The organism is Micromonospora sp. NPDC093244 (assembly GCF_040683695.1).
Lineage (GTDB): Bacteria > Actinomycetota > Actinomycetes > Mycobacteriales > Micromonosporaceae > Micromonospora.
Map to the genome: position 1 here is coordinate 57,672 of NZ_JBFBEO010000008.1, position 113,526 is coordinate 171,197.

Genomic DNA, 113,526 nt, shown 5'->3' on the forward strand with positions numbered 1-113,526 from the left:
CCACCCGCACCGGCCGCCCCGGGGACCTGACCTGCTGGACCGAACAACGCAACCGGATCTACAACCAGGTCATGGAGCGCGGGTACGACAGGGGCCGCGGCACCTTCGTGCAGGCGTACGACGAGGCGGTGCTGGACGCGGCGTTGCTCGCCATGCCGGCGTTCGGTTTCGTCACGCCGAGCGACCCCCTGTGGCAGTCCACCCTCACGGCGATCGAACGCGAACTGGTCTCCGACAGCCTGGTCCACAGGTACGACCCGGTCCACTCCCCCGACGGCCTGCCCGGCCACGAGGGCACCTTCAACATGTGCACGTTCTGGTACGTCGAGGCGTTGGCCCGGGCCGGCCGGCTCGACGACGCCCGACTCACGTTCGAGAAGATGTTCACCTTCAGCAACCACCTCGGCCTGTACGCCGAGGAGATCGCCGCGACCGGGGAGCAGATCGGCAACTACCCCCAGGCGTTCAGCCACCTGTCGTTGATCAATTCGGCGCTGACGCTCAACGACCTGCTCGACGCCGAGGCCGACTCCCACCGCCGCCGTTAGCGCAGGCGGTGGCCCTCGCCGTCGGGCCGGCGTTGGGAAGTCCTTGACGCGCCCACATCCATCACGCATCGTCGATCTGCATCGACAGTCTCGAATGTGTTGACACGGGGAGGACGCATGAAGGCCCTCGTCACCGCCGCCTCGGTCGCGGCCCTGCTGCTCGTGAGCACCGGCGGCGCGTCGTACGGCCGGCCCGCGGCCGACGCGCCCTGCGCCGGGCAGATCCACCCCAACCCCGGGTTCGAGCGCGGCACCACCGGCTGGACCGCCGGCCCCCGCATCGTCGTGTTGGGCGACGCGACCCGGCCCGCGCACACCGGCCGCGCGTACGCCAGCTTCGCGGGCCTGGACGTGACCCACAGCGACCTGCTGCGCACCACCGTCACGGTGCCTGCCGACTGCGACCTGACGGTCCGTTTCTGGGTCCGGACCATCACCACGGAGACCAGCCGCAGCGACTACCTGAACGTCGGCCTGGCGGTCACCGGGATACCCCCGAAGACCAGGTTCTCGCTGGCCTTCGACGGCGGGGCGCAGTGGCGGCAGTACAGCATGTCGACGGGGACGGCGACGACCGAACGCACCGCGACGGCCAGCTTCTTCGCCAGCGAGACGGCCGGCAACGGCGCCACCGCCTTCGACGTCGACGATGTGACCTTCACACTGAGCTGACCGGCACACCGCTGGACCACCCCACCGCGGCGCGACCTCGGCCGTCCCGGTGGTCTCCCCAGGTTGCTCCACCCCGCTCGACGCAGTGGAGCATCCGGTCATCCTGCTGCACGATACGGCTGTGGCATCGATTTACCGGACTCCTGCCGGCAGGGACAGCGTTCGCCAGTGGTGCGTGGATCAGCTGGATTCCTGGCCGGTTCAGCACAGTCGCCGTGTGATCCGTGCGCAGGATGAGGACACACATGTCGTCACCGCAGGCGCGAGCCCAGCCACAGTCGTCCTCGTCGCTGGTGACCGCTTCAGCACAGCCGCCTACCTGCCACTGCTCACGGCCCTGGCTCGGCGTTACCTGGTGGTCGGCGCCGACGTCCCCGGCCAACCCGGGCTCAGCGCCGGTGCGGCGGGTACGGCAGGTGGCCGGCTCGGCTGGTACGGCTCGTGGCTGGACGAGGTCGTCGAGGAGGCCACCGCCGGGCCGGTGGTCGTCTTCGGGCATTCGTTCGGCGGGGCTGTCGCGCTCACCGCGGATCATCCCCGGATCCGGGGCAGGGTAGCCGTGGCCCCGGGAGGACTCTGCCGGCTCAGGATCACCCCCCGTGTCCTGCTCGCATTCCTGGGCTGGTTGGCGCGGCCCGGAACCGCCTCGAGTCTCCGGTTGCTGCGCCTCCTGTCCGCCTCCGGCCGAATGCCCCGCGCCGACCTGGTGGAGTGGATGACCCTTGTCGCCCGGCACACCCGTCCGGTGAGTTCGGACGATCTCGTACCGGAGTCGCGTCGCACGGTGCCCACCGTGATCGCGGGCGGAGACCAGGACGTGTTCCTGCCGCCGGCCCGGCTGCGCTCGGGGGCACGACAGCGGATCCACGTCGACGCTGACATCGTTCACGCTGCCGGCCACCTCCTCACCGACGAACACCCCGATCGTCTCGCCGCGCTGGTCGGTCGGCTCGTCACCTGACCCGCGCTGGTCGCCCGGCAGGGCAGCGGATTGCCGGCATCGGCTCACCGCGACAGCGGCCGGAGTACCGGGTCGAAAGTCCCTCGGTGGACGGCTTCCGGACCTTGGCCGGCGTCTTCGGCTGGACCTAACGTGACCGTGACAAGCCGAGATCTGTGAAAGGAGCCACCGTGACCGCGGTCGTATCCGAACCCCGCATGCTCGCCGAGCTCGACGACACCGACATCGCCGGTCTGGACGCGTGGTGGCGGGCGAACAACTACCTGACCATCGGACAGATCTACCTACAGGGCAATCCGCTTCTCCGCGAACCCCTGTCGGCCGAGCACATCAAGCCGCGCCTGCTCGGTCACTGGGGAACCAGCCCCGGCCTGTCGCTGATCTACGCGCACGCCTCCCGGCTGATCCGGCACACCGGTCAGCAGGCGATCTACCTGGCCGGCCCCGGCCACGGCGGCCCGGCACTGGTGGCCGCCGGCTACCTGGAGGGCACCTACAGCGAGATCTACCCGCAGGTCAGCCAGGACGAGGCCGGGATGCTGCGGCTGTTCCGGCAGTTCTCCAGCCCGGGCGGCATCCCGTCGCACGTGTCGGTGACCACCCCCGGCTCCATCCACGAGGGCGGCGAGCTGGGCTACGTCCTGGTCCACGCGTTCGGCGCGGTCATGGACAACCCGGACCTGCTGGCCATCGCGGTGGTGGGCGACGGTGAGGCCGAGACCGGGCCCCTGGAGGGCTCCTGGAAGGGCGTGTCCTTCCTCAACCCCGAGCGCGACGGCGCGGTCCTGCCGATCCTGCACCTCAACGACGCCAAGATCTCCGGTCCCACCGTGCTGGGGCGCAAGGATCCCGAGGAGGTACGCAACCTGCTGCGTGGCCACGGCTACGACGTCATCGAGGTCGAGGGCTCCGACCTGCCCGGCATGCACCACCGCTTCGCCGCCGCCCTCGCCACCGCCTGGACGAGGATCCGCGACATCCAGACCGCCGCCCGCGACGGTTCCTGGGACGGCACCCGCCCGACCTGGCCGCTGATCGTCCTGCGGTCACCGAAAGGCTGGACCGGGCCGGACTCCGTCGACGGGATCACCGTCACCGGAACCTGGCGGTCACACCAGGTCCCGCTGTCCGGCGTCAAGGACAACCCGGAGCATCTCGCGCTTCTGGAGAGCTGGCTCAGGTCGTACCGTCCGGAGGAGCTGTTCGATTCCAGCGGCGCGCCCGTGGCGCTGGTCCGGGACCAGGCCCCCGACGGTGACCTGCGGATGAGCGCCAGCCCGCACGCCAACGGCGGGAGACTGACCCGGGATCTGGACCTGCCGGACTTCCGTGCCTACGCGGTCGACGTGCCCCGGCCCGCGCAGCGGCGGGCCGAGTCGACGCGCAAGCTTGGCGAGATGGTGCGGGACATCTACACCCGCAACCCCGACCGGTTCCGATTGTTCTGTCCCGACGAGACGAACAGCAACCGGCTCGGTTCCGTCTTCGAGGTCTCTGACCGTGCCTTCATGGAACGGGTGACGCCGGAGGACGTGGCGATCAGCCGCGCCGGCCGGGTCATGGAGGTGCTCAGCGAGCACAACTGCCACGGATGGCTGGAGGGCTACAACCTGACCGGCCGGCACGGCATGTTCGCCACGTACGAGGCGTTCGCCATGGTCAGCGCCTCGCAGACCGTGCAGCACGGCAAGTGGTTGCAGGAGGCCAAGCACCTGCCCTGGCGCGAGAAGGTGCCGAGCCTCAACGTGCTGCTCACCTCGACGGCGTGGCGCAACGACCACAACGGCTTCTCCCACCAGGGGCCGGGCCTGATCCAGGTGGTGCTCACCCAGCGCGGCGACGTCGCCCGGGTCTACCTGCCGCCGGACGCCAACACCCTGCTGTCGGTGGCCGACCACTGCTTCCGGTCGCGGTCGTACATCAACCTGATCGTCATCGACAAGCAGCCGCAGCTGCAGTACCTCTCGATGGACGAGGCGGTCGAGCACTGCGCCCGCGGCGCGGGTGTCTGGGACTGGGCGGGCACCGACGACGGCACCAGCGACCCCGACATCGTCCTCGCCTGCGCCGGCGACGTCGTCACCATGGAGACTCTCGCGGCGGCGCAGATCCTGCGCGACCGACTGCCCGGCTTCAAGGTCCGCGTGGTCAACGTGGTCGACCTGATGACGCTGGTCCGGCCCAAGGACCACCCGCACGGCATGAGCGAGACCCTGTTCACCGAGCTGTTCACCGACACCGTCGACGTGGTGTTCTCCTTCCACGGCTACCCCGGCGCGATCCACCAACTCGTGCACGGCCGCCCGGACGCGGACCGGTTCCGTGTCCGCGGCTTCATCGAACAGGGCACGACTACCACCCCGTTCGACATGACGGTGCGCAACAGGGCGTCGCGGTACCACCTCGTGATGGACGCCATCAACAACGCCAAGCGCCTCCCGCGCGGAGCGGCGGACCTGAAGGCATGGTGCCAGAGTCAGCTCGACCGCCACGAGACGTACGTGGTGGAGCACCTGGAGGACATGCCCGAGGTCCGCGACTGGGCACTCGGCGACTGGGCCGAACGCGGCTGAGACCGAGCTGGACCTGGCACGCGCACCTGGCTCGCCCAGCAGAAGATCGCACACGCACCCGCAGGTCCCGGACGGTCCCGACCCGTCCGGGACCTCTGGCCCTGAACCGCGAGTGCTCGCTCGGCAAGGCTGGGAGGAGACGAAGGAGGGGCAATGGTCACCACATCCCACGAAGCCTGGCGCGGGTTCCGCGGCACCGGCTGGCGCGAGACGGTCGACGTCGGCGGGTTCATCCACGACAACGTCGAGCCGTACACCGGTGGGCCGGAGTTCCTGACCGGGCCGACGCCCCGTACCGAGCGGATCTGGGGCCAGCTTCAGCACTTGTTCGTCGAGGAGAGCCGTCGCGGGGTCCACGACGTGGACGTCCACACCCCGTCCACGATCACCTCGCACGAGCCGGGCTACCTCGACCAGGACCATGAGCTGATCGTGGGCCTGCAGACCAGCGCACCGCTGCGCCGCGCGATCATGCCGAACGGTGGGCTGCGGATGGTGGAGGCCGGGCTCAAGGCGTACGGCTTCACCCTCGACCCGGCCGTGCGAACGATCTTCAGCCGGTACCGCAAGACGCACAACGACGGTGTCTTCGACGCCTACCCGGCCGACGTGAAGGCCGCCCGCCGTTCGCACATCATCACCGGCCTGCCGGACGCGTACGGTCGTGGCCGGATCATCGGCGACTACCGGCGCGTCGCGCTGTACGGCGTGGACCGCCTGATCGCCGAGCGACAGGCGCTCAAGGCGTCGCTCGACGCCCACCTGTCGTCGGAGTACGTGATCCGCGACCGTGAGGAGTTGGCCGAGCAGATCCGGGCGCTGGCGGAGCTGCGACTGATGGCCAGCGGGTACGGCTGCGACATCTCCGGCCCGGCGGGCACCGGCCGCGAGGCGATCCAGTGGTTGTACTTCGCCTACCTGGCGGCCACCAAGGAGCAGAACGGCGCGGCGATGTCGCTGGGCCGGACCGCCACGTTCGTCGACGTCTACCTTCAGCGCGACATCGCCGAGGGCCTGCTCACCGAGCGGGAGGCGCAGGAGCTGGTCGACGACTTCGTCATCAAGCTGCGGATCATCCGGTTCCTGCGGACGCCCGAGTACGACCAGTTGTTCTCCGGCGACCCGACCTGGGTGACCGAGGCGCTCGGGGGGATCGGCTGCGACAGCCGCCCGCTTGTCACCCGCACGAGCTTCCGCTACCTGCAGACCCTGTACAACCTGGGTCCGGCCCCGGAGCCGAACCTGACCGTGTTGTGGTCGCCCGCGCTGCCCGAGGGGTTCAAGCTGTTCTGCGCCCAGGTCTCGATCGACACGAGCGCCATCCAGTACGAGAACGACGACCTGATCAGGCAGGCCTACAGTGACGACACCGCCATCGCCTGCTGCGTGTCGGCGATGCGGGTGGGCAAGGACATGCAGTTCTTCGGCGCCCGCGCCAACCTCGCCAAGGCCCTGTTGTACGCGATCAACGGCGGCCGCGACGAGATGACCGGCGAGCAGGTATTCGTCGCCGAGCCGATCACCGCCGACGTGCTCGACTACGACGAGGTCCTGGCCGCGTACGACCGGACGCTGGACTGGCTGGCGGAGACCTACGTCGACGCCCTCAACGTCATCCACTACATGCACGACAGGTACGCCTACGAACGCCTCGAGATGGCCCTGCACGACTACCCCGTGCACCGCTTCCTCGCCACCGGCATCGCCGGCCTGTCGGTCACGGTGGACAGCCTGAGCGCCATCAGGCACGCCCACGTCAAGGTGCTGCGCGACGAGAACGGTCTGGCCGTCGACTACGCCGTGGACGGCGACTTCCCCGCCTTCGGCAACAACGACGACCGCGCCGACGCGATCGCCGTCGACCTGGTCGAACGGTTCATGGCCAAGATCCGGCGGCAGCCCACCTACCGGGGCGCCGAGCCTTCGCTCTCGGTTCTCACGATCACCTCGAACGTGGTCTACGGCAAGCACACGGGCAACACACCCGACGGGCGGCGCACCGGCGAGCCGTTCGCGCCCGGCGCGAACCCGATGAACGGCCGCGACAAGCACGGCATGGTCGCCGCCGCGCTGTCGGTCGCCAAGCTGCCGTACCGCAGCGCGCGTGACGGGATCTCGCTGACCATCACCGTCACCCCGGACGGCCTCGGCCACGCCCGCGACGAGCGGATCACCAACCTCGCCGGAGTGCTCGACGGCTACACCGACGGCGGCGGTTTCCACATGAACGTCAACGTGCTGAACCGGGCGACGCTCGAGGACGCCATGGCCCACCCGGAGCGGTACCCGCAGCTGACCGTGCGGGTCTCCGGGTACGCGGTGAACTTCGTCAAGCTCACCCCCGAGCAGCAGCGCGACGTCATCTCCCGGACCTTCCACGGGTCGCTGTGATGACCGTCGTCACGGCGCCGGTGACCGGCTCGCTCCACTCCTTCGACATCTCCACCGGAGTGGACGGGCCGGGCACCCGGTTCGTCGCGTTCCTGGCCGGCTGCCCGCTGCGCTGCCTCTACTGCCACAGCCCCGACACCCAGTACCGCCGTTACGGCAGGCCCACCTCGGTCGACGACCTGCTCACCGAGATCCGGCGCTACGAACGCTTCCTGAAGATCGCCCACGGCGGCGTCACAGTCAGCGGCGGCGAACCGCTGCAACAGCCCGAATTCACCCGTGAGGTGCTGCGCCGCTGCAAGGACCTGCGGCTGCACACCGCCCTGGACACCAGCGGCCTGCTCGGCGAGCGCGCCGACGACGCCCTGCTGGACGCCACCGACCTGGTTCTGCTCGACATCAAATCCGGCGACCCGGGCACCTACCGGACCGTGACCCGCACCGGGCGGCTGGCTCCGACCGTGCGGTTCGCGCACCGCCTGGCCGACCGGGGCACGCCGATCTGGGTCCGTTTTGTCCTCGTGCCCGGCCTCACCGACGACCCGTTGAACGTCGACGCCGTCGCGTCCATCGCGGCAGGCGTGCCCACCGTCGAACGCGTCGAGGTACTGCCCTTCCACCGGCTCGGTGCCCAGAAGTACGCCGCCCTCGGCCTGCCGTTCCCGCTGGCGGAGACGCCGCCGCCGGATGAGGCGCTGCTGCGTCGGGTCCGTGGCCAGTTCCGCGATCACGGGTTGACCGTCTACTGACCGCCCACCGGCGCGTCGAACGAGACGGCCCACAGCCGCTGCTGGACGGCCACCTCGTACGACTCGGGGCGGCCAGACCGGAACGACAGACGGCGGCCGAACCCGAATCCACGCTGATGGTCATCGATGTTGCCAGAGCGGGTCCAACCGTGTTGGAATGGCTCACATCGCCGCGGCGCGGGGGCAACCGCGCTGGGAACGGCAAGCACGGGAGCATCACAGCGCCGGCAGCGTGCCGCTTTTGACGGGCACCCGCACGCCGCATCGCCGGGCCACCTCCGTGACGACGGGCAGGCGTCCTCGCCCGCGTCCGCATCCCCGGTACGCGCCCTCGACGGCCGACGCGCTCGACGTCCGACCTCACCCGGGCGCCCGATCCGGCCTGCCAGCGCACCAGAACCGGCGACGAGGTGAGAAGCAGCAATGATTTCCCGAGAGAGTCTCGCGGGTTGGTATCGGAATCGCTTTGTGTGGGTGGCGGTGATCCTGCTGGCGGTGTCGGCCGGCACTGTCGTGCTCCTCAACCGGGCCGAGTCGAAGACGGAGCCGGCGGATCTGCAGGGGCAGATCGTGAGCCGGATGCGCACCACACTCGAACAGGCGGACCCGGGGCAGCACAACCACGCAGGGCACGGCGCCCAGCAGGTGGCCACCGAGGAGAAGAAGCCGCCGGTGATCTGCGGGGTCCGCGTCTACGGCTACGAGCCGGCCGAGGCCACCGCGCTCGCCGAGGTACGGACGGTCTACGGATTCCACCTCTGCGGGATCGCCGAGCCGAAACGCCCCTGGGACGTGGCGGTCAAGCTGGCCGGCCCCGTGATCATGGACATGACCACCGAGCCGCCGGGCATCCAGGTGGTCGAGGCGACCGCCGACGTCAGGTTCGTCGACCGGCTGCGGGAGATGTTCCCGGACAGGTACGAGGAGGTGGCGCTCAAGGAGGCGCTGACCCCGTCGGAGATGGCCGACCAGCGCCGCAGGTACGACGCCGCAGCAGGGCTGTGACCATGCCGGTCGGCCGGGTCTACCCGACGGTAATAACGGTCAACCCGATCCACATCCGACTTTAGGTAGATCAACGTTGATATTTACTGTCATGGATGCAACAGTTGCTTGGGAGCGTTCCCAATCTGATCTCCAGTCCCGAAGAACGGAGGATGAACAGTGCGTCCACACACGTCCGATCTATCCGGCGGGCGATCCCGGTCAACCGTCCGCCAGTCCCTCCGAGTGCTCGTCCTGCTGTTCGCCATGGTGGTCGGGACGCTGCCGTGGACCAGCGCGGCCCAGGCCCACGGCACCGTCATCAACCCGGCGAGTCGCGCGTACCAGTGCTGGAAGACGTGGGGCAACCAACACACGAACCCGGCCATGCAGCAGCAGGACCCGATGTGCTGGCAGGCGTTCCAGGCCAACCCCGACACCATGTGGAACTGGATGAGCCAGCTGCGGGACGGCCTCGCCGGCCAGTTCCAGGCCCGCACCCCTGACGGACAACTGTGCAGCAACGCCCTCTCCCGCAACGACGCGGTGAACCAGCCCGGAGCCTGGAAGGCGACCACCGTCGGCCGCAACTTCACGGTCCAGATGTACGACCAGGCCAGCCACGGCGCTGACTACTTCCGGGTCTACGTCACCAAGCAGGGGTTCAACCCGGCCACCCAGCGGCTCGGGTGGGGCAACCTCGACCTGATCACGACGACCGGGCGGTACGCGCCGGCGCAGAACATCTCGTTCAACGTCTCGGTCTCCGGCCGCTCCGGAAGCCACGTCCTGTTCGTGATCTGGAAGGCGTCGCACATGGACCAGACCTACATGTGGTGCAGCGACATCACCATCACCTGATCGGCAGGACCGACAGCCGCGACACCAGTCCGGCCCGGGGTGGTGCGCCCCGGGTCGGACTGCTCTCCCGGTTGCCGCCCGGCCGGTCACCCCGGCAGCGGCGCGCCGAGTCCCTCGTCGCGGGCCAGGGCGATCGCCTCGGCCCGCGTGCCCACGCGCAGCTTCACCAGCAGGGTCGAGACGTTGTTGCGTACCGTCTTGGGGCTCACCCCCAGGCGTTGGGCGATGCCGTCGTTGGGCAGCCCCCGGGCCAACAGGTCGAGCACCTCGCGTTCCCGTTCGGTGAGCTGGGGAAAGGGCGCCGGGCCGGCCGACCCGGCGCGGAAGAGCAGATTGGCCCGGCCGGCGACCGCCGCGCCCAGCACCAGGTCGCCGCTGGCCACGCCGCGGATGCTGCGTTCCACGTCGGCGGCGGTCGCCCCCTTGAGCAGGTATCCCCGCGCGCCGGCACGCATCGCCGCGACAAGCGACGCGTCGTCGTTGAGCATTGTCACCACCAGCACCCCCACCTGCGGGTGATCGCTGGTGAGGGTCCGGGTCGCCGCGATACCCGAGTCCTGCCCGAAGTGCAGGTCCATCAGCACCACAGTCGGACGTACGCGGGCCACGAGGGTCAACGCGTCGGCCACGGTGGCGGCCTCCCCCACGCACTCGATCCCGTCGAGGGTGGACAGCAGGGCGATCATGCCCAACCGGAAGACGGGATGGTCGTCCACCACGACGACCCGGATCGGTGCGGTCACAACGGCTCCAACGGAATTCTCAGACACACGGTGGTGCCCCGGGGCAGCGCCGGGGCGACGTTCAGAGTCCCGCCGACACCGTCGGCGCGTTCCCGCATGGCGTGCATACCCACCCCCGGGCCCATCGCGTCGGCGGCCAGGCCCCGACCGTTGTCGGTGACGGTGACCCGCAACCTGTCCATGCCACGATCCAGGGTCACCACGCACCGCTGCACCCCGGCGTGCCGCTGGACGTTGCGGAGCGCCTCGGCGGTCACGCCGTACGCCGCGGTGGCGACGGCGTCGGAGAGAGGTTCGAGCGGCACCGGAACGCGAACGACAACTGTCAGGCCGGCCAGCGCGTAGCGCTCGCGCAGCAACTCCACCGCCGGGCCGAGCCCGCCGTCGGCGAGCACAGGTGGCAGCAGCCCGTGCGCCAGGTTCCGGACGTCCTCGGCCCGGCTGGTCAGCTCGACGATGAGTCGCTCCAGCAACTCGTCCGCGCGGTGCGGGTCACGGGTGAGCAGGTTGCGGCTGGCCGACAGTCCGAGCGCGATGCCGCTCAACGCCGGCCCGAGCCCGTCGTGCAGATCCCGCCGCAGCGCTCGCCGCTCCTCGTCGCGTACCTCTGCCAACCGCCGCTGGGAGCGGCTCAGGTCGCGGTTCGTCCGGGCCAGATCCACGACGGCTGCCACCACCGGGGCCAGTCCGGTGAGCGCCTCGGTCACCCGGGCGCCGAGCAGCTCACCGGGACGTGGCCAGGCGTGCAGGTGCCCGACCAGGCGTTCGCCGCTGACCAGCGGTACGGTCACCGGCGGTCCGCCGTCGTACGCCGGCGGCTCCGGGCCGTCCGTGCTGACCCGGACCTCGGCCAACCGCAGCGCGGCGGCGACGGCCGTACCGACGTCGCTCGGATTGCCGAGGCTGTGCGCGACCCGGTGCAGCAACGGTTCCGGGCCCTCGCCGTGCACGAGCCGGTCCACCCGGCGCTGCACCGCCTCCCGCACCGGCTGGAACGCCGCCGCGATGACTCCGGTGACGAGGAGCTGCGGCACCGGCGAGGTGATCGGCAACAGCCGGTCGAGCACGGTCACAAAGACGCTGTACGCGCCTACCACTCCCCCGGTCATCAGGTACCAGACCAGGGTCCGGCGCACCGCCAGCCGGAGGCCCCACAGTTGCTGGCGCAGCACCACCACGGCGACGGCGGCGGGAAAGAACGCCTGGGAGGCGAGAATCAGCAGCGCCGGCACGGTCGCCGGCACCACCGGGGGCAGCACGGTGACCAGGAAGGCGACGGTCAGCAACACGCTTCCGGTGGTCACCCAGCCCATGCCGTGGCGCTGGTCGGCCGGGCCCCGTCGCCACCGCCACGCCGCCCCTGCCGCGGCGAGCAGGCCGAGCGCCACCAGCACGTACGGCAACACCGGCGCCAGCGGGCGGGCAAGCGTGTCCCGCACGTCGCGTACGCCGGACGGCAGCGGGAACAGCCCGGCGGGCGGTGGCCCCGTGGCCAGGAGCACCACCAGAAGCGCCAGGTAGCCGAGGCCCACCCCGACGGCGGCCCGGTCGACAGATGTCCAGCGCCGGTCCGGCAGGAGCCACGGCATCACCACGACCAGGGCGTACAGGCCCGGCACCCACGCCCAGTGGTGAGCCGAGAGCAGCCAGGCCGGTCCCGGGTGCAGCAGTGTCCACTGGGCGGCGAACGCGGACAGCGAGCCGCCGAGCGCGACGCTGGCGACGATCCAGCCAGCCATCGTGCTGCCGGTCCGCTGCCGGGTCAGCACGAGCCAGGCCACACCGCCGTAGACGACACCGTCCATCAGGTCGACGAGCGAATACAGCTGCGTGGCGGTGAACGCCGGCAACGCGACACACCAGGCGACAACAGCACCGACGGTGAGCGCCGCGGTGGCCGTGAGGACGGCCCAGGCGGCGACCCGGTGTGACCTGGGAACGTTCGACATGTCCAGTCCACTGTGCCGGTCCGGCCGGGCGGGTGAGATCCCCCGCCCGGCCGGAGCTGGCGGGAAGCCGGTCCGAACCGGCCCCCGCCACTGTCAACTCTGAGCGACTGCGGTGCCGGTGACCCGGATCTGGTCGAGCACCGAGGTCACCTGGGGCAGCCGTTCGACGTACACGTTCGCGGCGAGCCGCTGCGAGTACGTCTCGTACAGGTCGGCGAGGTGCCCGGCCCGCTCGATGGCCACCGCGTGGATGCAGTTGCCGAGATACTCGTTCGGCGAGCCGGGGCTGTCCGCGCCCGAGCAGGTCGGCGAGTAGATGGGTTTCTGCCCCACCCGGGGGTCGATCTCGGTCGTCGCGTCCGGGCAGGGATCGCCGGCGGCGGCCTGGGTGCACGGGGCGTAGTTGGCCTCGGCTGTCCCGTACGCCTGGATGATGTTGGTCTGCGGTGTCTCCCGGCCGACCGGTGCGCCCGGGTGCCGGTAGTCGCTGGGCAGCAGCAGATCACCGAAGAGATGCCCGTCGAGCGATCCGTCCGCCTCCAGCGCCACCGGGAAACCCAGTTTGGTGTACGCCTGGAGCAGCCGCAGCGCCTCGGTGATCTTCTTGTTCCGGGCCCGCAGCGGTGACGTCGGGTCGGCGAACGCGTCGTTGACCACCTGGTAGTACTGCTTCTGCTTGCCCCAGAGCATGCGGTCGGCCTTGGTCCGGGCGATGGTCAGCCGTTCCGGATTGTCGGCGAACCCGGCCCCCGCCTCGAACGCCGCACGGTGCCCGCCGTCCTCGTACCGCATCACGTACGCCTCGTCGTGGCAGTAGCCGTCGGGCAGATCACCCCGCACGCTCCACGAGCAGATGATGCCCGCCGGGCTGGTGTTGCGCCAGGTGCGCACGTCCATCCAGAAGCCGCCCTGGTCCAGGCTCATCTGCGCGTGCACGGTGAGCTGGAGATCGGCCTTGGTGATCTCCAAGCGAGGTCCGGTGGTGGTGACGTGGTTGACGAACTCGGCGTCGTAGCAGAGCCGGAAGTGCGGCTCGAACCGCTCCTTCGTGCCGTGCGCGAGCAGCTGGAACGCGTTGGGCAGGTCGGACAGCCGCACGTTTGCGGGCATGAGCACCCTGGGCAGGGGGCTGTACGGGGCGCAGCCCGACATCTTGCTGTCCGCGTTGTAGCTCTTGACCTGTCGGCCCTGCTGGTCCAGGGTCGGTGACCAATATTCCCGCGTGTTCGACAGCCGTACCGGAGGTGCCTGGTCCGGGCCGTACCAGGGGTTGTATCCGCCGCCGGTGACCGTGTCGCGCAGTCGACGCATCTCCGCCGACTGGGCGTTGACCGCGCCCCGGTAGTTGTCCACCAGGCCGGTGAAGAGCGCGTTGCGGTGCCCGTCGGAGGTGGGCTGGCTGAACCGGCTGCCGGCGTCCACGATGCCCTGACCGGCGCGGCGGATCCGGCCGGCGAACGAGTCGTCCCCGGCCATGTCCCCGGCCAGGCTCGGGTTCTCCAGGGCCAGCGCGTTGAACGCACGCGCCGACATGGTCCACACTCCGGCGTGCGGCACCTTGCTGGTGGCCGGGTAGTTCGGGTCCCAGGTGCGCGCCAGGTAGGACAGGTAGTCGATCGCCCCGTATGGGCTCTTCTCATCGAGCACCCGGACCGGGTCCACGTTCGGCTGGGACCACTCCGCGGGAGTGAACACGAACGGCGCTCCGGTGCTGATCGACGTGGCGGCAGTGAAGAGACGGCCCTCGGTCTCGTCGTACTGCGGAACGGAGAGGGTCCGGCCGGTCCGGATCTTGTAGCCGACGAACGTGTTGGTGACGTACTCGGCATCGTTGAGCGCGCTCTTCTTCAGCGCCTCCTGGATGGAGAGGCTGAGCTGATCCACCCGGGTCTCCAGGCCGTAGATCTGCCGCTTGATCGCGTCGAGGTCGCGGATCACCCCGCCGAGGTCGTTGCTCATCCGCTGCATGATCGACATGACGTCGTCGTAGATGGCGGTGAGCATCGCCTCGACCCGGTCGAACCGGTCGTGCATCTCGGTACGCAGCTGACCGACCTGCTCGCGCAGCTTGCCGATCTCCTGCATGACCAGTTCGTGCTCGGTGGGACCGGACCCGAAGAAGATCGGGGCGAGCGTCATCACCGCGCCGAGCACGTTGCCGGTGAGCATCACGGTGCTCAGCGAGCCGATGGCGTCACTGAGGCCGAGGCCGGCGACCGTCGGGAGGTACTGGTTGATCGCGGTGGCGATGCTGATCGCAGCCTTGCCGATCGCGAGGACGTCCTTGCCGGCCTTCTCGTCGGCGAAGCCGGCGAGGGTGGCCAGGATGCCGACTGCCGAGCCGGCCGCGTCGATGGCGACCTGGCGGCTGGCGGCCTCGGCGAGCGCGTTCGTGTAGTCCTGCGGGGTGGGCTTCGGCCCCGGGCCGACCGGGTACTTGAGGTCCGCTGCGGCCATCCGGTCGAGGACCTCGCTGTTCTGACCGGAGACCCGGTCCAGGGCGGCGCGCAGTTCGGTACGCAGCGCCGCCAGGTACGCCTGCTCGTTGCCGAGATGCTCCAGGATCGCCTCGGTGTTGACGTACGTGGCGAGCAGCGGGTCGGCGAGCAGTTGCTCGGTGGTGGCGGTCGCCCGCACGTTGAGTTGCGCACCGATCGCCCCGTCCCAGGCGGCAGCCAGGTCGGCGTCGAGTGCCGCGGCCCGGGTGAGCTGCCCCCACGCGCGTTCCTGGACCGCGTACAGCGCGTCCATCCAGCGGTAGTTCTGGTAGGCGCTGGTCACCGCGTCCTCGACCTCGGCGGACGCGCTGATAGTGCCGCCGATGGTGGCGTCCAGCAACGCCTTGACCATCGGCGTCCCGATCGACACGCCGGGCACCCCGGAGACCGCGTCGATCACCTTGATGACCGTGGCGTACGTGGTCCGGGCCGAGGTGTCGGAGATGCCCGCCGCGTTCACGGCCTGCCGGGTCGCCACCATGTGCCGCACCACGTCGTCCCGGCTGGCGGAGGGGTTGCGCTCGCGCCAGTCCAGCAGCTCGGCGGTGAGGACCAGGTTCTTCAGCCCGGCCACCCCACTGTTGTGCGCCCGCATGTAGGCGGAGAACACTCCGTCGTGGAACCGGGCCGCCTGGTAGTCCACCGGATCGGCGGCGACCGCCGGACTCTGCGTCAGCACCACGACCGCGGCCACGACGGCGGCGAACAACACCCGCAGGCGCCCGCCCCGCCGGCCCGGTCTCAAAAGCACACGCACTTCGGGATCCTCCTGGTCTGCTCCGCGTCCGCCGACCGGCGGACGCAGGCGCAGTGTCCGAAGTGAGCGGTCCCGCCAACCAGGGGCAGGTGTCCCGGACGGGCAGGATTCCGGTACGGGTGGGACGACCAGTGCGGTCATTACGTGCGTCAGAGCAGCGCGCCGGGCCGGGACGCACGGCGGTGTTCACGTAGCCGAGACGCGGGCTACCCCAACGACTGTCGGGCGCCCTCGCCCATCGGGTCGTCGCGCGTCGGCAACTCCCGGATGGCCGGCAGCACCTCGTCCCGGAAGACCCCGTGCAGGCGGCGCAGCTCCAGCGCGGGCTGCTCGGCGTCGTCGACACGCACGTCCCAGAGTGGGTACGGCTGATCGCCGATCACGGTCACGGTCGCCGAGCGTGCTCCGTGCCGGTCACCGCCGGCCCCCTCACCCGCCTCGATGGCGAGCACGAGCCGTTCCGCCAGGTCGAGTTCCCGGCTGTCCTCGAACGCCCGAACGATCGCCGCGAGGGTTTCCCCGTCCACCAGCCGGTTGCCCTGCACCGCGTAACCCGGCCTCGTGTGGTGCCCCGCCCAGTCCCGGGTACGGGAACCGGTGAACGCGTACGAGCGACCCTGCCGGTCCACCATCCCGACCTGCCGTACCTCCCGACCCGGGTCCCGGGCCAACAGCTCGGTCAGGACGTCCTCCGGCGAGCGACCCTCGGCGAGCAGCGGCAGGCCGTCGTACGCCAGGAAGGGGTTGGGGGTGGCCTGGGTCGCCACCGCGCCTGCGCCGCTCTGGACGTGTGCGACAAGCTTGCCGACCGCGGGTCTGGCCGTCAGGGCTCCCACCCCGAGGTGGCCGGTACGCGGACACCGCGCGGCGATCGAGAAGGTCACGGCCGGCGCGTACCCGCCCCGACGCCCGGTATGCCGGAGCCCGCCGAACACGAGCCCGTCGTCGTCGAGTCGGCCTCGTGCCGATCAGCCGCTTCGGCGGTTGCCCCACTGGCGCGGGCTCTGGACCGAGCCCCGGCCGCCGAAGTGCTGACCCTTCCCGTGCGGTTGGGGCGAGGTGCCCTTGCCCTTCGCGCGTCGGGCGGCCCGATTGGCGTGAACGGCAGGCTGCTCGGTTTCGGCAGTGGCCGGGGTGTCGGCATCCGCCGCGTGATCGTCTCGGACGGGCTCAGGCTCCGGCATCGGCATCTCCCTGGATTCGTGGGGCGCCCTGCGGGCCATCGACAGCCGCCGGACGCGGACTGTTCGGTGCCGTGCGGGCGTCCTGACGGTAGCGCAGTCCGAACGACGGTCTCCGGCCGGTAGAGGGGTGACACGGCCCGTGGCAGCCGGTACGCGAGGGCCCCACCCCGCCCCGGTTGGCGGCAGGGTGGGCGCACCGTCGGCGGAGATCCGCGGGCCGCGCCTGGTCAGGTCACGCGGTGGAACGTGACGAACGACGTCAGCAGCCGAGCCGCCGGGCCGAGAGAGCGATGTCGTCGATCCACAGGTCGAACTCGCCGGGTGTGGTGCCGCCCTGATAGAGCTGCCAGCCGACCTTGACCGTGTTCACGGTCGGCAGGACGAAGGGCACGTCGTTGCCGCCGTGTTCGGTGGTCGAGGCGGTCAGTTCCGGTTGGGCCACGTTGTCGATCCACACCGTGACGCGATTGTCCGTCGGGTCGAGTTTCCACTCGAAGCACTGCCAGGTGTCCTCGACGACAGGGGCGGACTCCCGCCAGTTGGTCCAGTCGCCGGTCGGGCCACCGTCGGCGCCCACACCCCAGAAGGTCCCGGGGACGGTGGGGGCGTACTGGCCGCCGACCGGCCGGACGACCTCCGTACTTCCGGTGCCGGTCGCCTCCACGAGGTTGAAGTGCGCCCAGTCGGGGGCGGTGGGGAACGCGTCGACGCGCAGTCGCATCCGGCCGTAGAAGCGGTTGCCCGGCGCGGCGAAGTCGTCGACGCGTAGGAACGCGCGTCCGTTGTCGACAGTGTGGATGTGCAACACCTGGTTGCCGTGGCGGGCGCGTTCGACGGTGAGCGTGCCGTTACGGGTGTCGACGCCCCAGTCCAACGTGCTGGCACCCCCACGCGGCAACCGTTCGAAGTCTTCGCAGAAGAGCAGTCCACTGGTGCACGAGCGGGGGGAGGCACCCGACGCGCCGGCCGGGATGCTGCCGGCTGTGGTGCCGAGGATCAGTGCTGCGGTGAACACCGCGAGGAAACGGCGCATGGTCATCCTTCAAGGCGTTGAGCCCTATGCCGCGGCAAGGGGCCGGAACAGTGCTTACGGACATGGCGATCGCTGCCACCTCGTCGCGGGTTCAGATACGACACCTGCCCGTCGTCGTGAAGGTGATTCGGCGGTGCGGCGCGCGTCCGCCAGAACGGCGCCCTGCCGGCAGTGCCATGCTCCCGCGCTGACCGTTCCCAGCGCGGTTGCCCCCACGCTGCAGCGATGGTCGCCATTGCAGCACACCCGCGACCGATCGGGCAACATCGATGACAGTCGCTGGTTGGCGAACCGTCGACAAGCCAATCGCGATTCGACGAGGCCACAGACGTCCCGCGATCGCAAGGATTGAGATTCCTGTCTCTGCCGACGGAGTTCCTGGTCGACGAGTGGACATCGACTCTATGCTTGCCGCCGGAATAGCCCGCGGCTGATCCGGGCCGAGGAGGAACACCAATACGGGGATTGGCGAATGCGCCGGGATTCTGCTCTGAACAACGGCTCTGCCGGCGTCAGTGACGTGGCACCACACGACGAACCTCCGACCTCCACCGCACCGGGCGGCACGCTCCGGTCCGCGGTCGCCGAGGAGCAGGAGTTTCTCGACCTGGCCACGGCCCGGCGCGACAGGCTCGCCGAGCACCTGCGGGCCGAACTCTCCGCAGGGGCCGTGGACGCACTGGAGCGGGCCCGGCACCGCATGCTCCGCCAGCAGTACGAAGAGCTCCGGCAAGCACGGGAAGGCCTGGTCTTCGGCCGCCTCGACGGCCTCGACGGCGTTGTACGGCACGTGGGCCGTGTCGGTCTCCGCGACGATGGCGAGGCCGGCGAGCCACTGCTGGTGGACTGGCGCGCGCCGGCGGCTCGGCCGTTCTACACCGCGACGGCTGTCGACCCGCAGGGCCAGGCGCGGCGCCGCCACATCCGCACCGAGGGATCGACTGTCGTCGGTGTGGATGACGAGCCACTGGACGGATCCACAACGACGGAACTCGTCGGCGAGGGTGCCCTGCTTGCCGCTCTCGACAAGCGGCGTACCGGCCGCATGTCGACGGCGATCTCCACGCTGCAACGCGAACAGGACGACATCATCCGTGCCGAGGCGACCGGCCCGCTCATCGTTCAGGGCGGTCCCGGCACCGGCAAGACCGTTGTCGCTCTCCACCGCGTCGCCTACCTGCTGTTCACCCACCGCAGGATGGCCGACCAGGCGGTCCTGGTTCTCGGCCCCTCCCCGCGATTCCTCACGTACATCGCCCAGGTGCTGCCCGCGCTCGGTGAGACGGCAGTCGTCTCGGCGACCTGCGACACTCTGCTGGCCGGGATCAGCGTGCAGCGCGACGAGAGCCGGCTCCTCGCCGAGATCAAGGGCCGTGCCCTCTGGCAGAGCGCGCTCGAAAACCACGTCACGTCGCTGCTCCCCCGACCTCGTGAGCTGAAGGTGCGCTGGGAGGGCGAGTTCTACGTCATCACCGCCGCGGCGGTGGCGCAGGCACTCGCCTCGGCGGTGCAGGGACGCCCGTACCATCGCGCCCGCGCGGCGTTCGCCGAGCAGCTACACCATCTCCTTGCCGAAGTCGTCGTCGAGCAACGCGAGACGCTGCTGGACGAGATGGAGGAGGGCTTCGAGGACATCCTCGCCGGCGTCGACAAGAGCATGCAGAACGACCACCGGCCCGTCAGGACGTCCACCGGCAGTGACGTCGACGGCCTGTTCTCCGACGACGAGATTGACGACCTGCGTCATCGGATCGCCGAGAACGCCACAATCGCCCGGTTCATCGAGGCGTGGTGGCCCACCCTCGACACCGGAACCCTGCTGCGTGACTTCCTGGCCGACCGCACCCAGCTGGCCCGGTTCGCCCCGCAACTCTCCGCGGAGGAGATCGCCGCTGTCGCGGCCGAGCCCGCCACGTGGGCATCGAGCGACATCCCCCTGCTCGACGCCCTCGCCGATCTGCTGGGCCGGGTCGAAGCCCCGCAACCACAGGGCGAGTTCGTCGCCGAGCGGGCTCGCCGGCAACGCGACTGGGTGTACGGCCACGTCGTCGTCGACGAGGCCCAGGAACTGTCCGAGATGCAGTGGCAGATGGTCCTGCGGCGCTGCCCCAGTCGCTCCATCACGGCGGTCGGCGACATCGACCAGGCCGAGGCGGCACACCGGCACACCAGCTGGGCACAGGCGGTCCAGGCTGTTTTCGGAGACCGTTGGACCGCCGCGGAACTGACCATCTGCTACCGGACCCCGCGTGAGGTCATGGACCTCACCGGGCCGGTCTTGACGAACGCCGGCAGCCACAACCCGCCGCCGCGGGCGGTGCGCTCCTCCGGCATCGCCCCCTGGGAGCTCACGGTCACGTCCGCGGAGCTTCCCGGCACCGCCGCCGAAGCTGTCCGACGACTGCGGCAACGGTGGCGTGACGGCACTGTCGGCGTCATTGCCCCCGCCCACCGTGTCGCCGAGCTGGCAGCGGTTCTGCGTGACGTGCCGGTCCTCACCGCGTCCGAGTCCAAGGGACTGGAATGGGACGCGACACTCCTCGTGGACCCGCAGGGCATCGCCGCTGAACCGCGCGGCTGGAACGGCCTCTACGTCGCTCTCACCCGATGCACCCAGGAACTCGGACAGCTGATACTCACGCCACGATGACGACGCGGAGCCGGCCGGCACCCAGGGGTGCCGGCCGGCCCGGCGAAACGGGTACGGCCCGGCAGCTCGCCGACCATCAGGTGGCGACGTGTCCACCGGGGACGGTCCGCTAGTTGCTCCCCCGGTCGTGCGGGACGGTGACGGTGACGGTGCACCCGACCGGCCGCCCGATCTCGTCGTGGCCGGCATAGGTGAGGTGGTACACCCGGTCCCCGCCGTTGCCGGCACGTTCGGCGCGTAGCCTGCCGCTCGTGTCCGGCGCGCCGACGGTGAAGCCACTGACGTCCGTGGCGTCGCCCCCGGTCACGCCGGTCAGGGTGAACGCGTTCGGGCCGAGCACACCGTCGCGCAGGTCCACTGTGAGGTCGACGTCGACCAGCTTGTGGTTCGGTGGCCACAGGACCGGTCGGTCCGCCGCGCAGTCGAGCTGCCGTACCGGCAGTGGCCCCGCAAGGGTGGCGGTGGCGTGTCCGATGGTCGCGGTGAGCCGGCCACCGGCTTCGTAGTACATGTGCGCGGTACGCCCGTCGAAGTAGAACGTCGGCGCGGCCGAGCGGCCGAGGTCGGGAGCCGCGGACATCGAGTCGTGGACGACGCCGAGGTGGATCTCCTGGTCGAAGTCCTGCCCGACGTCGACCGCGTGCATGTTGCCGTTGGCGGCGTGGTAGATCACCAGGTTGCGGTCGTTCCAGCGCAGGAAGAACGGACCGGAGGCGTTAGGTCCTTCGATGCCCTGCGGTGTCACGAGCGGTTCGGGCTGCATGGTCCAGGTCCGCGCGTCGTTGGAGACCGCCCAGCGGATCCGCCGCGACACCGGCCCGGTCGGTCCCGGCAGCGCGGCGGTCGGGTTGTCCATGAAGACCATCAGGTACCGGGTGCCCAGGCGGGGCACGGACTGCTCGAACACGCGGGCGTAGGAGGTCTCGCCGCCCGTCGAGTCGTTCCGGCTGACCGCCGTCCCGCCGTAGTCGAAGTGGATGCCGTCGTCGGAGGTCGCGTACCTGGTGATGGAGTTCTCGCCGTGGAAGTAGAGGAACAGCTTGTTCTCGCCCTCGATCCACACCGCGTGCGGTGAGGAGATGTGGCTGACCGTGGCGTAGTGCGGCAGCCAGGTGTTGCCGATCAGGGGGTTGGCGTCGTACTCCGTCCACGGACCGTTGATCGAGTCGGCGTACGCGAGGGCGATCCCGCCGGGACGCTCGTGCGGCGCGTAGTACAGGTAGTAGGTGCCGAGCGGGTTGGGGAAGTAGTCGGCGGCCCGGATGACGCTCGGGAAGATGAACTCGTTCGTCGGGTTGTAGGCCAGGGCGTCCTTGTCGAACGCGGTGCCCTGGTAGGTGAACTGGGGGAAGTCGAGCGGGGGCTCGGCGGCCGCCGGTCGGGCGCCGGCCAGTGCGGCGACGAGCAGGCCGGCACTGGCGGCCGCCAGGGTGGCGCGTCGGGAGGACGGGGCGGGTGGTCTCGTCATGCGGCTTCCTCTTCGGTCGGTCGGATCGGCGGCACGAACGGCGCGATGTGACACTCAGTAAGAACGCAGGGGACATCGATCGGCGAGCACCCCTGGCACCGCCGAGCTAATACGTATTAGCATCTATGTTTCTCGAATGTTGCGCGACCGACGGCGCCGCTGTCAAGAGGCGGCGTCCGCCCCGGGCCGGACGCCAACCCGCCGCGAACCCGGACCGCTAATGCGCATTACTCCAGCGGGTTTACCGCGCCGAAATCTCTCGTCCACCTCTTGACACACGCCGGACCACCGGCCAAGCTCCTTCCCAACGCCGACCGCTAATACGCATTAGCAGCACCGAAGGGACCCGACGTGACCGCTCCCCCCAGACGTGTCACCCAACGTGACATTGCGCGGATGGCTGGCGTCAGTCAGGCGACGGTGTCGCTGGTGCTCAACAATCGGACCGACGCTGACGTCCGCATCGCCCCGGAGACCCGGGACCGGGTGCTGCGGGTCATCGCCGAGACCGGCTACGCCGCCGATCCCGTGGCCCGTCGCCTCGCCTCACGGTTCAACCGGATCATCGGCGTCTTCACGTACGAGCCCGCCTTCCCCAGCGGCAGCCGGGACTTCTTCCACCCGTTCCTGCTCGGCATCGAGGAGTACGCCGAGAGCGTCGGCTGCGACCTGCTGCTGTTCACCAGCGCACCGGTGGTGGACGGCCGGCGACGCATCTTCCACCAGGACAACCGGCTCCGTCTGGCCGACGGGTGCATCCTGCTCGGACGCGAGATCGACGGCGCGGAGCTGCAACGGCTCAACCGCGACGGCTATCCGTACGTCGCCGTCGGGCGCCGCGACGACACCGACGGACCGGTCCCCTACGTCGGCGCCGACTACGCCTCGGCAGTGGCCCAGCTCGTCGAGGTGGCGCTGCGGCACGGTCACCGCCGCCTGACGTACGTGAGCATGGGCACCACCGCGGAGTCCTCCGAAGACCGGCGCCGTGGGTTCCACGCCGCCGCGGCGACAGCGGAGAGCGCCGGGCAGATGTCGGCGCTGGCCGGGGAGGCCGAGACGACACTCGACACGCTGCTGGCCGCCGGGACCACAGTCGCCTTCGTGGAGGACTTCGCCACCGCGGTCGCGCTGGAGTCGGCCACCCGCCGGCGTGGCCTGACCGTGCCCGGCGACCTGTCGATCGTGACCCTCGGCGACCCGACCGTTCCGGTCCCCACCGACATCACCTTCACCGGGTTCCGCATTCCCCGCGAGGAGATGGGCCGCCAGTCGGTCGAGGTGCTCACGGGCGTCATCGACGGAAGCGCGGACGGCGTCCAGCAGCGACTTCTCCCCTGCGAACTCGTCGAGGGCAGCACCCTCGGCACCCCTGATCAGGCGGTTGACCGGAGCTGAGCGGTCGACCGAGCAACTGGAAGGAAACACGTGGTACTCATGCGTACGGACGTCCTCGTCGTCGGGGGCGGACTGGGTGGCGTCGCCGCGGCGCTCGCCGCGGCCCGGGCCGGCCGGTCCGTCATCCTGACCGAGGAGTTCGACTGGCTCGGCGGGCAACTCACCAGCCAGGCCGTCCCCCCGGACGAACACTCCTGGATCGAACAGTTCGGCGCCACCGCCAGCTACCGGGAGCTGCGCAACGGCATCCGCGACTACTACCGTCGCCACTACCCGCTGACCGAGCGGTCGCGGGCCTGGACCGACCTCAACCCCGGTGCGGGTTGGGTGAGCCGACTTTGTCACGAGCCGCGGGTGGCCGTCGCCGTCCTCGACCAGATGCTCGCCCCGTACCTCGGTTCGGGCCGGCTCCGGGTGCTCCAGCCGTACCGGCCGGTGGCCGCGGAGACCGACGGGGACCGGGTGACCGGCGTGACCCTCGCGCACCGCGACCGGGACCAGCGGATCGACGTGGTCGCGCCGTACATCCTGGACGCCACGGAGACCGGCGAGCTGCTGCCGCTGACCGGCACCGAGTACGTCACCGGGTTCGAGTCGCAGGCGCAGACCGGTGAGCCGAGCGCTCCGGCCGAGGCCCAGCCGATGAACATGCAGGCGGTGTCCGTCTGCTTCGCCCTGGACCACGTCGACGGCGACCACACCATCGACCGCCCGGCGGGCTACGACTTCTGGCGCGACTACAAGCCGGACTTCTGGGGCGACCGGCTGCTGTCCTGGAAGTCGCCGCACCCGCGCACGCTGGAGATCGTCGAGCGCAGCTTCACCCCCAACCCGGACGACGACCCGTTGAGCGTCAACGCCGACCAACGCGTCAACCCCGGCGACGGCAACCTGTGGACGTTCCGCCGGATCGCCGCGCGGCGCAACTTCACCGACGGCGCGTACGACAGCGACATCACGCTCGTCAACTGGCCGATGATCGACTACTTCGAGGGCCCGGTCATCGACGTGCCGAACGCGTCGTGGCACCTGTCCAAGGCCCGCGAGCTGTCGTACTCGGTGCTCTACTGGATGCAGACGGAGGCGCCCCGACCGGACGGCGGCACCGGCTTCCCCGGCCTGCGGCTGCGCGGCGACGTGACAGGCAGCGCGGACGGCCTGGCCCAGGCCCCGTACATCCGCGAGTCCCGCCGGATCCGCGCCGAGTACACGGTGGCCGAGCAGGACCTGTCCCTGGCGGTCCGGGGCGACCACGGGGCGGTCAGCTACCCGGACGCGGTGGGCGTGGGCATGTACCGGATCGACCTGCACCCGTCGACCGGCGGCGACAACTACATCGACGTCGGCTCCTGCCCGTTCGAGATCCCGCTCGGCGCGCTGATCCCGCAGCGGATGGAGAACCTGCTTCCGGCCGGCAAGAACATCGGCACCACCCACATCACCAACGGCAGCTACCGGCTGCACCCGGTCGAGTGGAACGTCGGCGAGGTCGCCGGTCTGCTCGCCGACTTCTGCCTGGCGCGGGGCGAGTCCCCGCGTGCGGTCCGCAACACCCCCCGTCTGCTGGCTGACTTCCAGGACCGCCTCACCGCGGCCGGCGTGGAACAGCGCTGGCCGCAGATCGCGGGCTACTGAACACACCCCCGGTAAGGAGAATATTGTGAGAGCAGGAAAGGCCCTGCGCGGCGTCGCCGTGGCGATGGCCGGCGCGCTCGCCCTGACCGCCTGCGGCGGCGGTGGCGAGGCCGACGACAGCGGCCCGGCGAAGCTGCGGATGACCGTCTGGTCGGCCAACGAGGCACATCTCAAGCTGTTCAACGAGATCGCCGACGAGTACCGCAAGAGCCACCCGGACGTCACCGAGATCAAGTTCGATCCGCTGCCGTTCGACACCTACACCACGACCCTGACCACTCAGATCGCCGGCGGGAACGCACCCGATCTCGCCTGGGTGTTCGAGAACTCCGCCCCCGACTTCGTCGCCTCGGGCGCGCTGCTGCCCCTCGACGACACCCTCAGGAAGGCCGAGGGCTACCAGTACGACGACATCTCCCCCGCCACGCTCAAGCTCTGGCAGGACGGCGGCAAGCTGTACGCGTACCCCTTCTCCACCTCGCCGTTCGGGGTCTTCGTCAACACCGACATGCTCAAGAAGGCCGGGCAGAAGACCCCGGCCGAGCTGATCGCGGCCGGTCAGTGGACCTGGGACAACGCTCTGGCAGCCGCGGGCGCGACGGCGGCGGACTCCGGCAAGGCCGGCCTGGTCATCCGGGACTTCGACTACAAGGGCTGGGACAACCTGTCCACCTTCTGGACCGGGTGGGGAGCCCAGGCGTGGAGCGAGGACGGCAGGTCCTGCGGCTTCAACAGCCCGGAGATGGTCGACGCGATGACCACCCTGCACAAGGCCACCTTCACCCAGAAGGCGCTGCCCGGCCCGGGCACGACAGCCGACTTCTTCGCCGGTGACGCGGCCATGACGGTCACCCAGATCTCCCGCGCCTCGCTGCTCAAGGACGGCGGCTTCGGGTGGGACCTGGTGCCGCTGCCCGCCGGCCCGAAGGGGAACTACGCGGTGGTCGGCCAGGCCGGCGTCGGGGTCATGAAGAAGAGCCCGCACGCCAAGCAGGCGGCCGACTTCCTGGCCTTCTTCACCAACCCCACCAACTCGGCGAAGCTCGCCCAGTTCTTCCCGGCGCCCCGGCAGTCGCAGCTGACCGCCGAGACCCTCGCCAAGACCAACCCGAAGCTCAAGCCGGAGCAGTTGCAGAAGGTCGTCATCGACGGCATCACCAACGGCGTGGTCAAGCCCAGCCACTCCGGCCAGGCCGAGCTGAGCCAGCAGGTCCGCGCCGGGCTCGACCCGCTGTGGCAGCCGAACGCGGACGTCAAGGCCGTACTCGACGGCGTCTGCGCCAAGATCCAGCCGCTGCTGGCGAAGTAAGGCCAACGACCATGACCCAGACGGACACCAGGGTGGGCTCGGCTGCTGCCGGGCCCGCCCCGGGCCCGGCCCGGCCGTTCTGGACCAGCCGCCGCCGGGACCAAATCGCTGGTTACCTGTTCATCGCCCCGCAGATGCTCGGCAGTGTCGTCTTCGTGATCCTGCCGCTGATCCTCGTGCTCTGGTACAGCCTGCACGAGTGGAACGTGCTCGCCGGCACCTTCGAGTTCGTCGGCGGCGACAACTACCAGGCCCTCGCCGACGATCCCAACCTCGGTTCGGTGCTGCGCGCCACCGGGTTGTTCTCCGTCGGCCTGGTGGTGCTCAACCTCGGCCTGGCCCTGCTGCTGGCCGTCCTGCTCAACCAGAAGCTGCGGGGCACGATCGTGTTCCGCACGTTGTTCTTCTCCCCAGTCGTCGTCTCGCTCGTCGCCTGGACCATCGTCTGGGGCTTCCTGCTCCAGGACAACGGCGGCATCAACGGGCTGCTCGACACCCTCGGCGTGGACGGCCCGAACTGGCTGCGCGGGGAGAGCACCGCGATGGTGTCCGTGATCGTCGTGCAGGTGTTCAAGAACGTCGGCCTGAACATGGTGCTGTTCCTGGCCGCTCTGCAGGGTGTGCCGGGCGAACTGTACGAGGCAGCCGAGGTGGACGGGGCGAGCCGGATGCGCCAGTTCTGGCGGATCACCGCGCCGCTGATCAGCCCGACGATCCTGCTGACCTCGATCATCACCGTGGTCGGGTCGTTGCAGGTCTTCGCGCAGATCTCGGTGCTCACCCAGGGCGGCCCGGGCACATCCACGACGGTCCTCGTCTACTACCTGTACCAGCAGGCCTTCCAGTTCCATCACTTCGGCTACGGCGCCACGCTGTCGATCGTGCTGTTCGCCATCGTGCTCGCACTCACCGTGCTGCAGTGGCAGATGCGCAAGAGGTGGGTCTTCCATGAGTCGTGACCTGTCCCGCCGAACCAAGCTGGTGCTCTACGGGGTGCTGCTGGTCCTGGCGATCCCGTTCGTCTTCCCGACCTGGTGGATGGTCACCTCGTCGCTGAAGCCGGTGGCGGACATCTTCGCCTTCCCGCCACAGCTCCTGCCGACGAACCCGCGCTTCGACGCGTACGAGCGGGTGTTCGAGTTGCAGCCGTTCGGGCAGCAGTACCTGAACAGCCTCTACATCGCGCTTGTCGTCACGGTCGGCACCATGGCGGTGGCGGCGCTTGCCGGGTACGCCTTCGCGCGCATCCGGTTCCGGGGCCAGAACGTGTTGTTCCTGGTCGTCCTCGCGGGCCTGCTCATCCCGAGCGAGGTGACGATCGTGCCGCTGTTCCAGATGTTCTTCAAACTGGGTCTGGTCAACACCCACTGGCCGTTGATCCTGGTGCCGATCTTCGGCGCGCCGAGCGTCCTGGCGACGTTCATCATGCGGCAGTTCTTCATCAGCCTCCCCGGTGAGCTGGAGGAGGCCGCCCGGGTCGACGGGCTGGGCCGGTTCGCCACCTTCTGGCGGATAGCCCTGCCGCTGTCGCGGCCGGCACTGGGCGCGGTGGCCATCTTCACCTTCCTGCACAGCTGGAACCTCTACCTGGAGCCGATCGTGTTCCTCTCCTCGCCGGAGAAGTTCACCCTGCCCCAGGCGCTCACCCAGTTCGTCGACGCTTACGGCGGCCCCATGTGGGACGTCCAGATGGCCGCGGCGTCGATGACCGCCCTACCCGTCCTGGTGGTCTTCGTCATCGCGCAGAAGCAGTTCGTCGAAGGGCTCGCGCACACCGGCCTCAAGGGATGACGACACCGGTTGTCGGCATCGACATCGGCGGCACCAAGACGGCGGCCGCGCTAGTCGACCGGGCCGGGCGGGTGCTGGAGCGCCGCGAGGCGCCCACGCCCGCCCGGGCCGGGCCCGAGGCCGTGCTGGGCGTCGCCGCCCGGTTGGCCACCGACCTGCTCGGCGCGACCACCGGGCCGGTGGGCGTGGGCACCGCCGGCACTGTCGATCCGGCGACCGGCGGCATCCGGTACGCCACCGACAGCCTGCCCGGCTGGACCGGCACCCCGGTCGCCGACGCGCTGGCCGCCCGACTGGGCCGCGAAGTTCGGGTCACCAACGACGTGAACGCCGCCGCGCTCGGCGAAAGCTGGGCCGGGGCCGGACGGGACCGCGCCCACGTGCTGCTGGTGGCCGTCGGCACCGGGCTGGGCGGGGCACTCGTGCGCGACGGCCGCGTCGAGGCCGGCGCGCGCGGGGCGGCCGGCGAGGTCGGGCACCTGCCCGCTCCGGGTGCCGAACAGCTGCGGTGCGGGTGCGGCCGGTACGGGCATCTGGAGGCGCTCGCCTCCGGCAGCGGGCTGGCCGCCGCGTACGCCATCGAGACCGGTACCCACCTGACCGGGCGGACCGTGGCCGAGCGCGCCGCGACCGGCGACGGCGTCGCCCGGCTGGTCGTGGAACGGGCCGGAGCCGTCCTCGGCGCGACCCTGGCCGGGTTGGTGGCGCTGCTCGACCCGGACGCCGTCCTGGTGACCGGCGGGGCGGCCAGTTCCCTGCTGCCCGCCGCATCGGTTTCGTACTCGGCCGAGCTGGCCTCCGGCTGGGCCGACGTTCCGCTGCTGCCCGCCACGCTGGGCGCCGACGCCGTCCTGGTCGGCGCCGCCCGGCTGGCCATCGACACACCGGAAAGGACCGACAGGTGAGCGTGCTCGACGACCTGGCCGGCGGGCTTGTGGTGTCCTGCCAACCGCTGCCCGACGACCCGGACGACCCGATGCGGGACCCGTACGTCCAGGCCCGCGTGGCGGCCGCGGTCGTCCGCGGCGGCGCCGTGGCGGTCCGGGTCAACGGACCGGACGACGTCCGAGCGGTACGCCGCGCCGTCGACGTTCCGGTGATCGGGCTGCACAAGCACGGCACCGACGACGTCTTCATCACCCCGACCGCGACCCACGCGCTGGAGGTGGCGCTGGCCGGGGCGCACATCGTCGCGATCGACGCGACCGACCGCCCCCGACCGGACGGCCGCACCTTCGCCGACACGGTCCGCGTGCTCCGCGAACGGACCGACGCGCTGGTCCTGGCCGACGTCTCCACCACCGCCGAGGGCGTCGCAGCCGTCAAGGCCGGCGCGGACGCCGTCGCCACCACGCTGTCCGGCTACACGCGGGCCAGCCCCTCGACCGACGGGCCCGACCTCGGGCTCGTGGAGCGACTCGTCGCACTGCTGCCCGTGCCGGTGATCGCCGAAGGGCGGTACCGCGGCACGGAACAGATCGGCCAAGCCTTCGAGGCGGGTGCCCACGCGGTGGTGATGGGCAACGCCGTCACCTCACCGCTCTGGATCACCCGCCGGCTCGTGCCGGCCACCCCCCGCGCGGCGAGCGCGCCGAAAGAAAAGGAGTGAGCATGAGAAGGCGTACCCTCCTGGCCACCGGCGTGGCCGGGCTGACCACCGTGGCCATCGGCCGACCCGCGTTCGCCGGCCCCGCCAAGCGGCAGCTGACCGTGGCGCTGGTCCCGTTGGACGACCGGCCCGTCAACACGTACGCGGCGCAGATGACCGCGGCCAGCGCCGGCGCCCAGGTGCAGCTGCCGCCACGGGAGTCGCTGGGCCGCTTCTTCACCCCCGGCGACGGCGCGGCCATCGCCCGCTGGCTCGGCACCACCGACGGCGTCGACGGGTACGTGATCTCCGTCAGCATGCTCGCGTACGGCGGCCTGATCGCCTCCCGCACCGCAGCCCCGACGCTGGCCGCCGCCCTGGCGAACCTGGCCGCGATCCGCACCCTGCGCTCCGCCCGGCCGGAGGCGGTGATCGAGGTGCACGACACCATCCAGCGCCTCGCCATCACCAGCACGGGCACCGAACTGGATCGGTACCGCGACCTGCTCGTCTCCTGGGCGAAGCTGTACGACCAGGTGACGAACCTCGGGCAGGAGGAGCTGCGAGCGCAGCTCGACACCGTTCGGGCACAGATCCCCGATCAGGTCGTCGAGGACTATCTCGCCGCGCGGGCCCGCAACCACCAGGTCAACCGACTCATGGTCGAGTGGGTCGCCGACGGCACCATCGACCACCTCGTGCTCTCCGAGGACGACACCGCGCCTGTCGGCCTGGCCCGAGCCGAGCGGGTGGAGTTGGAGGCACTCGTCGACCAACTCGGCGTCGGCGAGCGGGTGGAGATCTTCCCCGGCGCCGACGAGGTCAACGCGCTGCTGGTCGCGCGGGTGATCGCGGCCGGCACCGGACCCACCTACCGCGTGGAGTACGCGGGCGTCTCCGGTGAGGCCTGGACCGCACAACTCGAGGGCATCCCGTTCGCGGAGAACATCCGGCGGCACGTCACCTCAGTCGGAGGGCGGGTCGTCGGCGGCGACGCGGACATCGTGCTCGCCGTGAACACCCCCTCGACGGCACCCGGGCAACGGGCCGCCGACCTGGACGCCTTCGTCGGACGGATCGGCACGCTGCTGACCGCCGGCATCCCGGTCGTCGTGGTGGACCCACTCATCGTGAACAAGGCCGACCACGACCTGGTGGCGCGGATGGAGAACCACCTGGACCTCGCGGCGCTGCTGTCGTACTCGGGGTGGAACACCGGTGGCAACGCGCTCGGCCTGGCGCTCAGCCACGGCACCGCCCGGTGGGCGTACCTCCGCGCCTCCGGCAGCGGGTTCGGTGTGCCCGACCTGCGCGCGCCCGCCCAGGCGCACGCCGAGTACCTGCTCTACCGGTTCGTCAAGGACGACCCGTGGAAGAACATCGTGCAGGTCGAGGCGTACGCGCACGCACGGGCGCAGGGCTGGGACCCGCTCGCGCTCACCCCCGAGCAGAAGAGCTACTTCGACGGCTGGGTGCGTGAGCGGCTGGTGCCCCTGACCGAGCGGTACTTCGCCGACCACTTCGCCGGGCACCGCATCGTGCTGGGCCGGCGGGGCGCGAAGACCTTCACGGCGACCCTGACCCGCTTCGAGTCGGCGCGCGTCGAACTGCCGTGGGACCGGCTCTTCGAGGTGATCCTCGAACCTCGGCTGCACCTGTCCTGACCGACGGTCCACGCCGTACCTCGGCCCGCCGCCACCTCCCCCCCTGCGGATTCCCTGCCCAGCCGTGGGCGGGGAATCAGGGGTGCGGGCGGTGTTCGTGAACCCTTCGCGCGACGGCCACGGTGACGGTTCGGGACGAGACAGCGACGGGCAGGGCTATCGATCAGTGGCCGTTGACCGGGCTGCCGGAGCGCATCTCCGCGCGGGAGCTGGTCCGGTTGCGCGTACGCGAGGAGGTGGTGCGGTTCACCGCCGACCAGGCCGACGTCTTCCGGGGTCTGGTGCGGCCCACCGGCGCGGAGGCGACGTTCAACTGTTACCGGGTCGGTCGGGGCCGGCGGCTGGACTGGAAGCGTCAGGCGGACGCGGCGTGTGCCGCCTTCGCCCGTAACGGCTTCGTGCTGCTGGTCGGGGCAGGAGGGTGCGACCCGGCAACCCGCACCGCAGGCACTCGCGCATCCTGAATCGGGTACGCGACCAACGCAAGTCTTGCCTGGCCCGACGTCGCCGGTGAACCCTTGTCCACAGACGAAGGCACGTCAGTCGTCCGGAATTGGCACGGCACGGCCGGGAGGACGCGGTGAATCCGTTGCGGGCAGGCCACCAGCGGGGAATCCACTGCGTCGTGGCCGCCGCCGGTTATGGCAAGACCACCGCGCTGCACCGTTGGTTTCCCCGCGCGGAAGCCCACTGGTGCCGGGGGGACGACGCACCCGTACGCCAGCTCGTCGCCGACGCCGTCGCGGCCGGCGACCGCCTGGTCGTGGTCGACGACCTGCCGCCGACCTCGGCGGAGCAGTTGCACCTCCTGCTCAAGGAGGTCGTGCGGTGGGAGGACGACGTCTCCGTCGTCCTCGCCTCGCGGTGGCCCCTGCCGGCACCGGCCACCCGCCTGCTCGGCAGCGGCCTCTGGACCGAGCTGGGCCCGGCCGACCTGGCGCTCTCCCCGGAACGGGTCGCCGACCTGATCGCCGAGGAGTACGGGCTCTCCACACCGGAACTCGCCGACCGGGTGTACGCGGCGACCGGCGGCTGGCCGGCGCTCGTCCACCTGTCGGCCGAGACTCTGCGGCTGGGTGGGGTGCCGTCCGGGCCGCTCGCCCCGATCCTCAGTGAGCCCGGCGGGCCGATCGCGCGTTACGTCGCCGACGAGGTCCTGGCCGCGCTACCGGCGGAAGCGCACCGGCTGCTGCGTCAGGTTGGTGCGCTGACGCCGGTGACTGTGGGGCTGTGCCGTGCCCTCGGGCATCGCGGCGCCCCGCGCATCATCGACCGGTTACGCCGCACCGGCCTGCTGACCCGGCCGGCCCGAGCCGCGGCCGGGCCTGGCGCACCGCCGCCCGAGGAGCTTCTCGTACCGATCGTCGTCGAGACCGCCCGGCACGGGCGCCGAGCACCGAGCGCCGAGCAGATCCGCGACACGGCCGCCGCCGCCGCAGACTGGTATGACGCGCACGGGCCGCCGGTCGCCGCGGCCCGGGAGTACCTGCGGGCCGGCGACCATGCCGCGGGCGCCCGAGTGCTCGAAGCGTGCGGCGATCGGATGATCGCGGCGGGTCGTTCCGTCGCGGTGACCGAACTGGTCCGCATGCTGCCGGAACGGCATCGCAACCGGCGGCTGCGACTGCTGCTCGGCGACGCGTTGCGCACCCTCGGCGACCTCGGCGCCGCCACCCACGAGTACGACACCGCCGCCGAGGAGACCTGGGACGCCGGCGTGGCCTGGCGGCTGGGTCGGATCCACTACCAGCGGGGTGACGCCCGGGCGGCCCTGGCGATCCTCGACCGGCCGCTCGCCCGGTCCGCCCCGCTCGCCGATCAGGCGCTGCTGCTCGCGTGGACAGCACACACGCACCTGCTGACCGGCGACACCGGGACCGCCACCGCATACGCGCGGAGGGCGCTGGCCGCCGCGACCAGCGCCGGGCAGGACGACGTGCTGGCCTCGAGCCACCTCAGCGTCGCCCTGTGCCTCAGTGTGGCCGGCGACATCGCGGACAGCCAGGAGCATTTCGCCCTGGCGTTGCCGATCGCGGAACGCATCGGCGACGTCCTGCTGCTCACCCGGATCCACACCAACCGCACCCACCAGTTCCTGCGTACCGGCCGGTTCGCCGAGGCGCTGACGACGGCCGAGCGGTCGGCCCGCTACGCCGCGCTTGCCGACGCCCCGAGCCTGCGCGCCATCGCGACCAGCAACGAGGCGGAAGCCCTGGCGATGCTCGGCCGTTACGACGAGGCGGTGCGGCGGTATGAGGCGGCGCTGGGCTTCTACCAGCAGAAGGGCTCCCGCCGGTTCATCCACGCGCTACTCGGGCTGGGTGAGCTGTATCGGCGGCGAGGCTGGCGTGAGCAGGCGCGCGCCGCCTACGAGGAGACGATCCGGGTCACCGAGGAGACCGGCAACGTGCACGTCCTCGTGTCCGCGCTCGCGGGGCTGGCGCTGGTGCGACTGGACGACGACGTGCCGGCCGCCGCGCGGCACGCCGACCGGGCCGCCCGGGACGTCGGGGACGAGATCGTCGTACCGGCACTGCTGGCCCAGGGCTGGGTCGCGCTCCGGATGGCCGAGCCCGACCGGGCCACCGTGCTCGCCGGCGAGGCGGCCCGCATCGCACGCGTTCAGGGCGACCTGGCCGGGTTGGCCGACGCGCTCGAGCTGAGGGCTGCGGCCGAGCCGGACCTCGGGCGCGCCCGCGAGGCGCTGCGCGAGGGGTACGCCATCTGGACCCGGGCCGGTGCGGCGGTCGAGGCGGCCCGGCTGCTCGTCCTGCTCGGACGGTTGCCCGGAGCCGACATCGACGATCGGCTGGCCGGCCTGCTCGCGGGCGAGCAGGTCGCCCTCGCCGGCGCCCTGGTGGATCGGACGGCGAGCGGCTTCGGCGGGTGGGCGCCGGGTGCGGTGCCGGTCTACCAGCGGGTCGTGATCCGGGCCCTCGGCCGGTTCGAGGTGCATCTCGACGGCCAACCGGTGCCGGCCTCGCGGTGGCAGTCCCGCAAGGCGCGTGACCTGGTGCGTATCCTCGTCGCTCGGCGTGGCCGGCCGGTGCCACGAGGCGAGCTGTGCGAACTCCTCTGGCCGGACGACGACCCGGATCGCACCGGCCACCGGCTGTCGGTCCTGCTCTCGATCGTCCGCGGGGTGCTCGACCCGACGAAGACGTTCGCGCCCGACCACTTCCTCGTCGCCGATCAGGCGTGCATCGCGCTCGACGTCAGCCGGTTGCGGGTGGACGTCGAGGAATTCCTCGCGCACGTCGCGCACGCGCGACGCCTGCTGGAACGAGGGTCGCTGGTAGAGGGGCGCACGGTGCTGCTGTCCGCCGACCGGCAGTACCGCGCCGACGCGTTCGAGGATGAGCCGTACGCCGACTGGTCCGGCCCGCTGCGCGAGGAGGCGCGGGCCGCGTACCTCGGCCTCCTGCGCATGCTGGCCCAGGTCAGCCGGGCCACGGCGGACCCGGCGGCGGCGGTGCCGTACCTGCTGCGGCTCCTCGAACGGGATCCGTACGACCAGCCGGCGCACCGGGCGCTGGTGCGCGCGCTGGTCGCCGGCGGCCAGCACGGCGAAGCACGCCGGGCACTCGCCCGGTACCGCGAGGCCATGCGGGCCATCGGAGTGCACCCGCCGGACGAGATCATCCTCGCGCCGGCCCGGCCGGGCCGACAACCACAGGCCACCGTTCGCCGGGTCCCGCCGGCCGCTCGCAACGGCCGGCGGGACCCGGCGTCCGATCGCGGGCGCTGACCGGCTACGGAATGCCGGCGCCCGGCCGGGGTCGCCGGCCCGCTCACGGCGATCGGTCAGTGGAAGACGGCCGACTCCAGAGCGGCTACCGCGAGCGAGCCTTCACCGTCGCCTTCGCCATCGGTCCGGGCGGCCGGCGACCCCGGCAACTGGCTGGCCCGAACGGCCTCGGCGCCCGCCTGACGGAGGTTCGGGCTGGGGACGAGCGCGCTGAGGAAGAACGGTCCCGCACCCGTCACGCGGGCGCCGACGCCGTACACGTGGACGTCCGGACCGGCCTCCGCGGTGACGACAGTCTTGGGCCACGTGCCGTCGTACCCGCTGGCGGCCTCGACGCGTTCGCCGGGCGGCCCGGTCGGTTGGGTGGGCTCCTTGCAGATTCCGACGGCGGTGAGACTTTCCGGCTCGGTGCCGCCCGCATGCACCCGCACCGTCCGCAGTCCGGGGCCGAAGCCAACCTCGTCGACGTACGTCTGGTCCACAGGTCCTTCGAAGCGGAAGCCGGTGCCGAACAACCGTGTGCTACCCGGGCAGCTCACCTCCGCCGTTGACTCCGATTCCACAGTGGTCCTCGCCCGCACCGGCGGGCTCGTCGACCAGTCGCACGTGGCGTAGGCCACCACCGACCACGCGCTCGCGTGCCCCGTGCGGGCTTTCGCGGTGACGGTCACCGTGGTCAGTTCCGCATCGGGCTCCATCGCGGTCAGCACGACCCCGCCGTTCCCGTTCACGATCCGGGCGCCCGCCGCGAAGACGGATCGCGCTCCCGGGCAGGTCGCGGTGACGACCTTAATCCCGCTCCCGTCGCTCTCGCTGGCCTCCTCGACCCGTACCGGTGCGTGGCCTCCCGCGTGGGCGGGCCGGTCCGGCGCGGCTGCCCCAGCCGCTGTGCCCAGCACGACAGCGACCGCTCCTGCCACAGTCCGTCGTGCGATGTCCATCGTGCGCATGTCGCTCCTTCGCTCGCCGACCCGTCCGGGTCAGGCTCTGGTCGATCTCGCCCGCCCGGCGGGTCGGGCGAGGTCGGTCTCGCCGGCCCACTCGGGCCGGGCATCACCGATGGTCCGGTCGGACCTCACGGTGGCGTCATGGTGAGCCCGCCCCGAGCGGCCACCCGGAGCGGATCGTGACGTGACCCTGACGCCCCTGCCGAGACTCGATGACGAACGCCGCGCAGAGGCCGCGGCGCGATCGAGGAGGAAAGACATGCGATTCAGCAGAACCGCCACCCGGCTCCTGGTGTTGCCCGTGGTGTGCGCACTCGGGCTGATCGGGGCGAGCCCGGCGCAGGCCGCGGTGCAACGGACCGACAGGTTCTCCATCACCCAGCCACACTTCGACTTCGGCGACGGCGACCTGGGCAACATCTCCGGAGATCCCAAGGCTGACAGCCGGCTGGAGTGGGATCTGGTCAACGGCACCTGGGAGCCTCGGCTGCTCGGCCGCATCTACATCAACAACGCGTCCGGCGAGTGTGTCCGAGTCCAGATGGTCGTCACCTACCAGAACAACGTGGTGGTGACCTACACCGACAACGCGTCGGACTTCTGCGCCCCGAACGGGAGGACCTGGTACAGCGACGTCGATTTCCAGCCGGTCAGCTCGGCGTACGTGGCGAACGTCGTCGTGAGGCTGCAGAGCGCTCCGGCGGGCGGATGGTCCTTCTCGAACGAGGGAGCGTCGGCGCCGTACTTCGCACCGTGGTGGTTGCCCTAGTCGCTACGGGGCAGAAACGGCCAACTGAAGAACGTCCTTGATCGCCCCGCCGTACGGCGTCGTCCGGCGACGCGGATGTCGAGGTCGAGGTCGAGGATGCAGGTGGGCCGCCCAGGCGCAGAGCGCGCATCGGCGGCCCACTACCGTCTCAGCCGTTGTCGATCAGGCTGGCGATCTCGTTGTAGATCAGGTGCGCTTTCGCGCCCTGGTTCGACGGACAACCGCCCAGGTGGTGCAGGGCGATCACCCGGTGGCTGGCGTTCAGCACCGGGGAACCCGAGTTGCCACCGGAGGTGTCACAGCTGTAGCTGATGTTCCAGGTGTTGTAGTTCGCGCTTCGGACGGCGCACGTCGCGCCGTTCTGGGCGTCCTCGTAGATCGACAGCCGCTTCGGGCTGCCGTCGCCGTGCCCGGGGACATAGATCCGGGTGCCGTTGCTGGTGGCGCTGGTCGCCAGGTAGAGCGTGCCGAACCCCTGGATGGCGGCGAAGTTGTTGACCGAGAACAGGGCGTAGTCCAGCTCGCCGGAACCGCCGCTGCTCACCTTGTAGAGGGTGGCACCGCTGACCTTGGTGCCAGCGCCGGGATTGGCGCCGCCGCAGGTGGCGCACTGGTAGTTGAACTGCATCTCGCTGCCGCTCACCGCGGATTGGGTCGAGAAGCAGTGCTTGTTCGTCAACATCCGGTTGGTGTTGCCGACCCGCCAGGTGGTGCACAGTCCACCGCCGCTGATCAACAGCCGCGCCACCGCGCGGCCACGGGCGTACTCGGTGGGGTGGCTGTTCTGGTAGCAGACCACGTCCCTGCGGGCGTCGGTGCTGCACACGGACTGGGTGGAGAAGTTGTGCGCGGCGATCTCCGTGCGGTCGTATCCGCGCCAGAACCTGTCGATGGTGGCGGCGCTGCCACCTGCGGGGCGGCTGCTGTGCAGTGTCACCACCGCGGTGTCACCCTCCACCGACATCGCCCAGAACCCCGGCTGTCCGTCGGTGGTGTGGTCCGAACCGGTCCCCCGGTTCAGGTGGCGGTCGTACCTGTAGCTCTCCTTGCCGTCGCGGCTCGACACGGTGACGTACTCGCCCTCGGCCAGTCGCAGGGAGCTGAAGTGCACCTTGACGTAGGTGGCACCGGGGTGCTGAATGATCTGCGTCCCGCCGTTGGGGGCGTACGACAGCGAACTGTCGACCGTACGGAGTTCACCGACCGTCGTCACGCCGTCTGCCGAGAACTGGCTCGATTCCGGTGCCCGCTGGGACTGTGGCGCGACAGGGGCAAGCGGGTACGCCTCGGCGGCGGGTACCGACAGCAGGCTCAGCCCAAGTGTGCAGGCAGCGAGCGCGACCGCTCCGGTTCGTAGGCGGCGCAGGGCATGATGCATCTGTCGCTCCTTCTCAGGAATCAGCACCGAGACGTGCCTTCGGCATTCATACCTGAGGCGACGCGAGACATCTAATCCCATCTATGTCATAACGCCCGCCGTTCCGTCTCCACGTGGGTGGGACACGACGGGCGGCGCCGCACTGCCGGATCGTGTGACGGGGGCACCGCGACGGTGACGGCGCCGAGCGTCAGCGGCCCGTACGTCGCAGGGCCTGTGCGTTCGCGGAGAGGAAATCCTGCAACGACTTCGGCGCCGTGCCGGTGACCTGGGCGACGGTATCGGTCACCTCCGCGAAACCGCCGGCGCGCACACGCTCGAACGTCAACCTGTTGAGGTCTCGTTCGAAGCCCTCGGTCCCGGCCACGGCCTCGTCCATGGTCAGGTCCCGGTGGATCACCGGATGTCCCACAGCGGCGGAGAGCAACTCCGCCGTACGCGGCAACGAGAGGCTCTCCGGACCGGAGAGCTGGTACGTCCGACCGGCGTGCCCGTCCTCGACCAGCGCCCGCTCGGCGACTGCCGCGATGTCACAGGCGTCGACCCAGGCCATGACGGCGTCGCCGCTGGGGAACGGCAACTCCCCCGCGTCGGCGATCTGGTGGGCGTAGAAGCGCGGGTCGGTGAAGACCTGCATGAACCAACCCGGCCGCAGGATCGTCCAGGGCCGTCCGCTCCCGCGTACCACGCGCTCGACGCTCGGCGCCCAGCCTGCCGGGTAATCGGAGCCCGGGTGGCCGCCGTCCTTGTCGGACAGCAGGACCACCCGGGTCGAGGATGGGGTCCCTGCCACGAGCGCCCCGACGAGTTCCGGTGCGTCCGCGCGATCCGGCCGGACCACGTACACGGCGTCGACGCCATCGGTCGCCGCCGCCCACCCGGCGGGCTCGTCCCAGGAGAAGGCGACCGGGTGTACGCCTGTGATGTCCACGGTGGACGGGTCACTACTGCCGCCGCGCACCTCGACGCCCTGCCGTGCCGCGAGTGACGTCGCCAGCGGTAGTCCCGTCTTGCCACGGACCCCGGTCACCAGGACCCGGGTCACGTCGGTACCGGTCGAGTTCGCATGCCGCATCGTGCGCTCCTCCTATTGGCTCCATGAATGACGTGGCGGACGGCAGTGACCGGCGCGCGCCGCACCAGACGTCGAGCGCGCCGTTGCCGGAGTTCCCTGATGATCGGTCACGGCCGCCCGAACAGAGCGGCCAGCTCGGCATCCGACACGGCCAGGGCGGCCCGGTCGAAGGTGCTGCCGGAGGCGACGAGTTCGGCGGCCCCGGTGCGGTCGAGCAGCTCGGCGAGCTGACGTTCCACCTGGGCCGGCGGGCCGCTGATCGCCCTCGCCGCGGTCTGCTCAAGATGCTCCTGCTGGCGCGGTGTGCGGGGAGCGGACCGGGCCGCCTGCACCGGTTCCAGCGGCGGGAAGACCCCGGTGGTCCGGCTCTGCGCCATCGCCCATGCCTCCGGAAGCAGCAGGTCGGCGGCCTCTGCGACGGTGTCGGCGATCAGCACGTCGAGGCTGACCGCCACCCACGGCTCCGGTTGCTGCGACGAGGGTCGGAACGCGCGCCGGTACTCGGCCAGGGCCGCCAACCCGGGTGCGGGGTCCCCGCCGACTCCCAGCAGGGGGCCGCCCACGATCACCGGCAGGCCCAGCTCGGCCGCGATCTGCAGACCGCTTCCGGTGGCCAGCACGTACAGCGGCACTGGTCCCTGCGGCTGCGGGCGCAGGGTGATCTCCGCCGTCCCGTCGAGGAACCCGTGCAGCTCGGCGAGGTCCGCGGCGAAATCGCCGTCGGTCTGCCGCAGCGCACGGCGCACGGGCGCGGTGAACCCCGGCGAGCGGCCCAGTCCCAGGTCGATCCGGCCCGGGGCGAAGGCGGACACCGTCGCGAACTGCTCGGCGACCACCAGCGGTTGGTGGTGGGGAAGCATCACCCCGGCCGAGCCGAGCCGGATGGTGCTCGTCGCACCGGCTACGGCGGCCAGCAACACCGCCGGGGCCGCTCCCGCGATCCCGGGGACGCTGTGATGTTCGGCGACCCAGAAACGGTCGTACCCGAGCCGTTCGGCGTGCGCCGCACGTCCCACCGTACCCCTGAGCGCCTCGGAGTCGGCCTCGCCGGCGCGGGTCCGGGACCGGTCCAGCAGTGACACGCGCAGGCCGTTGTCCATCACCACAGGTCCAGCATGGCTGAACCCGGGCTTGTTCCCGACGCATACCCGGTTCCTCAGGGATGGGGCGATCGCGGCATCAGTGCGAGATGGCGCTGGGGAGCCGCGACGGCGCTGCCGGCCGCCGCCCCGTGCCGGGCCGGCAGCACCGTCAACGGGCCTACGCGAACGCGAACTCCGGGGCGCCGGCAGTGAGCAGCGCGGTCCGCGACGGTACGGGCAGGGCGTCGGCCAGTTCGGCGAGCATCCGCCGCACCGTGCCCGCCCCACCCGCGTGCATCGCCTCGATGACCACCAGCACCTCGTCGGTCCCGGCGCGCACCGCCGACGCGCCGCTCTGCCGGTGGGTCCAGCGCCGGGAGTGCGCCTCGCCGGCCGCGTCGGCGAAGACCACCTCGCCCGGCTCGGGCTGCTCCGTCTCCCCGCCGAGGGTCAGGTACGTCTCCGCGCCGGTGGCCCGGCACACCGTCAGGTCGCCGCCGATCCGCGCCAGGTCGAGCACGGCCACCGGGACCGCGTAGGCGAGGGAGAGCGCGTTGCCCAGATCGACCAGAGGGTGCAGCCGCGGCAGCTCACCGTCGCGGCGGAGGCGGCGCAGCAGCGACTCGGCGGCGCACCGGTAGCGGGTCGGCGCCAACCCCATCCGGGCGAAGGCACGCCGCCACGCCTGGATCTCCGGGAAGCCGCTCTCCGGGCCGCCGGCGAGGCGTGCCCGGGCCGTGTCGGTGTACCGGTCGAGGCGGTGTCCCACCTCGACGGTGCCGTCGAGTCCGGTGGCGTGCAGCACTCCGCAGCTCAGCTCGGGGAAGGTCGACCAGACGTTGGTGCAATGGTGGAAACGCAACGAGGACTCCGATCAGGCGGTGAGGGCCAGGCCGAGGCCGAGGGCGAGGAAGCTGGCGGCGAAGCCGTGCCGCAGCAGGGCCGTGACCTGGGGCCGGGCCAGCACCCGGCGGCGCAGCGCGCTGGCGAGCAGGGCGAAGCCGGCGAAGACCACGAGCGTGACCAGCACGAAGACGGTGCCGTGCAGCAGCATCCCGAGCGTCGCCTCCGGCGTGTCCGGCGGGACGAACTGCGGCAGAAAGGCCACGAAGAACACGGTCACCTTCGGGTTGAGCAGGTTCAGCAGCACCCCGTCGCGGATCACCCGGGCGGCCGGTGCGGGTGGACGCCCGTCGTCGACCCGCAGCGGGCCCCGGTCGCGCAGCGCGGACCAGGCCATCCAGAGCAGGTACGCCACACCGAGCCAGGTCACCACCCGGAACGCCGGAGTGCCGGCCCGCAGCACGGCGGCCAGCCCGGTGACGGCGGCGGCGAGGTGCGGCAGCAGGCTGACCGTGCAGCCGACGGCGGCGAGCAGCCCGGCCCGGCGGCCGGCGGCCAGTGCGGTGGAGACGGTGTAGATCACTCCGGTCCCCGGGGTGATCGTCACCACCAGGGCGGTCAGCAGGAAGGCGATGCTCATGCGATCCAGCCTGCGGCCATAATGGTCCCGTGGACAGGGCCAAACAAGGCGACGTACGCGGGTCCATAACGGCCGGTGCCGACTTCCTCCAGTTGGACGTCGGCGAGGCCCCGCCCGGTGGCCGCGCCGCCTGGCTGGCCGGGCGGCTACGCGCCGCGATCGCCGACGGGCGGGTGCCGGTGGGCGCCCGGTTGCCCGCCAGCCGGGTGCTCGCGGTCGAGCTGGGCGTCTCCCGGGGCGTGGTGACGGAGGCGTACCAACGGCTGACCGAGGATGGGCACGTGGTCGGCCGGGGCCGGGCCGGCACCGTCGTGGTGGCCACGCCGGCCGCCGTGGTCCACCGTGCGCCCGCACCCCGCCGCCCGCCGGAGGTGTTCGCCGACCGGCCGGACACCACGGTCTTCGACGCGCTGCGCACCGCCCCGGCCGAGCTGGACCTGACGCCCGGCGTACCCGATCTGGCGGCCTTTCCCCGCGCGGCCTGGCTGCGCGCCGAACGCGCGGTGCTGCACCGCCTGGCGCCCGCCGACTTCGGGTACGGCGACCCGTCCGGCACACCCGCGCTGCGGTTCGCTGTCGCCACCTGGCTGGCCCGCAACCGGGGCATCCGGGTGGACCCGGCCGAAGTGGTGGTGGTGGCCGGGGTGTCCCAGGCGCTGGGCCTGCTCGCCCAGCTGCTGCACGCCGACGGCGTGTCCACTGTGGCAGTGGAGGACCCCGGCTCGCTCGGCGTACGCCAGCACCTGAACAACTGGCGGCTGGACACCCCGCCGGTGGCGGTCGACGCCCAGGGCCTGCGGGTCGACGAGCTGGCGGCCGGCGGCGCCCCGGCGGTGATGCTGACCCCCGCGCACCAGTTCCCGACCGGAGTGGTGCTCGACGGCGACCGGCGGCGGGCGCTGCTGCGCTGGGCCGAGCGGGGCGGCCTGGTCATCGAGGACGACTACGACGCGGAACACCGCTACGACCGCCCGCCGGTGCCGGCGCTGCGCGGCATGCTGCCCGACCGGGTCTGCTACACCGGCAGCGTCTCCAAACTGCTGGCCCCGGCGCTACGGATCGGCTGGGTGCTGGTCCCGCCGCGGCTGCACGCCGACCTGGTCGCGGTCAAGCGGATGGCGGATCTCGGCAACGCCGCCCTTCCGCAGCTCGTCCTGGCCGAGCTGATGGCCTCCGGGGCGCTGGAACGCCACCTGCGACTGCTGCGCCACCGGCACGTACGCCGCCGGGACGCGATGATCCGGGCGGTCCGCGCCCACCTGCCCGGGGCGGTGGTACACGGCGCTGCCGCCGGCCTGCACCTGCTGGTCACCCTCCCCGGCGACCTCGACGACACGGCACTGGCCGCGGCGGCCCTGCGCCGGGGCGTCAAGGTGCAGCCGCTGTCCTGGCACGCCCAGCGCCCGCAACCACCCGGCCTCGTCCTCGGCTACGCCGCCAACCCGCCCCACCACATCGAGCGTGCCCTCGCCACCCTCGGCGCCGCCCGCCAGACCCTCCCCTGACCCCGGTTACCACACGCCTCCAGCCCGTTCGCCGAGGAGGTCGACACCGACGCGAGCCCTTTGATCGACGCGGGGCGTGCGCGGGGAGGCGGGTGGGTAGGGGGGTGGGGTGGTGACGGGTGGGGACGGGGCGCGGGCGCGGGGGGTGCTCGGGCGGTACGCCGCCGGAGCGGTGCTGGTGCGGCTGGCGGACGAGGGAGCCCGCGTGGCCCTGGTGCTGCTGGCCATGGAGCGGACCGGCAGTGCCGCCTACGGCGGGGTGCTCGTGGCGGCGCTGATGATCCCCCACGTCGTCGCCGGGCCGGTGGTGGGCGCGATCGCCGACGGGGTCCGCCGCCGCCGCCTCTTCTACCTCCTGGCCCTGCTCGGGTACGGCGGCGCACTGCTCGCCGCGGTGGCCCTGGCGACCGCCTCCCGGCCGCTGTCGGTCGCCCTCGTGGTGCTGGCCGGCAGTCTCGCACCGGTCATGCTGGGCGGGCTGACCAGCCTCCTGCGCGACCTGGTACCCGACCGGCTGGAAAAGGCGTTCGGCCTCGACGCGATGTCCTACAACCTGGCCGGCATCGCCGGGCCGGGGATCGCGGCGGTCACCGCCGGGTTCGCCGGGGCGACCGCCGCGACGGCGGTGCTGGTCGCGCTGGTGGCCGCCGGCGTCCTGGTGCTGTCGACGCTGCCCATCCGGGACCGGCCGGCGCGCGCCCATCGCCCCGACGGCGCCGGACGGGCCACGCCGCTGGCCGCCGTGCCGCTGCTGTGGCGGCGGCGCCGGCTCGGCGCCGTGACCCTGGCCAGCAGCATCGGCTACCTGGGCATCGGGGCCCTGCCGGTGGCCGCGGCGCTGCTCGCCGGCCAGTTCCGGCACCCGTCGTACACCGGGCTGTTCCTGGCGGTGGCGTCGGCCGGCGGGCTGGTCGGCTCGCTCTGGTGGGCCCGCTACCCGATCCGCTCGCAGCCGCCCGAACGGGTGGTCCTGGTCAGCCTGCTCGCCACCGCGGTGCCGTTCGCGCTCGTACCGGCCATGCCGACGGTCTGGGCCACGCTGCCGCTCTTCGCCCTGGTCGGCGTCCTGAGCGGGCCGCTGTTCTGCAGCGTGCTGGCAGTACGTGACCAGGAGGCGCCACCGGCGGTGCACACCCAGGTCTTCACCCTCGGCGCCGGCCTGAAGACCACCGCCGCGGCAGGCGGCGCGGCGCTCGCCGGCGCCACCACCGGTGCTGGCGCGGCCGTCCTGCTGCTCGGCGTCGCCGCCTGCCAGGCCCTCGGCGCGGTCGCCGGTGCCGCCGTGCTGCGCCGCGCGTCAGCCCGACGGCCGGCGGTAGAGGACGACCAGCCCGGCGGCGGCGTGCGCGAGCCGGTCGCGCGGCGCGGCCACGGCGACGACCTCCACGTCGGCGCCGAGCGGTAGCAGGTCAGTCACCCAACTGGATCGAGCCGTCCTCCACCTTGCTGAGGATCACGTCGACGTCACCGGACCTGATCATCTCTCCCCGGGCCGCCACCATCGCCTCGACGCCGGCCGTCGCCACGCCGCAGCCGCAGCCTGGCGATCCCGGCGTCGCCGTCGGCGAGCCCATTGACCTTCGCGGGTTGCCTGGCCACGATCATTCGTGTCACCACCTCGTACGCCGGCGGACCACACCGGATCGTCACCGAGTTGCCTACCCGTGAGCCCGGCGTGCGAGGCTCAAGCTCCGCGACCAACAGGGCCACGCCGCGCGGCCCCGGCCACTACCGCTAACCCCCGCACAATTTCCTGGCATGACAGCAGCCCTCGACCCACACCCCTTGTGCCCGGAGGAACGCAGACCATGGACCACGCATCTCAGCTCATCCAGGAGCGGAGTGCCCCGCCGGCCACGCTGGTGATCTTCGGTGCCTCCGGTGACCTGACCCGGCGTAAGTTGCTGCCCGCAGTCGAGAGCCTGGCTCGCCACGAGCGGCTCCCGGACCAGTTCGCGCTGGTCGGCGTCGCGCGCACGTCGATGACCGACGAGCAGTTCGCCGAGAGCGTCCTCGGCGACCGCACCCTCACCAGCAAGCGCCAGCTCCAGGGCGGCGTGCGGTACGTGGCCGGCGGCTACGACGACCCGGAGACCTACAAGCGGCTCGTGGAGACCCTCGACGAGCTGGACGCACAGCGGGGCACGTCCGGCAACCGGCTCTTCTACCTGTCCACCCCGGCCGGGGCCTTCGAACCGGTGATCAACGGGCTGGCGGGTGTCGGGCTCAACCAGCCACGCGAAGGCTCCTTCTCCCGCCTGGTCATCGAGAAACCGTACGGGCGCGACCTGGTCACGGCCCGCGAGCTGGACGGCGTCGTGCACAGCGCGTTCGACGAGCACCAGGTCTTCCGCATCGATCACTATCTGGGCAAGGACACCGTCCAGAACGTGCTGGCGTTGCGCTTCGCGAACTCGATCTTCCAGCCCATCTGGGATCGCTCGTGGGTCGACCACGTGCAGATCACCGTCGCCGAGACCCTCGGCGTCGGCAGCCGCGGCGGCTTCTACGAGGACGCGGGCGCGATGCGGGACATCGTGCAGAACCACGTGCTCCAGGTCCTCGCGCTGGCACTGATGGAGCCACCGGCCTCATTCGAGGCTGAGGGTCTGCGCAACGAGAAGGTGAAGCTGCTGCAGGCGATCCGGCTCCCCACCGACCGGGACATCGCCGAGGCGGCGGTCCGGGGACAGTACACCCGGGGCGGCACCCGCGAGGACCTGATGGCCGGCTACCGCGAGGAAGCCGGCGTCGACCCCCTGTCGCGTACCGAGACCTACGCCGCCATGCGGCTCAACGTGGACAACTGGCGTTGGGCCGGGGTGCCGTTCTACGTTCGCACCGGCAAGCGCCTGCCGGCCCGGCTCACCGAGGTGGCACTGCAGTTCCAGCGGCCGCCGCACCTGCCGATCCCGACCGACCAGCTCACCGGCCTCGACGCTGACGCGCTGATCCTGCGGATCCAGCCGAACGAAGGCATCTCGCTGCGCTTCGGTGCCAAAGTGCCGGGCCACTCCTTCCGGGTCCGCACCGCCACTATGGAATTCTCCTACGACCAGACGTTCGCCGAGGAGTCCCCGGAGGCGTACGAGCGTCTGCTGCTGGACGCGCTGGTCGGTGACGCATCGCTGTTCATCCGCAGCGACGAGGTGCAGCAGTGCTGGCGGATCGTCGACCCGATCATCGACAACTGGGAGAAGGACAACTCGCCGATCCCCACGTACGAGGCCGCCTCCTGGGGGCCGACCGACGCCGACCGGCTCATTGGCAGGCACGGCCGCAAGTGGCGTAACGCCGCATGACCCTGCCACCACCCTGGCCGCCCCTGAAGTGGGACTAGCGGCCGGCGATGCGTCGTGAGCGGTCAAGGCGCCGGAAATCCGTTTCGGCGCAGCACATTTCGCTCCGGACCCCTGTGGTCGCGTCCGTTGTGACGGCGGCCTACCCGGCAGTGCCTTGTCGTGGTCTTCAGCCGACGGGCGTGCCGACCCCGCCGCGCTCCATGGTGGCGCGCAGCCGTGTCAGCGTTCGACCGAGTTCCGCGATCTGGGCCGGGGCGATCGACAGGCCGATGTGAGTGGCCAGGTGTTCCTGAAAGGTGTCTTCGGCGTCATCAACGACTTCCGCGCCCTGTGGGGTCAACTCCAACAGCAATGAACGGCCGTCTGCGGGGTTCGGCACCCGCCGTACCCAGGCTCGGGCCTCGAGCCGTCCCACACCCTTGCTCGTCGCTCCGACCCCGATCGCGCCGCGCCCGCCGTGCTCGCCGACCTGACCGGTTTCCCGCCGATCCTGCTGCAGGTCGGCACGAACGAACTGCTGCTCGACGACTCGGTCCGGCTCGCGAAACGCGCCCGCGACGCCGAGGTCGACGTCATCCTCGACATCACCGCGGGCGTTCCGCACGTCTTCCAGTCCTTCATCGGCCAGCTCGACGAAGCCGACCATGCCCTGGACCGCGCCGCCCTGTTCATCACGCAGCGACTACAAACCCCCTGAGCGCTGTCAGAAGCGCATTTCTACCGACCTGCCCCTGGTCCGTAGGGGCGGTGGCGCATCTTCCCGTACCAAGAATGTTTGCTCGGCTGTCGATAGACGACCAGGCTGACTCGTCGGAAAGGTAGGTGGGTCCGACCGGGCTCCAGACGACGGGACACGGGACATGGCGAAGTATCTGATCCTCATCCACGGCGACGAGCGGCAGTGGGCCGCGATGTCACCGCCGGAGTTACAGAAGCGCGACGAGGCCCACCGCGCCTTCGCCACCGAGGCCGGCCCGGCCATCCTCGACGGCCGGCAACTCGAGCCGGCGACCATCGCGACCACCCTGCGCACGGACCCGGCCGGTCGACTGGCCATCACCGACGGCCCGTTCCTGGAGACCAAGGAGGCGGTGGGCGGCTACTACCTGATCGAAGCAGCGGACCTCGACGAGGTGATCGAGCTGGCTTCGCAGCTCTACGAGGTCTCCGCCGGGCACAGCGGGGTGGAGATCCGTCCGGTTGTCGAGCACGGATGAGCGCCGAGGTCGTCGCGGCGGTCGCGCAGGCGCACCGCCGCGACTGGGCGCACGTGTTGGCGGCGACGGCACGCCTGACCCGCGATCTCGACCTCGCCGAGGAGTGCACCCAGGACGCCTACGCCCAGGCGCTGCGGACCTGGCCGCAGATCGGCGTCCCCGATCGCCCCGGCGCGTGGCTCACGACAGCCGCTCGCAACCGGGCACGGGATGTGCTGCGGCGGGAGTCGGCGATGCGCCGAGCCCTACCGCTGCTCGTACCCGATCAGGTGGTGGCCGGGCCCGAGGACGGTCTCGACGACGACCGCCTGCGGCTCGTGTTCACCTGCTGTCACCCGGCCCTGTCCCGTGACGCCCAGGTCGCGCTGACGCTGCGGCTCGTGTGCGGCCTGTCCACGGCCGAGGTGGCCCGCGCATTCCTGGTGCCGGAGCCCACCATGGCCGCGCGGATCACCCGGGCCAAGAAGAAGATCACCAACGCCCGTATCCCGTACCGCGTGCCGTCACCCGACCACCTTGCCGCACGCGTCAACGCCGTACTGGAGGTCATTCATCTGATCTTCACGACCGGCCACACGGCGCCAACCGGCGCGCAGCTCGTCCGGCGGGACCTCGTGGACAGCGCCATCGGCCTCGCCCGGATGCTGCACCTGCTCATGCCGAACGACGCCGAGATCAGTGCCCTACTGGCGCTGCTGCTGCTCGTCCACGCGCGCGCCGACAGCCGCCTGTCCGCCACCGGGCGGCTCCAACTGCTCTCCGAGCAGGACCGCGGGCGCTGGGACACCCAACTGATCAGCGAGGGCGTCGCGCTGCTGACCGGTGCGCTGCACCGCCAGCCGCCGACGCGGTACGCCGTCGAAGCCGCGATCGCCGCCGTGCACACCGAGGCGCCGACCTGGCAGGAAACCGACTGGGTGGAGATCGTCGGACTGTACGACGTTCTGCTCAACCTCTGGCCCTCCCCCGTGGTCGAACTCAACCGAGCCGTGGCGGTGGGGATGCGCGACGGCCCGCAGGCCGGCCTGGACGCGCTGACACCGCTGCTCGCCGAGCCGGTGCTGGCCACCTACGGCTACCTCAGCGCCGCCCGCGCCGACTTCCTGCGGCAACTCCACAGGTGGGCAGAGGCGTCCGACGCGTACCACGAGGCGATGACCCTCACCGACAACGGCGTCGAACGCGCCTTCCTCGCCGAACGGCTCGCCGAGATGCAGCGCGCAGTGTCCGATCGCGGGCTCGTGTCGGTGTCCCGGCGGATCGCCGCGCCGGCGGCAGACATCTTCCGGATCCTCGCGGATCCACGGCGACACAACGACATCGACGGCTCCGGAATGCTGCGGGGCGCCGTCTCGGACCAGGTCGTCTCGGCCGTCGGCGACGTGTTCGTGATGAAAATGCACTACCCGCCGTACGGCGACTACGAGATGGACAACCACGTCATCGAGTACGAGGTGGACCGCCGCATCGGCTGGAGGCCCGAACCTGGCCGGGGCCACCCGGACACCGCACCCGGCAGCACGACGCCCAGGCGTTGGGGTCACCGGTGGACCTACGAGCTGACCCCTGATGGGCCGGACGCGACAGTCGTGACCGAGATCTATGACTGTTCCCATGTGCCCGAGGACCGGCGGGAGTCGATGGACGGCGGCCGCATCTGGCTCACCAGCATGACCGAGACGCTGCAACGACTGGATGCGCTCTGCGCCGAGGAACGCCACACCCCCGGCACCCACTGAGAGGCCCGGGGCGCGGCGGTTACCGCTTGCAGCCGCCAGGACAGACCGCTGGCGAAGCCGCGGAGTTCTGGGTATCCGACGGTGTGGGCACGGTCGATCCAGGCGCGGACGGATCTATGCCGGCTCGCGCACGCCGCCGGCGTTGCCACCGTCGTCCAGCCTCGGTTCGGCCGGGGCTTCGGGCAGTTCGTCCGGCGCGCCAGGCAGAAGGACGCTCGCGTCGTCGGGCACCGGTTCACGCGGGTCGATGGGGGGATACTGATCGGGGTCGAGATCCGGTCCAGTCATCAGCCGAGTATCCGTCGTCTTCCGGACTGCCGCTCGTCGGGCCCGCAAGCCGGCGGTCCTCTGAGCGGGAACTCATCCTTCGCGCAGCACACTCCTCCGCCCGACTTCGCCGTCTCGAGGGATCGCGCGGCGGCTGCCTCCCATCTGCGCAATCAGTCCATCACGGACAAGTCGCACACCACCTCCACGGAGTCAACCCGTGACCCGATGCATGGCAGTTATTCATATCGATATAGATCGTCGCTTAACCGTTCACGCGGGGCCGATGTTGACCCCTTGACGAGGGGCATCTGCCGCAGTCTAATTTGGTGTCCATATAGGGGAGGCCGACTTGCGGGAGAGTTCCGGTTCGCCGTCCCGACGTCCATGCGTCGGCTCGCGCGGCAGTCTGGATCCCGAACAAAGCCAACGACATTCGCTGCCCGATAAAGGCGGCAGTACTGCGCCCCCGCCCACCGGAGATCGACCCTTCGGAAGGAATCGGAGATGAGTATGAGTTTCTTGAGTCGGCGGGATTTACTACGTCGAGTGGGGGGCACCTTTATTGCCGGCGCAGGCATCGCCTTGTTTCCGGCCGGGTTCGCCTCGGCATCGCCCAGGACCGGCCTGACATCAACCTCTGGCAGTACAGCTGGCGGACCGGCGTATCCGGGGGACCCCGGTTTTGTCGCCAGGACGCCGGGGGAACTGGGTGCCGCTAAAGCCAGCTGGGAAACGCCGGAGTATGGCTACTACACCGGCCACAATCCTGCCAACCCTGGCACAGCGATCGACTCCCCGTGGCAGCTCGTCGCGGTAAACGCGTCCACCGCCTACGCCCTTGGGTACCGCGGGCAGGGCGTCGCGCTGGGCATGATGGATTCGGGCTACCGGCCTACCCATGAAGGATTCCAGACCGGCCTGATCGTTCCGGTGAGAGCGGAGGGGTTCTACGGAACGTCCGGCTTCGGGTACCGGAACTCAGTAACCCCGTCGAACCCGTTCACTGCGGGCCAGCGGTTCACTGTGGCCGGCGACCAGGCGCGAACGAGTGACTACAGTCACGGAACCGGCATGCTTGGCGTCACCTCTGGCATTCGCGATGGCAAAGAGCAGCACGGCATCGCCTTTGGCTCGACGATGTATGTCGCCATGACCGGCGGTTCCGACACCCAGTCCCACGGCCCCTTCCACGATTACGTGTACTGGCGTACGGCCAATAAGGCCCTGGTTGACGCAGGCGCCCAGGTCATCAACAGCAGTTGGGGCTCTTATGTCCAGACTCTGGACAGAAGCCGCTTCGACGGCCTGGGTAACGACCTTGGGGTCAATGGCAACCTCGCCAACGCTTACGAACTGCGCGGCAAGGACAGCGCCAGCGCCACGGCGATGGCGACCATCATCCCCAACGAGCATCTGAAGGACCTGGAGTACCAGTACTTCCTCTTCAAGAAGAGCTATTCGGAAGACGGTATTCAATACAACCCGAACTACCCCGGGCGCTCCTTCATGGATGCCATCTGGGACGCTATCAAGGATAGCGGTACCGTCAACGTGAGGTCGGCCGGCAACAACGACTGGAGCAACCCGTACTTCCGCCCGGCGTACCCCTTCTTCAATCCTGCGGCGGAGGCGCAGTGGGTATGCGTCGGCGGGGTGCAGCCTCCCACCGCGGCCGACCCCGAATACACGAAGCAATTCGGGTACAACGAGGCGGGGCTCGCCAAATGGTGGACCGTGTCCACTCCGTCGAACAGTGTTCGGACCACGAACAGCGGTGGCGACACCAACTATTCGAACTCGAGCGGAACGTCTCCGGCGACGCCCGTTGCGACAGCGGTGATGGGCGTTCTGCTCTCCCGCTATCCGAACATGGACGCCAAGCAGGTCCGTGATCTGATGTTCACCACGGCGAACAACAAGATGTCCGACGGTGTGAGGTTCCTCGGCACGGGTCAGACCTCCCCCTCCGGGGCATCCATCGCCTGGACCGCTCCCGACGGGACTCCGGACGCGCGCTGGGGCTGGGGCATCCCCGATCTGGACAAGGGCATGTATGGCCCCGGCCAGTTCCTGGGGCCCATGACCTACAACATGGACAAGGCGCCCCTGGACGTCTGGTCGAACGACATCAGCCAGGTCGCGATCAAGGAGAGGGAGCGGGAGGATCGGGAGTGGCTGGCGACCTACAAGAAACAGGGCATCGCCTTTGCCGGTGAATTCAGCCCCAACGTACTGAGCCCGGACGGCAAGCTCAGCGACAAGGCCTTCATGCTTCAGGGCATTCTGGCTGATCCTTACGTCCAAGCCATCACCAACGGCCACCCGGAACTGTACGACAAGATCAGCTATGGGGACGCCACCAAGTGGCGTAAGGAATGGATGGACGCGCGCGCGGCCTTCATTCAGAACAACATCGACAACAAACTCTACACGGCGTCTTTGACCAAGCAGGGCTCCGGGATGCTGATCATGTCGGGTCACGCCACCTACGAGGGCGGCACGACGGTGGAAGGCGGCAAGCTTTCGATCGCCGGCTCGCACGCAAGCTCGGTCGCCGTCAAGGGCGGCACGCTCGGCGGCGGCGGTTTCGTGGGAGGCAGCATCCGCGTCAACAGCGGCGTGTTGCAGCCCGGCCTGTCGGCCGCGGAAGCGGCGTCCGCATTGTCCGTCAGTCTCACCGACGTTCCGCAGGGCAACGTCCTGAAGGTCGGCGGCGACGTGACCATCAGCCGAGCGGGTCGCCTCGCCATCACCATTTCCGGCGACCGCGACTACACGAGCGTGCGGGCCACGGGTGCCCTGGTGCTGGACGGCGAACTCACCCTGGACGTCCGCGCGCCCATCACCCCGGGCACGGTACTGACGATCCTGAGCGGGGCCTCGATCAAGGGCAACTTCCACTCCATGCCGGAACGGCGGGTCCTGAACGTGGGCGGCCACATGTTCCGGGTGTCCTACAAGGGCGGCGCCATGACGCTGACCGCCGAGCGGACGCTGCCGGGGGCGCGGTCCGGCAACGCCTAGCCACACGTGGCCTGGTCAGCCAGGCTCAGGTTCGCCTGGGCCTGGCTGGCCAGGCCCTTGCCCGAGCAGAAATCACGACCCCGGTGGACGCGCTCGCCGACATCCTCGTCTGGTTGATCCACCGACGCCGGCACCACGAACACGCCGAGTTCCGCCCCTACGCCCGCAAGCGGATGGGTTGCCTTGGCCCCGTTCCTGGGTAGCAGAGGGGTACGGGAGTCCGCCACGGTTGTCGAAGGGCGATCGACGCCCGTCGGAATCAGGCTGAGCCCGCAGACCTGGTTGGGCTGTCCTCGATCTGAGCGGGAGCGGCCTTGGATGCGCCTGTCGTTGGGACGTACCGCTGCTGTGTCGCCCAGAGCGCGAGCAGGCGCAGGTTGTCGTGGGAGCTGCTGCCGGGATCCGTGGTGTAGATGAAGAGCGTCTGGTCGTCGTCGCCGGGTAGTGCCAGCGCCTCGTATCGGATGGTCATCGGTCCCACGGCGGGGTGGACCATGTGCTTGGTGCCGTGGGTCCGCTCGTGCACCCGGTGGTTGTGCCACCACGTACGGAACTGCGGGCTCTTGATGGTCAGCTCGCCGACGAGTTCGTTGAGTTGCGGGTCGTCGGGGTTCCGGCCGGCGTAGAGGCGCAGCGTGCCCACGACGTCAGCCGCCACGGTGGCCCATTCGGGGTAGACCTCGCGGGCGCCGGGGTCGAGGAGGACCCAGCGCGTGTAGTTGCGCTCGCGGGGTGGCAGTTGGGTCCAGTCGGTGAGGAGGGCGCGGGCCAGCAGGTTCGACGCGAGGATGTCGGTGCGGCGCCCGACGATGAAGGCCGGGTGGTCGACCATCGAGGCGATCATCTGGTGCATCGCCGGCCGGACCCGCTGCCCCGGCACCTGCCCGGCGCGGTGCCGGGCCGGCCGGGCCAGGTCGACAAGGTGAGCCCGGGCGGCCGCGTCGAGGTGGAAGACACGGCCCAACGCGTCGATGACCGCCTCCGACGGACTGCTGTGGCGACCCTGTTCGAGTCGGGTGTAGTAGTCGACGCTCACCCCGGCGAGCTGAGCCACCTCCTCCCGGCGCAGGCCGCTGACGCGTCGCCCCGGCAGGGGGAGGATTCCCGCTGCCTCTGGCGCCGTGTCAGCCCGGCATTTCCGCAGGAAGCCGGCCAGTTCTGTGCGTCGCACCATGTCGCCAATGATGGCGCGCGCGGCGGCCCGCGCCCAGGGGCTGGGTGGGCATGTCGTTCCCAGGTACGGCTGGGCCTGGCCAGAGGTGTTCGGCTCGCCCGCGCGGCAGCAGCATGAAATGCGTTCCGGCAGGGCGCAGCGCTGCCACTCCAGTCACAAGGAGAACACCGATGTCGTACCCCACCACCCGACCCGCCACCTGGTTCGTCACGGGCACCTCCCGGGGCCTCGGCCTGGAGTTGGTCAAGCAGCTCCTCGAGCGCGGTGACAACGTCGCGGCGACGACCAGGTCGGCTGAGCGTCTCGACGCGGCCCTGGGGTCCGTGGACCGGGCCCGGCTGCTGCCACTTGAGCTGAACCTCGCGGACGAGCCGGCGGTCGCGGCGGCGATCCGCTCCACCACCGACCGTTTCGGCGCGATCGACGTGGTCGTGAACAACGCCGGCTACGGCTTCCTCGCCGCCATCGAGGAGGTCACCGACGCCGACGCCCGGCAGATGTTCGACGTGCAGATCTTCGGGCTCTGGAACGTTCTTCGTGCGGTGCTGCCCTCCCTGCGCGCCCAGCGCAGCGGTCACATCATCAATATCTCCTCGATCCTCGGTCTGACCTCCTTCCCGGGCTGGGGTCTCTACTGCGCCGGGAAGTACGCCCTCGAAGGGCTGACCGAGTCACTGGCCGCGGAAGTCGGCGATTTCGGCGTGCAGGTCAACCTCGTGGAGCCCGGCTACATGCAGACCGATTTTCTGCGTACGCACTCCCTTGGCCTGCCGCCGACCACCGTGTCCGGCTACGAGTCGATCCGGGAGATGACCGAGGCGCACCTGGCGATGCCGGGTACCCAGCTCGGTGACCCCGTCCGAGCCGCAACCGCCATCATCGAGGTGGCGGTCTCGGGTAAGGCTCCTCTGCACCAACTGCTCGGCTCGGACTCCTACTCGCTGGCCAAGGCCCGGATCGATGCGCTGACCTCCGATGTGGAGGCGGGCCGCGAGCTGGCGTACACGACGGACATCCCGCAGCACAGCTGAGGGCTCTCCGCGGCCATCCTGAGGGTCGTAGACGATCAGGCCGTGCAGCTCCGCCAGGCCCAAGACGACGTCAACGCCGCGCTGCCTCGCGGCGAGTAGCTGATGTTCATGCTCGACGTGGTCGATGCCGACAGCGAGAGGTGCCGACACCAGGGCGACTACGGGTCGTATGGGCGTCCCCCTGAGGGGACGCCCATTTTCCGTCACCCCGCCGGGTCGGCGGACCCGGCGGCGGTGGCATCACTCAATCAACGACCGACCATGTGACGCGACGACACGTCACGAGAAACGAGGAAGCCGAACCGCCTTGTCCACCGTCCGGCAGAGGCCACGGTAGAACTCGACCATTCCTCGTCTGTCGGCTCCTGCTCCTGCGTCTCCTCCAGGGCCCTGCGGGCGCCCACGGACAGCGCACGCACGAGCCGCTCGGCAGCCTCCGGATCTTCGATCTTCCGGATGTCCAGATATCCCATTGCCCGGCCGGGGCTGAGCCACTCGTCGAACTCGTCGACTGCGGCCACGTCGGCGGGGACCAGCCTCATGCGAGCTCGTCGAGCGCCGTACCGGCATCCGTCTTGATTGCGACCAGCATGCTGAGGTGTCGTAGCCGCGGACTAGGCAGTCGCGGCCGGGGCATACTCGGGCTCGCGACCGTCCCTCGCATCCGTGGCGTTGTTGCGGTCCGCTGTGGAACCCCGTACCACCAGCGCCAACCCGGCGAGGACGATCGCGGCTGCGGCCAGCTCCGTCGGGCCGACGGGCTCGTCGAGCAGCAGCCACGCCGCGCTGAGCCCGAAGACCGGCACCAGGAGGCTGAACGGCGCCACTCTCGCGATCGAGTACTGGGCGATCAGCCGGTTCCAGATGCCGAAGCCGACGAGGGTCGACACGTACGCGACGTACGCCACGGCTAGCAGCCCACGCCACGACAGACCGGTGATCGCATCCAGCACCGCCTGTCCGCCCTCGACAACGCCGGCCAGGCCGAGCAGCGGCAACGGCGGCACCAGGCTCGACCAGACCAGCAGCGAGAGTGGTCGCGTCTCGTCGCTGGCCCGCATGACCAAATTTGCCAGGGCCCAACTGGCCGCCGCGAACAGCGTCAGCACAAAGCCGATCACGGAGGCGTGGCCGCCGCTGTGGATCGCCAGCAAGCCGATCCCGACCGATCCGACCAGCACGCCGGCCACCTGCGCCCGCGCCGGCCGCTCGCCCAGCACCGCCGCCGCCAGCAGCACCGACATCAGGGCCTGTGCCTGCAGCACCAGCGAGGCCAGACCGGCCGACATGCCAGCCGCGAGCGCCGTGAACAGCGCGCCGAACTTCAGGACGCCGAGCACCAGCCCGTAAGCGATCACGTAGCGGAGCCGGGCGCTGGGGCGCGGCACCAGGAAGACCAGCGGCACCGCCGCCGCGACGAAGCGCAGCGCGGTCAGCACGAGCGGCGGCAGGTCGCGCAGGCCCATCTCGATGGCGACGAAGTTGACGCCCCAGATAGCGGCGACGAGCAGGGCGAGAAGCCGGTGTGATGCTTTCATGCCGGCCACGCTGCCCGAGGCGACGCTTAAGGACCAGTTCAACGTTCTTCATTGCTGCTGTAGCGTAGCTACATGGATCTTGATGTACGCCGGCTCCGCGTGCTGCACGAGGTCGCGCTGCGCGGCAGCGTCACCGCCGCCGCCGCGGCGCTGCACGTCACTCCGTCGGCGGTCTCCCAGCAGCTCGTCCAGCTGTCCCGAGAGGCCGGGCACGAGCTTGTCGAGCGGGCCGGGCGCGGGATCGTCCTCACCCCGGCCGGCCAGGTTCTGGCCAACCACGCGAAGAACGTGCTGGGCGCGGTGGAGCAGGCGGTGGCCGGACTCGCCGCGCTCCGCAACGGCGTCAACGGTACGGTGCGGGTCGGCGCGTTCGCGTCCGCAGCCGGCGCGCTGGTGGCTCCCTCCGCCGCCCGCCTGCGGGCGAAGCACCCGGAGCTGGACGTGCGGGTGATCGAGGCCGAAGACCAGCAGAGCCGCCTCGACCTGCGCTCCGGCACCCTCGATGTGGCGGTGCTGCAGGAATACGACCACGTGCCCGCGCCGCTGGTCGACGACCTGGACCGGCATCCGGTCACCACAGACCCGATGCACCTGATCACCCCGGTCCGGTGGCGTCGTCACACCGGCCGGCTGACCGAGCTGAGCGACGTGCCATGGATCGCCAGCGCCGAGCACACGCCGTGCCTACGGTCCACATTGCACGCTTGCCGGCTCGCCGGCTTCGAGCCGGACATCCGGCACCGTGCCGTCGACTTCGCGCTCACGCTGGACCTCGTCGCGGCCGGGCTGGGCGCCGCGCTGGTGCCGGAGCTGGCGCTGCGCCACGTGCCACTCGGGGTGCACGTGGAGCCACTGGTCGAGCCGGTCACCGAGCGACGCATCTTCGCAGTCACTCGCGCCCTCGGCGGCACGCCGCAACGGCCCGCGGTGGACGCTCTCCTGGCGGAGCTAAGCGGCTCGACCGGCGTCCCCCGTGGACAGCACCGGCCGATCACCGCCTGATGTACGTCTTTGTCGCCGACCGCGGCCACCATCGCGCACGACGTGTGGTCCCCTCCTGGTCCCCGGTGCGGCAGGCCCGACAAGCGCGCCCTGTCGCAGCCCTGGGCGGGAACAGCTACGTGACGCGGTAGGCGGTGTAGCGCACCCGATCGGCCTCGCGGATCGCCGACGCCACGAAGACGGACTGCTCCAGGGCGGCCAGCGCGGGCACCGACGTCTCCAGTCGTACGCCCAGGCGGAAGTAGTACTCGGACGGGTCGACGGCGTCGCCGCGCAGCAACGCTTCGAGGATCTCCGGGCGGCCGCTGCGGACGCCGAACGTACGCAGGTAGACGTGACCGCCGTCGGCGGTACGCGCCGAGTAGCGCGTGTCGATCTCGATCGCGCCGTCGGGGCGGACCACCTGCCAGTCGGCGCCGCCGGGCAGGATGTCGGCCTCGAAGAGACCGGTGACCCGGCCGCCGACGACAGGCACCACGCGACGGTGACCGGCACGGGTCATCCCGTGGTCCTCCAGCGCGCCCAGCCGCACCTCCACCTCGAACGCGGCCTCCAACCCGGGAACCGGCGGGGCAGTCACGGCGTCCCGACCGGCGGCTCGGCGCGTACTCATGGAGTGTCCTTGGCGTGCGCGAGGGCGTCGCGGAGGCGTTCCAGCGCGGGCACCGCGGCGGCGAGGGCCGTGCGGTCCGCCGCCGGCAGGGTCGCCGCGGCGCGGGCGACCAGGTCTCCGCTCGCGAGGTCGAAGCGGTCGAACAGGTCGAGGGCCTTCGCTGTGGCGAGGACGTCGACGTGGCGGTGGTTGCCGGGACGGGGGCGACGCTCGACGAGACCGTTGCCCTCCATCGCGGTGAGCAGGTTGCTGACCGTGGATCGGCTCAGGCGCAGCCGCTCGGCCAGCTCACCGGGGCCGGCCACGGTGCCCCGGGGCAGGGCCCGCACGATCTCGATCTGCGCGTCCGGGATCTCCGGCAGGTGCTCGGCGGCCCGGGCTGCGGCGAGCAGCGTGCGGCGCAGCGGTGAGATCACCGACGCCAGTCGCGCCGCGTCCAGTTCGGTCGGCTCCGGGCCGGTCACGGCAGGACGCCCGGGAAGGCCGTCGGCGTCAGGGAGGCCCGTTCGTTGAGGTCGGCGGGTAGGAAACCGGCCGCCTTCTTGTAGCCGGTGGCGATAGCGGTGAGCTCCTCCGGCGGGATGACGTCGTGGATGTGCGTGAACCCGTCCGGCGCGCGCTCGTGGGCGAGCACCATCACCTGTTCCGGGCCCTGCCGCCGGTTGCTCAGCACGAGCGCGGTGGTCGCGGGCCGCCGGTCCGCCTCGTAGGCGTCGAGCGCCGCCCGGACCGTCGGCGCGGTGGCGAGGTGGAAGGCGAGGGTACGTGCGTCCAGGATCGCCTGCGACGCCCCGTTGGAACCGTTCGGATACATCGGGTGTGCCGCGTCGCCGAGCAGTGTCGTGTTCCCGTGGGTCCACGTGTCGATCGGATCGCGGTCCACCATGGGGTATTCGAGGATCTCGTCGGCGGCGGCCAGCAGTTCCGGCACGTTGAGCCACGGGAAACGCCAGTCCGCGAAGAGCGAGACGACCGGCGCGGGGTCGACGGTCCGGTTCCAGTCCGCGTTGGGCCCGGCGAAACCGGGCCCGCGCCGCTCGGCGACGACGTTGATCAGGCCGGCGCCGATCGGGTACGCCACGAACTTCTGTTCCGCGTCCCCGGCCATGATCATGGTTCGCCCGTCCAGGAATCCGGGTGCCCGTGCCGTCCCCCGCCACAGTGTCAGCCCGTTCCACAGTGGCGCCCACTCGCCGGGCCGATGCTGGCGGCGCAGCGCGGAGTGGATGCCGTCCGCTCCGACGATCAGGTCGCCAGCGACGCTCACCTCCCCCGCCGCCGTCTCGAAGTGCGCGACGCCGTCGCGGACGCCGACGAGCCGGTGCCCGGTGCGCACCGCGTCCGCGCCCAGCCGTTCCCGCACCACGGCGAGCAGTTCCATCTGGAACCGGCCGCGGTGCACGGAAAGCTGCGGCCAGCGATATCCGGCGTCCAGTCCGCGTGGCTCGCTCCAGATCTGCTGACCGTAGCGGTTGTAGTAGGCAAGCGTGCCGGGTGCGGCGCCCAGCCTTTCCATGCGTTCCCCGAGACCCAATTCGGTCAGCTCACGGACGGCGTGCGGGAGTAGATTGATTCCGACGCCGAGTGGGCGCAGCGCGGCGGCGCGCTCGTAGACGGTGATCTCACGGAAGCCGGCCCGGTGCAGGCTGAGCGCGGTGGTGAGGCCACCGATACCAGCGCCCACGATCACGATTGCCACGTCGCCGCCCTCTCCGCCCCGCGCCACCAACCGCACAGTTTGGTCACAAAATCGTCGACCGTCAAGACGTGTTCTCGTCACCATCGGACCACTCGCACCGCTATGCGATTCGCCCTTTGGGAATTCTTGACAATCAATCGCTGCTGCATGACGCTGATCGACGCGGTCGGATGCTTACGGCACTCCGTCGACCCCACTCCTCAGGCTGCACAAGCGCTGCGCACGGAAGGGCCCGTCCATGAAGAAGGTCACTGCCCTCGCTGTTCTCGCCGGCGTCGTGATCGCCCTGACCGGCTGCACGGATTCCGATGCCACCGATCCGTCCCCCGAGGCGAGCGGCGACCTGCGGAAGGTCCGCGTGGCGGCGCTGCCGATCAGCGAGACCGCCGCGCTGTGGGGCGGCATCAAGGCGGGCATCTTCCGGAAGCAGGGGCTCGACGTGGAGGTGGTGCCCGCACAGGGCGGCGCCCAGGCCATCCCGGCCATGATCAACGGCGACATCGACTTCGCCATCGGCCAGCCGTTCGGCCCGTTCCGCGCCGATCTGCAGAACCTCGGCGTGGTGATCATCGGGAACTACGCGTCGTCCTACGCCGACGGCGACGACATCAACGCCGTGGTGGCGTCCGCGAAGTCGGGTATCACCCGGCCGGCTCAGCTCGCCGGACGCAAGGTGTCGGTGAACAGCCTGGGCGCCGCCGGCGACGTCACGATCATGGCAGCGGTCGAGAAGGACGGCGGCGATCCCACCAAGGTCCAGTTCGTCGAGGTGGCCTTCCCGGACGCACCGGCCCAGCTCGCCGCCGGCAACATCGACGCCGCCTGGGTGACCGAGCCGTTCATCACCCAGATGCGCAAGCGCGGTGACGTTCTCGTGGTCGCTCCATACCAGGCCACCGTTCCCGGACTCACCACCCTGACCACGATCACGTCGAGCAAGCTGAAGGACTCCGACGCCACGCTGGTGGCGGACTTCTCGTCGGCGATGAAGAAGACGCTCACCTGGGCCAACGACCCGGCCAACCAGGCCGGCCTACGGCAGGCCATCAAGGACAACCTCGAACTGCCGGATGCGGTAGCGGACTCCGTCCGGCTCCCGGCGTTCGGGTGGGAAATCGACCGGGCCGACCTGGAGCAACTGGCGACGCTCGCTCAGAAGTACCGCGTACTCGACCGGCAGCCCGACTTCGACCGTCTCGTCCAGCAGCAGTAGCCGACCGATGCGCAAGATCCTGCTGGGCGCCGTCGGCCTGCTGGGGTTCCTCGCCGTCTGGCAGCTGCTCCCGGCTCTGGGGCTGGTCGACCGGCACGACCTGCCGTACGCCACCGACGTGTTCGGACGGCTGTTCCACGAGGTCCGCGACCTGGCGTTCTGGCGGCGGCTCCGGCTCACCATGACGTCGTGGGCCATCGGCCTGACGGTGGCGACGCTCGCCGCGGTCGGGTTGGGGACGGTGGTCGGGCTGGTGCCGTTCCTGCGTCGCGCCACGCACACGACAGTCGAGTTCCTGCGGCCGGTACCGTCGGTCGCGCTGATTCCCCTCGCCGTGCTGATGTTCGGCCTGCAGATGCGCGCCGCACTCGTCATCATCGTCTACGCGGCGTTCTGGCAGGTGTTCGTGCAGGTGATCTACGGTGTCGCCGACGTCGACACGGTCGCCCGGGACACCGCGCGGAGCTTCGGCCTCACCCGCTACGAGCGGCTGCGGTATCTCGTCCTTCCGACCGCTCTGCCGTACCTGATGACCGGCCTGCGCCTCGCCGCGACGGTCGCGCTCATCCTGGCCGTCACCGCGGAGATGGTGATCGGCAACCCCGGCCTCGGACGCATGATCGAGCTGTCGCGCTCCGCCGGGGACGCCGTCGGCCTGTACGCCCTCGTCGTGGTCACCGGGCTCCTCGGCGTGGTGGTGAACGTCGTGTTCCGCTTCGCCGAACGCCGCTCGTTGGCCTGGCACCAGTCGGTGCTCGCGGACGAGGCAACGCGATGACCGCCCTCGGTGCGGGCAGGACCGCCCTTCGCGGCCTCGGCGTCCGGGTCGCCGAGGACGTCCTGTACGCGGTCGGGCTTCCCGTCCTGGCCGTGGGGCTCTGGGCCGTCTGGTCCACCCGGTCGGCCAACCGGTTCCTCGTCGGCCCCCGCCCGCTCCTCGACGCGTTCCGGCAGACCTGGATCGGCCCGGCGTTCGTCGACGACGTGCTGCCGAGCGTGTACCGGCTGCTGGCCGGCCTGTTCGCGTCGATCGTGCTCGGCGTCGCCGCCGGCGTCCTCATCGGCCGGTTCCGCCCGCTACGCGAGATCCTCGAACCGCTGCTGGAGTTCTTCCGCGCGATTCCGCCACCGGTGCTGATTCCGGTCGCGATGCTACTGCTCGGCATCACCGACACCATGAAGGTCGTCGTCATCGTGTCCGGCGCGATCTGGCCGATCCTGCTGAACACGATCGAGGGCGTCCGGGCGACCGACAGCGTGATGCTGGAGACCGCCGACTCGTACCGGATCTCCTGGTGGGAACGAGTGTGGCTGCTGATCCTCCCGGCGGCGAGTCCGCGCATCATGACCGGCGTACGGCAGGCACTCTCGGTGGCCCTGATCCTCATGGTCATCTCGGAGATGTTCGCGTCCTCGGCCGGCCTCGGCTACCGGATCGCCTACTTCCAGCGGAACTACCTCATCGCCGAGATGTGGAGCGGCATCCTCCTGCTCGGCCTCATCGGCGTCCTCCTCGCCGTGGCCTTCGGCGTCGTCGAACGCCGCGTCCTGCGCTGGTACCACGGAATGAAGGAGGTCACCCGTGCCTGACGCAAGCCCGCTGCTGCGGGTCGAGCACCTGCGGAAGGTCTACGCCTCCGGCCGGGGCGAGGTCGAGGCGATCGGGGATCTCAGTTTCACCATGATGCCCGGCGAACTGCTGTGCGTCGTCGGCCCGTCGGGCTGCGGAAAGACCACCCTCCTGAAATGCCTCGCCGGACTGCTCCGGCCCACCAGCGGCCTCGTCGAGATGGAGGGATCTGCGGTGACGGGCCCGAGCCCGGCGATGGCAGTGGTGTTCCAGGAGTACGGCCGTAGCCTCTATCCCTGGCTGACGGTCCGGGGCAATGTGGAGCTTCCCCTTCGACACAAGAAGCTCTCCCGCGCCGAACGCGACCGGAGGGTCGCCGACGCCCTCGACGCGGTCGGACTGCCGCAGTCGGCACGCAGCCATCCGTGGCAGCTCTCCGGCGGGATGCAGCAACGGGTGGCCATCGCGCGCGCCATCGCGTACCGGCCCGAAGTGCTGATCATGGATGAGCCGTTCGCGGCGGTGGACGCGCAGACCCGCGCGGACCTGGAGGACCTCGTACGCGACCTGCACCTGAACCGCGGCATCTCCACTGTCTTCGTGACGCACGACATCGACGAGTCCGTGTATCTGGGCCAGCGCGTGCTCGTCCTGTCCCACTCGCCGACCCGGGTGCAGGAAGACCTCGTGATCGACCTTCCGCGGGAGCGCGATCAGCTCACCACCCGGGCGCTGCCCCGGTTCACCGAGCTGCGGACCCACGTCTACGCGCAGATCCAGCGGGCCAAGGGTGCGCCGGCCTCGGCGACCGGTGGTCGTAACCCGCGCACGATGCCGGGATGACGCTGCTGGTCCCGCAACCCCCCTACGGCCCCGCCGGCCGATGACCGTTTCGCTCTCGAAGCCGACGCGGCGCGTGCCGCCGGGATCGACGCAGCGGTGGTCGACGGCGACGCCGCCTACACCCAGTTCCGCCTGGCCCGCGACGAAGACCACGAACCCCCGCCCGCGCCGAACATGTTGAAGATCAATTTAGTTCCCTCATGGCGTGGTCTCGGCCCGTTGCCGGGTCCGACTGTGCTCTGCAGCCAGCAGGTCCAGCAGCCCGGGAAAGCGGGCGTCGATGTCGGCGCGTCGCAGCCTGATGCCCTTCCGGTTGCCGTAGTTGAAATCCCGGATCAGGCCGCTGGCACGCAGGGTCTTGAAGTGGTACGTCGACGTCTGCTTGGAGACGGGCAGGCCGAAGGAGTGGCAGGTCCGCTCGGGGTCGCTCCGGTCAGCGGCGAGCTCGGCGATGACCCGCCGACGGTGAGGATCAGCCAGCGCCTGGAGGATCGAACCCAGATCCAGGTCTGCTGTCGCAGGGTGTGTCGTCTCCATCACGTAGCCCTTCCTGAGGTACGACTTGCATCGTACCTCAGCTCCGTGCTCTTCTTTGGTACGAAATATCTCGTACCTAGGAGGAGTGTCAATCGTGGCTTCACCCAGGCCGACCAAGGCGAACTTGGTCCTGCCCATTGTCCTGCTGGCAATTTTCGTGATGCCGATCAGCATCGCTGGCACCGCCCTGACTCTCACCGCAGTCGCGGAGGACCTGGGGGATTCGCCCGCAGGGCTGCAGTGGGTCGTCAACGGCTTCAACCTCTCGGTGACGCTTGGGACGCTCGCGTGGGGCGCGGTCGCCGGGCGGCTCGGCTACCGGCGGGTCTTCGCCGTCGGCAACGCCGTCATGGTCGCCGGTTCCGTGCTGAGCTTCACCGCCCCGAACCTGCTGATCTTGGACATCGGCCGCGTGCTGGCGGGTGTCGGCGCCGCGGCGATCGTCACCGGAGGGCCGGCACTGATCTCGCACGCCTTCACGGGCAAGGCCCGAGCCCGGGCGTTCGCGCTACTCGGTACGACCATCGGCGTCGGGTTGGCGGCCGCCCCCACCATCGCGGGCCTCCTGGTTTCCGCGGTCGGCTGGCGTGGCATCTTCGCCCTCCTCGGTGGCGTCTCGTTGCTGATGCTGTTGGCCACCGGGTTCCTGCCCACGTCGGAGACGGTCAAGGAGCCGGGCAGGGTGAAGATTCTGGACTTCTCGCCGCTGCGGAGCCGTGCCTTCACTGCCGCCATGCTCGTTCCGGTCGCCGGGTCCGTCGCCTACGTAGCCGTGCTGACCTACCTGCCGGTGGCGCTGAGCGCCGTCCGTGGCATGGACGCCCGGCAGGCGGGGCTGTACATGCTCTTCCTCACGCTGCCGGTGTTGGTCGCTCCGATGCTGGCCACCTCCCTCATCCATCGGGTATCCGGGATCACGCCGGCCCGGATCATCCGGGCATCGCTGGCCCTGCTCGTCGCCGGCGACCTGCTCATGCTGCTTTTCACGCCGACGATGCCGTTGGCGGTGCTGATCGTGCCGATGCTGCTGCTCGGCTTCGGCTGGGGGCTGCCGGTGGGTCTCATCGATGGTGAGGCTCTTGCCGCCGTCCGACCGGCGGCCGCCGGTGCCGCCGCCGGGGTGTTGAACTTCGCGCGGTTGGGCAGCGAGACGCTCGCCGTCGCCGGGTTCGCGGCCGCGCTGAGCAGCCTGCTGGTCGGTGCGACAGGCGATACCGCTCTCGCCTACAGCGCAGCGGCCGGAGGTCCCGGTGCCGCTGCCCCCTACGCGGACACCTTCCGGCTACTAATGGTGATCTTGGCGGTGGTGACCACCGCGATCTCGGTGTGGGTGTTGCTGCTGCAGCGCGCGCAGCACCGTGCCACCTCTCGTATCGACGAATTGGCGGTGGAACAGGCATGAACAAGCGCATCGGATTTCTGAGCTTCGGCCATTACGGACGAATCCCGGGCACCAGCACACCGACCGCGCGGGATGCTCTCACACAGACCGTGGAGCTGGCCGTCGCCGCCGAGGAACTCGGCATCGACGGCGCCTGGATCCGCGTTCACCACTTCCAGCGGCAGTTCGCGAGTCCGTGGCCGCTGCTGGCGGCGATGGGCGCGCGCACACGGCGCATCGAACTCGGCACCGGCGTCATCGACATGCGCTACGAGAACCCGCTCGCGATGGCGGAGCAGTCCGCTGCGGCGGATCTGATCAGCGGCGGCCGGCTCCAGCTCGGCATCAGCCGGGGATCGCAGGAACCCGCCCTGCGCGGGTACGAGTCTTTCGGGCACTTCGCGCCGGAGGGCGGCACAGACGCCGACCTGGCCCGGGAGCACGCGGCCCGCTACCGGACCGCGATCGACGGAGGCTCGGTCGCCTTCACCGATCCGAAGGCTACCGGCGTCCGAGCCGGACTCGCCGTCCAACCGCACTCGGAAGGGTTGAGCCAACGGATCTGGTGGGGCTCGTCCACCCGCTCCAGTGCCCGATGGACTGGCGAACAGGGAATGAACCTGATGAGCAGCACCCTGCTGTCCGAGGACACCGGCATTCCGTTCGCCGAAGCCCAGGCAGAACAAATCGACGTCTTTCGCAGCGCCTGGCGGCATGCGGGACACACTGGTGAGCCTCGGGTCTCCGTAGCCCGCTCGGTCCTGCCCATCACCACCGAGCGCGACCGTCAGATGTTCGGCGCCGACATGGTCCACAGTGCCCAGGAACAGGTGGGTGTGCTCGGCGGCGCTGTTTCACGATTCGGCAAGAGCTTCATCGGCGAACCCGACAGAATCGCCCAGGGGTTGAGCGACGACGCAGCCGTGCGGGCTGCCGACACGCTGCTGCTCACGATCCCCAACCAACTCGGAGTCGAGGAAAACCTGCGACTCCTCACCACCATCGCCCAGACCATCGCTCCGGCCATCGGATGGCAGCCCCCTACCAGGTGACCTGAGCCCCACCCACCCCAGTCCAAAGGCCGTCTCCGCTAGTCGGAGACGGCCTTTTTCGATCTTGCCCGGCAGTGGATCCGGCCGAGGTTGCCAGTCAAACCCCAGTTGTTCTCGGCGGCCCCCTCCGCGTCGCTGAGAGCGCCGCCGCTGTGCGGCCGTCTACTCGGCAACTCGATCGGTCCCGCCCCGTCCGGTCCAGTTCGCCCCGGTGGCTCCCACGCGTGGCTTCCAGAGTCAGTGCGCAACGGGCGGATCGACCTGACGGTGCCGGAGTTGCGATCACCAGGCCGTCGGGCACAGACGGCGAACACCAGAACCAGAACGGTGGCCGCCGCGGCGGCCGCCCAGACGGTCAGCACTACCGGCTCCGCCACAGGGCTCTCCGCTGGTGGTGGCAGTACCACCATGTTGAGAGCGGCACCGATGGGAGCAACGAGGGCCGCTAGAACTCCGATCAGCCCAGGACGCCGAATGGTGGCCCCCACCGCCCCGAGCGGCAATCCCAGCACCAGGCTTGCGACCAACCAGAATGGCGTCTGACCCCACGCGAAGCCTTGGTGGAACGGGAACAGCATGGGCACGGCGTCGTAGACGATGGTGGCGTCGATGAGCGCGACGCATCCTGCCAGCGCCCCTGCGAGCACCCCAACCACCGGTCGGAGGCCCCCGCTCACCAGCCAACCAACGGCCACAGCCATCGCGGCCCACGCCCAACCGGAGTCGAGAATCAGGCTGGCGAACTCCGCAGTCTGCGACCAGGCGCTCCGGTCTGCACGGGCTCTGCCGCCCTCGCCGAGCAGGAGCGGCACACTGTTGACGACGGCCGCGGCGGCGCCCAACGTCGCACCGACAACCAGAGTGGTCGCCATCCCCCGAATCAATCGCACCCCATCACTCTAGGGATGCCGCCAGAGGAGATGCCGCCCGTCCGCGCCCACGTAAACCGCTCCTCCGCCTAAAGTCCATCTCTCGAAGATCCCCGCCGGAGGCATCGGCTCTAGGTACTCGGGTGCGGCTGCGAGTATCGGCCGGCGCGCCGGCGGTGCCGGCGCATGCGCCGCCAGCAGGCCAAGCGCGGCCGGCACGGCCCGCTCGCGGGCCGCCTTGATCCAGGAAGCGAACGATTCGGCAGCCACGCCGGCTGGACACTTGAGACTTGACCGTCGGTCAAGCAGCGCTAGGCACGCTTTAACTTGACTGATCTTGGTCCCCAGAACGGCGAAAGGGCCGACCCGATTTCCGGATCAGCCCTTTGACCTGCGTCGGGACGGCCGGATTCGAACCGACGGCCCCTTGTTACCGACAGTGAGCGGCCGAAGCTTGTCATTGGCTGCCGAAAGTGAGCGCTGAGCTGCGAAGACATCGACGGATGTTTATCGCTCTTTGTCACCCTTCGTCAACGACTGGGCGAGGTTTTCGGGGGTAAACCGGGGTCCCCACACAGAATCCCGCCAGGGTCTGATCGCTTCCTCCGGTCCTGTCACCGTGTCGCGCCCGCCTCACGGCATGGGTGCTGACCGAATCTCTGGCAGCCCCTCCGCAGTCAGCGCGACCGTCACCGGAACCTCACGCGGCAGCGCCTTCTCGATGCTGTCCCGCAACGACCGGTGCACAGGGCATTCGCACGACGACTGAAGCGGATCCGAACACGGGGCAAGAGCAGCCGTCAACCGTTGAACCCCGTCGGCAGCGACCGGCCACGACCAGTCCATGTCCCACGGTTCCTCCCAGGGCTGGTGGAAGCAATCATGATCGAAGTACACGAGAAGGCCGGCCCTGCACTGAGGACAGGCGGACAGGCTTCTCCAGCGGTAGTTGACCTGGTGCCCGGGAGTACCGTGCGGCACGCCCCAACTGCCGATACGTACAACGGTGTGCTGGTCCACTCGACAGGCGACGCAGATGCGCATGGCTAACCCTCCTCCACCTCCTGGCGACATCCACCACAGAGATCGACGCAATCACGAACGCCGTCTACCCAGCAGCGCACACCGTGTCAAGGGACGCATGACATGGACGCAACCATCCACCGATATGGGTACCAGTGGCGGGCTGTCGTCACGATGCCGAGCCCGGCCGCCGTGACGTGAACCCGGTGCAAATTCGTCCGAGTCTCGGACCCGAATCCACGAGCGCCAGGGACCGTCGGGGGCGTCGGTGGCGGGCGCGTATCCGGCGGTGGTGAGCAGGCGACGCTTTGCAGGCTCAGGGAGGCTGGTGATCAGATCCCGGTACGGCGGGTCGTCGCACAGGTCGAGGGCCAAGGTTCGTTCCATCGCCTGACCGAATCGGTGGGGCTGGGAGCGTAGGCGCGGATGGGGTCTGGGGCACGGTTGATGCGTCGTTGCAGGTCGGCGATGAGCCAGGCCCGGTGTGGGAACTGCTGGGCGAGCCATCGCTTCGACGCCGCTTCGGTGCCGACACGTATTGCGTGCGAGGTCATTAGGAGCCGGTCCTTTTACAAGTGGAGGCATGCCGACCCGTCACTGCGCGCCCGCGGGGGCGAGACGGTGTGGACGGGCGGGCAACGCCGAACGTGAAGGGATAGCGGGACAGCCAGCAGCCTGCCGATGGCTGCGACGAAGGGATTCAGTAGTCCTCAACGAAGTTCACCGAACAATCGAGCCGAGAGAGCGAACAGCTCCGACGACGTGCGGCTGGCATGCCGGCTCGTGATACGCCGGCGGCACCCGCAACATCTGGCTATGGCGGTTTCCTCGCCATAGGCGCCTCGGCTCTCGTGGACGGGAGCCGAGACTCCTGCTCCTACCGGATGGTTGGAGCCGCGGCCGGGTCAGCGTGCCGGGATTGTGGCAGTTGGTCAGATGTAAGGGGACGTACATTGTTGCGGCGATGCCGGTCAGGCAGATGACCGCACCGATGAGGTGTGCTCCAGTGGTGCTCCCCAGCGGAGCGCTAGATAGTCTTGGACGTAGCGGCAACGTTCAGGGCTCTCGTCCGTCGCGCTCAGCATGGGTCCCACGGGTGGCTGGGTGCCCGGATGGGACGCTCTTGAGGGACGTGACCGGTGCGTAGGAAGGACTCGAGGATGCCGACGGCGACGTGGGAACGGCTGCCCGAGTCTCGTCGCGCTGCAGTGCTCGCGGCGGCCGAGGCGGAGTTCGCCGAGCACGGGTTCTCGGCGGGCAGCCTGAACGTCGTCGCCCGCAACGCGGGCGTGTCGAAGGGCAGCCTTTTTCAGTACTTCCACGACAAAGTCGACCTCTACGCCTACCTCTCGGAGCTGGCGAGCCAGCGAATCCGGGCTGCGATGGAGGAGCAGATCCCGCACCTGCCGTGGGACAAGGGTTTCTTCGCGGCCGTCCGTGAACTGACCCGGGTCTGGGTTGCCTACTTCGATGACCACCCTCTCGATCTCGCCTTCACCGCCGCGGTCAACCTCGAACCGGAGGGCACCGCCCGGGCCGCAGTCCGGGCAGTCGCAAACCGGCACTATGTCGAGGTCCTCACGCCGTTGTTGGAGTTGGGCCGTGAGCGGGGCGAACTGCGGGCCGACGCCGACCTGGACGCGATCCAGGCGTGGCTGCTCCTGCTGCTGCCACATCTTGCCCTCGCCCCTCATCACCCGGGGCTGGATCCCGTCCTTGGTCTCGCCTCGTCAGACCTCGCCGAACGGCAGGCCTCCATCGAGCGGTTGCTCGCGCCCTTGGAGGCGGCCTACGGGGCCTCCGGCCAGACGCGTCCGATCAGTACGGGGCCGGCGCTCGCTGAAGCCAGGTGAGCATCGCCTCCGCGGGCCGCTCCCAGCCCGCGTCGAGCATCAGGTCGTGGCCCATGCCGGGGAACTCCTTCACTTCGGCCTGGTAGCGGCGGGCCGTTGCCCGGATGCCGCCAAGGGGGACGAGGTGGTCGTTCGGGGTGGCGAGGACCAGCACGGGCGGTTTGCCGCGCGGGGGCGGCGATGGTCGATGGAAGAGCAGCTGGTACTGGGCCAGCGACGATTCCCGGCCGCACCGCGCTGCGAGGCGCGTCGCGTCGGCCGCGGAAAGGCCGGTGAAGAGGTAGTCGGGGCGAAGGGGCAGGCTTGCCCCCAGCATCAGGCGAAGCGCGTCGACGGGATGGCGCCGGGCGATGCAGATGAGGGACCCGACGGCTGGCTGAGCCGGGACCGGCGCGACCAGCACGGCTGCCCGGGCCGCGTAACGGGCGAGCGCCCGCTGGACCACCAGCCCTCCCATCGAATGACCGATCAGGACCACTTGGCGCGGGAACGTCGCCGCGACCCGGACCACGTCGTCGACGTAGGAGCCAAGCGTCGCCCGTCGCAGCGACCCGCCGCTTCCGGCGTGGCCCCGCAGTGACACGGCGGCGGCGGGGTAACCGGCATCCGCGGCGGCGTCGAGCCAGTGCTCCCAGCACCATGCGCCGTGGCCGAGGCCGTGCACGAACAGCAACGGCGGGCGATTCCCGGCGTCGACCGGGGCCCGTCGGATCACCTCCAGGGCAGGCCGCCGGCCAGGGGACGGTGTTGGGGGAGCGTTGCGCGCCACAGGGCCAGACTTTACAGTGACCACCGGTCATATGACCACCGGTCACAATCGTGTGGAGGCTCGACGATGTCGTCCGTTCCGGTCCGTACGTGCATCATCGGCGCCGGTTCCTCAGGGATTGCCACCGCGAAGGTACTGCACGAGCGCGGCATCGCCTTCGACTGCTACGAGCTCTCCGACCGCGTCGGCGGGAACTGGGTGTGGGGCAACAAGAACGGTGTCTCTGCCGCGTACCGGTCGTTGCACATCAACACCTCCAGGGAACGCATGCAGTTCAGCGACTTCCCGATGCCCGACCATCTGCCCGACTTCGCACGCCACGACCAGGTCGCGGCCTACTTCGACGCCTACGTCGACCACTTCGGCTTCCGTGACCGAATCGTCTTCGGCACGGGGGTGAGCCACGTCGAGCCGTTGGCCGGCGGCGGCTTCGACGTCACCCTGACCACAGGTGAACGTCGCCGCTACGACGCCGTCTGCGTAGCGAACGGACACCACTGGGACCCACGCTGGCCCGAACCGGTCTTTCCCGGCTCCGACACGACGAGCATCGAACAGATTCACTCGCACAGCTACTCCAGCGAGACCCAACTCGCGGGCAAACGGGTCGTCGTCCTCGGGATGGGCAACAGCGCCATGGACATCGCCGTCGACGCCAGCTACCACGCACGAGCGACCTACCTGGCGGCCCGCAGTGGAGTGCACATCATCCCCAAGTACGTCTTCGGCCGGCCTTACGACCAGATCGCCGGCAAGGAGTGGATCCCCGGCGCGGTCCGCTGGCCGCTGGCGCGGCTGCTCTTCAAGGTGACGACCGGCCCCATGAACCGGTACGGGCTGCCGGCGCCCGACCACAAGTTCGCCCAGGCCCACCCCACGATGTCGAGCCGGATCCTGCACCGCCTGGCCCACGGCGCGATCACCCCGAAGCCCAACATCGAGCGGTTCGACCGCGACACTGTCGTGTTCACCGACGGCAGCCGGGTCGAAGCGGACCTGGTCGTTTACTGCACCGGGTACAAGCTGAGCTTCCCATTCTTCGATCCGGCGTTCCTGGACCCCGGTGACAGCAACGACATCGGCCTCTACAAGAGGATGTTCTCCACTACCACGCCACACCTGTACTTCGTCGGACTGATCCAGCCCCTCGGCGCCATCATGCCGATCGCCGAACGCCAGTCTGAGATCATCGCCGACCACCTGCAAGGCCTCTACGCCCTCCCGGGCCGCGCCGCAATGGAGACCGAGATCAACCGCTACCGCGCCTCACTCGCGAAACGCTACGTCCGCAGCAAGCGACACACCATTCAGGTCGACTTCGACGACTACATGCGCAGCCTGCGAGTTGAGCGAGCCCGGGGCGCAGGACGAGCCCGCGGAGGCGCCGGGGACGGGCTCCCGCTGGTCGGTGAGATCCGATGAACCCGGAGCCCGGCGCGCCTGCCGACGCTCGACGATCGGATGTCACTTTTCCTGTAGGCCGAGACTCTTGCGCCGCTTGGCTCTACCGGCCCGAGAACGTCGAACGGCCATCCGTCATCGTCATGGCGCACGGCTTCGGCGCGATCCGGACACTGCGGCTCGACGCCTACGCCCAGCGCTTCGCCGACGCCGGGTACGCCGTCCTCGTCTTCGACTACCGGCACTTCGGCGACAGCACCGGCCAGCCCCGCGAGCTGCTGAGCCTGTCCCGCCAACAGCAAGACTGGCGGGCGGCCATCGCCTACGCGCGCACGCTGCCCGGAGTCGACACGGGACGGGTCGTCGCATGGGGCTCCTCGCTGAGCGGCGGTCACGTCCTGCACACCGCGGCCCACGACCAGGACCTCGCCGCCGTCATCGCCCAGGTCCCCCACGTCTCCGGACCGCACGCCACGATCGCGATGGGAGCCCGCCACGTCACCCGCCTCGGCGTCGCAGCCGTCAAGGACCTGACACGGCAGCTCACCGGCCGCTCGCCGTACTACGTACCGTCAATCGGAGACACCGGCACCCTCGCCGTCATGCTCGACGACGACGGCATCGGGATCCTGCGACGCCTGGCCGAGGGCATGGACGTCGACAGCTTCCTACCGCAAAACCGCGTCGCCGCCCGCATCCTGCTGCACATGCCGTTCAACTCGCCGGGTCTGCGCGCACACCGCATCACCGCCCCGACCCTGGTTCAGGCCGGGGAGCGAGACGAACTGACCCCCACGAAGGCGTCACGCTGGGTCGCCCGGCGCATCCCGGATTCCGTGTTCGAGACCTATCCGTGCGGCCACTTCGATCCTTACGTCGACCCTCACTTCGAGGGCGTGGTCGCCGACCAGATCGCGTTCCTCAACAGCCGCGTACCCGTGCGGCAATGAGTGCCTCCGACGGCACGGTCGCCGTCTTGCCCGCAGCCGGGTCGTGGATCGCCGTGCGGTGGCCATCGGGCTGAGCCGAACGGGCGCGCATGTGACGGCTACGTCCTCAGCACTACTGGGCTCGCCGCCACTACCAGCTCGTCGAACGCCGCTTCCACAGCTGGTCGCCGAGCATGGAGCGATCGAGGAGGCAGCGCCGGGCAGCCCCGCCAGCTACTGAGCATCGCCCAGGAGCACGAGGCCTGGCGCGCCGCGATCGCCCACGCGCGCGCGACCTCCACTTCACCGGCGTCGTGGCGGGCCAGCTCGCGTTCCCAAGCACGGCCTTCCGTGGCCGAGCACCACTGACGGCGGCCCTCGTTCGGGCGCCGGGCGTCCCGTCGCGGATGGCGACCGTCATCTTGGTATCCATGACGGAACCCTCGGCAGCGGGGTCGACGCGTGGCGGCGGGACAACCCGGACCACGAGTCTGCACCGTCGCCTGTGGAGCATGCTCCCGCGCAAGAGCCGGAAGATGAGGTCCGCCGGCTAAGCCGAGGCCTTTCACCCGGACGCACCCGCAGCCGTGCGCTGGCGGCGATTGAGGCGCAGAAGGCGACCTACCCGATCGTGTCATTGGCGGTACGGCCACGGTTGGGTCGTGGCCGAGTACATCGAAGTGCTCTACAAACCGCAACCCTGCACTCCCGGCTGGGCTACCGCAGCCCGGCCAAAGTCCTTACCGACACTCTCAACGGGCGGCCAGCGGCCAGACCAGCAACCCGAATCACAGTCCAAAGTCGTTGACACGCATCGAACAAAGGCGATCGAGGCTCTTGTCGCCCCTGCCGCGGAGGGCTAATGTGACCACTGGTCATATGACCAATGGTCACATGCCGGAAACATTGGCGTGCAGTTGCAATGAGCCATGCCGAGGAAGCGCGTGTCTGCCCGCCGTCTCACAACTCACCCGCAGGCCTCGACGCCTCGGACGTCGAATCACCCTGCGGTCATGTCCACCACCCTCATCAACGGAGGTCACCGCATGTCCGCACGCGCTCTCACCCGCGCCGCGGCACTCGCCGTCGTCGTCGGACTCGGTCTGGCGGCACTCCCCGGAGCCACAGCCAGTGCCAGCACCGTGTCCCGGGGCATCACGATTCCCGCATTCTACTCCCCGCCCGCCCAACTGCCCGCCGCGAACGGGGCTCTGGTACGCAGCGAACCGCTGCCGCTGTCGCTGTCGCTGCCGGGCCTGGACGGACGGCCCATTCCGGGACGGGCGACCCGGATCATGTACAAGACCACCGACTCGAACGGCCAGCCCGCCGCCGCGACCGGTGCGTACATCGAGCCGTCGGCGAGTTGGCCGGGCAGCGGCCCGCGCCCGTTGGTCGTCCTCGCGCCGGGAACCTCGGGTCAGGGCGATCAGTGTGCCACCTCCCTGGGCCTGCAGAACGTGATCGCCTTTGGTAACAGCACCCTCTCGATCGGGATCGAGAATCTGGCGATCTACCAGCTGCTGGGCAAGGGCATCGCGGTCGCCGTCAGCGACCACATCGGCCTGGGAACCACGGATCGGTTGCACACCTACGTCAACCGCCTCGACGAGGGTCACGCGGTGCTCGACGCCGCGCGGGCCGCACGATCCCTGCCCGGTGTGTCCGTCACCGCCGCCTCACCGACCGGCCTGTACGGGTTCAGCCAGGGCGGCGGGGCGGTCGGCGCGGCCATCGAGCTCCAGCCGACCTACGCCCCGGACGTCCCCGTGAGCGCGAGCTACGCCGGCGCGGTACCGGCCGACCTCGCCGCGGTCACGTCGGGTATCGACGGCACCGAACTGGTCGCTTCCATCGGCTGGTCGCTGAACGGGTTCGCGCAGTCCGACCCGTCGCTGCAGGCGGTGCTGGACAACCACCTCAGCTTCATCGGCAAGGCGGTCCTCAAGGACCTCACCACCCGGTGCATATGGGACGCGATGGCCACCTACTCCTACCAGCGCACCAACGGCTGGACGAAGAACCTGGAGTCCGCCTCAGCGATGATCGCGGCCGAACCCAGGCTCCGGGCGTTCATCGAGCAGCAGCGCATCGGAACGCAGAAGCCGGCCGGTATCGTGCGTGTCGCCACCGGCGTGAACGACAACCTCGTCCAGCACGCGCAGGCCCGCCAGCTGGCCCTCGACTGGTGCCAGCGCGGCGGCAACGTCGTCTACGCCCCGATCTCGGGCATCAATGGCCCAAGCCCGTTCCTGAACCACGTCGACTCCCTGCTCAAAGACCAGGGCACCGCCATTACCTGGCTTACCGACCGCCTGAAGGGCACGCCCGAGGTCTCCAACTGCGCAACGGTTTCGCAGTTGCCCTAACCCCCGGGCGGAGCGACTCCTCGGCGGCATCGAACGATCCCGGGGGTCCCGGTCTCGACCGATGCCCGGGACCCTCGGCCGACCGAACGAACAGCCCAGAGCTCCTGACGCCTCCGCAGGCGAGATCCCGGGCCAAAAGAGAGCCGGTCCAGTGTCCGAAGCATGAGCGTCGTCCAATCTGGACCGAAGCTGTGCCGCGCAGTCTTGCAACCGGATCCGCGCTGTCGTCCCTCGCCAGCCTGGGGCCGGCTCGGCTCACCGTGCCAAAGATCGACTTGATCCGGCTCGGATCGAGCCACCGCCTCGTCGGAAGTCGGCGTCTGGCCGCGGGGCCCCGCGTACTCGCGGGCTTCGGCTCACCGAAGACCCCTCCGCACATCGGGAGTCGCATCATCCGACGTAGCGACAGTTAGCAACATCTGCAGCACTTGACGCGCAATAAAGAGCAGACCTGCCGCTCCATCCAGGACGCAGATGGAGCGGCAGTTCAGAGCGTTGCGCAGCAGGCACATCAACGGCCAACCATCCACGCCGTTACCGCTAGCAAAGATCATCCGTTACCGAATGTTACCGCCGTTACCGGAGAAGATCTTCATCTCCCCAGGTTAACCGGTCGGGACGGCCGGATTCGAACCGACGACCCCTTGACCCCAGGACTCTTTAGCACGCGTCCATGCACGTCACACACGCTGTGTCCACTACCAAGGCGTGCTCCCGACGGCGCATCGCTCAACATCGAGTACCACGTGTGGTCTCCGCCTAGTCCCCACATGTCGGAACCTGGGGACGGCAGCCCACGGTTCAGGAACTGTCGATCACAGTCGTCTGGTGACTTTACGACCTGCTTCCTTCGCTGATCATGGAACTCGGCCTGGTCCGTTCTTGGCTGCCGCTGCCCTCGCGTGGCCGCCGCATCGGGCACGTGACGGGCACGCCCTTTAGGGGGCGCGGTTGGCGCACCTGTCGTCGTAGGCTCCGCCGGTGGAGCGACGGCAGAAGGTTGTGGCGTACATCGTCCACGGGGATCGGCTGCTGGTATGCGTCCACGCCGACGACGAGCAGTTCGATCAATCGGGCCTGCAAGTCCCTGCTGGCACGGTTCGCGAGGGCGAGCTACTGGAGCAGGCTGTCCTGCGCGAAGCGTTCGAGGAGACCGCCCTGCACGGACTACGCATCGAGCGGTATCTCGGCGCAGCGGAGTGGGACATGCGGCCCTACGCCGACGCGGTGCACGTGCGGCACTTCTTCCACCTGTCCGTCGAGGATGCCGAGGTTCCGGACCGGTGGATCGCCGTGGAACGCGGCGACGGCGACAGCGAACCGATCCGCTTCGAGCTGTACTGGCTGCCTGTGGCCCAGGGACATGTTCTGGCCGCCGGCCAATCTGCCCTGCTCGGAAGGCTCTTTGATTGAGGGCCCAGAGCGCCAGAAATGGAAGACCGCACCCGACCGGCCGTGATCCCGGAACGCCTTCGGCTGACGGCAGGTCCGATTGGGTCCCGTATCCGCTGCGCGCATCACAGGTCCTGGCCCACGGACGGCCCATGGTGGCCTTTGGCGGGTTCCTCCAGGGCGAGGGCTTCCAGCCAGCCATAGCCCTCGCCGCGTTGATCGTGGTTATCCGTACGGCTGATGTGGGTAGCGTTTCCCGGCTATGGAGTCGCGGACATTCGACGTAAGAGGTTCTGTACTGCACGTTGGCGTGACGGGCCGTGGGCCTGACGTCGTCGTCCTGGCTGGTGGCCCGGGTTGTGTGCAGTACCTGGAACGGGATGAAATCTCGCCGCTGAACCACCGCGCCTGGTACCCCGAACCGCGCGGCGTTGGTCGCTCGGGCGGCGGCCGCACACCATGGAAGAGGCAATTGCTGATCTTGAAGGAATCCGTGAGGCGGTCCGTGTCGATACCTGGATCGTGGTAGGCCATTCGTGGGGATGCGATCTGGGTGTGCGCTACGCGGTCGAACATCCGGAGAGAGTGACCGCGCTGATCGGCATCGCTGGCAGAGGTCCCCAGCGTGACCGCACCTGGTCCGAGGCATACGAAGCGGGCAAGGCCGGAGAGCCCGTTGTCGACATCGGCTGGGTGCCCGAAGTCCATGCAGCTCTCAGCGATTCGTTCACCGCATGGATTCATCAACCCGATCTGTGGCGCGGACTGGCCGCCTGCGCCGTGCCGATGCATTTCATCGCAGCCGGCGATGACATCCGCCCGTCGTGGCCCCTGGCGCAGCTCGCCACGCTGGTTCCACGCGGAAGGCTCTCAACCGTCCCTGGCGTACCGCATGACTTCTGGTTCACCCATCCTGAGGTGTGGACCAAGACCGTTACGGATGCCTGCACCGATCTCGGGGCCTCCACCTCCGGGAATGCTGGCATCCCGGCGTGAGAGAACTCTGTGGCAGCGACCGCCCTGTCGCTCCTAGCTTGCTGATCTGTCGCATATCACCTGGCTGAGTTGCGTCGCACATCAGCTGTCGGACCACAATCGCACTGGCCGCTGAAGCTTGACCGACGGTCAAAGAGCGCCAAGCCAACACAGACTTGACTGATCTTGGTCCCCAAAACGGCGAAAGGACCAATCCAATTTCCGGATCAGCCCTCTGACCTGCGTCGGGACGGCCGGATTCGAACCGACGACCCCTTGACCCCCAGGACGCTTCGCCACACGTCCACGCACGTCACACACGCTATCCCCAAGATCAGGCCGCGCAGTCGAGGTCGTGCCGCGCACCATCGCGTAGGGCGTGTGGTCCCCACTTGGTCCCTGAGTCGCCGACAGCCCCGATGACCGCAGCACACGGTTTAGGAAGTGTGGACACCAGCGGAAGCTGCTCGGCGATGATCTGGCTTGGCCTGCGTCGCCATGCTGGCTCGCCCGTCCAGGAGCTGACCTCCGTTGACCCCCGGCGCCCCTCTCAACGGGCACGCAACGGGCAGGGCACGACTGAGGGATTATGAGACCAAGCTGGCTAAGGCCAGTCGGACCCTCACTTCGGAACAAAGCTGGCAATGCCCTGAGCAGAATCGCTCGCGCTTCCCTTGGTGGTACGGGCAGGCTGCCGGCATGGGAGCAGGTTTCAGCCGCGAGGTACGAGAACTGCTCCACGTTCATCGTTGTCCTGTTCCCGATGGAGGACTGATGCTGGCTCCGCTGCGGTATGGCGCGTTCCGATACCTGGCTGCTGGCCGGCTGGTCAACATGCTGGGCAACGGTGTCGCTCCCATCGCACTGGCCTTCGCCGTGCTCGATCTCACCGGCTCGGTGCGTGACCTGGGCCTAGTGGTCGGCGTGAGATCGCTGATGACAGTTTTGTTCGTGCTCTTCGGCGGGGTGATGGCCGACCGGATTCCGCGCCGGCTGGTGCTGGTCGGCTCCAATGTGCTGGGTGCACTGACCCAGGCTGCGGTGGCCACCCTGGTGCTCACCGGCACGGCGACGATCCCGCTGCTGCTGGCACTCGGTGCGGCCAACGGCATCGTGAGCGCCCTGTCCCAGCCAGCCTCAGCCGCCGCCACGCCGGGGACCGTGCCGTCGGAGCTGATCCAGCAGGCCAACGCGCTCATCCGACTCGGCGTCAACACGGGCATGATCGGCGGTGCCGCGCTCGGCGGCCTCCTAGTGGCCGCTGTCGGGCCCGGGTGGGGCCTCGCGGTCGACGCGCTCACCTTCGCCATCGCGGCTGTCGCGTTCACGGGAGTCCGGGTCACCGCCCCGACAGCGAAGAGCACCCGCACCAGCATCATCGCCGACCTCCGAGAGGGCTGGACCGAGTTCACCACGCGGACCTGGGTCTGGGTGGTGGTGCTCGGCTTCATGATCCTCAACGCGGCCCTAGCCGGCGGCGTGAACGTGCTCGGTCCGGCTGTCGCGGACGAAACGATCGGCCGTAGCGGTTGGGGCGTGGTGTTGGGGGCGGAGACAGCCGGAATGGTCGTCGGCGGGTTGATCGCCCTGCGAATCCGGGTGCGCCGGCTGCTGCTGCTCGGGGTCGTCTGCATGTTCGCCGAGTCGTTCCTGCTGTTGGGACTGGCCTTGGCGCCCACCGTCGTCGTGCTGGTGTCGGCCGGATTGGTGGTCGGGATCGCCGTCGAACAGCTCGCCGTCGCCTGGGACACGTCGATCGCGCAGCACATCCCGCCCGATCGACTTGCCCGCGTCTACTCCTACGACATGTTGGGATCCTGGGTCGCCATCCCACTCGGTCAGGTCGCGGTCGGACCAGTCGCAGCTGCGATCGGCACCCGCGACACACTGCTGATCCTCGCGACATTGGTGGTGCTCTCGGTCCTCGGCATGCTGACCAGCCGGGACGTCCGCCGGCTACAGGTGCTGGCTCCCGCCCGCGCTGCCAACGCAGCGCAGGAACCGTCGGCCGACGGTGGGCTGGATGACGGCCCTGCCGCCACCGCCGCCGAACCGGTCGCCCGCGCCGGACTTCCCTCCGACAACAGCCAAACAAGCTCCATGGCGACCGGATTTCGCCCGCCCACGTCCCGGTCTTCGGCCCGTAGATCGTCGCGGCCTGTGCAGAATGACTGCGCGGTAAGCGGAAGAGAGGATCACCCGCCGGCTGATCTCTGAGGAGGGCCGGGGTTCGGGGCGGAGCCCCGAGGTCTTCCAGGCCTGGCAATCTCGAAGCGTGGCCGGCCGGCGCGGCCCGCTTTGCGGGCCGCCTTGATCCAGAGAACAAGCGATTCGGCAGCCGTCCCGGCTGGACACTTCAGACCTGACCGTCGGTCAAGCAGCGCTAGGCACGCTTCAACGTGACTGATCTTGGTCCCCAGAACGGCGAAAGGGCCGACCCGATATCCGGATCAGCCCTCTGACCTGTGTCGGGACGGCCGGATTCGAACCGACGACCCCTTGACCCCCAGTCAAGTGCGCTACCAAGCTGCGCCACGTCCCGCCCTCGCAGGGTTTCCCCTGCGACAGCCGGTACAGCTTAGCGCAGCTGCTCTCCCCAGTCCGCACAGGCCCCAGCCGGGTCGTGTGCGGCGGGAACCACCGCACAACCCCTAGAGCGTCCTAGGAGGGTGGGTTAGAGAGAAGCCGGGTGGGCCGATCGCGGCCCACCCGGCTTATCCGGCGTGACAGGTCAGCCGTGCGCCTTGCCTCGGCCGCCGGGGCCGAGCTTCTTGCGCGGGCGGACGGAGATCTCGATGGGGCTGCCCTCGTACCCGAACTCCTCGCGGAGCTTGCGCTCGACGAAGCGCTGGTATCCGGCGTCGAGCGGGCCGGTGGTGAAGAGCACGAACCGCGGCGGCGCAACGCCCGCCTGGGTGGCGAACAGGATGCGCGGCGCGCGCCCACCGCGCACCGGGTGCGGGGTGGCCTGCACCAGGGCCGTCAGCCACTGGTTGAGCTGCGCGGTGGGCACCCGGGTTTCCCAGCTGGCCAGGGCCTTGTTGAGGGCCGGGGCCAGCTTGTCCACGGCGCGGCCGGTCATCGCGGACAGGTTCAGCCGGATCGCCCAGGGGATGCGGCGCAGCTCCCGGTCGATCTCCTTGTCGAGGTAGTAGCGGCGGTCCGCGTCGACCAGGTCCCACTTGTTGAACGCGATGACCAGCGCCCGGCCGGCCTCGGTCACCATCGTCAGGATCCGCTGGTCCTGCTCGCTGATCGGCTCGCTGGCGTCGAGCAGCACCACCGCCACCTCGGCTGCCTCGATGGCGCCGGCAGTGCGCAGGCTGGCGTAGTACTCGGTGCCGCTGGCCTTGCCGACCCGCTTGCGCAGACCTGCGGTGTCGACCAGTTGCCAGGTCTGACCGCCGATGTCGGCGAGGCTGTCGACCGGGTCCACAGTGGTGCCGGCTACCGAGTCGACGACCGCCCGCTCCTCGCCGGAGAACCGGTTGAGCAGGCTGGACTTGCCGACGTTGGGCCGGCCGACGAGCGCGACCCGGCGTGGCCCGCGCGGACGGTTCTCGACGATCGCCGGGGCCTCCGGCAGCGCCGCGAGGATGGCGTCCAACAGGTCGCCGGAGCCACGCCCGTGCAGGGCGGACACCGGGAACGGCTCGCCGAGGCCGAGCGACCACAGCGACGTGGCCTCCATTTCGATGGAGGTGTTGTCGGCCTTGTTCGCCACCAGGATCACCGGCTTGGCGCTGCGCCGCAGCATCTTCACCGCGGCCTCGTCCACGTCGGTGGAGCCGACCATGGCGTCGACCACGAAGAGCACCACGTCGGCGGTGAGCACCGCCGTCTCGGCCTGCGCCGCGATGGCCGCCGCGCGGTCCTTCGCGTCCGGCTCCCAGCCGCCGGTGTCCACCACAGTGAACGACCTGCCGTTCCACTGCGCGTCGTACGGGACCCGGTCCCGGGTCACCCCGGGTACGTCCTCGACGACCGCCTGCCGGCGGCCGATGATCCGGTTGACCAGAGTGGACTTACCCACGTTGGGGCGGCCGACCACGGCCACCACCGGCTGCGGGCCGGTCGGCTCCTCGACGGCGACGTCGGGCTCCCGCAACTCGACCCACCCGCCACCATCGCTACTCATGCCACACCCCGCTCGGCGAGCAGGTCACGCAGTCGCGCGACGACCTCGTCGATGCCCAGCTCGGTGGTGTCCAGCACGACGGCGTCCGGCGCCTGGGCGAGCGGGTTCACCTTGCGGGTCGAGTCGAGCCGGTCCCGGCGGGCCAGGTCGGCGGCCGTGGCCGCCACGTCGGCGGCGTCCTCGGCACTGCGCCGGGCCGCGCGGGCCGCCTCGGAGGCGGTCAGGAAGACCTTCAGGTCGGCGTCCGGCGCCACGACCGAGCCGATGTCCCGGCCCTCGACCACCATCCGACCAGCGTCGGCGATCATTTCGCGTTGGCGGGCGACCAGCAGCTCCCGGACCGCCGGCACGGCGGCGACGGCGGAGACCGCCCCGGTCACCTCCGGGCCCCTGATATCGGCGTCCACGCCCACCCCGTCGATGGTCACGGCGTACCCCTGCGGGTGAGTGCCGATGCGCAGGTTGACCTCGCCGGCGACCTTCGCCACCGACGCGGCGTCGGCGAGATCCACGCCGGAGCGCAGCACGGCCCACGTGATCGCCCGGTACATCGCCCCGGTGTCCAGGTAGCGCGCACCGATGCTCACGGCGAGCCGCCGCGACACGGTGGACTTACCCGAACCGGACGGCCCGTCCACAGCGACCACACATCGCCCGGCCCGTACGTTTTCCTCCACCGTGTCCTCCTCAGCCCGTACCTCACGGATCGCCCGGTGATCTGGCGCCGCAAGCGGTTGTCAATCGTCATCAATCATGCCCGGGTGCGCTAACGAACCCGCGCGCGACGCCGCCGGAGGCGACCCACGCCACCCGGGCGGCCGCGTTCCGGCCATCGGTGGAGCCTACCGGCTGCCGTACCCCGAACTCCGGGGTCAGTCACCCACCGCGTTGAACAGGGCGGCGACCTCCGCGTTGGTCAAGCGTCGGATCCGCCCCGTGCGCAGGTCACCGAGCCGGATGGGACCGATCGAGGTACGCACCAGCCGGGTGACCGGGTGACCGACCTCCTCCATCAACCGCCGGACGATGTGCTTGCGCCCCTCGTGCAGGCTCAGCTCCACCTGGGCGCTTTTACCCAGGGTGTCCACCACCCTGAACGAGTCGACAGTGACCGGCCCGTCCTCCAGCTCGACACCGGCCAGCAGCCGCTTGCTCAGGTTGCGCGGGATCGGCCCGACCACCTCGGCCAGGTAGGTCTTCAACACCTGGTACGAGGGGTGCATGAGCTTGTGCGCGAGAGTGCCGTCGTTGGTGAGCAGCAGCAGGCCCTCGCTGTCCGCGTCGAGCCGCCCGACGTGGTAGACCCGCTGCTCCAGCCGGGCACCGATGAAGTCGGACAGCTCGTTGCGTCCCTTGTCGTCCGCCATGGTGGTGACCACCCCGCGCGGCTTGTTCATCGCCACGTAGACCAGGCGGACGTCGACCTGGAGGCGCTCGCCGTCCACGTGGATCACCGCGGTGGCCGGGTCGACCTTGTCGCCGAGCTTGGCGACCCGCCCGTCCACCGTGACCCGGCGCCGGAAGATCAGGTCCTCGCAGGCACGCCGGGAACCCACGCCGGCGGCGGCGAGCACCTTCTGAAGGCGCTCGGCACCCTCGTAGACGGGGGCGTCGGGTTTCGGGGAACGGTTATCGGGTCGCATCGGCAAGCTCTTCTACGTCGTCGGGCAGGAAAGGGGCAAGCGGTGGCAGTTCGTCGACGGTGTTCAGCCCGAGCTTCTCCAGGAACAGCGTGGTCGTCCGGTAGAGGAACGCCCCGCTGTCCGTTTCGGTGCCGCACTCCTCGACCAGGCCGCGGGTCACCAGCGTACGGATGACTCCGTCGCAGTTGACACCACGGATGGCTGAGATGCGCGACCGCGTCACGGGCTGCTTGTACGCGACGACGGCGAGGGTTTCCAACGCCGCCTGGGTCAGCCGGACGGACTGCCCGTCCAACACGAACCGCTCGACGTACGTAGCGTATTCCGGCCGGGTGTACAGCCGCCAACCGCCGGCCGCCCGGCGCAGTTCGAACCCGTGCCCGGCGGCCGTGTAGCCGGCGGCGATCTCGTCGAGCACCGGCCCGATCCGCTCGGCCGGCTGCTCCAGCACCTGGGCCAGGACCAGTTCGCTGACCGGCTCGTCGACGACAAGCAGGATCGCCTCCAGCGCCCCGCGCAGCTCGGCGTCGGACAGCTCCGGCGCGGGCTCCGGCGCGGCCGTCACCCGCCGCCGCCCCCCAACCGCCCGGGGTACGCCCGCACGCCCCGCCTCCCCCGCCTCGCCGGTCGCGTCTGCCCCTCGGGTCTCCCCCGCGGTCGTGGAAGGTTCCGGCCCCCGCGGGGGCGGTTCGCTTCCAGGATCCTCAGGGGTCAGCGGCGGGACGGTGGGGACCATGGGCCCGGCCTGGTCGCTGTCGCGTTCGTCGGCGGCCTCTCCGTCGGCCGAGGCGACGTCGGCTGCCTCGGACGGGGCGGGAGTGGTGGGGTCGGGCTGGCGGGGGCGTTCCCACGGGGGGACCCAGGCGGCAGCCTGGTCGGCAAGCGAGTCCCGGCGTTCCTCGTCACTCATCCCGCTCATCCTCCGTCGTTCCCGTCCCGGCCGGCCCCCCGGCCACGCCCGCCGACTCCGACCCGGCCGACTCCGACGTCGTCGACTCCGGTTGTGGCGCTCCGCCGGGCTCCGGGTCGGCAGGGGTGCCGGCGTACTCGTCGACGTGCAGCTCGGTGTCACCCTCGGCCGGGCCGGTCCAGCGCACTGTCAACTCCTCCAGGGCCTGCTCCTGCACGAAGGCCACCAGACCCTCCCGGTACAGCTCCAGCAGCGCGAGGAACCGGGCCACCACCTCCAGGGTGGCCTCGCAGTCGGCGCAGAGCAGCGAGAAGGTGGCCGTGCCGGCGCGGCGCAGGCGGTTGGCGAGGATCGCCGCGTGCTCCCGGACACTGACCCGGACCATGTGCACGTGGGCGATGGAGACCTCCGGCACCGGCTTCGGGGTCATCGCCTTCACGGCCAGCTTCAACAGCCGCTGCGGACCGATGCCGAGCACCAGGTCGGGCAGGGCTTCGGCGTACCGGGGTTCCAGGCTGACCGCCCGTGGATAGCGGCGACCGCCGACCGCCTCCAGCTCGGCGATGTGCGCCGCCGCCTCCTTGTACGCCTTGTACTGCAACAGGCGGGCGAAGAGCAGGTCCCGTGCCTCCAGCAGGGCGAGGTCCTCCTCGTCCTCCACGTCGGCGGCGGGCAGCAGCCGGGCGGCCTTCAGGTCGAGCAGGGTCGCGGCGATCAGCAGGAACTCGCTGGCCTCGTCGAGGTCCCAGTCGTCGCCCATGGCCCGGATGTACGCGATGAACTCGTCGGTGACCGTGTGCAGGGCCACCTCGGTCACGTCGAGCTTGTGCTTGCCGATCAGCTGCAGCAGCAGGTCGAACGGGCCGGTGAAGTTGGCCAGCCGCACCGTGAACCCGGCGGGCGACACACCGTCGACCACGGCCGGAGCAGCGGTCTCGGGCGGGTCCAGGGGTGGCGCGGTCACCGCACGACCGTAGTGCACGCGACGGACACCGGGCGTTCCGGCTACCGCTCCGACTGGGCGGCGATCACCTCGCGGGCCAGCTGACGGTAGTTGCGTGCCCCGGAGGACGCCGGGTCCATCGTCGTGATGGGGGCGCCGGCCACGGTGGACTCGGGGAACTTCACCGTCTTGGTGATGACCGTCTGGTAGACCTTGTCGCCGAACGCCTCCACCACCCGCTGCAACACCTGGCGGCAGTGGGTGGTGCGGCTGTCGTACATGGTGGCGAGGATGCCTTCGAGTTCCAGGTCGAAGTTGAGCCGCTCACGCACCTTGTCGATGGTGTCCAGTAGAAGCGCCACACCACGCAGGCTGAAGAACTCGCACTCGAGCGGGATGAGCACGCCGTGCGCGACGGTCAGCGCGTTGATCGCCAGCAGACCGAGGGACGGCTGGCAGTCGATCAGGATGTAGTCGTACTCCTTGCGGACCGAGCGCAGGACCCGGGCCAGGGCCATCTCGCGGGCGACCTCGTTGACGAGCTGGATCTCGGCGGCGGAGAGGTCGATGTTGGCAGGCAGCAGGTGCAGGCCCGCCACGTCGGTCTTGATGAGGACGTCCTCGGCGGTCACGTCGTCCTGCATGAGCAGGTTGTAGACGGACAGGTCGAGGTTGTGCGGGTTGACCCCCAGGCCCACCGACAGCGCGCCCTGCGGGTCGAAGTCGACGAGCAGCACCTTGCGGCCGTACTCGGCCAGGGCGGCACCCAGGTTGATGGTGGTGGTGGTCTTGCCGACGCCACCCTTCTGGTTGGCCATCGCGATGATGCGCGCCGGGCCGTGCCGATCGGTGGGCATGGGCTCGGGGATGGGCTTGCGCATCGTGTAGGCAGCCGGATCCGCCGGACCGAGGTCCGCACCGAGCGTGGCCTGCTGCTCGCGGAGCTCCGACGTCCAGGTCTCGGCACGGTCACCGTTGCCAGCCATGTGCTCGTTGCCCCCTCCCGACGACCCCACCCGGCGTCGGAGCCGTCCGACGTCCTTCGCGGCGCCGCTGCGCACCCCGGTCGTGTCGCCCCAGGAGGTCCGCGCCGATGCCGACTGTACGCCACCGACCAGCAGGGGGTTCGGCACCGGCCCGGCGTGTCGGGACCGACCGCGACCGGTGGCCTCAGCCCCGGGCGCGCGGGTGGGCCGTGGCGTACACCTCGCGCAGCCGTTCGACGGTGACGAGCGTGTAGACCTGGGTGGTGGTGACCGAGGCGTGGCCGAGCAGTTCCTGGACCACCCGTACGTCGGCGCCGCCGTCGAGCAGGTGGGTGGCGTACGAGTGGCGCAGGGTGTGCGGGGACACCGCGGCGGGTCCGTCGACCGGCAGTCCGGCGTGGGCGGCGGCCCGGCGCAGGATCATCCAGGCGCCCTGGCGCGACAGCGCGCCGCCCCGGGCGTTGAGGAACACCGCGGGGGTGCCCCGGCCCGCCGCGGCCAGCCCGGGGCGGGCCCGCACCAGGTAGGCGCGCACCGCCTCGACGGCGTACCCGCCGATCGGCACCAGCCGCACCCGGCCGCCCTTGCCGCGCAGCAGCGCGGTGCCCTCGTCGACGTCCAGGTCGTCGACAGCGGCGCCCACCGCCTCGGAGATGCGCGCGCCGGTGCCGTACAGGAACTCCAGCAGCGCCCTGTCGCGCAGCGCGAGCGGCGCGTCGTCGCCTGTCGCGGTGACCGCGCCGGCGGCCTCCAGCAGCCGGACCACGTCGTCGACCGGCAGGGCGCGGGGCAGCCGACGCGGTGGTGTGGGTGGGCGCACGTCGCGGCTCGGGTCGACGCCGGTCAGGCCCTCGCGGAGCGCGAAGCGGTGCAGGCCGCGTACCGCGCTGGCGGCGCGGGCGGCGGAGGAGACCGCCAGCGGCGGGTGCTCGTCGTCGCCGGCGCGCAGCCGGGCCAGGTGCGATTCGACGACGCCGGCGCCGACCGACGCGAGGTCGGCGACGCCGGCGTCGGCGAGGGTCGCGAGGTAGCGGTCCAGGTCCCGGCGGTACGACGCCAAGGTGTTCGCGGACAGGCCGCGTTCGACGGTGAGGTGGTCGAGGTACGCGCGCACGGCGCGACGCAGCGCCGGCGCGGACCGCTCGTCCGCGCCGGCGCTGGCCGTGATGCCGGTCAGCCCGCCACCGCTCAGTTCAGCGCGTCGGCCAGCGGGAGCACGTCCATGCCGTGCGCCTCGGCGACCGGGCCGTAGGTGACCCGACCGGCGTGGGTGTTCAGGCCCAGAGCGAGGGCCGGGTCGCTGCGCAGCGCCTCGCGCCAGCCCTGGTTGGCCAGCTCCAGGGCGTACGGCAGGGTGACGTTCGTCAGCGCGTACGTGCTGGTGTTGGGCACCGCGCCCGGCATGTTCGCGACGCAGTAGAAGATCGACTCGTGCACCTTGTAGACCGGGTCGGCGTGCGTGGTGGGACGCGAGTCCTCGAAGCAGCCGCCCTGGTCGATAGCGATGTCGACGAGCACGCTGCCCGGCTTCATCCGGGAGACCAGCTCGTTGGAGATCAGCGTCGGGGCCTTCGCGCCGGGCACCAGCACCGCGCCGATGACCAGGTCGGCGTCGAGCACCGCCCGCTCGACCTCGTACGCGTTCGACGCGACGGTCTGCAGGTGGCCCCGGTAGATGGCGTCGGCCGACCGCAGCCGGGCGACGTTCTTGTCCAGCAGCAGCACCTCGGACTGCAGACCGAGCGCGATGGCTGCGGCGTTCATGCCGGAGACGCCGGCGCCGATGACGACGGTCTTGGCCGCGTACACGCCGGAGACGCCACCGGGCAGCACACCGCGCCCACCGCCGGTCCGCATCATGTAGAAGGCGCCCACCTGCGGGGCGAGCCGGCCGGCGACCTCGGACATCGGGGCGAGCAGCGGCAGCGAACGGTCGGGCAGCTCGACGGTCTCGTACGCGATGCCGGTGACCTTGCGGTCGATGAGCGCGTCGGTGCACTCCTTCGAGGCGGCCAGGTGCAGGTAGGTGAAGAGCACCTGCCCCTCGCGCATGCGGTGGTACTCCTCGGCGATCGGCTCCTTGACCTTGAGCACCAGCTCGGCGGTCTCCCACACCTCGTCGGCGGTGGCGAGGATCTTCGCGCCGGCGGCGGCGAACTCCTCGTCGGTGATGCTGGAGCCGACCCCGGCGCCGGACTCGACGAAGACCTGGTGGCCGCTGCGGGTGAACTCGTTGACACCCGCTGGCGTGATCGCCACGCGGTACTCGTGGTTCTTGACCTCGCGTGGGATTCCGACCTTCACGATGCAGACACCTCTCTTCGGGGCTGCTCTCCCCCGACTGCTCGGTGCCGCGATGGCCCCATTGCCACCACGGTCCACCGGTCCCGCCGGCGGCAGTCTAGGCGCGTCCGACGCCGCCGCGGGCCAGCACAGTGGCATCTGGTGGCCGGGTGTCCTGACGATGTGTCAGGGCAGCCGGCGCGGTACGGCGGTGGAGCGTCGCCTCAGCCGTCAGGACAATCTTCGGCCATTATCGTCCCATCTGCCGGGTGGCGGTGCGGACAGCAGGCGAGTGGATCACTAATGTGACCGCCCATGACCACTCCTCCTTACCAGCCCGGGTACGCCCCGGGTTACTCCGACAAGAGCAAGGTCGTCGCGGGCATCCTCGGCATCCTGCTCGGCACCTTCGGGGCCGGTCGGTTCTACACCGGACACACCAAGATCGCCGTTCTTCAGCTCGTCGTGAGCCTGGTGACCTGCGGCGTCGGCGGTTTCTGGGGCCTCATCGACGGCATCCTGATCCTGGTCAACGGCGGCACCGACGCGCAGGGCCGTCCGCTGCGCGACTGAGCGGCCGGATCGACGCGCGAAGGGGCCCCGCGGCTGACCGCGGGGCCCCTTCGCGTACCCCCGCCGGCTGGACCGGCGGCGGCGCTCAGCGCGGCAGCGGCGCGTCCGCCCGGCGCAGCGTCGTAAAGCCGGTGTCCCGGGCGCGGGCCGCGGCCAGCAGCCCGGCCACCGCTGACGCGTTGGTGACCTCGCCGGCCAGGACCATGGCGACCGCCTCGTCCAGGTCGATCCGCACGACCTGGAGGTCGGCCTCCTCGTCGTGGCGCTCGTGCCGCTCGTCCAGGGGCACGTCGGCGAGGTCCCGGGCCAGGAACACCCGGACGACCTCGTCGGTGAAACCGGGCGAGCTGTGCAGGTCGACAAGCACGTCGACCCGCCCGGCGGTCAGGTCCGCCTCCTCGGCCAGCTCCCGCAGCGCCGCGACCGGCAGTTCCTCGCCGGAGACGTCCATCAGCCCGGCCGGCAGCTCCCACAGGTGCCGCCCCACCGGATGCCGGTACTGCCGGATCAGCACCACCTGGCCGGCGTCGTCGAGCGCCACCACGGCCACCGCCCCGACGTGCCGGACGAGGTCACGCACGCCGGTTCCGCCGCCCGGCATGGTCACCTCCTCGGTGACCACGTCGAAGATCCGCCCCCGGTACCGCTCCTCGCGGGAACGGACCTCGTAGCGGTGCTCGAGGTTGCTCACGAGGCGGACGCGGCAGTCGACGCGGCGCCGTTGCGGGAGGCCTTGCGCGCCGTCGGGGCCTCGGCCGCGTCCAGGTCGACAGGGAGCTGGTCGGCCTGCGAGTACGCCACGGCGGCCTTCACGAACGAGGCGAACAGCGGGTGCGGGCGCGTCGGGCGGCTCTTGAGCTCCGGGTGCGCCTGCGTGGCCACGAAGAACGGGTGCAGGCTCCGGTCCAACTCGATGAACTCGACGAGCCGGCCGTCCGGCGACGTGCCGGAGATGCGCAGACCCGCCTTGGTCAGCGCGTCCCGGTAGGCGTTGTTCACCTCGTACCGGTGCCGGTGCCGCTCGCTGATCTCGGTGCTGCCGTACGCCTCGGCGACGATCGAACCCTCGGTCAACGTCGCCGGGTACGCCCCGAGCCGCATCGTGCCGCCCAGGTCACCCCTGCCGGCGACGATGTCCTCCTGGTCGGCCATCGTGGCGATGACCGGGTGGGCGGCCTGCTCGTCGAACTCGAGGGAGTTCGCGCCGTCCAGGTCGGCCAGGTGCCGGGCCACGTCGATGGTCATGCACTGCAGGCCGAGGCAGAGGCCGAGCAGCGGGATGCCGTTCTCGCGGGCGTACCGGGCGGTGCCGATCTTGCCCTCGATGCCGCGTACGCCGAAGCCGCCGGGGATCAGGATGCCGTCCACGCCGGCCAGGGCCGCCGCCGCGCCGGCCGGGGTGACGCACTCGTCGCTGGGCACCCACTTGAGCTGCACCCGCGCACGGTGACCGAAGCCCGCCGCGCGGATGGCCTCGCTCACCGACAGGTACGCGTCAGGCAGGTCGACGTACTTGCCGACCACCGCCACGGTGACCGTGTGCCGGGGCCGGTGCACCCGCTCCAGCAGGTCGTCCCAGCTCGTCCAGTCCACGTCCCGGAAGGAGAGCCCGAGCCGGCGCACCACGTACGCGTCCAGACCCTCGCGGTGCAGGACCTTCGGGATGTCGTAGATGCTCGGCGCGTCCGGAGCCGCGACGACCGCCTCGGCATCGACGTCGCAGTAGAGCGACAGCTTCTCCTTGAGCTTCACCGGGATCTCCCGGTCGCAGCGCAGCACGATGGCGTCCGGCTGGATACCGATGTTGCGCAGCTGCGCCACGGAGTGCTGCGTCGGCTTGGTCTTCAGCTCACCCGACGGCGCCAGGTACGGCACCAGCGACACGTGCAGGTAGAAGCAGTTGTCGCGGCCCAGGTCGTGCCGGACCTGGCGGATCGCCTCCAGGAACGGCAACGACTCGATGTCGCCCACCGTCCCGCCGACCTCCGTGATCACCACGTCGGGCTGCTGGCCGTCGTCGTCCGGGTCGGCCATCGACAGGATCCGCGACTTGATCTCGTTGGTGATGTGCGGGATGACCTGGACGGTGTCGCCCAGGTACTCGCCGCGCCGCTCCTTGGCGATCACGTCGGAGTAGATCTGGCCGGTGGTGACGTTCGCCTTGCCGGACAACGCCCGGTCCAGGAAGCGCTCGTAGTGCCCGACGTCGAGGTCGGTCTCGGCGCCGTCCTCGGTGACGAAGACCTCGCCGTGCTGGAACGGGTTCATCGTCCCCGGGTCGACGTTCAGGTAGGGGTCGAGCTTCTGCATCACCACGCGCAGCCCGCGCGCGGTCAGCAGGTTGCCGAGGCTGGAGGCGGTGAGGCCCTTACCCAGCGAGGAGGCGACGCCCCCGGTGACGAAAATGTGCCTGGTCGTCCGTGCTGATGGGGCCAAGGCCTGCTCCCGTGTCGTCTGTCGCGGTCATGCAGACCGCCGTGCTTGATCAGCTCACTGATCACGCGATCCACGGGATTCGACGGTAACACCTCCCGGGCCGGTACCCGCAGGCCGCACCCCGGCTGCGACACCACAGGGGTCACCGCGAGGACAGCCGACGCTCAGGGAGCGGCAACCTCGGTCGATGATCGGGTGACCTGCCGGGGCGGCAGCACGGCGGCGGTCGGCTCCGGCCCGTCCTCGACGTCCGGGGACCGTTCGGCCGGCGGCGACACCTGGGGTCGGGGCGGGCTCGCGGGAGGGCCGCTGATCGGCCGGGGATGCACCGCGCCCAGCGGACCACCACCGCCGGTCGGGCCGCCACCGGCCGGACCGACACCGCCGGAGCCCGCGTCGCCGCCGGGACCCGCGTCGCCGCCCGGGTCAGCATCGTCGGCGGCGCCCGGCCCGTCGCCGGAGGCCGCGTCGTCACGCAGGCGGCCCACGCCCGGGCGGGTCCGGTCCGCGGCGTGCCCGAGCACCCGCAGCGACGCCAGCGCGGCCATCGGCACCACAAGCGCGGCGGCGGCGCCGGCGACGTCGAGCGCCGCCCCGTCGAGCACCCCACCGAGCACCGCGGCGACCGCCGTGCCGGCCAGCGCGGCCCGGACCGCCGGATAGATGCCGAACAGCCGCATCAGGCCGCCCCACGGCTGGAGCAACGCGAACCACACCAGCAGCCCGCCGGCCAACGCCAGCACGGTCAGCGGACTGTTGACGAGCGTCTCGAAGTTCTCCGTACTCGACCTGTGCACGGTGAACCCGCCGGTGCCGTCGCCGACTGCCGACAGGAACCGGCCCAGGCTGCCCCGCTCCGCCGGCGGGCGGCGCAGATCCACCACGGCGAAGCCGACGGCCACCGCCAGCGCGGCCATCGACGCCCACGCCAACCGGCTGATGGTCAGCCAGCCGCCACCGCTGATCACCGCTGCCACGCTCAGACCGGCGGTGAGCGCGATCGCCCCCACCGGATCGGCGCCCAGGTACGGGCTGCCGACGACCACCACTGCGACGCCACCCACGGCCACCACCACCGCGGGCCGCCAGCCCCGGGGCACCCGCTGGGCGAGCCAGCCGCCGCTGAGCAGCGCCCCGGCGAGCAGCACGCCCAGCCCGACGGTGCTCAGACCCGAGTACCTGCCACCCTGCAACGCCGAATAGCCCACCACACCGTTGAGCTGCAGCCGCGCCCCGGTGAGCACGTCCAGCCCCACGACGAGCGTGGTGAGGCCGGCCACCGCGCCGAGCGGACCGAGGGTGCCCGCCCAGCCGGGCGCGAACCGGACCGCCGCCGTACCGGCCGCCACCAGCAGCGCGGTCACCCCCGCGAAGATCCAGCCGGGATGCTCGCCCCGCCACCAGGGCACCGCGTCGGCGAGCAGCGCCGCCGGCACCGTCAACGCCGCCGCCACCAGCAGCACCTCGACCACCGCCACGAGCCGCGCCGGCGCCGGCGTCGGACCGGTCGGCCCGGCGTGCGGCCGCGCCCGGCGCAGCAGCGGCAGCACCGCCAGGGCCAGCAGCACCTGCACCACGGCCAGCACCGTGAAGAACCCGCCGGAGACGGTCCGTTGGGCTGCCGCCTCCCGGTCGGCGTCCGCCGGGGCGTTGACGGCGTCCGCCAGGTCGTCCGGGCGGTCACCCGTGCTGATCGCCGGCCGGCCGAGGAAGAGCCGCTCCGGCATCGGCCGGCCCAGCGCGGCAAGCGCGGTCGGCGCGAGGTCGACAAGTTGCAGGTACCCGTCCCGGCCGGTGCTGGCCGACGTGAGCCACCCCCGCTCCCAGCCCGGCCCGTCGGCGACCACCACGTGCAGCCGGGACGGCCCGGCGGTGTCGGAGATCCCGGCGACAAGCACCAGCGACCGTGGCGGGCGGGCCGCCATCACCCGGGCGAGCTGGGCGTCCGCCTCGCGGGCCTCCTGGGCGCGCGTCGCCGGGTCGGCCCCGGTGACCGTGCCGAGGTCGACGATGCTCAGCACACACGAGCCGAGCAGCAGGCGGGGGTCGTCGGGCAGCGCCGAGGCGTACCTGTCGACCCGGCCGAACGGTCGCGCGGCCGCCACGGCCGCGCCCGGCCCCACGGCGACCGAGCAGCGCACCGACTCCGACAGCGAGCCGGGCATGGTGTTCCACGGCAGCCGCTGCTGGTTGTACTGGACGACGCTCTCCTGGTCGGGCAGGTTGGCGCCGATGCCGTCCGGCTGCTCCACGGCCACCCCTGCCGCCGGGCAGCCACCGTCGGGCCGGCTGCCGTTCCACCCGGCGAAGCTGCCCGCGCCGAGGGTGAGCCACCCGTCCACCGGGCAGGTGGGCCGGTGCGCGGACCGCACCGACAGCGAACCGATCGCACCCTGCTGGGCCATCCGCCACAGCGTCGGGGTGCGCTGCGGATCCACGTCCTCCCAGCGCAGACCCGCGACACCCGCGAGGACCACGAAGTCGGCGGTGCGCTGCGGGGTGCCCTGCGGCGGCCGCACGGCCAGCCCGGCGACACCCAGCGCCACCACGAGCACCGTCAACACGGCGGGCGCGAGTCGACGCAGCATCAGCGCTGCCCCGTTCCGGGCGCCCGGGTTGCCGTCGGACCGGTGGGGGCGGTCAGCTCGGCGTAGAGCGCGGTCAGCGCGGCCACCGTGTCCGCCTCGGTGGGCCAGGTCAGCGCCCGCTCGGCGCCGCGGCGGCCCAGTTCGGCCCGGGCCGCCGGGTCGTCCAGCAGGGCGCGCACCGCCGCGTCGAGGGCGTCCACGTCACCGGGCGGAACCAGCGCCGCGGCGTCCCCGACCAGCTCCGGCAGCCCACCGACAGCGGTGGCCACCAGGGGTACGCCCGCGCGCAGCGCCTCCTGCGCGAACAGCTGCCGGGCCTCCCAGTCGCTGCTCACGACCGCCAGGTCGGCGCCGGCGAGCAGGTCCGCCACGTCGGCACGGTGCCCCAGCAGGGTCACCGGCGCGCGGGCCGCGGACGTCCGGGCAGCCAACGGCAGGTACGCCGGTCCGCTGCCGGCGATCACCACGACCGGCGGCGGTGTCCGGGTACGCCAGCGGGCCGCCGCGTCGATCAGCACGTCGTAGCGCTTCTGCGGGTGCAACCGGCCCACCGACACGATGAGCGGCTGGTCCGGCCGTACGCCGAACTCGGCCCGCACCGCCGCCGGACGTCGGCGCGGCTCGGGCAGGGTCGGCGCGGCGACCGGGGCGAGCCGGGCGTCGGCGGCGCCCAGCGCGGCGGCCCGGTCCACCAGGTCCGCGGACGCGCCGAGGGCCACCCGGGCGCCCCGGGCCACCACCCGCTCGACGAGACGGGACACGCCGCCGCGCAACCCACCGGCGAGGACAGCGTTGTGCCAGGTCACCACCAGCGGGGCGGTCGGACGGGCCAGTACGGCCACCAGCCCGGCGCGCAGGCCGTGGGCGTGCACCACGTCGACCCGGGCCTCGGCGAGCACCCGGCGCACGGCGAGCACCGCGCGCGCGTCGGCGGGGGTCGGGCTGGCCGGGATCTCCACCGGCTCGAACCGGGCACCGACGCTCACGAAGTCGAACTGCTCCTGCGTCGCCGCCGGCCCGCACACCAGCACCCGCGCACCTGCCGCGACGAGCCCGCGTGCCACCGACCGGACGTGCTGGCCGACACCACCGGTGCTGGAGGCGAGCACCAACGCGACACTGCCCGACCAGCCGGCCTGCTGAGCTGGCTCACGTCCCCCGCTCACTGGCCCACCGTCTCCTTCCCGTCGCCCCGCTCCGGCGCGGTCGGCGTCGACCCCCCGCCGGGCTGTCGCGGCCCCCGCCGGTTCAGGCGGCGCAGCGCCCCGGCGAGCAGCGGCCGTACGTCCCGCCGGTCGACGAACCAGACCACGGCGAGGAACACCACCCCGACCAGAACCCCGGACAGCATGCCCTGACCGAGTGCCGCCGCCATCGTCGGGGTGCCGCCGTCCGGCGTGTCGAGCAGCCGGGTGACGCCCAGCCCGACGAGAGCGGCAAGCGACCCGGCGAGGGCACCTGCCGTCCCGGCCCGCGCCGCGCCGCCCAGTGCCGCGCGGCCAGCGCTGCGCCGCACCGCCGTGAGCAGGAGCGCCCCGAGCACCAGCATCCCCACCGAGTTGGCGGAGGTGACCGCGAGGACCCGGTCCCGTACCGGCAGCAGCGCGCCGAACAGCAGGACGACTGCCGGCACCACCAGGAAGCCGACGGCTGTGGCGCCGGTGGCCGCCCGGGTCTCGCCCCGCGCGTACAGCGCCCGGGTGAGCACCGCGAAGAGGCCGTAGCCGAGCAGACCCGGCGCGTACCCGATGATCGCGGCGGCGGCGGTCGAGGCGGCCGTCGCGGATCCGGGGAAGAAGAAGTGCCCCACCGGGCCGGCGGTGCCGATCAGCGCGGCGGCGCCGAGGCAGCTGAACAGGAGCACCCCGCGTACGGCGGGGGCGAGGGTCGAACGGTAGGTGGCCTCGTCACCTGCCGTGTGCGCCGCGGCCAGGGTCGGGTAGGCGGCGATGGCCAGCGGCACCGCCAGCACCGCCCACGGCAGCAGGTAGACGGTCTGCGCCAGGTTGTAGACGCCCGGGTTGCTGACCGCGCCCACTGTCACCTGGTTCAGGCTGACGATCAGCGCGATCTGCTGCGTGGTGACGGTGACGGCGCCGGCGACCGCCAGGGCGCCGACCCGGGCCCGCGCGTCGGCGGGGAACCCGAAACCGGCCCGCAGCCCCAGCCGCAGCCGCCGGACCGGAATGAGCAGCGACAACGACAGCACCACCACGCCGAGCGTGGTGCCGGCCGACAGCAGCAGCTCGCCGTCGCGGCTCACCTCGCCCACTGTGGCGTACCGGCCCTGGGTCGCGGTGAACCCCAGGTACACGACGATGACGGTGAGACTGGACAGCAGCGGGGCGAGCACCGGCCAGGCGAAGCGGCGGTGCGCCTGGAGCACCCCGGCGAGCACGATGCCGACGCCGTACAGCGGCAACTGCGGCGCGAAGACCCGCAGCATCCGTACGCCGCTCTGCTGCTGGGCGGCGCTCAACCCGTCGCCGAGCAGCCCGATCACCGGCCCGGCGGCGACCACCACGAGCAGCGCGAGCGGCACCAGCAGAGCCAGCGTCCAGGTCAGCAGCGCCCCGGTGGTCCGGGCCACCGCCGTGCGGTCCCCGGCCGCGACCGCGCCGGCCAGCAGCGGTACGACGAGACTGGCCAGCGCTCCCCCGGCGACGATCTCGAAGATGAAGTTGGGTACCGCGTTGGCCACCACGTAGGCGCCGCCGAGGTCGGTGGGCGCGAGGCTCCAGGTGAACACGGCGGTACGGCCGAAGCCGGCGAGTCGGCTGGCCACGGTGAGGACGGCGATGAGCGCGGCTGCCCCGGCCAGCCGGCCGGCGCCGGCGAGGGGTGCCGGTCTGGTCACGTCAGTCGGCGCGCCGGCCCAGTGCGTCAAGCTCCCGCAGCCCCGGGGTCTGCTGGATCACCGACGTGAAGCTGACCTTCTCGCTGGCCGCGGTGAGCCCGGCCAGCACGGCCAGCAGACCGGCCCGGCCGAGCGGGCCGGTACGGGCGGCGAGCGCGACACCGAGCAGCGCGCCGAGGGCGTTCGCGCCGCTGTCGCCGAGCATGACGTCCTCGGCCAGGTCGTCGCGCAGCAGGCCCGCTGCGGCACCGGCGGCGCCGGCGGCGATCCCGCCGTGCGGGCCACCGGTCAGCGGCGCGGCGAGCACCAGCCCGGACTTGATGGCCCGGCCGGGTCGCAGGTCGAGCAGGTTGAGCAGGTTGGCGGTGCCGGCGATCACGCCGGCGCCGAGCAGCACGTCGACGCCCCTGCCGAACGTGCCGTGCCGCTGCCGGCGCGGATGCGCCGCGACCCGGGCGTCGGCGGCGAGCAGCGCGGCGGCGCCCAGCCCGGCGGCGCCCACCCCGACGACCTTGACCAGACCCGCGGTGACCCGCCCCTCGCGCAGGGCGGCGAGGTGACCGGCGAAGCCCTTCGCCGCCTTCTGTTCCGGGCGGGCGCCCACCACGTCGTCGTACAGCCCGACACCACCCGCGCCGAGGCCGGCGACAAGGGCCGCCGCACCGGAGGCGCCGCTGGTCGCGCCGAACGCGCCGACGGTGGCCGCTCCGGCGGCGAGCGCCGGACCGGCGGCCAGGGTCACCGTCCGCCCGCGGAAGTTGGTGCGCTCCAGCGTGGGGCCGACCGGGGCGCTGCGCACCTCGCGCAGCGCGTACCGGGCCGCCGCGGCGCCGGCGCCGGCGATCAGCAGCCGGCCCAGCGCCCTCACGCCGCCACCTTCTCGATTACGGACACGCGGGTACGTCGTTCGCTCACTGGGGCAGTCTAGGCAGCAGGGAGGCGGCGTTGTCGCCGACGCCGTACTGACCCGCCTTCTTTTCGGTGAGCTGCTGCACCAGGGCGAGGCTGGTGACCAGTTGACCCTGCACGGTGTTGGCGTTGTCGACCGTGGAGATCGTCTGCGCGAGCACCGGGTCACCGCGGACCACGGAGACCAGGTTGCCGCCGACCGACCCGTTGCCGCCCACCACGATCGACCCGGTCCGGTCGAACTGCTCGGCGATCTTGACGACCGACTCGTCCCGCTTGTCGGAGTCCTTGTCCACGTACGGCTGGCCGCTGACCACGACGACCGCCTCGGCCGAGCCGGTGACCTTGTTGTTGTCGGTGGTCAGGTAGCCGGCGTTGTTGTACGCGGCGAGCACCGCCCGCCGGTCGGCGTCGCTGACCGGCGCGACGCCCTGCGCCCGGTCCAGCAGGACGCTGGCCAGCAGCGCGCTGGAGGTCTCCACGCCGTGCCCGTTGCCCGGCAGACCGGTGGTCTGCGCGGTCGGCCGGGCCGCGGTGACGGCGAGTTCCAGCAGGTTGGAGTTGTTGTCCGGGTTGATGAACTTGTCCTGGAGGTCGACCCGGCCGGTGATGGTGGCGCCGGCGAGCTGGAGCTTCTTGAGCACACCCTCGGTGTGGTCGCGCCCGTTCGGCAGGCTCAGCACCACGACCCGGCGGCCGGTGAGGGTGCCCGGCAGGACGACCTGGGACATCTCCTCGGCGAACTCCTCCTCCAGCCCGAGCTGCTTCTCCATGTTGCTGACCTGCTGACGCCACTGCTGGTTGTCCTTGCGCAGCCCGGTGACCTGCTCCTTGAGCGAGTCGGCGACCGGGCCGTTGAGGGCGGCCGTGCCGACCACCAGGCCGATCGCCAGAGCCAGGAAGACCGCGGTGAGGGACACCACGTGGTAGCGGAAATTGATCACGCTTGCAGCCTCTTGATCGGTCGGGAACTAGAACAGCCGGTACAGCTGGAACACGAAATTGTCCCACCACTCGGCGACGACGCCCAGGTACGCCTTCCCGACTGTCGACACGGCCACCGCGGACGCCATCGCGGCGATCGCCGACAGCACGAGCAGCAGCAGTGACGAGCCGGAGATGCTCTGCCGGTAGAGCCGGCTCACGCCCTTGGCGTCGACAAGCTTGCCGCCGACCTTCAGCCGGGTCAGGAACGTCGAGGCCATCCCGCCGCGACCCTTGTCCAGGAATTCGACGAGGGTGGCGTGCGTGCCGACGGCGACCAGCAGCGAGGCACCCTTCTCGTCGGCGAGCAGCATGGCCAGGTCCTCGCTCGTCGCCGCGGCCGGGAAGGTGATCGCCGGCACGCCGAGACCGTTGACCCGGGGCAGCCCCGGCGCCCGCCCGTCCGGGTAGGCGTGCACGATCACCTCGGCGCCGCAGCGCAGCACGTCGTCGGTGACCGAATCCATGTCCCCGATGATCATGTCGGGGGTGTAGCCGGCCTCGACAAGCGCGTCCGCGCCGCCGTCGACGCCGATCAGCACCGGCTTGAACTCCCGGATGTACGGGCGCAGCACGTCCAGGTCGGCCTTGTAGTCGTAGCCGCGCACCACGATCAGGCAGTGCCGACCCTGGATCTGCGTCTCGATGTCCGGTACGCCCACGCCGTCGAGCAGCAGGTCCCGTTCCTGGCGCAGGTAGTCCATCGTGTTGGCGGCGAACGCCTCCAACTGCACCGACAGACCCTCCCGCGCGTCGGCCATCGCCTTGGCGACCGACTCGGCGTCCTGCAGGGTGCCGTGCGCCACCGGTTCGTCGCCGGCGAACACCGTGTTGCCCTCGATGCGCACCTGGTCGCCCTCGCGGATCCGCTCGAACACGCCCTCCCCGAGGTCGTCGAGCAGCGGAATGCCGGCGGCGACCAGCACCTCCGGGCCGAGGTTCGGATAGCGGCCGGACACCGACGGCTTGGCGTTGAGCACCGCCGCGACACCGACCGCGACCAACGAGTCGGCCGCCACCCGGTCCAGGTCGACGTGGTCGATGACCGCGATGTCACCCGGGCGCAGCCGGCCGACCAGGCGCTTCGTCCGGCGATCGAGGCGCGCGGTGCCGAGGACTCTGCCCGGCTCCGCGTTTCGGTTCCGGCGCAACGTGGGTAGACGCATCGTGACCATCCTGGCATGTGAGGCAGGCTTTTCTGTCGCGACATGCCTGAGCAGGGCCGCCTACCCAGGGAAGCACACACCGGCACAAGCCGGTGTGCTTGCGCTCACAATACGCGGTGTCACGGCCGCCTTTCCTTCGCGGCTACCGCCAGAAGCTCCTCGGCGTGAGCGATACCCAGATCCGAGTCGGGCAAACCAGCGAGCATCCGGGCCAGCTCCCGGGCCCGCTCGGTGTCCTCCACCACCCGTACGCCACTTGTCGTCACGGCACCTCCGGTGTCCTTCGCCACCACCAGATGCCGATCGGCGAACGCGGCCACCTGCGGCAGGTGGGTGACCACCAACACCTGGTGACTGCGGGCCAACCGGGCCAGGCGCCGACCGATCTCCACCGCCGCCTGACCGCCGACGCCCGCGTCGACCTCGTCGAAGACCAACGTGGGTGGGCCTCCCGAGCCGGCGAAGACCACCTCGATGGCGAGCATCACACGGGACAGCTCGCCGCCGGACGCGCCGCGCTGCAACGGCAACGACGGGGCGCCCGGATGCGCCAGCAACCGCAGCTCCACCTCGTCACCGCCGTCCGGGCCGACACCCACCTCCACCCCGTTGACCGGCAACGTCGGCTCGGCGCGACCGGCCGGGCGGGGCAGCACCGCCACCTCGATCCGGGCGTGCGGCATGGCCAGACCGGCAAGCTCGACAGTGACCTGGCCGGCGAAACGCACCGCCGCCTCCTGCCGCGACGCCGACACCCGACCGGCCAGGTCGGCCACCTCACCGGCCAGCCGCTGACCCTCGCGCTCCAGCTCGTCGAGCAGATCGTCGGACGTGTCCAGATCGGACAGACGGGTGCGGGCCCGATCGGCCCAGGCGATCACCCCGTCGACGTCGTCGGCGTACTTGCGGGTCAACGCGCGCAGCGCGGCCCGCCGCTCGTAGACGTGCTGCAACCGGGCCGGATCCGCGTCGAGCGTCGCCAGGTACGCCGACAGCTCCGCGGACACGTCGGTGACCAGGGTCGCGGCCTCCTCCAGCCGGGCCGCCAACTCACCGAGCGCCGGATCGGTGCCGGCCTGCGCCTCCAGGGTGCGCCGGGCCGTGCCGAGCAGCGCCGTCGCGTCCGGTGTCTCGTCGGCCGCCTCCGCGCCGCCGGCCACGCACAGCTGCGCCAGCTGCGCCGCCGTCCGCAGCCCCTCGGCGTGCTCCAGCCGCTGCGCCTCGGTCTTCAGCTCGTCGTCCTCACCCGGCTGCGGATCGACCCGGGTGATCTCGTCGAGGCCGAGCCGCAGCAGGTCGGCCTCCTGGTTGCGCTCGCGGGCGTTGCGCCGCCTGTCGGCCAGGTCGTCGACGATCCGCCGCCACCCCGTGTACGCCTCGCGCAACGCGTCGAGCAGCTTCTCGTGCGCCGGGCCGGCGAACCGGTCCAGGGCGGCACGCTGCTCGGTCGGGCGTAGCAGCCGCAGCTGGTCGGACTGGCCGTGTACGGCCACCGCCTGCTCGCCGACCTCGCCGAGCATCGACACCGGCATGCTCCGGCCACCGACGTGCGCGCGGGAGCGGCCCTCGACCGTCACCGTGCGGCTCAGCAGCAGCGAGCCGTCCTCGTCGGGCTCGCCGCCGGCGTCGGAGATGCGTGCGTACACCACGTCGGCGACCCGGCCGTCCAGCCGCAGCCGACCCTCCACCACGGCCCGGCCCGGTTGGGCACGGACCCGCCCGGCGTCGGCCCGGCCACCGAAGAGCAGGCCGAGACCGGTGACCACCATCGTCTTGCCCGCACCGGTCTCGCCGGTGATGACGTTCATGCCGCCGGTCAGCGGCAGCGTCGTGTCGTCGATGACGCCCAGCCCGGTGATGCGCAGCTCTTCCAGCACAGCAACCGACAGTAGACGCGTGCCCCGACAGTTGACCAGCCGACGGGCCCCGCCGGTGGGCCGCGACGTGCCCCCCACCTGGGCGACGTACAGTTCTGCCACGTGTTGGACGTGATCGGCCTGACCCCCGCCGAGGAGGAGCTGTACCGCTGCCTGCTGCAGCTCACCACGGCCCGGATCGACGAGTTGGTCCGCCGGCTGAACCGGCCCCGTGAGCAGGTCGTCGCCGAGGTCGAGGCGCTGCGCGCCAAGGGCCTGGTGCAGCCCACCGACGCCGACCCGGACGCCCCCCTGCGCCCGAACGCCCCGGACGTCGCCCTCGGCGCGACACTGCTGCGCCGGCAGGAGGACCTGGAGGCGGCCCGTCACCGGGTCACCCAGCTGGCTGAGGAGTACCGCTCCGGGCTGCGCCGGCACCACGTCGACCACCTCGTCGAGGTGATCACCGGCACCGGGGTGCTCCGCGACCGGCTGCGCGACCTGCAGAACTCGGCGCGTACGGAGGTGCTCTGGTTCTGCCGGGCCAATCCCCTGGCGATGGCCGGGCCGGAGAACCTGGAGGAGTTCGACGCGCTGGCCCGCGGGGTGAGCTACCGGGCCATCTACGAACGGGAACTGCTGCTGGAACCGGGCGCGCTCGCCGACCTGGCCAAGGGCGTCGGCGCCGGCGAACAGGCCCGCGTCCTGGACCGCCTGCCGGTCCGACTGGCCATCGTGGACGCCCGAACCGCCATCTGCCCGCTGGTGCCCGACCGGGACGGCGGCGAGCCGAGTGCCGCCGTGATCGGCCGTAGTCAACTGCTCGACGCGTTGCTCGCCCTGTTCGAGAGCCACTGGCGGGTGGCCACCCGGCTGCGGCTTGAGGATCCCCTCACCGGCGCCGGCCACGACGGCTCGCACACCGGACGCCCGGCCGACGGCTACCGGCCGGACGCCGACGAGGCGCGGCTGCTGTCCCTGTTCGTGGCAGGCGTACCGGACAAGTCCATCGCCTCCCAGCTCGGGGTGAGCCGGCGGACCGTGCAGCGACGACTCGCCGACCTGATGGACGTCGCGGGCGTGGACACCCGACCCGGGTTGGCGTTCCAGGTGGCCCGCCGCGGCTGGATCTGACGCCGGCAGCGCGGGGGTGGGACGGCCCGAGCCGCCCTACCCCCGCGCCCGTCAGCGCAACCCGTACGCGTCGACCACGGTCTGCTCGACGGTGTTCCCGGCCCGGTCGCGGGCGTGCACCCGCAGCGAGACCGTTCCGCGCCCGGCCGGCACCGTCGCGGTGTACCGGGTGCCGGAGCCCCGGGTCGGCGCGGACCGCCAGGTGACGCCCCCGTCGAAGGAGACCTCCACCCGGAGGCTGGTGCCCGTCGGCGCGGGCACCCCTGCCGGCTGGCGCAGGGTCAGGCCCACCTGGTGCGGCCGGTTGCCGCGAACCGTGTTCAGCAGGTCCGCCGGCACCCGGTAGTCCACCTGCAACAGCGACAGCGGGACGGCCGCGCCGCCCGACGGCCGCGCCGAGGTGAACTCCCAGGCCGTCTCGGTACGGGTGGCGTAGCGCCACGCGGCCGAGGCCCGCCGGGTCGTCAGGTCCAGGCGGTAGCGTGCCGCCGCCGCGCTGGTCGGCACCGGCGCCCAGCCGTCGGACAGGTCGGCGATCTGCCGCCCGTCGCGGCTGACCCGCGCCTCGACGGTGTCCGACTCCTCGCTGTTCCCGGCCACGGTGTAGTGGCCGTCGGCGTCGACGAACTCGGGCACCCGCAGGTCCAGGCTGTCACCGGCGCGAGTCGGCACGGAGGCCGCGCCGGCCGGTACGGCCGGACGGACCACCGGGGCGTGCCAGGTCTCGGTCTCCCGGTCGTCGGCGTCGTACCGGCGGGGCTCCTGGGTCAGGCCGCCCTCCAACTGCCCCCACTGCATGAACATGGACTTGTGCAACACCCGGTGCTGCCACCAGTTGTCCCCGGCGCTGACGAACTCCTGCCTGGTGGTGCCGTTGCGGACGATCCGCTGGTCGTCGTTCCAGGCGTACTCCTGCCAGGGACGCCAGCCGAACCGCTCCTCGGTGGCCCAGCCCGCGCCCATGTCGCCGTAGCTGGCGGTCACCTCGGCGGTGTTCTTCGCCGTCACTGTGTGCACGATCCGTTCCGGCACCCGGCCCTTGGACACCTGCCACACGTCGTACAGGTAGGGGCTGTCCACGGTCAGTGTGAGGTCGAGCGTCGCCCGGCCCCAGCGGGCCGCCGCGATCAGCCGCTGCCCGTCGTCGTACGCGACGACCATCGCGGGGATCGGCAGCCGCTCCCCGCCCGGCCGCCATACCGTCCACGCGGTCTGGTCCTGCGGCCGGACGATCAGCACCACCGCCGCTCCGGCCTTCGCGGCCGCCTCGACCTGCTCGTCCTCCGAACGGGCCGGGTCGGCGGCGAGCAGCGCGGCGGCACCCCGTGCCCGGGCCAGCTCGGCGGGTGTTCCGGCGCCGGCCCAGACCAGCGGCAGCTTGCGCCGACCGGTCGGCGCCGGCGAGGTGCCCAGCAGGTTGATGTCCGACGGGCCGGACACCCCGCTGACCGTCGCCTGCACCATGGGCGCGACGAGCTGCCAGCGCGAGGCGAACTCGAACTCGCCCTGGCGCACCTGCCGGGTGGGCGTGACGTTCACCTGCTGGACGGTGCTGTAGGCCATCACGCCGTGGTCGATCTGCCGGCCGTTGCCCAGCACCCGGTGCACGTAGAAGCTGAGCGTGGCACGCTGCTCGCTGGGCTTCGGCGTCTCGATCCGTACCGGGGTGCCCTTGCGGGCGTCGAGCACCACCGTCAGGTCCCGGTCGACTGTCAACTCCGGCTCGACGGTCTGGGTCATCTGCTCGTCCAGCGGTGCACCGTGCTCGACCAGCGCGGTCAGCAGGTACGTGCCCTCCTCGACCCGCAGGGTGCCCTCCCCCGGCCACCAACCCCAGTAGTCCGACTCGGGCTGCTCCCCGAACAGGGTCAACCCGGGCGACAGGGTCAGCTGACCCTGCCGATCCAACACCTTCACCGTGACGTCGTGCAGGGGGCCGCTGACGGTGAGCCCGACCGGCGTCCGCACGGCGACGCCGTCCGTACCTGTCGCCACCAACCAACCGCCGTGCGGACCACGGGCGAACTTCGCCGGGTCGGCGCGCAGCGGCACCGCCACGCTGCCGCCCGCCGGCACGCTCACCTCGCCGGATCCGAGCGCGACCCCGTCGGTCTCGGCCGCACCGCTGTCCAGGTTGCGCAGCTCCAGAGCCAGCCGCAGGGTCTGCGCGGTCTTCGTGCCGTTGGTGTACGTCACGCTCCGCTCGGCCGTCGCGCCGCCGGTGGTGATCCGGCCGAAGTCGACTGTGGACGACGCGTACACCCGCTGCGTGAGCGCCCGCGCCACATCGACCCGGCCGCCACCCTGCTCGAAGACGGTGAGCGCCGGGTTGGCCTTCGTGGTGCTCACGAGAGCGTCCTTGAGCTTCCCGGCGGCCCAGTCGGGGTGTTCCTGGGCGAGGATCGCCGCCGCGCCGGCCACGTGCGGGGTGGCCATCGACGTCCCGGACGCGGTCGTGTAGGCGTCGCCCACAGGCGTACCCATTGTGGTGCCCGCGGCCCGCGCGGCGACGATGCCGACGCCCGGTGCGGTGATCTCCGGCTTGAGGCCGTTGTCGCCGAGACGCGGGCCGCGGCTGGAGAACTCCGCGAGGTTGTCGTCGCGGTCCACCGCGCCGACGGTGAGCGCCGCGGTGGCCGCGCCCGGAGAGCCGACGGTACGCGCGGCGCCCGCGTTGCCGGCGGCGACGACGAAGAGCGCGCCGGTCTCGGCGGTCAGGTCGTTGACGGCCTGGCTCATCGGGTCGGTGCCGTCGGTCGGGTCACCGCCGAGGCTCATGCTGACGACCTTCGCGCCGGAGTGGGCGGCCCACTCCATGCCGGCGATGATCGCCGAGGAGCTGCCGGAACCGCCGTCGTCGAGCACCTTGCCGACCAGCAGGCGCGCGCCGGGCGCCACACCCTTGCGCAGCCCCGCCGACGCGGCGCCGCTGCCGGCGATGGTGGCCGCGACGTGGGTGCCGTGGCCGTGGCCGTCGCGGGCGCTGCCACTGTCGGAGAAGTCCCGCGCCTCGGCGATCCGCCCGGCCAGGTCGGGGTGGGTGGCGTCGACACCTGTGTCGAGGACCGCCACCGTCACGCCGTTGCCGTCCCGGCCGGCCGCCCAGGCCTGCGGTGCGCCGATCTGCGGCACGCTGTGCTCCAGCGCGGGGCGTACCCGGGCGTCCAGCCAGACGCGGGCGATGCCGCCGCCCAGCGTGGGGGCGGCGGCCGTGGCCCGGGTGGCCGGTGTGGCGGCGAGGGTGGTCCACAGGCCGCCGAGGTCGCCCTTGCCGACGCGCAACGCGGCACCGTTGATGCTCGCCAGGGGGCGGGCGTCGGCGGCGACGGTGAGCGGCCGGACCCGACCGGCGGCCGGCTCCTGGTAGCGCACGATCAGCGGCAGGTCGCCCTGCGCGGCGTCGCCGTAGCCGTCGGCGGCCAACTCCTGCACGTCGAACAGGTTGGCGTCGAGAACCCCGCTGGACACGTAGGGCACCGCGTCGCTGGGCAGCACCCGCAGCCCGCCGTCGACCTCCAGGGTCTGGAAGATGACCCGCTCACGCCCGGGGCCGGGGCGGACGGTGGCGGCGACCCGACCCGGCGCCGCCGGCGCGAGCTCGACCTGGTCTCCGGTGATCAGGGTGACACGAACGGGCGTGGCGCCGGGGGCGCTCGGGCCCGGATTGGGGCCGACGGGCCGGGCGGGCGGGTCGGCGGACGCCGGTGCGGCGAGCCCGACCACCAACGCGCCGACCGCGCCAGCGGTGAGCCAGCGTGGGGACCAGTGCATGCGATGTGCTCCTCTACTCCTGTGGGCCCCCATCCGTAGACGAGGGCCGATCGGAGTCTGCGACGGAGCCCGTCACCAGGTCACTAGTCGCCGGCCGCCGCAGCGGCGACATGTCGTCAGGTGGACAACAACCGTGCACACACGGTGTGCCCGACGGTCACCTGCGGCTGCCCCGCCACCCGTGCACGGGAAGGCCGAACTTGGCGACCAGCCGGTCGGTGAAGGGGCGTGCCCGCAGCCGCACGATGCGCACCGGCAGCGCGCCCCGACGCACGGTGACGCGGGCGCCGGGCGGCAGGTCGTACACCCGTCGACCGTCGCAGGAGAGCACGGCGAGGGTGGTGAACGGATCCACGGTGATGACGAATGTGGACGTCGGAGCGGTGACCAGCGGGCGGCTGAACAACGCGTGCGCGCTGATCGGCACCAGCAGCAGCGCCTCCACCTCCGGCCAGACCACCGGGCCGCCGCCGGAGAACGCGTACGCGGTGGAGCCGGTGGGGGTGGCGCAGACGACGCCGTCGCAGCCGTAGCGGGACAGTGGCCTGCCATCCACGTCGACGAGCAGCTCGAGCATCTGCGCCCGCTCGCCCTTCTCGACGCTTATCTCGTTGAGCGCCCACGACTCGATGGTGGGGCCGCCGTCGAACTCGGCGGTGACGTCAAGGGTCAGCCGTTCGTCCACCGTGTAGTTGCGGCTGACGACGTCCCGGACCGCCGTGTCCAGGTCGTCGATCTCCGCCTCGGCCAGGAAGCCCACCTTGCCGAGGTTGATGCCGAGCAGCGGGACCTTCGCGGGCCGGGCCAGCTCCGCCGCGCGCAGGAAGGTGCCGTCGCCACCGAGCGCGAACACGATCTCGGCGCCCTCGGCGGCCTCCGGGCCGGCGACCGGCACCACGCCGGGCAGGTCCAGGTCGTCGGCCTCGTCGGCGACCACCCGTACCTCGAAACCCGCAGCGATCAGGTCGGCGGCGACCGACCGGGCGTGCTCGGTGCTGCGCCGACGGCCGGTGTGGGTCACCAGCAGCGCCGTACGACCGCTCATCGGAGCGGCCGCCCGTCCACCGTCGCCCCGGCACGGCCGCGTGCCGGTGCGCACCGCTCGCTGTACGCGTTCACCCTGCGACCTCCTTAGCCGCCGCGGCCGGCACGTCGCCGGCCGTCGTCGGGCCGTCCGGCCCGGCCGCCACCACGGCCCGCACCCGCGTCGGGTCGGCCGGTGGTGCGCCACGGCGCAACCATACGAAGAACTCCACGTTGCCGCTCGGCCCGGGCAGCGGGCTGGCCGCGACGCCGGCCAGGCCGAGGCCGAGCTGCCCCGCCGCCGCCGCCACGTCGAGCACGGCCTCGGCGCGCAGTTCCGGGTCGCGGACCACGCCGCCGGCGCCCACCCGCTCCTTGCCGACCTCGAACTGCGGCTTCACCATCAACGCCAGGTCACCGTCGTCCCGGGTGCAGCCGGCCAACGCCGGCAGCACCAGCCGCAGTGAGATGAAGGACAGGTCGGCCACCGTGAGGTCGACCGGCCCGCCGATCGTCTCCGGTTCGAGGGTACGGACATTGGTGCGCTCCAGGACGCGGACCCGGTCGTCGGTGCGCAACGACCAGGCGAGCTGCCCGTAGCCGACGTCCACGGCCACCACCTCGGCGGCGTCGGCGCGCAGCAGCACGTCGGTGAAGCCTCCGGTCGAGGCACCGGCGTCCAGGCAGCGCCGGCCCGCGACGCGCAGCCCGCCGGGGCCGAACGCCGCCAGGGCCCCGGCCAGCTTGTGCCCGCCGCGCGAGACGTACTCCTCGGTGGGGTCGTCGCCGGTGACCAGGAGCGGGTCGGCGGGATCGACCATCGCGGCGGCCTTACGCGCGGGCACCCCGCGCAGCTGGACCCGGCCGGCCTCCACAAGCGCGGCGGCCTGCTCACGGGAGCGGGCCAGATTGCGGCGGACCAGTTCGGCGTCCAACCGGTTGCGACGTGCCATGGGTGGTTCTCCGGTCTCGCTCAGGTCTGGTCGATGGTGGCGAGAGTTTCCCGCAGCGTCTCGTAGGCCGCCTCGTACTGGGCGATCTGGTCGGCCGGGGCGAGCGTCGCCGCGTTCGCCATCGCCCGCACGGCGGCGTCGACCGCCGGGTGCCGCGCGGCGTCGCTGTCGTCACCGGCCGCGTCGAGGTCGGGTCGGACGCTCGGCGGCGGACCGGGACGCGCGCCGAACCCGCCGGCCGGCGGGCCGGGGCGGACGCCAGGGGGCGGACCGGGGCGCGCGCCGGGCGGCCCCGGGCGGACGTCGCCGTTCACCTGACGCCCCACCGGGACGCGGGCGTCACGACTCACCGTCCGGGCGGCGCTTGCGCACGGCCTTCTTCGCCGGCATCGCCGCCGGGGTCGGGGCCTCGTCGCTGGTACGGCTGATCGTTGCCGGCGGCTTGCGCGCGATGGCCTTCTTGGCCACTGCCTTCTTCGCCACCGCCTTCTTCGCCACCGGGGCGGAGACCGGGGCGCCGGCCGGGCCGTCCGACGGCACCAGGGCGGCGTCGGGCTGCGCGGCGCGGGTCGGGTCGGGCTGCGGCGTGGCGGCCGGTGGCGTGGCGGCAGGCTCGACGGCCCGCGCCTCGCGGAGCTGCCGTTCCAGGTCGCGCACCCGTCGTGTCAGCTCGGCCACCTCGTCGGCGGTGGCCAGGCCGACCGCGCCGAGCGCCCGGTCGACCTCGAACCGGACCAGCTTGGTCAACGCCTCCCGGTTGGCGGCGCCGGTGCTGACCAGCTCCTCGCCGAGGGCCTGGAGCTGTGCGGCGGTCGCCCCGCCGGATCCGACGAGGCGACGCGCCACGTCCTGGGCCTTCTTCCGGGGCGCCTCCGTGAGGCCCATGGCCAGTTCGAGGTAGGCGCGCCACGCGTCCTGCATGCCTGAGTCCTTCCCTGGGGCGGGGTGTGCAGGTGTCACGCTACCGGGCACCCCGCACTGTCCTGTGCGGTACGGTGCCGGGGACGGCGTGGCGATCAGCGAGGGGGAGATGTGGCCAGCGTGGACGAGTGCCGGCAGGCGTTGCAGGAGCTGGCCGCCCGGTTGGATCGCAACGCCGAGACGGTACGCGACAAGATCGACCTGGACCGGACGCTCGCCTGCCGGATCACCGACCTGGGCACGGCGTTCCACGGGCGGATCACCGGCGGCCGGCTTGTCGAGCTGACCGACGGCGACGACCCCAAGGCCAAGATCGCGCTGAGCACGTCAAGCGACGACCTGCTGGCCCTGGTGCGCGGCGATCTGGACGTCACAAGCGCGGTGACCTCCCGCAGGGTGTCGATCAAGGCGAACCCGTTCGACCTGCTGAAGCTGCGCAAACTGCTCTGACGACCCCCCGGGGCCCGTCTCACCCGCCGCTGGGCAGTCCGAAGCTCTCCAGTGCGTGGGCCGCGTCGGCGCCCACCGCACGGATCTTCGGCACTTCCGGCGCCGACCAGGCCGCCGCGCAGAGCGCGGCCAGCGCGTCCAGCGGCCGACCTGAGCCGGCCAGCTCCACCAGGCCGTCCTGGACCGTCACGGACCACTCTGCGGCGTCCCCCGGGACCGCCACGGCGCCCTGCGGGTCGAAGAGTCCCGCCAGGTCCCACGCCACGTACGTGGGCCGCCGCTCTGGGCTGGCGGCCAGCAGGTCGGGAACGCCGTGGACGCCGGTGAGCACGAGCAGACTGTCCAGCCCGGCCCGGCGCGCGCCCTCGATGTCGGTGTCCAGACGGTCGCCCACGACGAGCGCCCGGCCACCGTCGCTGCGCCGGGCGGCGGTCTCGAAGAGGGCCGGCTCCGGCTTGCCCACCACCACGTCCGGATCCCGCTCCAACGCGGTCCGCAACACGGCGACGAGCGAGCCGTTGCCGGGCAACGGTCCACGATTGCTGGGCAGCGTCCGGTCGGTGTTGGTGGCGATCCAGATCGCGCCCGACCGGACGGCCACCGACGCTTCCGCCAGCTCGGCCCAGCCCACCTGCGGGCCGTACCCCTGCACCACCGCGGCCGGCTCCTCGTCGGCGCGGGACACGGGCGTCAGGCCCACCGCGCGCAGCTCGGCGCGCAGCGCCTCCGCGCCGACCACGAGCACCGGCGCACCGGCGGGCAGCCGGTCCCGCAGCAGCTCAGCCGAGGCCGCGGCGGAGGTGAGCACCTCCTCCGGCTGGGCCGGCACCCCCATCCCGGTCAGCAGGTCCGCGACCTCGCTGGACCGTCGGGAGGCGTTGTTCGTGGCGTACGCCACCGCCCGCCCCTCGGCGTGCAGCCGGGCCACCGCGTCGACCGCGCCGGGAATCGGCCGGTCGATCAGGTAGATCACCCCGTCCAGGTCGAAAACGACAAGGGTGTACCCGTCGACCAGCCGCTTCCCGGCGTCCGCACTCACCGCTGCGTCTGCCCCGACTCGTCGCCCCGGGCGGGAGCGGTCTCGTCGGCGTTCACCGCGTCCGCGACCGGCGCGGTCCGGTCCGCCGACTCGGCGTTCCCGCTCTGGTCGGGATGCCGGTCCTCGTCCTCGTCGTCGAAGCCCTCGTCGTCCGCCGAGCGACCGACAGCGTCGCCCTGCTCGTCGTCGTCGAAGTCCTCGTCCTCGTCCTCGTCGTCTTCGTCGTCGTCGTCGTCGTCGAAGTCTTCGTCGTCGTCCGCGTCCCGGTCCGCCGTGTCGTCGTCACCGGCCGCCAGGTCGGTGTCCGGCTGGGTCGGGACCGCGCCGGGAGCGCCCGGACCGGCGGCGATCTCCTCGGCTTCGTCCTCGTCGTCGCCCTCGATGACCACGCCGTCGAGTTCGAGCAGCCGCTCGGCCGCGTCGGTCTCCCCCTCGGTGTCCGCGTCGGCGGCGCGGGAGAACCACTCGCGGGCCTCCTCGCGCCGACCCACCGCGAGCAGGGCGTCGGCGTACGCGTACCGCAGCCGCGCGGTCCACGGCACCGTGGCCTCGCTGGTGAGGTCCGGCACCTGGAGCATCGCCACGGCGGCGTCCTTCTGCCCGAGGTCACCCCGGGCGCCGGCGGCGACGATCAGCAGCTCGATCGCGACGGCCTGGTCCAGCTTGTCCTGATCGGCCCCACGGAACAGGTCGATGGCCCGCTCCGGCCGACCCAGGGCCCGCTCACAGTCCGCCAGCACGGCGATGTGACTCTGCAGACCACTCATCCGGTGGTACGTGCGCAGCTCGGCGATCGCCGTCTGCCACTCCCCCGCGTGGTACGCGGCCAGACCCACGGCCTCCCGGACAGCGGAGATACGCGAGGCGAGTCGACGGGCGGCCAGCGCGTGCGCCAGCGCCTCCGCCGGGTCCTCGTCGATCAACTGACCGGTGGCGACCAGGTGCCGGGCCACCGTCTCGGCGACAGGCTTGTTCAGCGACAGCAGCTCGGCGCGGACGTCCTTGTCGAGGTCCGTCGCGACGATGTCGTCAGGCAATGCCGGGGCGGACGTACGTCCACCCTCGTACGACTCGGAGCCCGCACGGTCGTCGCGGCGGGTCTCCTCCTCGCGACGCGGCCTTTCGTCGGCCCGGAAACCGCCCTCACGACGGTCGCCGCCCCGGAAGCCACCCTCACGGTCGCCGCCCCGGTAACCGCCCTCACGCGGGCCGCTGGGACGGGAACCGTCCCGGTCGCCACCACGGAAGCCGCCCTGGCGGTCGCCACCGCGGAAGCCGCCCTCGCGTGCAGCGCCGCCCTCACGACGGTCACCACCACGGAAGCCACCCTCGCGCGGCGGGCCGGAACGGCCACGGTCGCCGCCCTGGTAACCGCCCTCGCGACGATCGCCGCCACGGAAGCCACCCTCACGACGGTCGCCGCCACGGAAGCCACCTTCGCGGTCGCCGCCCCGGAAGCCACCTTCGCGGTCGCCGCCCCGGAAGCCGCCTTCGCGGTCACCGCCACGGAAGCCACCTTCACGCGGAGCGCCCGGGCGAGAACCGCCACGGTCGCCACCACGGAAACCACCTTCGCGGTCACCGCCCCGAAAACCGCCCTCGCGGGGCGGGGCGGAACGGTCACGGTCGCCGCCCTGGTAACCGCCCTCGCGACGATCGCCACCACGGAACCCGCCCTCGCGGTCACCACCACGGAAGCCACCTTCACGCGGAGCGCCCGGGCGAGAACCGCCACGGTCGCCACCACGGAAACCACCTTCGCGGTCACCGCCCCGAAAACCGCCC

The 113,526-nt window shown here is 71.0% G+C and carries 92 protein-coding genes, 1 tRNA gene and 1 pseudogene (1 of these 94 cut by a window edge); 46 read left to right on the forward strand and 48 right to left on the reverse strand.

Annotated features, from left to right (window positions below):
• From AB0N27_RS27595 to AB0N27_RS27630, 8 genes are all read left to right on the forward strand, one after another.
• Nucleotides 1-548: the 3' end of a glycoside hydrolase family 15 protein gene (locus tag AB0N27_RS27595; RefSeq protein ID WP_364376067.1), read on the forward strand. 1,300 nt of this gene lie to the left of the window's left edge; the window shows 548 of its 1,848 coding nt (coding positions 1,301-1,848); the start codon falls outside the window, past its left edge; it ends in the stop codon at nt 546-548.
• A gap of 117 nt (nt 549-665) precedes the next feature.
• Nucleotides 666-1,220, forward strand: coding sequence for a hypothetical protein (locus AB0N27_RS27600; RefSeq protein WP_364375810.1), 555 nt, complete (start codon nt 666-668; stop codon nt 1,218-1,220).
• 217 nt (nt 1,221-1,437) lie between these two features.
• Nucleotides 1,438-2,181 carry an alpha/beta hydrolase gene (locus tag AB0N27_RS27605; protein WP_364375813.1) on the forward strand — a complete coding sequence of 248 codons (744 nt, stop codon included), beginning with the start codon at nt 1,438-1,440 and terminating at the stop codon, nt 2,179-2,181.
• Between the two features lie 197 nt (nt 2,182-2,378).
• Nucleotides 2,379-4,754 carry a phosphoketolase family protein gene (locus AB0N27_RS27610; RefSeq protein WP_364376070.1) on the forward strand — a complete coding sequence of 792 codons (2,376 nt, stop codon included), beginning with the start codon at nt 2,379-2,381 and terminating at the stop codon, nt 4,752-4,754.
• 153 nt (nt 4,755-4,907) lie between these two features.
• Nucleotides 4,908-7,145 carry a formate C-acetyltransferase gene (gene pflB, locus AB0N27_RS27615; protein WP_364375815.1) on the forward strand — a complete coding sequence of 746 codons (2,238 nt, stop codon included), beginning with the start codon at nt 4,908-4,910 and terminating at the stop codon, nt 7,143-7,145.
• Nucleotides 7,145-7,894, forward strand: coding sequence for a pyruvate formate-lyase-activating protein (gene pflA, locus AB0N27_RS27620; RefSeq protein WP_364375818.1), 750 nt, complete (start codon nt 7,145-7,147; stop codon nt 7,892-7,894). Before pflB ends, pflA begins: the two co-directional genes overlap by 1 nt.
• A gap of 423 nt (nt 7,895-8,317) precedes the next feature.
• A complete protein-coding gene (locus tag AB0N27_RS27625; RefSeq protein WP_364375821.1) occupies nt 8,318-8,899 on the forward strand; it encodes a hypothetical protein in 582 nt (193 codons plus the stop codon).
• Between the two features lie 225 nt (nt 8,900-9,124).
• A complete protein-coding gene (locus AB0N27_RS27630; RefSeq protein WP_364375824.1) occupies nt 9,125-9,739 on the forward strand; it encodes a lytic polysaccharide monooxygenase in 615 nt (204 codons plus the stop codon).
• A gap of 86 nt (nt 9,740-9,825) precedes the next feature.
• Here AB0N27_RS27630 and AB0N27_RS27635 read toward each other — a convergent pair whose 3' ends face one another.
• The 5 genes from AB0N27_RS27635 to AB0N27_RS27655 all read right to left on the reverse strand — a co-directional run bounded on the left by AB0N27_RS27635 (nt 9,826) and on the right by AB0N27_RS27655 (nt 17,903).
• Entirely contained in the window at nt 9,826-10,482 is a 657-nt protein-coding gene (locus AB0N27_RS27635; protein WP_364375827.1) for a response regulator transcription factor, read from the reverse strand.
• A complete protein-coding gene (locus AB0N27_RS27640) occupies nt 10,479-12,431 on the reverse strand; it encodes a sensor histidine kinase (protein WP_364375830.1) in 1,953 nt (650 codons plus the stop codon). The genes AB0N27_RS27635 and AB0N27_RS27640 overlap by 4 nt, the downstream gene beginning before the upstream one ends.
• A 93-nt stretch (nt 12,432-12,524) precedes the next feature.
• Entirely contained in the window at nt 12,525-15,686 is a 3,162-nt protein-coding gene (locus AB0N27_RS27645; RefSeq protein WP_364375833.1) for a hypothetical protein, read from the reverse strand.
• A gap of 206 nt (nt 15,687-15,892) precedes the next feature.
• Nucleotides 15,893-16,570: a DUF1028 domain-containing protein gene (locus tag AB0N27_RS27650; RefSeq protein ID WP_364375836.1), complete on the reverse strand. Its 678-nt coding sequence runs from the start codon at nt 16,568-16,570 to the stop codon at nt 15,893-15,895.
• Nucleotides 16,571-17,129: 559 nt separating this feature from the next.
• Entirely contained in the window at nt 17,130-17,903 is a 774-nt protein-coding gene (locus tag AB0N27_RS27655; RefSeq protein WP_364375839.1) for a hypothetical protein, read from the reverse strand.
• A 472-nt stretch (nt 17,904-18,375) separates the two neighbouring features.
• Here AB0N27_RS27655 and AB0N27_RS27660 point away from each other — a divergent pair, with 472 nt between their 5' ends.
• Nucleotides 18,376-20,553 carry a UvrD-helicase domain-containing protein gene (locus tag AB0N27_RS27660; RefSeq protein WP_364375841.1) on the forward strand — a complete coding sequence of 726 codons (2,178 nt, stop codon included), beginning with the start codon at nt 18,376-18,378 and terminating at the stop codon, nt 20,551-20,553.
• Between the two features lie 109 nt (nt 20,554-20,662).
• Here AB0N27_RS27660 and AB0N27_RS27665 read toward each other — a convergent pair whose 3' ends face one another.
• On the reverse strand, nt 20,663-22,021 hold the full coding sequence (locus tag AB0N27_RS27665; RefSeq protein WP_364375844.1) for a hypothetical protein: 1,359 nt from the start codon (nt 22,019-22,021) through the stop codon (nt 20,663-20,665).
• 351 nt (nt 22,022-22,372) lie between these two features.
• On the opposite strand from AB0N27_RS27665, the gene AB0N27_RS27670 reads away from it, so the two are divergent.
• The 10 genes from AB0N27_RS27670 to AB0N27_RS27715 all read left to right on the forward strand — a co-directional run bounded on the left by AB0N27_RS27670 (nt 22,373) and on the right by AB0N27_RS27715 (nt 35,154).
• Complete coding sequence (locus AB0N27_RS27670) at nt 22,373-23,419, forward strand: LacI family DNA-binding transcriptional regulator (protein ID WP_364375846.1); 1,047 nt, start codon at nt 22,373-22,375, stop codon at nt 23,417-23,419.
• 39 nt (nt 23,420-23,458) lie between these two features.
• On the forward strand, nt 23,459-25,054 hold the full coding sequence (locus AB0N27_RS27675) for an FAD-dependent oxidoreductase (RefSeq protein WP_364375849.1): 1,596 nt from the start codon (nt 23,459-23,461) through the stop codon (nt 25,052-25,054).
• 25 nt (nt 25,055-25,079) lie between these two features.
• Nucleotides 25,080-26,363 carry a sugar ABC transporter substrate-binding protein gene (locus tag AB0N27_RS27680; RefSeq protein ID WP_364375851.1) on the forward strand — a complete coding sequence of 428 codons (1,284 nt, stop codon included), beginning with the start codon at nt 25,080-25,082 and terminating at the stop codon, nt 26,361-26,363.
• 11 nt (nt 26,364-26,374) lie between these two features.
• The gene (locus AB0N27_RS27685; protein WP_364375853.1) at nt 26,375-27,322 is read left to right on the forward strand and encodes a sugar ABC transporter permease; all 948 of its coding nucleotides are present in this window, start codon (nt 26,375-26,377) and stop codon (nt 27,320-27,322) included.
• A complete protein-coding gene (locus tag AB0N27_RS27690) occupies nt 27,312-28,154 on the forward strand; it encodes a carbohydrate ABC transporter permease (RefSeq protein ID WP_354825975.1) in 843 nt (280 codons plus the stop codon). The genes AB0N27_RS27685 and AB0N27_RS27690 overlap by 11 nt, the downstream gene beginning before the upstream one ends.
• Nucleotides 28,151-29,059: an ROK family protein gene (locus AB0N27_RS27695; protein ID WP_364375857.1), complete on the forward strand. Its 909-nt coding sequence runs from the start codon at nt 28,151-28,153 to the stop codon at nt 29,057-29,059. The genes AB0N27_RS27690 and AB0N27_RS27695 overlap by 4 nt, the downstream gene beginning before the upstream one ends.
• Nucleotides 29,056-29,763 carry a putative N-acetylmannosamine-6-phosphate 2-epimerase gene (locus AB0N27_RS27700; RefSeq protein ID WP_364375860.1) on the forward strand — a complete coding sequence of 236 codons (708 nt, stop codon included), beginning with the start codon at nt 29,056-29,058 and terminating at the stop codon, nt 29,761-29,763. The genes AB0N27_RS27695 and AB0N27_RS27700 overlap by 4 nt, the downstream gene beginning before the upstream one ends.
• A gap of 2 nt (nt 29,764-29,765) precedes the next feature.
• The gene (locus AB0N27_RS27705; protein ID WP_364375863.1) at nt 29,766-31,406 is read left to right on the forward strand and encodes a DUF4127 family protein; all 1,641 of its coding nucleotides are present in this window, start codon (nt 29,766-29,768) and stop codon (nt 31,404-31,406) included.
• 173 nt (nt 31,407-31,579) lie between these two features.
• Nucleotides 31,580-31,870, forward strand: coding sequence for a hypothetical protein (locus AB0N27_RS27710; protein WP_364375866.1), 291 nt, complete (start codon nt 31,580-31,582; stop codon nt 31,868-31,870).
• Nucleotides 31,871-31,986: 116 nt separating this feature from the next.
• Nucleotides 31,987-35,154: a BTAD domain-containing putative transcriptional regulator gene (locus AB0N27_RS27715; RefSeq protein ID WP_364375869.1), complete on the forward strand. Its 3,168-nt coding sequence runs from the start codon at nt 31,987-31,989 to the stop codon at nt 35,152-35,154.
• 56 nt (nt 35,155-35,210) lie between these two features.
• Here the strand turns inward: AB0N27_RS27715 and AB0N27_RS27720 are convergent, their stop codons facing one another.
• The gene (locus AB0N27_RS27720; protein WP_364375872.1) at nt 35,211-36,104 is read right to left on the reverse strand and encodes a hypothetical protein; all 894 of its coding nucleotides are present in this window, start codon (nt 36,102-36,104) and stop codon (nt 35,211-35,213) included.
• A 256-nt stretch (nt 36,105-36,360) separates the two neighbouring features.
• Between AB0N27_RS27720 and AB0N27_RS27725 the strand changes: the two genes are divergently transcribed.
• Nucleotides 36,361-36,870 carry a hypothetical protein gene (locus AB0N27_RS27725; protein WP_364375875.1) on the forward strand — a complete coding sequence of 170 codons (510 nt, stop codon included), beginning with the start codon at nt 36,361-36,363 and terminating at the stop codon, nt 36,868-36,870.
• Between the two features lie 148 nt (nt 36,871-37,018).
• On the opposite strand, the gene AB0N27_RS27730 is transcribed toward AB0N27_RS27725, so the two are convergent.
• The 5 genes from AB0N27_RS27730 to AB0N27_RS27750 all read right to left on the reverse strand — a co-directional run bounded on the left by AB0N27_RS27730 (nt 37,019) and on the right by AB0N27_RS27750 (nt 41,888).
• Complete coding sequence (locus AB0N27_RS27730) at nt 37,019-38,248, reverse strand: serine protease (RefSeq protein WP_364375878.1); 1,230 nt, start codon at nt 38,246-38,248, stop codon at nt 37,019-37,021.
• A gap of 190 nt (nt 38,249-38,438) precedes the next feature.
• Entirely contained in the window at nt 38,439-39,323 is an 885-nt protein-coding gene (locus AB0N27_RS27735; RefSeq protein WP_364375881.1) for an NAD(P)H-binding protein, read from the reverse strand.
• Between the two features lie 107 nt (nt 39,324-39,430).
• A complete protein-coding gene (locus AB0N27_RS27740; RefSeq protein WP_364376072.1) occupies nt 39,431-40,423 on the reverse strand; it encodes an MsnO8 family LLM class oxidoreductase in 993 nt (330 codons plus the stop codon).
• Between the two features lie 160 nt (nt 40,424-40,583).
• Nucleotides 40,584-41,267, reverse strand: coding sequence for a phenylalanine--tRNA ligase beta subunit-related protein (locus AB0N27_RS27745; protein ID WP_364375884.1), 684 nt, complete (start codon nt 41,265-41,267; stop codon nt 40,584-40,586).
• 12 nt (nt 41,268-41,279) lie between these two features.
• Complete coding sequence (locus AB0N27_RS27750) at nt 41,280-41,888, reverse strand: LysE family translocator (RefSeq protein WP_364375887.1); 609 nt, start codon at nt 41,886-41,888, stop codon at nt 41,280-41,282.
• A gap of 29 nt (nt 41,889-41,917) precedes the next feature.
• Between AB0N27_RS27750 and AB0N27_RS27755 the strand changes: the two genes are divergently transcribed.
• The 3 genes from AB0N27_RS27755 (at nt 41,918) to zwf (ending at nt 46,695) form a co-directional block, all read left to right on the forward strand.
• Nucleotides 41,918-43,393 (forward strand): PLP-dependent aminotransferase family protein, encoded by a 1,476-nt coding sequence (locus AB0N27_RS27755; RefSeq protein ID WP_364375890.1) that lies wholly within the window; start codon nt 41,918-41,920, stop codon nt 43,391-43,393.
• 112 nt (nt 43,394-43,505) lie between these two features.
• Nucleotides 43,506-44,798, forward strand: a complete 1,293-nt coding sequence (locus AB0N27_RS27760; RefSeq protein ID WP_364375893.1) for an MFS transporter — start codon at nt 43,506-43,508, stop codon at nt 44,796-44,798.
• Between the two features lie 403 nt (nt 44,799-45,201).
• Complete coding sequence (gene zwf, locus AB0N27_RS27765; RefSeq protein WP_364375896.1) at nt 45,202-46,695, forward strand: glucose-6-phosphate dehydrogenase; 1,494 nt, start codon at nt 45,202-45,204, stop codon at nt 46,693-46,695.
• A gap of 166 nt (nt 46,696-46,861) precedes the next feature.
• On the opposite strand, the gene AB0N27_RS27770 is transcribed toward zwf, so the two are convergent.
• On the reverse strand, nt 46,862-47,074 hold the full coding sequence (locus AB0N27_RS27770; protein ID WP_364375899.1) for a hypothetical protein: 213 nt from the start codon (nt 47,072-47,074) through the stop codon (nt 46,862-46,864).
• A gap of 78 nt (nt 47,075-47,152) precedes the next feature.
• Here AB0N27_RS27770 and AB0N27_RS27775 point away from each other — a divergent pair, with 78 nt between their 5' ends.
• The 3 genes from AB0N27_RS27775 to AB0N27_RS27785 all read left to right on the forward strand — a co-directional run bounded on the left by AB0N27_RS27775 (nt 47,153) and on the right by AB0N27_RS27785 (nt 49,651).
• Nucleotides 47,153-47,392, forward strand: coding sequence for an alpha/beta hydrolase fold domain-containing protein (locus AB0N27_RS27775; RefSeq protein ID WP_364375902.1), 240 nt, complete (start codon nt 47,153-47,155; stop codon nt 47,390-47,392).
• A 163-nt stretch (nt 47,393-47,555) separates the two neighbouring features.
• Nucleotides 47,556-47,912 carry a YciI family protein gene (locus tag AB0N27_RS27780; protein ID WP_364375905.1) on the forward strand — a complete coding sequence of 119 codons (357 nt, stop codon included), beginning with the start codon at nt 47,556-47,558 and terminating at the stop codon, nt 47,910-47,912.
• The gene (locus AB0N27_RS27785; RefSeq protein WP_364375908.1) at nt 47,909-49,651 is read left to right on the forward strand and encodes a sigma-70 family RNA polymerase sigma factor; all 1,743 of its coding nucleotides are present in this window, start codon (nt 47,909-47,911) and stop codon (nt 49,649-49,651) included. The genes AB0N27_RS27780 and AB0N27_RS27785 overlap by 4 nt, the downstream gene beginning before the upstream one ends.
• Nucleotides 49,652-49,765: 114 nt before the next feature.
• Here the strand turns inward: AB0N27_RS27785 and AB0N27_RS27790 are convergent, their stop codons facing one another.
• A complete protein-coding gene (locus AB0N27_RS27790; RefSeq protein WP_364375911.1) occupies nt 49,766-49,939 on the reverse strand; it encodes a hypothetical protein in 174 nt (57 codons plus the stop codon).
• 486 nt (nt 49,940-50,425) lie between these two features.
• On the opposite strand from AB0N27_RS27790, the gene AB0N27_RS27795 reads away from it, so the two are divergent.
• Nucleotides 50,426-52,945: a S8 family serine peptidase gene (locus AB0N27_RS27795; RefSeq protein WP_364375914.1), complete on the forward strand. Its 2,520-nt coding sequence runs from the start codon at nt 50,426-50,428 to the stop codon at nt 52,943-52,945.
• A 259-nt stretch (nt 52,946-53,204) separates the two neighbouring features.
• On the opposite strand, the gene AB0N27_RS27800 is transcribed toward AB0N27_RS27795, so the two are convergent.
• The gene (locus AB0N27_RS27800) at nt 53,205-54,119 is read right to left on the reverse strand and encodes a helix-turn-helix transcriptional regulator (protein ID WP_364375917.1); all 915 of its coding nucleotides are present in this window, start codon (nt 54,117-54,119) and stop codon (nt 53,205-53,207) included.
• Between the two features lie 170 nt (nt 54,120-54,289).
• Here AB0N27_RS27800 and AB0N27_RS27805 point away from each other — a divergent pair, with 170 nt between their 5' ends.
• Nucleotides 54,290-55,150 carry an SDR family NAD(P)-dependent oxidoreductase gene (locus AB0N27_RS27805; RefSeq protein ID WP_364375920.1) on the forward strand — a complete coding sequence of 287 codons (861 nt, stop codon included), beginning with the start codon at nt 54,290-54,292 and terminating at the stop codon, nt 55,148-55,150.
• 248 nt (nt 55,151-55,398) lie between these two features.
• On the opposite strand, the gene AB0N27_RS27810 is transcribed toward AB0N27_RS27805, so the two are convergent.
• On the reverse strand, nt 55,399-55,692 hold the full coding sequence (locus AB0N27_RS27810) for a hypothetical protein (RefSeq protein ID WP_364375922.1): 294 nt from the start codon (nt 55,690-55,692) through the stop codon (nt 55,399-55,401).
• A gap of 72 nt (nt 55,693-55,764) precedes the next feature.
• Nucleotides 55,765-56,688: an EamA family transporter gene (locus AB0N27_RS27815; protein WP_364375925.1), complete on the reverse strand. Its 924-nt coding sequence runs from the start codon at nt 56,686-56,688 to the stop codon at nt 55,765-55,767.
• 72 nt (nt 56,689-56,760) lie between these two features.
• Here AB0N27_RS27815 and AB0N27_RS27820 point away from each other — a divergent pair, with 72 nt between their 5' ends.
• Nucleotides 56,761-57,690, forward strand: a complete 930-nt coding sequence (locus tag AB0N27_RS27820) for a LysR substrate-binding domain-containing protein (protein WP_364375928.1) — start codon at nt 56,761-56,763, stop codon at nt 57,688-57,690.
• Nucleotides 57,691-57,805: 115 nt separating this feature from the next.
• Here the strand turns inward: AB0N27_RS27820 and AB0N27_RS27825 are convergent, their stop codons facing one another.
• From AB0N27_RS27825 to AB0N27_RS27835, 3 genes are read right to left on the reverse strand one after another with little or no spacing between them, the layout of a single operon-like run.
• Nucleotides 57,806-58,303 (reverse strand): DUF3237 domain-containing protein, encoded by a 498-nt coding sequence (locus AB0N27_RS27825; RefSeq protein WP_364375931.1) that lies wholly within the window; start codon nt 58,301-58,303, stop codon nt 57,806-57,808.
• Complete coding sequence (locus tag AB0N27_RS27830) at nt 58,300-58,767, reverse strand: MarR family transcriptional regulator (protein WP_364375934.1); 468 nt, start codon at nt 58,765-58,767, stop codon at nt 58,300-58,302. Before AB0N27_RS27830 ends, AB0N27_RS27825 begins: the two co-directional genes overlap by 4 nt.
• Nucleotides 58,764-60,002: a flavin-dependent oxidoreductase gene (locus tag AB0N27_RS27835; RefSeq protein ID WP_364375937.1), complete on the reverse strand. Its 1,239-nt coding sequence runs from the start codon at nt 60,000-60,002 to the stop codon at nt 58,764-58,766. Before AB0N27_RS27835 ends, AB0N27_RS27830 begins: the two co-directional genes overlap by 4 nt.
• Nucleotides 60,003-60,240: 238 nt before the next feature.
• Here AB0N27_RS27835 and AB0N27_RS27840 point away from each other — a divergent pair, with 238 nt between their 5' ends.
• Genes AB0N27_RS27840 through AB0N27_RS27855 form a run of 4 tightly spaced genes read left to right on the forward strand, consistent with a single transcriptional unit; the run spans nt 60,241 to nt 63,628 of the window.
• Nucleotides 60,241-61,215, forward strand: coding sequence for an ABC transporter substrate-binding protein (locus tag AB0N27_RS27840; protein WP_364375940.1), 975 nt, complete (start codon nt 60,241-60,243; stop codon nt 61,213-61,215).
• A 7-nt stretch (nt 61,216-61,222) separates the two neighbouring features.
• Nucleotides 61,223-61,993, forward strand: coding sequence for an ABC transporter permease (locus AB0N27_RS27845; RefSeq protein WP_364375943.1), 771 nt, complete (start codon nt 61,223-61,225; stop codon nt 61,991-61,993).
• Nucleotides 61,990-62,805, forward strand: coding sequence for an ABC transporter permease (locus AB0N27_RS27850; protein ID WP_364375946.1), 816 nt, complete (start codon nt 61,990-61,992; stop codon nt 62,803-62,805). Before AB0N27_RS27845 ends, AB0N27_RS27850 begins: the two co-directional genes overlap by 4 nt.
• Complete coding sequence (locus tag AB0N27_RS27855; RefSeq protein WP_364375950.1) at nt 62,798-63,628, forward strand: ABC transporter ATP-binding protein; 831 nt, start codon at nt 62,798-62,800, stop codon at nt 63,626-63,628. The genes AB0N27_RS27850 and AB0N27_RS27855 overlap by 8 nt, the downstream gene beginning before the upstream one ends.
• Before the next feature lie 198 nt (nt 63,629-63,826).
• On the opposite strand, the gene AB0N27_RS27860 is transcribed toward AB0N27_RS27855, so the two are convergent.
• A complete protein-coding gene (locus tag AB0N27_RS27860; RefSeq protein ID WP_364375952.1) occupies nt 63,827-64,165 on the reverse strand; it encodes a helix-turn-helix transcriptional regulator in 339 nt (112 codons plus the stop codon).
• 25 nt (nt 64,166-64,190) lie between these two features.
• Between AB0N27_RS27860 and AB0N27_RS27865 the strand changes: the two genes are divergently transcribed.
• Both AB0N27_RS27865 and AB0N27_RS27870 read left to right on the forward strand, forming a co-directional pair.
• A complete protein-coding gene (locus AB0N27_RS27865; protein ID WP_364375955.1) occupies nt 64,191-65,567 on the forward strand; it encodes an MFS transporter in 1,377 nt (458 codons plus the stop codon).
• A complete protein-coding gene (locus tag AB0N27_RS27870) occupies nt 65,564-66,598 on the forward strand; it encodes an LLM class flavin-dependent oxidoreductase (protein WP_364375958.1) in 1,035 nt (344 codons plus the stop codon). Before AB0N27_RS27865 ends, AB0N27_RS27870 begins: the two co-directional genes overlap by 4 nt.
• Before the next feature lie 38 nt (nt 66,599-66,636).
• On the opposite strand, the gene AB0N27_RS27875 is transcribed toward AB0N27_RS27870, so the two are convergent.
• Nucleotides 66,637-67,470, reverse strand: a complete 834-nt coding sequence (locus tag AB0N27_RS27875) for a hypothetical protein (protein WP_364375961.1) — start codon at nt 67,468-67,470, stop codon at nt 66,637-66,639.
• A 2,180-nt stretch (nt 67,471-69,650) separates the two neighbouring features.
• On the opposite strand from AB0N27_RS27875, the gene AB0N27_RS27880 reads away from it, so the two are divergent.
• The gene (locus AB0N27_RS27880; RefSeq protein ID WP_364375964.1) at nt 69,651-70,343 is read left to right on the forward strand and encodes a TetR/AcrR family transcriptional regulator; all 693 of its coding nucleotides are present in this window, start codon (nt 69,651-69,653) and stop codon (nt 70,341-70,343) included.
• Here AB0N27_RS27880 and AB0N27_RS27885 read toward each other — a convergent pair.
• The gene (locus AB0N27_RS27885) at nt 70,309-71,016 is read right to left on the reverse strand and encodes an alpha/beta fold hydrolase (RefSeq protein WP_364375967.1); all 708 of its coding nucleotides are present in this window, start codon (nt 71,014-71,016) and stop codon (nt 70,309-70,311) included. The genes AB0N27_RS27880 and AB0N27_RS27885 overlap by 35 nt on opposite strands.
• Nucleotides 71,017-71,178: 162 nt before the next feature.
• Between AB0N27_RS27885 and AB0N27_RS27890 the strand changes: the two genes are divergently transcribed.
• From AB0N27_RS27890 to AB0N27_RS27915, 6 genes are all read left to right on the forward strand, one after another.
• Nucleotides 71,179-72,534, forward strand: a complete 1,356-nt coding sequence (locus AB0N27_RS27890) for an NAD(P)-binding domain-containing protein (RefSeq protein WP_364375970.1) — start codon at nt 71,179-71,181, stop codon at nt 72,532-72,534.
• Complete coding sequence (locus AB0N27_RS27895; protein WP_364375973.1) at nt 72,531-73,463, forward strand: alpha/beta fold hydrolase; 933 nt, start codon at nt 72,531-72,533, stop codon at nt 73,461-73,463. Before AB0N27_RS27890 ends, AB0N27_RS27895 begins: the two co-directional genes overlap by 4 nt.
• Before the next feature lie 992 nt (nt 73,464-74,455).
• Nucleotides 74,456-75,811, forward strand: coding sequence for a lipase family protein (locus tag AB0N27_RS27900; protein ID WP_364375976.1), 1,356 nt, complete (start codon nt 74,456-74,458; stop codon nt 75,809-75,811).
• Between the two features lie 981 nt (nt 75,812-76,792).
• Nucleotides 76,793-77,224: an NUDIX domain-containing protein gene (locus AB0N27_RS27905; RefSeq protein ID WP_364375979.1), complete on the forward strand. Its 432-nt coding sequence runs from the start codon at nt 76,793-76,795 to the stop codon at nt 77,222-77,224.
• A gap of 438 nt (nt 77,225-77,662) precedes the next feature.
• Nucleotides 77,663-78,199, forward strand: coding sequence for an alpha/beta hydrolase (locus AB0N27_RS27910; RefSeq protein ID WP_364375982.1), 537 nt, complete (start codon nt 77,663-77,665; stop codon nt 78,197-78,199).
• A gap of 510 nt (nt 78,200-78,709) precedes the next feature.
• Entirely contained in the window at nt 78,710-80,395 is a 1,686-nt protein-coding gene (locus tag AB0N27_RS27915) for an MFS transporter (RefSeq protein WP_364375985.1), read from the forward strand.
• A 251-nt stretch (nt 80,396-80,646) separates the two neighbouring features.
• On the opposite strand, the gene AB0N27_RS27920 is transcribed toward AB0N27_RS27915, so the two are convergent.
• The 9 genes from AB0N27_RS27920 to ald form a co-directional block, all read right to left on the reverse strand.
• A tRNA-Pro gene (locus AB0N27_RS27920) sits at nt 80,647-80,720 on the reverse strand.
• 189 nt (nt 80,721-80,909) lie between these two features.
• Complete coding sequence (der, locus tag AB0N27_RS27925) at nt 80,910-82,316, reverse strand: ribosome biogenesis GTPase Der (protein WP_364375988.1); 1,407 nt, start codon at nt 82,314-82,316, stop codon at nt 80,910-80,912.
• Nucleotides 82,313-82,993 (reverse strand): (d)CMP kinase, encoded by a 681-nt coding sequence (gene cmk / locus AB0N27_RS27930; RefSeq protein WP_364375991.1) that lies wholly within the window; start codon nt 82,991-82,993, stop codon nt 82,313-82,315. Before cmk ends, der begins: the two co-directional genes overlap by 4 nt.
• A gap of 195 nt (nt 82,994-83,188) precedes the next feature.
• Nucleotides 83,189-83,959 (reverse strand): pseudouridine synthase, encoded by a 771-nt coding sequence (locus tag AB0N27_RS27935; RefSeq protein ID WP_364375994.1) that lies wholly within the window; start codon nt 83,957-83,959, stop codon nt 83,189-83,191.
• The gene (scpB, locus tag AB0N27_RS27940) at nt 83,946-84,869 is read right to left on the reverse strand and encodes an SMC-Scp complex subunit ScpB (protein WP_364375998.1); all 924 of its coding nucleotides are present in this window, start codon (nt 84,867-84,869) and stop codon (nt 83,946-83,948) included. Before scpB ends, AB0N27_RS27935 begins: the two co-directional genes overlap by 14 nt.
• Entirely contained in the window at nt 84,862-85,818 is a 957-nt protein-coding gene (locus AB0N27_RS27945; RefSeq protein WP_364376075.1) for a segregation/condensation protein A, read from the reverse strand. The genes scpB and AB0N27_RS27945 overlap by 8 nt, the downstream gene beginning before the upstream one ends.
• Before the next feature lie 56 nt (nt 85,819-85,874).
• Nucleotides 85,875-86,798, reverse strand: coding sequence for a ParA family protein (locus tag AB0N27_RS27950; RefSeq protein WP_088990243.1), 924 nt, complete (start codon nt 86,796-86,798; stop codon nt 85,875-85,877).
• 184 nt (nt 86,799-86,982) lie between these two features.
• A complete protein-coding gene (locus tag AB0N27_RS27955) occupies nt 86,983-87,966 on the reverse strand; it encodes a site-specific tyrosine recombinase XerD (RefSeq protein WP_364376078.1) in 984 nt (327 codons plus the stop codon).
• Nucleotides 87,967-87,986: 20 nt separating this feature from the next.
• Nucleotides 87,987-89,102 (reverse strand): alanine dehydrogenase, encoded by a 1,116-nt coding sequence (ald, locus tag AB0N27_RS27960; protein ID WP_364376003.1) that lies wholly within the window; start codon nt 89,100-89,102, stop codon nt 87,987-87,989.
• A 294-nt stretch (nt 89,103-89,396) separates the two neighbouring features.
• Between ald and AB0N27_RS27965 the strand changes: the two genes are divergently transcribed.
• Complete coding sequence (locus AB0N27_RS27965) at nt 89,397-89,654, forward strand: TM2 domain-containing protein (protein ID WP_364376006.1); 258 nt, start codon at nt 89,397-89,399, stop codon at nt 89,652-89,654.
• Between the two features lie 85 nt (nt 89,655-89,739).
• Here AB0N27_RS27965 and AB0N27_RS27970 read toward each other — a convergent pair whose 3' ends face one another.
• The 9 genes from AB0N27_RS27970 to recN all read right to left on the reverse strand — a co-directional run bounded on the left by AB0N27_RS27970 (nt 89,740) and on the right by recN (nt 102,471).
• Nucleotides 89,740-90,345 (reverse strand): NUDIX hydrolase, encoded by a 606-nt coding sequence (locus tag AB0N27_RS27970; RefSeq protein WP_364376009.1) that lies wholly within the window; start codon nt 90,343-90,345, stop codon nt 89,740-89,742.
• The gene (locus AB0N27_RS27975) at nt 90,342-92,090 is read right to left on the reverse strand and encodes a CTP synthase (RefSeq protein WP_364376012.1); all 1,749 of its coding nucleotides are present in this window, start codon (nt 92,088-92,090) and stop codon (nt 90,342-90,344) included. The genes AB0N27_RS27970 and AB0N27_RS27975 overlap by 4 nt, the downstream gene beginning before the upstream one ends.
• A 164-nt stretch (nt 92,091-92,254) precedes the next feature.
• Entirely contained in the window at nt 92,255-94,678 is a 2,424-nt protein-coding gene (locus AB0N27_RS27980; protein ID WP_364376015.1) for a hypothetical protein, read from the reverse strand.
• Complete coding sequence (locus tag AB0N27_RS27985; protein WP_364376018.1) at nt 94,678-95,844, reverse strand: glycosyltransferase family 4 protein; 1,167 nt, start codon at nt 95,842-95,844, stop codon at nt 94,678-94,680. Before AB0N27_RS27985 ends, AB0N27_RS27980 begins: the two co-directional genes overlap by 1 nt.
• Complete coding sequence (locus AB0N27_RS27990; protein WP_364376021.1) at nt 95,841-97,535, reverse strand: lipid II flippase MurJ; 1,695 nt, start codon at nt 97,533-97,535, stop codon at nt 95,841-95,843. Before AB0N27_RS27990 ends, AB0N27_RS27985 begins: the two co-directional genes overlap by 4 nt.
• Before the next feature lies 1 nt (nt 97,536).
• Nucleotides 97,537-98,403 (reverse strand): hypothetical protein, encoded by an 867-nt coding sequence (locus AB0N27_RS27995; RefSeq protein ID WP_364376024.1) that lies wholly within the window; start codon nt 98,401-98,403, stop codon nt 97,537-97,539.
• A 43-nt stretch (nt 98,404-98,446) separates the two neighbouring features.
• Nucleotides 98,447-99,388, reverse strand: a complete 942-nt coding sequence (locus AB0N27_RS28000; RefSeq protein WP_364376027.1) for a copper transporter — start codon at nt 99,386-99,388, stop codon at nt 98,447-98,449.
• A 27-nt stretch (nt 99,389-99,415) separates the two neighbouring features.
• The gene (steA, locus tag AB0N27_RS28005) at nt 99,416-100,594 is read right to left on the reverse strand and encodes a putative cytokinetic ring protein SteA (protein WP_354828401.1); all 1,179 of its coding nucleotides are present in this window, start codon (nt 100,592-100,594) and stop codon (nt 99,416-99,418) included.
• A gap of 119 nt (nt 100,595-100,713) precedes the next feature.
• Nucleotides 100,714-102,471, reverse strand: a complete 1,758-nt coding sequence (recN, locus tag AB0N27_RS28010; RefSeq protein ID WP_364376031.1) for a DNA repair protein RecN — start codon at nt 102,469-102,471, stop codon at nt 100,714-100,716.
• A 102-nt stretch (nt 102,472-102,573) separates the two neighbouring features.
• On the opposite strand from recN, the gene AB0N27_RS28015 reads away from it, so the two are divergent.
• Nucleotides 102,574-103,584, forward strand: coding sequence for a helix-turn-helix domain-containing protein (locus AB0N27_RS28015; protein WP_364376034.1), 1,011 nt, complete (start codon nt 102,574-102,576; stop codon nt 103,582-103,584).
• Between the two features lie 51 nt (nt 103,585-103,635).
• Here AB0N27_RS28015 and AB0N27_RS28020 read toward each other — a convergent pair whose 3' ends face one another.
• The 5 genes from AB0N27_RS28020 to AB0N27_RS28040 form a co-directional block, all read right to left on the reverse strand.
• Nucleotides 103,636-107,355, reverse strand: a complete 3,720-nt coding sequence (locus AB0N27_RS28020) for a S8 family serine peptidase (protein ID WP_364376037.1) — start codon at nt 107,353-107,355, stop codon at nt 103,636-103,638.
• A gap of 157 nt (nt 107,356-107,512) precedes the next feature.
• On the reverse strand, nt 107,513-108,400 hold the full coding sequence (locus tag AB0N27_RS28025; RefSeq protein WP_364376040.1) for an NAD kinase: 888 nt from the start codon (nt 108,398-108,400) through the stop codon (nt 107,513-107,515).
• A 70-nt stretch (nt 108,401-108,470) separates the two neighbouring features.
• Nucleotides 108,471-109,331 carry a TlyA family RNA methyltransferase gene (locus tag AB0N27_RS28030; RefSeq protein ID WP_364376043.1) on the reverse strand — a complete coding sequence of 287 codons (861 nt, stop codon included), beginning with the start codon at nt 109,329-109,331 and terminating at the stop codon, nt 108,471-108,473.
• Nucleotides 109,332-109,351: 20 nt separating this feature from the next.
• The gene (locus AB0N27_RS28035) at nt 109,352-109,645 is read right to left on the reverse strand and encodes a hypothetical protein (RefSeq protein WP_364376046.1); all 294 of its coding nucleotides are present in this window, start codon (nt 109,643-109,645) and stop codon (nt 109,352-109,354) included.
• A 25-nt stretch (nt 109,646-109,670) separates the two neighbouring features.
• Nucleotides 109,671-110,252, reverse strand: a complete 582-nt coding sequence (locus AB0N27_RS28040; protein ID WP_364376049.1) for a hypothetical protein — start codon at nt 110,250-110,252, stop codon at nt 109,671-109,673.
• A 111-nt stretch (nt 110,253-110,363) separates the two neighbouring features.
• Between AB0N27_RS28040 and AB0N27_RS28045 the strand changes: the two genes are divergently transcribed.
• Nucleotides 110,364-110,702: an SCP2 sterol-binding domain-containing protein gene (locus AB0N27_RS28045; RefSeq protein WP_364376052.1), complete on the forward strand. Its 339-nt coding sequence runs from the start codon at nt 110,364-110,366 to the stop codon at nt 110,700-110,702.
• 19 nt (nt 110,703-110,721) lie between these two features.
• On the opposite strand, the gene AB0N27_RS28050 is transcribed toward AB0N27_RS28045, so the two are convergent.
• Nucleotides 110,722-111,741 (reverse strand): HAD-IIA family hydrolase, encoded by a 1,020-nt coding sequence (locus AB0N27_RS28050; protein WP_364376055.1) that lies wholly within the window; start codon nt 111,739-111,741, stop codon nt 110,722-110,724.
• Nucleotides 111,738-112,694, reverse strand: coding sequence for a Replicase polyprotein 1ab (locus AB0N27_RS28055; RefSeq protein WP_364376081.1), 957 nt, complete (start codon nt 112,692-112,694; stop codon nt 111,738-111,740). Before AB0N27_RS28055 ends, AB0N27_RS28050 begins: the two co-directional genes overlap by 4 nt.
• Here AB0N27_RS28055 and AB0N27_RS28060 point away from each other — a divergent pair.
• A pseudogene (locus AB0N27_RS28060) lies at nt 112,683-113,526 on the forward strand (hypothetical protein); the annotation flags it as partial. The gene AB0N27_RS28055 and the pseudogene AB0N27_RS28060 overlap by 12 nt on opposite strands.

Excerpts from the sequence above, each read along its gene's own strand:
- AB0N27_RS27600 (WP_364375810.1), top strand. The coding sequence starts at position 666 with ATGAAGGCCCTCGTCACCGCCGCCTCGGTCGCGGCCCTGCTGCTCGTG.
- AB0N27_RS27610 (WP_364376070.1), top strand. The coding sequence starts at position 2,379 with ATGCTCGCCGAGCTCGACGACACCGACATCGCCGGTCTGGACGCGTGG.
- pflB (WP_364375815.1), top strand. The coding sequence starts at position 4,908 with ATGGTCACCACATCCCACGAAGCCTGGCGCGGGTTCCGCGGCACCGGC.
- pflA (WP_364375818.1), top strand. The coding sequence starts at position 7,145 with ATGACCGTCGTCACGGCGCCGGTGACCGGCTCGCTCCACTCCTTCGAC.
- AB0N27_RS27625 (WP_364375821.1), top strand. The coding sequence starts at position 8,318 with ATGATTTCCCGAGAGAGTCTCGCGGGTTGGTATCGGAATCGCTTTGTG.
- AB0N27_RS27640 (WP_364375830.1), bottom strand. The coding sequence starts at position 12,431 with ATGTCGAACGTTCCCAGGTCACACCGGGTCGCCGCCTGGGCCGTCCTC.
- AB0N27_RS27655 (WP_364375839.1), bottom strand. The coding sequence starts at position 17,903 with ATGCGCCGTTTCCTCGCGGTGTTCACCGCAGCACTGATCCTCGGCACC.
- AB0N27_RS27660 (WP_364375841.1), top strand. The coding sequence starts at position 18,376 with ATGCGCCGGGATTCTGCTCTGAACAACGGCTCTGCCGGCGTCAGTGAC.
- AB0N27_RS27665 (WP_364375844.1), bottom strand. The coding sequence starts at position 22,021 with ATGACGAGACCACCCGCCCCGTCCTCCCGACGCGCCACCCTGGCGGCC.
- AB0N27_RS27675 (WP_364375849.1), top strand. The coding sequence starts at position 23,459 with ATGCGTACGGACGTCCTCGTCGTCGGGGGCGGACTGGGTGGCGTCGCC.
- AB0N27_RS27685 (WP_364375853.1), top strand. The coding sequence starts at position 26,375 with ATGACCCAGACGGACACCAGGGTGGGCTCGGCTGCTGCCGGGCCCGCC.
- AB0N27_RS27690 (WP_354825975.1), top strand. The coding sequence starts at position 27,312 with ATGAGTCGTGACCTGTCCCGCCGAACCAAGCTGGTGCTCTACGGGGTG.
- AB0N27_RS27695 (WP_364375857.1), top strand. The coding sequence starts at position 28,151 with ATGACGACACCGGTTGTCGGCATCGACATCGGCGGCACCAAGACGGCG.
- AB0N27_RS27705 (WP_364375863.1), top strand. The coding sequence starts at position 29,766 with ATGAGAAGGCGTACCCTCCTGGCCACCGGCGTGGCCGGGCTGACCACC.
- AB0N27_RS27720 (WP_364375872.1), bottom strand. The coding sequence starts at position 36,104 with ATGCGCACGATGGACATCGCACGACGGACTGTGGCAGGAGCGGTCGCT.
- AB0N27_RS27725 (WP_364375875.1), top strand. The coding sequence starts at position 36,361 with ATGCGATTCAGCAGAACCGCCACCCGGCTCCTGGTGTTGCCCGTGGTG.
- AB0N27_RS27730 (WP_364375878.1), bottom strand. The coding sequence starts at position 38,248 with ATGCATCATGCCCTGCGCCGCCTACGAACCGGAGCGGTCGCGCTCGCT.
- AB0N27_RS27735 (WP_364375881.1), bottom strand. The coding sequence starts at position 39,323 with ATGCGGCATGCGAACTCGACCGGTACCGACGTGACCCGGGTCCTGGTG.
- AB0N27_RS27740 (WP_364376072.1), bottom strand. The coding sequence starts at position 40,423 with ATGGACAACGGCCTGCGCGTGTCACTGCTGGACCGGTCCCGGACCCGC.
- AB0N27_RS27750 (WP_364375887.1), bottom strand. The coding sequence starts at position 41,888 with ATGAGCATCGCCTTCCTGCTGACCGCCCTGGTGGTGACGATCACCCCG.
- zwf (WP_364375896.1), top strand. The coding sequence starts at position 45,202 with ATGGACCACGCATCTCAGCTCATCCAGGAGCGGAGTGCCCCGCCGGCC.
- AB0N27_RS27780 (WP_364375905.1), top strand. The coding sequence starts at position 47,556 with ATGGCGAAGTATCTGATCCTCATCCACGGCGACGAGCGGCAGTGGGCC.
- AB0N27_RS27785 (WP_364375908.1), top strand. The coding sequence starts at position 47,909 with ATGAGCGCCGAGGTCGTCGCGGCGGTCGCGCAGGCGCACCGCCGCGAC.
- AB0N27_RS27790 (WP_364375911.1), bottom strand. The coding sequence starts at position 49,939 with ATGACTGGACCGGATCTCGACCCCGATCAGTATCCCCCCATCGACCCG.
- AB0N27_RS27795 (WP_364375914.1), top strand. The coding sequence starts at position 50,426 with ATGAGTATGAGTTTCTTGAGTCGGCGGGATTTACTACGTCGAGTGGGG.
- AB0N27_RS27800 (WP_364375917.1), bottom strand. The coding sequence starts at position 54,119 with ATGGTGCGACGCACAGAACTGGCCGGCTTCCTGCGGAAATGCCGGGCT.
- AB0N27_RS27805 (WP_364375920.1), top strand. The coding sequence starts at position 54,290 with ATGTCGTACCCCACCACCCGACCCGCCACCTGGTTCGTCACGGGCACC.
- AB0N27_RS27810 (WP_364375922.1), bottom strand. The coding sequence starts at position 55,692 with ATGAGGCTGGTCCCCGCCGACGTGGCCGCAGTCGACGAGTTCGACGAG.
- AB0N27_RS27815 (WP_364375925.1), bottom strand. The coding sequence starts at position 56,688 with ATGAAAGCATCACACCGGCTTCTCGCCCTGCTCGTCGCCGCTATCTGG.
- AB0N27_RS27820 (WP_364375928.1), top strand. The coding sequence starts at position 56,761 with ATGGATCTTGATGTACGCCGGCTCCGCGTGCTGCACGAGGTCGCGCTG.
- AB0N27_RS27825 (WP_364375931.1), bottom strand. The coding sequence starts at position 58,303 with ATGAGTACGCGCCGAGCCGCCGGTCGGGACGCCGTGACTGCCCCGCCG.
- AB0N27_RS27840 (WP_364375940.1), top strand. The coding sequence starts at position 60,241 with ATGAAGAAGGTCACTGCCCTCGCTGTTCTCGCCGGCGTCGTGATCGCC.
- AB0N27_RS27845 (WP_364375943.1), top strand. The coding sequence starts at position 61,223 with ATGCGCAAGATCCTGCTGGGCGCCGTCGGCCTGCTGGGGTTCCTCGCC.
- AB0N27_RS27850 (WP_364375946.1), top strand. The coding sequence starts at position 61,990 with ATGACCGCCCTCGGTGCGGGCAGGACCGCCCTTCGCGGCCTCGGCGTC.
- AB0N27_RS27860 (WP_364375952.1), bottom strand. The coding sequence starts at position 64,165 with ATGGAGACGACACACCCTGCGACAGCAGACCTGGATCTGGGTTCGATC.
- AB0N27_RS27870 (WP_364375958.1), top strand. The coding sequence starts at position 65,564 with ATGAACAAGCGCATCGGATTTCTGAGCTTCGGCCATTACGGACGAATC.
- AB0N27_RS27875 (WP_364375961.1), bottom strand. The coding sequence starts at position 67,470 with ATGGCGACCACTCTGGTTGTCGGTGCGACGTTGGGCGCCGCCGCGGCC.
- AB0N27_RS27880 (WP_364375964.1), top strand. The coding sequence starts at position 69,651 with ATGCCGACGGCGACGTGGGAACGGCTGCCCGAGTCTCGTCGCGCTGCA.
- AB0N27_RS27890 (WP_364375970.1), top strand. The coding sequence starts at position 71,179 with ATGTCGTCCGTTCCGGTCCGTACGTGCATCATCGGCGCCGGTTCCTCA.
- AB0N27_RS27895 (WP_364375973.1), top strand. The coding sequence starts at position 72,531 with ATGAACCCGGAGCCCGGCGCGCCTGCCGACGCTCGACGATCGGATGTC.
- AB0N27_RS27900 (WP_364375976.1), top strand. The coding sequence starts at position 74,456 with ATGTCCACCACCCTCATCAACGGAGGTCACCGCATGTCCGCACGCGCT.
- AB0N27_RS27910 (WP_364375982.1), top strand. The coding sequence starts at position 77,663 with ATGGAAGAGGCAATTGCTGATCTTGAAGGAATCCGTGAGGCGGTCCGT.
- der (WP_364375988.1), bottom strand. The coding sequence starts at position 82,316 with ATGAGTAGCGATGGTGGCGGGTGGGTCGAGTTGCGGGAGCCCGACGTC.
- AB0N27_RS27935 (WP_364375994.1), bottom strand. The coding sequence starts at position 83,959 with ATGCGACCCGATAACCGTTCCCCGAAACCCGACGCCCCCGTCTACGAG.
- scpB (WP_364375998.1), bottom strand. The coding sequence starts at position 84,869 with ATGAGTGACGAGGAACGCCGGGACTCGCTTGCCGACCAGGCTGCCGCC.
- AB0N27_RS27950 (WP_088990243.1), bottom strand. The coding sequence starts at position 86,798 with ATGGCTGGCAACGGTGACCGTGCCGAGACCTGGACGTCGGAGCTCCGC.
- AB0N27_RS27965 (WP_364376006.1), top strand. The coding sequence starts at position 89,397 with ATGACCACTCCTCCTTACCAGCCCGGGTACGCCCCGGGTTACTCCGAC.
- AB0N27_RS27980 (WP_364376015.1), bottom strand. The coding sequence starts at position 94,678 with ATGCTGCGTCGACTCGCGCCCGCCGTGTTGACGGTGCTCGTGGTGGCG.
- steA (WP_354828401.1), bottom strand. The coding sequence starts at position 100,594 with ATGCGTCTACCCACGTTGCGCCGGAACCGAAACGCGGAGCCGGGCAGA.
- AB0N27_RS28020 (WP_364376037.1), bottom strand. The coding sequence starts at position 107,355 with ATGCACTGGTCCCCACGCTGGCTCACCGCTGGCGCGGTCGGCGCGTTG.
- AB0N27_RS28025 (WP_364376040.1), bottom strand. The coding sequence starts at position 108,400 with ATGAGCGGTCGTACGGCGCTGCTGGTGACCCACACCGGCCGTCGGCGC.
- AB0N27_RS28030 (WP_364376043.1), bottom strand. The coding sequence starts at position 109,331 with ATGGCACGTCGCAACCGGTTGGACGCCGAACTGGTCCGCCGCAATCTG.
- AB0N27_RS28040 (WP_364376049.1), bottom strand. The coding sequence starts at position 110,252 with ATGCAGGACGCGTGGCGCGCCTACCTCGAACTGGCCATGGGCCTCACG.